This is a genomic window from Hellea balneolensis DSM 19091, from assembly GCF_000428525.1.
In the GTDB taxonomy this organism is placed as follows: Bacteria; Pseudomonadota; Alphaproteobacteria; order Caulobacterales; family Maricaulaceae; genus Hellea; species Hellea balneolensis.
Genome location: NZ_AUAC01000003.1, coordinates 345,081 through 458,928 on the forward strand (window position 1 = coordinate 345,081; position 113,848 = coordinate 458,928).

The 113,848-nt window shown below is 48.8% G+C and carries 122 protein-coding genes and 4 tRNA genes (2 of these 126 only partly in view); 60 read left to right on the forward strand and 66 right to left on the reverse strand.

What is annotated here, in order from left to right:
- The 7 genes from F569_RS0107645 to F569_RS0107675 all read right to left on the reverse strand — a co-directional run.
- Positions 1-791, reverse strand: the 5' portion of a protein-coding gene (locus tag F569_RS0107645) for a TonB-dependent receptor (protein ID WP_026941717.1). The gene continues 1,354 nt to the left of window position 1, outside the view; 791 of the gene's 2,145 nt are visible here — the first part of the coding sequence; it begins with the start codon at positions 789-791; its stop codon lies off the left edge, out of view.
- A gap of 86 nt (positions 792-877) precedes the next feature.
- Entirely contained in the window at positions 878-1,180 is a 303-nt protein-coding gene (locus F569_RS0107650) for a hypothetical protein (RefSeq protein ID WP_026941718.1), read from the reverse strand.
- 66 nt (positions 1,181-1,246) lie between these two features.
- A complete protein-coding gene (locus tag F569_RS0107655) occupies positions 1,247-2,587 on the reverse strand; it encodes a cation:proton antiporter (RefSeq protein ID WP_026941719.1) in 1,341 nt (446 codons plus the stop codon).
- A gap of 84 nt (positions 2,588-2,671) precedes the next feature.
- On the reverse strand, positions 2,672-3,073 hold the full coding sequence (locus F569_RS0107660; RefSeq protein ID WP_026941720.1) for a thiol-disulfide oxidoreductase DCC family protein: 402 nt from the start codon (positions 3,071-3,073) through the stop codon (positions 2,672-2,674).
- On the reverse strand, positions 3,073-4,212 hold the full coding sequence (locus F569_RS0107665; protein ID WP_026941721.1) for an aromatic ring-hydroxylating oxygenase subunit alpha: 1,140 nt from the start codon (positions 4,210-4,212) through the stop codon (positions 3,073-3,075). Before F569_RS0107665 ends, F569_RS0107660 begins: the two co-directional genes overlap by 1 nt.
- 176 nt (positions 4,213-4,388) lie before the next feature.
- Positions 4,389-5,918 carry an AMP-binding protein gene (locus tag F569_RS0107670; protein ID WP_026941722.1) on the reverse strand — a complete coding sequence of 510 codons (1,530 nt, stop codon included), beginning with the start codon at positions 5,916-5,918 and terminating at the stop codon, positions 4,389-4,391.
- 61 nt (positions 5,919-5,979) lie between these two features.
- Positions 5,980-6,687 (reverse strand): hypothetical protein, encoded by a 708-nt coding sequence (locus F569_RS0107675; protein WP_026941723.1) that lies wholly within the window; start codon positions 6,685-6,687, stop codon positions 5,980-5,982.
- A 143-nt stretch (positions 6,688-6,830) separates the two neighbouring features.
- Between F569_RS0107675 and aspS the strand changes: the two genes are divergently transcribed.
- A complete protein-coding gene (gene aspS, locus F569_RS0107680; protein ID WP_026941724.1) occupies positions 6,831-8,663 on the forward strand; it encodes an aspartate--tRNA ligase in 1,833 nt (610 codons plus the stop codon).
- Positions 8,664-8,849: 186 nt separating this feature from the next.
- Here aspS and F569_RS0107685 read toward each other — a convergent pair whose 3' ends face one another.
- The 7 genes from F569_RS0107685 to F569_RS0107715 form a co-directional block, all read right to left on the reverse strand.
- Positions 8,850-9,761: a pentapeptide repeat-containing protein gene (locus F569_RS0107685; RefSeq protein WP_026941725.1), complete on the reverse strand. Its 912-nt coding sequence runs from the start codon at positions 9,759-9,761 to the stop codon at positions 8,850-8,852.
- A 214-nt stretch (positions 9,762-9,975) separates the two neighbouring features.
- The gene (locus tag F569_RS0107690) at positions 9,976-10,398 is read right to left on the reverse strand and encodes a tetratricopeptide repeat protein (RefSeq protein ID WP_026941726.1); all 423 of its coding nucleotides are present in this window, start codon (positions 10,396-10,398) and stop codon (positions 9,976-9,978) included.
- A gap of 83 nt (positions 10,399-10,481) precedes the next feature.
- Positions 10,482-14,165, reverse strand: coding sequence for a vitamin B12-dependent ribonucleotide reductase (locus F569_RS0107695; RefSeq protein WP_026941727.1), 3,684 nt, complete (start codon positions 14,163-14,165; stop codon positions 10,482-10,484).
- Positions 14,166-14,482: 317 nt separating this feature from the next.
- Positions 14,483-15,268 carry a hypothetical protein gene (locus F569_RS0107700; protein WP_026941728.1) on the reverse strand — a complete coding sequence of 262 codons (786 nt, stop codon included), beginning with the start codon at positions 15,266-15,268 and terminating at the stop codon, positions 14,483-14,485.
- A 100-nt stretch (positions 15,269-15,368) separates the two neighbouring features.
- Positions 15,369-16,202, reverse strand: coding sequence for a DMT family transporter (locus tag F569_RS17105; protein ID WP_233353623.1), 834 nt, complete (start codon positions 16,200-16,202; stop codon positions 15,369-15,371).
- A 212-nt stretch (positions 16,203-16,414) separates the two neighbouring features.
- On the reverse strand, positions 16,415-17,818 hold the full coding sequence (gene glnA, locus F569_RS0107710) for a type I glutamate--ammonia ligase (protein ID WP_026941729.1): 1,404 nt from the start codon (positions 17,816-17,818) through the stop codon (positions 16,415-16,417).
- A 54-nt stretch (positions 17,819-17,872) separates the two neighbouring features.
- Positions 17,873-18,211: a P-II family nitrogen regulator gene (locus F569_RS0107715; protein ID WP_026941730.1), complete on the reverse strand. Its 339-nt coding sequence runs from the start codon at positions 18,209-18,211 to the stop codon at positions 17,873-17,875.
- A gap of 267 nt (positions 18,212-18,478) precedes the next feature.
- Between F569_RS0107715 and F569_RS0107725 the strand changes: the two genes are divergently transcribed.
- The 4 genes from F569_RS0107725 to F569_RS0107740 all read left to right on the forward strand — a co-directional run bounded on the left by F569_RS0107725 (position 18,479) and on the right by F569_RS0107740 (position 23,466).
- Positions 18,479-20,773 (forward strand): NADP-dependent malic enzyme, encoded by a 2,295-nt coding sequence (locus F569_RS0107725; protein ID WP_026941731.1) that lies wholly within the window; start codon positions 18,479-18,481, stop codon positions 20,771-20,773.
- 63 nt (positions 20,774-20,836) lie between these two features.
- Positions 20,837-22,156, forward strand: coding sequence for an MATE family efflux transporter (locus tag F569_RS0107730; RefSeq protein ID WP_026941732.1), 1,320 nt, complete (start codon positions 20,837-20,839; stop codon positions 22,154-22,156).
- 69 nt (positions 22,157-22,225) lie between these two features.
- Positions 22,226-22,310, forward strand: a tRNA-Leu gene (locus tag F569_RS0107735).
- 520 nt (positions 22,311-22,830) lie between these two features.
- A complete protein-coding gene (locus F569_RS0107740; RefSeq protein ID WP_026941733.1) occupies positions 22,831-23,466 on the forward strand; it encodes a gamma-glutamylcyclotransferase in 636 nt (211 codons plus the stop codon).
- A 178-nt stretch (positions 23,467-23,644) separates the two neighbouring features.
- Here F569_RS0107740 and rpsL read toward each other — a convergent pair whose 3' ends face one another.
- From rpsL to F569_RS0107765, 5 genes are all read right to left on the reverse strand, one after another.
- Positions 23,645-24,016, reverse strand: coding sequence for a 30S ribosomal protein S12 (gene rpsL / locus F569_RS0107745; RefSeq protein ID WP_026941734.1), 372 nt, complete (start codon positions 24,014-24,016; stop codon positions 23,645-23,647).
- A gap of 325 nt (positions 24,017-24,341) precedes the next feature.
- Positions 24,342-25,019, reverse strand: coding sequence for a hypothetical protein (locus F569_RS0107750; RefSeq protein WP_026941735.1), 678 nt, complete (start codon positions 25,017-25,019; stop codon positions 24,342-24,344).
- Between the two features lie 140 nt (positions 25,020-25,159).
- Positions 25,160-26,521, reverse strand: a complete 1,362-nt coding sequence (gene rimO, locus F569_RS0107755) for a 30S ribosomal protein S12 methylthiotransferase RimO (protein WP_051279569.1) — start codon at positions 26,519-26,521, stop codon at positions 25,160-25,162.
- A 58-nt stretch (positions 26,522-26,579) separates the two neighbouring features.
- Entirely contained in the window at positions 26,580-27,428 is an 849-nt protein-coding gene (locus F569_RS0107760; RefSeq protein WP_026941737.1) for a hypothetical protein, read from the reverse strand.
- Positions 27,429-27,475: 47 nt separating this feature from the next.
- Positions 27,476-27,664, reverse strand: a complete 189-nt coding sequence (locus tag F569_RS0107765) for a hypothetical protein (protein ID WP_154813681.1) — start codon at positions 27,662-27,664, stop codon at positions 27,476-27,478.
- Positions 27,665-27,870: 206 nt separating this feature from the next.
- Here F569_RS0107765 and F569_RS0107770 point away from each other — a divergent pair, with 206 nt between their 5' ends.
- The 4 genes from F569_RS0107770 to F569_RS17110 all read left to right on the forward strand — a co-directional run bounded on the left by F569_RS0107770 (position 27,871) and on the right by F569_RS17110 (position 32,359).
- The gene (locus F569_RS0107770; protein ID WP_026941739.1) at positions 27,871-28,338 is read left to right on the forward strand and encodes a hypothetical protein; all 468 of its coding nucleotides are present in this window, start codon (positions 27,871-27,873) and stop codon (positions 28,336-28,338) included.
- 141 nt (positions 28,339-28,479) lie between these two features.
- The gene (locus tag F569_RS0107775) at positions 28,480-28,866 is read left to right on the forward strand and encodes a BlaI/MecI/CopY family transcriptional regulator (RefSeq protein ID WP_026941740.1); all 387 of its coding nucleotides are present in this window, start codon (positions 28,480-28,482) and stop codon (positions 28,864-28,866) included.
- 4 nt (positions 28,867-28,870) lie between these two features.
- Positions 28,871-30,778 (forward strand): M56 family metallopeptidase, encoded by a 1,908-nt coding sequence (locus F569_RS0107780; RefSeq protein ID WP_026941741.1) that lies wholly within the window; start codon positions 28,871-28,873, stop codon positions 30,776-30,778.
- 42 nt (positions 30,779-30,820) lie between these two features.
- Positions 30,821-32,359 carry a Do family serine endopeptidase gene (locus tag F569_RS17110; RefSeq protein WP_154813682.1) on the forward strand — a complete coding sequence of 513 codons (1,539 nt, stop codon included), beginning with the start codon at positions 30,821-30,823 and terminating at the stop codon, positions 32,357-32,359.
- 167 nt (positions 32,360-32,526) lie between these two features.
- Here F569_RS17110 and pyrC read toward each other — a convergent pair whose 3' ends face one another.
- Positions 32,527-33,567 (reverse strand): dihydroorotase, encoded by a 1,041-nt coding sequence (gene pyrC / locus F569_RS0107790; RefSeq protein ID WP_026941742.1) that lies wholly within the window; start codon positions 33,565-33,567, stop codon positions 32,527-32,529.
- Between the two features lie 80 nt (positions 33,568-33,647).
- On the opposite strand from pyrC, the gene F569_RS18905 reads away from it, so the two are divergent.
- On the forward strand, positions 33,648-34,214 hold the full coding sequence (locus tag F569_RS18905) for a DUF1353 domain-containing protein (RefSeq protein ID WP_051279571.1): 567 nt from the start codon (positions 33,648-33,650) through the stop codon (positions 34,212-34,214).
- Between the two features lie 85 nt (positions 34,215-34,299).
- Here the strand turns inward: F569_RS18905 and F569_RS0107800 are convergent, their stop codons facing one another.
- From F569_RS0107800 to F569_RS0107815, 4 genes are all read right to left on the reverse strand, one after another.
- Positions 34,300-34,680 carry a hypothetical protein gene (locus tag F569_RS0107800; protein WP_026941743.1) on the reverse strand — a complete coding sequence of 127 codons (381 nt, stop codon included), beginning with the start codon at positions 34,678-34,680 and terminating at the stop codon, positions 34,300-34,302.
- 196 nt (positions 34,681-34,876) lie between these two features.
- Complete coding sequence (locus F569_RS17120; protein WP_034388030.1) at positions 34,877-35,290, reverse strand: META domain-containing protein; 414 nt, start codon at positions 35,288-35,290, stop codon at positions 34,877-34,879.
- Between the two features lie 2 nt (positions 35,291-35,292).
- Positions 35,293-35,754 carry a TIGR02301 family protein gene (locus F569_RS0107810; protein ID WP_026941744.1) on the reverse strand — a complete coding sequence of 154 codons (462 nt, stop codon included), beginning with the start codon at positions 35,752-35,754 and terminating at the stop codon, positions 35,293-35,295.
- A 41-nt stretch (positions 35,755-35,795) separates the two neighbouring features.
- Positions 35,796-36,227, reverse strand: a complete 432-nt coding sequence (locus F569_RS0107815; RefSeq protein WP_026941745.1) for an NUDIX hydrolase — start codon at positions 36,225-36,227, stop codon at positions 35,796-35,798.
- Positions 36,228-36,280: 53 nt separating this feature from the next.
- Between F569_RS0107815 and F569_RS0107820 the strand changes: the two genes are divergently transcribed.
- Positions 36,281-36,967 carry an SOS response-associated peptidase gene (locus F569_RS0107820; protein ID WP_026941746.1) on the forward strand — a complete coding sequence of 229 codons (687 nt, stop codon included), beginning with the start codon at positions 36,281-36,283 and terminating at the stop codon, positions 36,965-36,967.
- Here the strand turns inward: F569_RS0107820 and F569_RS0107825 are convergent.
- The 12 genes from F569_RS0107825 to F569_RS0107885 all read right to left on the reverse strand — a co-directional run bounded on the left by F569_RS0107825 (position 36,964) and on the right by F569_RS0107885 (position 46,316).
- Positions 36,964-37,341, reverse strand: a complete 378-nt coding sequence (locus F569_RS0107825; RefSeq protein ID WP_154813683.1) for a hypothetical protein — start codon at positions 37,339-37,341, stop codon at positions 36,964-36,966. The two genes, F569_RS0107820 and F569_RS0107825, sit on opposite strands and share 4 nt — an antisense overlap.
- Positions 37,316-38,323, reverse strand: a complete 1,008-nt coding sequence (locus tag F569_RS0107830; protein WP_026941748.1) for a TIGR00341 family protein — start codon at positions 38,321-38,323, stop codon at positions 37,316-37,318. Before F569_RS0107830 ends, F569_RS0107825 begins: the two co-directional genes overlap by 26 nt.
- 8 nt (positions 38,324-38,331) lie before the next feature.
- Entirely contained in the window at positions 38,332-39,309 is a 978-nt protein-coding gene (locus F569_RS17125; protein ID WP_051279572.1) for a YihY/virulence factor BrkB family protein, read from the reverse strand.
- Positions 39,309-40,094 carry a peroxide stress protein YaaA gene (gene yaaA / locus F569_RS0107840; RefSeq protein ID WP_026941749.1) on the reverse strand — a complete coding sequence of 262 codons (786 nt, stop codon included), beginning with the start codon at positions 40,092-40,094 and terminating at the stop codon, positions 39,309-39,311. Before yaaA ends, F569_RS17125 begins: the two co-directional genes overlap by 1 nt.
- A gap of 309 nt (positions 40,095-40,403) precedes the next feature.
- Entirely contained in the window at positions 40,404-41,195 is a 792-nt protein-coding gene (gene trpA, locus F569_RS0107845; protein ID WP_026941750.1) for a tryptophan synthase subunit alpha, read from the reverse strand.
- Between the two features lie 73 nt (positions 41,196-41,268).
- Positions 41,269-42,528, reverse strand: a complete 1,260-nt coding sequence (locus tag F569_RS18910) for a hypothetical protein (protein WP_051279574.1) — start codon at positions 42,526-42,528, stop codon at positions 41,269-41,271.
- Positions 42,489-42,920 (reverse strand): hypothetical protein, encoded by a 432-nt coding sequence (locus F569_RS18915; RefSeq protein WP_051279575.1) that lies wholly within the window; start codon positions 42,918-42,920, stop codon positions 42,489-42,491. The genes F569_RS18910 and F569_RS18915 overlap by 40 nt, the downstream gene beginning before the upstream one ends.
- Entirely contained in the window at positions 42,905-43,387 is a 483-nt protein-coding gene (locus F569_RS17140; RefSeq protein ID WP_051279577.1) for a hypothetical protein, read from the reverse strand. The genes F569_RS18915 and F569_RS17140 overlap by 16 nt, the downstream gene beginning before the upstream one ends.
- Positions 43,388-43,615: 228 nt before the next feature.
- Positions 43,616-43,759 carry an entericidin A/B family lipoprotein gene (locus F569_RS19535; RefSeq protein WP_154813684.1) on the reverse strand — a complete coding sequence of 48 codons (144 nt, stop codon included), beginning with the start codon at positions 43,757-43,759 and terminating at the stop codon, positions 43,616-43,618.
- 178 nt (positions 43,760-43,937) lie between these two features.
- Positions 43,938-44,426 carry a hypothetical protein gene (locus tag F569_RS0107875; protein ID WP_026941751.1) on the reverse strand — a complete coding sequence of 163 codons (489 nt, stop codon included), beginning with the start codon at positions 44,424-44,426 and terminating at the stop codon, positions 43,938-43,940.
- Positions 44,423-45,655 carry a tryptophan synthase subunit beta gene (gene trpB / locus F569_RS0107880; protein WP_026941752.1) on the reverse strand — a complete coding sequence of 411 codons (1,233 nt, stop codon included), beginning with the start codon at positions 45,653-45,655 and terminating at the stop codon, positions 44,423-44,425. Before trpB ends, F569_RS0107875 begins: the two co-directional genes overlap by 4 nt.
- 4 nt (positions 45,656-45,659) lie before the next feature.
- A complete protein-coding gene (locus F569_RS0107885) occupies positions 45,660-46,316 on the reverse strand; it encodes a phosphoribosylanthranilate isomerase (RefSeq protein ID WP_026941753.1) in 657 nt (218 codons plus the stop codon).
- Between the two features lie 549 nt (positions 46,317-46,865).
- Between F569_RS0107885 and rpoN the strand changes: the two genes are divergently transcribed.
- Entirely contained in the window at positions 46,866-48,353 is a 1,488-nt protein-coding gene (rpoN, locus tag F569_RS0107890) for an RNA polymerase factor sigma-54 (RefSeq protein WP_026941754.1), read from the forward strand.
- Positions 48,354-48,383: 30 nt separating this feature from the next.
- Here rpoN and F569_RS0107895 read toward each other — a convergent pair whose 3' ends face one another.
- From F569_RS0107895 to F569_RS0107905, 3 genes are all read right to left on the reverse strand, one after another.
- Positions 48,384-49,262, reverse strand: coding sequence for a DUF1295 domain-containing protein (locus F569_RS0107895; RefSeq protein WP_026941755.1), 879 nt, complete (start codon positions 49,260-49,262; stop codon positions 48,384-48,386).
- An 84-nt stretch (positions 49,263-49,346) separates the two neighbouring features.
- A complete protein-coding gene (locus F569_RS17145) occupies positions 49,347-50,066 on the reverse strand; it encodes an alternative oxidase (RefSeq protein WP_051279579.1) in 720 nt (239 codons plus the stop codon).
- Positions 50,067-50,173: 107 nt separating this feature from the next.
- On the reverse strand, positions 50,174-51,094 hold the full coding sequence (locus tag F569_RS0107905; protein ID WP_051279581.1) for a TrmH family RNA methyltransferase: 921 nt from the start codon (positions 51,092-51,094) through the stop codon (positions 50,174-50,176).
- Between the two features lie 139 nt (positions 51,095-51,233).
- On the opposite strand from F569_RS0107905, the gene F569_RS0107910 reads away from it, so the two are divergent.
- From F569_RS0107910 to F569_RS0108065, 32 genes are all read left to right on the forward strand, one after another.
- A tRNA-Tyr gene (locus F569_RS0107910) sits at positions 51,234-51,318 on the forward strand.
- 28 nt (positions 51,319-51,346) lie between these two features.
- Positions 51,347-51,420: transfer RNA gene (locus F569_RS0107915), tRNA-Gly, on the forward strand.
- A 71-nt stretch (positions 51,421-51,491) separates the two neighbouring features.
- Positions 51,492-52,667 carry an elongation factor Tu gene (gene tuf, locus F569_RS0107920; RefSeq protein ID WP_026941757.1) on the forward strand — a complete coding sequence of 392 codons (1,176 nt, stop codon included), beginning with the start codon at positions 51,492-51,494 and terminating at the stop codon, positions 52,665-52,667.
- 81 nt (positions 52,668-52,748) lie between these two features.
- On the forward strand, positions 52,749-53,063 hold the full coding sequence (rpsJ, locus tag F569_RS0107925) for a 30S ribosomal protein S10 (RefSeq protein WP_026941758.1): 315 nt from the start codon (positions 52,749-52,751) through the stop codon (positions 53,061-53,063).
- A 2-nt stretch (positions 53,064-53,065) separates the two neighbouring features.
- The gene (gene rplC / locus F569_RS17150; RefSeq protein WP_034388039.1) at positions 53,066-53,881 is read left to right on the forward strand and encodes a 50S ribosomal protein L3; all 816 of its coding nucleotides are present in this window, start codon (positions 53,066-53,068) and stop codon (positions 53,879-53,881) included.
- Entirely contained in the window at positions 53,882-54,502 is a 621-nt protein-coding gene (gene rplD / locus F569_RS0107935) for a 50S ribosomal protein L4 (protein ID WP_026941759.1), read from the forward strand.
- Positions 54,499-54,795, forward strand: coding sequence for a 50S ribosomal protein L23 (locus F569_RS0107940; protein ID WP_026941760.1), 297 nt, complete (start codon positions 54,499-54,501; stop codon positions 54,793-54,795). The genes rplD and F569_RS0107940 overlap by 4 nt, the downstream gene beginning before the upstream one ends.
- Positions 54,796-54,804: 9 nt before the next feature.
- Entirely contained in the window at positions 54,805-55,641 is an 837-nt protein-coding gene (gene rplB, locus F569_RS0107945; protein WP_026941761.1) for a 50S ribosomal protein L2, read from the forward strand.
- Positions 55,642-55,653: 12 nt separating this feature from the next.
- Entirely contained in the window at positions 55,654-55,932 is a 279-nt protein-coding gene (gene rpsS, locus F569_RS0107950) for a 30S ribosomal protein S19 (protein ID WP_026941762.1), read from the forward strand.
- Positions 55,933-55,934: 2 nt separating this feature from the next.
- Positions 55,935-56,360, forward strand: coding sequence for a 50S ribosomal protein L22 (gene rplV / locus F569_RS0107955; RefSeq protein WP_026941763.1), 426 nt, complete (start codon positions 55,935-55,937; stop codon positions 56,358-56,360).
- On the forward strand, positions 56,360-57,106 hold the full coding sequence (rpsC, locus tag F569_RS0107960) for a 30S ribosomal protein S3 (protein ID WP_026941764.1): 747 nt from the start codon (positions 56,360-56,362) through the stop codon (positions 57,104-57,106). Before rplV ends, rpsC begins: the two co-directional genes overlap by 1 nt.
- A gap of 16 nt (positions 57,107-57,122) precedes the next feature.
- Positions 57,123-57,536: a 50S ribosomal protein L16 gene (gene rplP, locus F569_RS0107965; protein ID WP_026941765.1), complete on the forward strand. Its 414-nt coding sequence runs from the start codon at positions 57,123-57,125 to the stop codon at positions 57,534-57,536.
- A gap of 13 nt (positions 57,537-57,549) precedes the next feature.
- Complete coding sequence (gene rpmC, locus F569_RS0107970) at positions 57,550-57,750, forward strand: 50S ribosomal protein L29 (protein ID WP_026941766.1); 201 nt, start codon at positions 57,550-57,552, stop codon at positions 57,748-57,750.
- Positions 57,751-57,760: 10 nt separating this feature from the next.
- The gene (rpsQ, locus tag F569_RS0107975) at positions 57,761-57,991 is read left to right on the forward strand and encodes a 30S ribosomal protein S17 (RefSeq protein WP_026941767.1); all 231 of its coding nucleotides are present in this window, start codon (positions 57,761-57,763) and stop codon (positions 57,989-57,991) included.
- 46 nt (positions 57,992-58,037) lie between these two features.
- The gene (gene rplN / locus F569_RS0107980) at positions 58,038-58,406 is read left to right on the forward strand and encodes a 50S ribosomal protein L14 (RefSeq protein ID WP_026941768.1); all 369 of its coding nucleotides are present in this window, start codon (positions 58,038-58,040) and stop codon (positions 58,404-58,406) included.
- A gap of 2 nt (positions 58,407-58,408) precedes the next feature.
- Positions 58,409-58,729: a 50S ribosomal protein L24 gene (gene rplX / locus F569_RS0107985; protein ID WP_026941769.1), complete on the forward strand. Its 321-nt coding sequence runs from the start codon at positions 58,409-58,411 to the stop codon at positions 58,727-58,729.
- Complete coding sequence (gene rplE, locus F569_RS0107990; protein WP_026941770.1) at positions 58,722-59,276, forward strand: 50S ribosomal protein L5; 555 nt, start codon at positions 58,722-58,724, stop codon at positions 59,274-59,276. The genes rplX and rplE overlap by 8 nt, the downstream gene beginning before the upstream one ends.
- Before the next feature lie 67 nt (positions 59,277-59,343).
- Positions 59,344-59,649, forward strand: a complete 306-nt coding sequence (rpsN, locus tag F569_RS0107995; RefSeq protein ID WP_026941771.1) for a 30S ribosomal protein S14 — start codon at positions 59,344-59,346, stop codon at positions 59,647-59,649.
- Between the two features lie 9 nt (positions 59,650-59,658).
- Positions 59,659-60,054: a 30S ribosomal protein S8 gene (gene rpsH / locus F569_RS0108000; protein ID WP_026941772.1), complete on the forward strand. Its 396-nt coding sequence runs from the start codon at positions 59,659-59,661 to the stop codon at positions 60,052-60,054.
- A gap of 1 nt (position 60,055) precedes the next feature.
- Positions 60,056-60,589: a 50S ribosomal protein L6 gene (gene rplF / locus F569_RS0108005; RefSeq protein WP_026941773.1), complete on the forward strand. Its 534-nt coding sequence runs from the start codon at positions 60,056-60,058 to the stop codon at positions 60,587-60,589.
- 2 nt (positions 60,590-60,591) lie between these two features.
- The gene (gene rplR, locus F569_RS0108010) at positions 60,592-60,942 is read left to right on the forward strand and encodes a 50S ribosomal protein L18 (protein ID WP_034388044.1); all 351 of its coding nucleotides are present in this window, start codon (positions 60,592-60,594) and stop codon (positions 60,940-60,942) included.
- A gap of 13 nt (positions 60,943-60,955) precedes the next feature.
- The gene (gene rpsE / locus F569_RS0108015) at positions 60,956-61,528 is read left to right on the forward strand and encodes a 30S ribosomal protein S5 (protein ID WP_026941775.1); all 573 of its coding nucleotides are present in this window, start codon (positions 60,956-60,958) and stop codon (positions 61,526-61,528) included.
- A gap of 11 nt (positions 61,529-61,539) precedes the next feature.
- Positions 61,540-61,728, forward strand: a complete 189-nt coding sequence (gene rpmD / locus F569_RS0108020; protein WP_026941776.1) for a 50S ribosomal protein L30 — start codon at positions 61,540-61,542, stop codon at positions 61,726-61,728.
- A 50-nt stretch (positions 61,729-61,778) separates the two neighbouring features.
- Positions 61,779-62,615 carry a 50S ribosomal protein L15 gene (gene rplO / locus F569_RS17155; RefSeq protein WP_034388046.1) on the forward strand — a complete coding sequence of 279 codons (837 nt, stop codon included), beginning with the start codon at positions 61,779-61,781 and terminating at the stop codon, positions 62,613-62,615.
- Positions 62,616-62,757: 142 nt separating this feature from the next.
- Positions 62,758-64,119 carry a preprotein translocase subunit SecY gene (gene secY, locus F569_RS0108030; protein WP_026941777.1) on the forward strand — a complete coding sequence of 454 codons (1,362 nt, stop codon included), beginning with the start codon at positions 62,758-62,760 and terminating at the stop codon, positions 64,117-64,119.
- Positions 64,120-64,135: 16 nt separating this feature from the next.
- Entirely contained in the window at positions 64,136-64,768 is a 633-nt protein-coding gene (locus tag F569_RS17160) for an adenylate kinase (RefSeq protein ID WP_084168911.1), read from the forward strand.
- Positions 64,769-64,953: 185 nt separating this feature from the next.
- Positions 64,954-65,322 carry a 30S ribosomal protein S13 gene (gene rpsM / locus F569_RS0108040; protein ID WP_026941778.1) on the forward strand — a complete coding sequence of 123 codons (369 nt, stop codon included), beginning with the start codon at positions 64,954-64,956 and terminating at the stop codon, positions 65,320-65,322.
- Positions 65,323-65,332: 10 nt separating this feature from the next.
- Positions 65,333-65,722 carry a 30S ribosomal protein S11 gene (rpsK, locus tag F569_RS0108045; RefSeq protein WP_026941779.1) on the forward strand — a complete coding sequence of 130 codons (390 nt, stop codon included), beginning with the start codon at positions 65,333-65,335 and terminating at the stop codon, positions 65,720-65,722.
- Positions 65,723-65,806: 84 nt separating this feature from the next.
- Positions 65,807-66,823, forward strand: coding sequence for a DNA-directed RNA polymerase subunit alpha (locus F569_RS0108050; protein ID WP_026941780.1), 1,017 nt, complete (start codon positions 65,807-65,809; stop codon positions 66,821-66,823).
- Between the two features lie 68 nt (positions 66,824-66,891).
- Positions 66,892-67,302 carry a 50S ribosomal protein L17 gene (gene rplQ, locus F569_RS0108055; RefSeq protein WP_026941781.1) on the forward strand — a complete coding sequence of 137 codons (411 nt, stop codon included), beginning with the start codon at positions 66,892-66,894 and terminating at the stop codon, positions 67,300-67,302.
- 152 nt (positions 67,303-67,454) lie between these two features.
- The gene (locus F569_RS18920; protein WP_051279583.1) at positions 67,455-68,369 is read left to right on the forward strand and encodes a diacylglycerol/lipid kinase family protein; all 915 of its coding nucleotides are present in this window, start codon (positions 67,455-67,457) and stop codon (positions 68,367-68,369) included.
- Positions 68,370-69,173, forward strand: a complete 804-nt coding sequence (locus F569_RS0108065) for a metallophosphoesterase family protein (RefSeq protein ID WP_026941782.1) — start codon at positions 68,370-68,372, stop codon at positions 69,171-69,173.
- A gap of 16 nt (positions 69,174-69,189) precedes the next feature.
- Here F569_RS0108065 and cls read toward each other — a convergent pair whose 3' ends face one another.
- On the reverse strand, positions 69,190-70,647 hold the full coding sequence (gene cls / locus F569_RS0108070) for a cardiolipin synthase (RefSeq protein WP_026941783.1): 1,458 nt from the start codon (positions 70,645-70,647) through the stop codon (positions 69,190-69,192).
- Between the two features lie 65 nt (positions 70,648-70,712).
- Here cls and F569_RS0108075 point away from each other — a divergent pair, with 65 nt between their 5' ends.
- Complete coding sequence (locus F569_RS0108075; protein ID WP_026941784.1) at positions 70,713-71,444, forward strand: endonuclease/exonuclease/phosphatase family protein; 732 nt, start codon at positions 70,713-70,715, stop codon at positions 71,442-71,444.
- Here the strand turns inward: F569_RS0108075 and F569_RS0108080 are convergent.
- The 7 genes from F569_RS0108080 to F569_RS0108110 form a co-directional block, all read right to left on the reverse strand.
- The gene (locus tag F569_RS0108080) at positions 71,441-71,839 is read right to left on the reverse strand and encodes a hypothetical protein (protein WP_026941785.1); all 399 of its coding nucleotides are present in this window, start codon (positions 71,837-71,839) and stop codon (positions 71,441-71,443) included. The two genes, F569_RS0108075 and F569_RS0108080, sit on opposite strands and share 4 nt — an antisense overlap.
- Positions 71,840-71,905: 66 nt before the next feature.
- The gene (locus F569_RS19540; protein WP_154813685.1) at positions 71,906-72,058 is read right to left on the reverse strand and encodes a hypothetical protein; all 153 of its coding nucleotides are present in this window, start codon (positions 72,056-72,058) and stop codon (positions 71,906-71,908) included.
- 1 nt (position 72,059) lies between these two features.
- A complete protein-coding gene (locus F569_RS0108090) occupies positions 72,060-72,491 on the reverse strand; it encodes a hypothetical protein (protein ID WP_026941786.1) in 432 nt (143 codons plus the stop codon).
- Between the two features lie 8 nt (positions 72,492-72,499).
- A complete protein-coding gene (locus F569_RS0108095; RefSeq protein WP_026941787.1) occupies positions 72,500-72,796 on the reverse strand; it encodes a DUF883 family protein in 297 nt (98 codons plus the stop codon).
- Between the two features lie 95 nt (positions 72,797-72,891).
- Positions 72,892-74,541: a sensor histidine kinase gene (locus F569_RS0108100; protein WP_026941788.1), complete on the reverse strand. Its 1,650-nt coding sequence runs from the start codon at positions 74,539-74,541 to the stop codon at positions 72,892-72,894.
- 31 nt (positions 74,542-74,572) lie between these two features.
- Positions 74,573-75,187 (reverse strand): sigma-70 family RNA polymerase sigma factor, encoded by a 615-nt coding sequence (locus F569_RS0108105; protein WP_034388353.1) that lies wholly within the window; start codon positions 75,185-75,187, stop codon positions 74,573-74,575.
- Between the two features lie 30 nt (positions 75,188-75,217).
- Positions 75,218-75,400 carry a NepR family anti-sigma factor gene (locus F569_RS0108110; RefSeq protein ID WP_026941790.1) on the reverse strand — a complete coding sequence of 61 codons (183 nt, stop codon included), beginning with the start codon at positions 75,398-75,400 and terminating at the stop codon, positions 75,218-75,220.
- Positions 75,401-75,551: 151 nt separating this feature from the next.
- Here F569_RS0108110 and F569_RS0108115 point away from each other — a divergent pair, with 151 nt between their 5' ends.
- Entirely contained in the window at positions 75,552-76,322 is a 771-nt protein-coding gene (locus F569_RS0108115) for a response regulator (protein ID WP_026941791.1), read from the forward strand.
- A gap of 331 nt (positions 76,323-76,653) precedes the next feature.
- The gene (locus tag F569_RS0108120) at positions 76,654-77,016 is read left to right on the forward strand and encodes a hypothetical protein (protein ID WP_026941792.1); all 363 of its coding nucleotides are present in this window, start codon (positions 76,654-76,656) and stop codon (positions 77,014-77,016) included.
- 1 nt (position 77,017) lies between these two features.
- On the opposite strand, the gene F569_RS0108125 is transcribed toward F569_RS0108120, so the two are convergent.
- Both F569_RS0108125 and F569_RS0108130 read right to left on the reverse strand, forming a co-directional pair.
- Positions 77,018-77,740 carry a Crp/Fnr family transcriptional regulator gene (locus F569_RS0108125; protein ID WP_026941793.1) on the reverse strand — a complete coding sequence of 241 codons (723 nt, stop codon included), beginning with the start codon at positions 77,738-77,740 and terminating at the stop codon, positions 77,018-77,020.
- Between the two features lie 11 nt (positions 77,741-77,751).
- Positions 77,752-78,228, reverse strand: a complete 477-nt coding sequence (locus F569_RS0108130; protein ID WP_026941794.1) for a hypothetical protein — start codon at positions 78,226-78,228, stop codon at positions 77,752-77,754.
- 236 nt (positions 78,229-78,464) lie between these two features.
- Here F569_RS0108130 and F569_RS18925 point away from each other — a divergent pair, with 236 nt between their 5' ends.
- Positions 78,465-79,550 (forward strand): GAF domain-containing protein, encoded by a 1,086-nt coding sequence (locus F569_RS18925; protein WP_051279585.1) that lies wholly within the window; start codon positions 78,465-78,467, stop codon positions 79,548-79,550.
- Between the two features lie 150 nt (positions 79,551-79,700).
- On the opposite strand, the gene F569_RS0108140 is transcribed toward F569_RS18925, so the two are convergent.
- Positions 79,701-80,063, reverse strand: a complete 363-nt coding sequence (locus F569_RS0108140) for a response regulator (protein WP_026941795.1) — start codon at positions 80,061-80,063, stop codon at positions 79,701-79,703.
- Positions 80,064-80,256: 193 nt separating this feature from the next.
- Here F569_RS0108140 and F569_RS19365 point away from each other — a divergent pair, with 193 nt between their 5' ends.
- On the forward strand, positions 80,257-80,433 hold the full coding sequence (locus F569_RS19365; protein ID WP_084168913.1) for a PLDc N-terminal domain-containing protein: 177 nt from the start codon (positions 80,257-80,259) through the stop codon (positions 80,431-80,433).
- 26 nt (positions 80,434-80,459) lie between these two features.
- On the opposite strand, the gene F569_RS0108150 is transcribed toward F569_RS19365, so the two are convergent.
- Positions 80,460-80,933, reverse strand: coding sequence for an Lrp/AsnC ligand binding domain-containing protein (locus F569_RS0108150; protein ID WP_026941796.1), 474 nt, complete (start codon positions 80,931-80,933; stop codon positions 80,460-80,462).
- Positions 80,934-81,058: 125 nt separating this feature from the next.
- On the opposite strand from F569_RS0108150, the gene putA reads away from it, so the two are divergent.
- Positions 81,059-84,733 carry a bifunctional proline dehydrogenase/L-glutamate gamma-semialdehyde dehydrogenase PutA gene (gene putA, locus F569_RS0108155; RefSeq protein ID WP_026941797.1) on the forward strand — a complete coding sequence of 1,225 codons (3,675 nt, stop codon included), beginning with the start codon at positions 81,059-81,061 and terminating at the stop codon, positions 84,731-84,733.
- Between the two features lie 729 nt (positions 84,734-85,462).
- Here putA and F569_RS0108160 read toward each other — a convergent pair.
- From F569_RS0108160 to F569_RS0108190, 7 genes are all read right to left on the reverse strand, one after another.
- Positions 85,463-86,653: a GIY-YIG nuclease family protein gene (locus F569_RS0108160; RefSeq protein WP_026941798.1), complete on the reverse strand. Its 1,191-nt coding sequence runs from the start codon at positions 86,651-86,653 to the stop codon at positions 85,463-85,465.
- Positions 86,650-88,740 (reverse strand): DEAD/DEAH box helicase, encoded by a 2,091-nt coding sequence (locus tag F569_RS0108165; protein ID WP_026941799.1) that lies wholly within the window; start codon positions 88,738-88,740, stop codon positions 86,650-86,652. The genes F569_RS0108160 and F569_RS0108165 overlap by 4 nt, the downstream gene beginning before the upstream one ends.
- Complete coding sequence (locus F569_RS0108170; RefSeq protein ID WP_026941800.1) at positions 88,737-89,894, reverse strand: Fic family protein; 1,158 nt, start codon at positions 89,892-89,894, stop codon at positions 88,737-88,739. Before F569_RS0108170 ends, F569_RS0108165 begins: the two co-directional genes overlap by 4 nt.
- Before the next feature lie 136 nt (positions 89,895-90,030).
- The gene (locus F569_RS0108175; RefSeq protein ID WP_026941801.1) at positions 90,031-91,074 is read right to left on the reverse strand and encodes an endonuclease NucS domain-containing protein; all 1,044 of its coding nucleotides are present in this window, start codon (positions 91,072-91,074) and stop codon (positions 90,031-90,033) included.
- Positions 91,071-91,478, reverse strand: a complete 408-nt coding sequence (locus F569_RS0108180) for a hypothetical protein (RefSeq protein WP_026941802.1) — start codon at positions 91,476-91,478, stop codon at positions 91,071-91,073. Before F569_RS0108180 ends, F569_RS0108175 begins: the two co-directional genes overlap by 4 nt.
- Before the next feature lie 5 nt (positions 91,479-91,483).
- Positions 91,484-92,317: a hypothetical protein gene (locus tag F569_RS0108185; RefSeq protein WP_154813686.1), complete on the reverse strand. Its 834-nt coding sequence runs from the start codon at positions 92,315-92,317 to the stop codon at positions 91,484-91,486.
- A gap of 26 nt (positions 92,318-92,343) precedes the next feature.
- Positions 92,344-95,202: a DNA methyltransferase gene (locus tag F569_RS0108190; protein ID WP_026941804.1), complete on the reverse strand. Its 2,859-nt coding sequence runs from the start codon at positions 95,200-95,202 to the stop codon at positions 92,344-92,346.
- Positions 95,203-95,577: 375 nt separating this feature from the next.
- Between F569_RS0108190 and F569_RS0108195 the strand changes: the two genes are divergently transcribed.
- Positions 95,578-95,811, forward strand: coding sequence for a hypothetical protein (locus tag F569_RS0108195; protein ID WP_026941805.1), 234 nt, complete (start codon positions 95,578-95,580; stop codon positions 95,809-95,811).
- Here the strand turns inward: F569_RS0108195 and F569_RS0108200 are convergent.
- The 5 genes from F569_RS0108200 to F569_RS19695 form a co-directional block, all read right to left on the reverse strand.
- Positions 95,795-97,168 (reverse strand): site-specific integrase, encoded by a 1,374-nt coding sequence (locus F569_RS0108200; protein WP_026941806.1) that lies wholly within the window; start codon positions 97,166-97,168, stop codon positions 95,795-95,797. The genes F569_RS0108195 and F569_RS0108200 overlap by 17 nt on opposite strands.
- A gap of 126 nt (positions 97,169-97,294) precedes the next feature.
- Positions 97,295-97,371, reverse strand: a tRNA-Arg gene (locus F569_RS0108205).
- An 86-nt stretch (positions 97,372-97,457) separates the two neighbouring features.
- On the reverse strand, positions 97,458-97,931 hold the full coding sequence (locus F569_RS17175) for a GNAT family N-acetyltransferase (RefSeq protein ID WP_051279590.1): 474 nt from the start codon (positions 97,929-97,931) through the stop codon (positions 97,458-97,460).
- Positions 97,928-98,908 (reverse strand): P1 family peptidase, encoded by a 981-nt coding sequence (locus F569_RS0108215; protein ID WP_034388049.1) that lies wholly within the window; start codon positions 98,906-98,908, stop codon positions 97,928-97,930. Before F569_RS0108215 ends, F569_RS17175 begins: the two co-directional genes overlap by 4 nt.
- Positions 98,905-99,537, reverse strand: coding sequence for a hypothetical protein (locus F569_RS19695; protein WP_034388051.1), 633 nt, complete (start codon positions 99,535-99,537; stop codon positions 98,905-98,907). Before F569_RS19695 ends, F569_RS0108215 begins: the two co-directional genes overlap by 4 nt.
- Before the next feature lie 71 nt (positions 99,538-99,608).
- Here F569_RS19695 and ggt point away from each other — a divergent pair, with 71 nt between their 5' ends.
- Positions 99,609-101,399, forward strand: a complete 1,791-nt coding sequence (gene ggt, locus F569_RS0108225) for a gamma-glutamyltransferase (protein ID WP_026941809.1) — start codon at positions 99,609-99,611, stop codon at positions 101,397-101,399.
- A gap of 6 nt (positions 101,400-101,405) precedes the next feature.
- On the opposite strand, the gene F569_RS0108230 is transcribed toward ggt, so the two are convergent.
- A complete protein-coding gene (locus F569_RS0108230; RefSeq protein ID WP_026941810.1) occupies positions 101,406-102,404 on the reverse strand; it encodes an SDR family oxidoreductase in 999 nt (332 codons plus the stop codon).
- 32 nt (positions 102,405-102,436) lie between these two features.
- Positions 102,437-102,706, reverse strand: a complete 270-nt coding sequence (locus F569_RS0108235; RefSeq protein WP_034388054.1) for a SemiSWEET transporter — start codon at positions 102,704-102,706, stop codon at positions 102,437-102,439.
- Positions 102,707-102,842: 136 nt separating this feature from the next.
- Between F569_RS0108235 and F569_RS0108240 the strand changes: the two genes are divergently transcribed.
- Genes F569_RS0108240 through F569_RS18930 form a run of 3 tightly spaced genes read left to right on the forward strand, consistent with a single transcriptional unit; the run spans position 102,843 to position 106,671 of the window.
- Positions 102,843-103,301: a (2Fe-2S)-binding protein gene (locus tag F569_RS0108240; RefSeq protein ID WP_026941812.1), complete on the forward strand. Its 459-nt coding sequence runs from the start codon at positions 102,843-102,845 to the stop codon at positions 103,299-103,301.
- Between the two features lie 2 nt (positions 103,302-103,303).
- Positions 103,304-105,568 (forward strand): xanthine dehydrogenase family protein molybdopterin-binding subunit, encoded by a 2,265-nt coding sequence (locus F569_RS0108245; protein ID WP_084168915.1) that lies wholly within the window; start codon positions 103,304-103,306, stop codon positions 105,566-105,568.
- A gap of 11 nt (positions 105,569-105,579) precedes the next feature.
- Entirely contained in the window at positions 105,580-106,671 is a 1,092-nt protein-coding gene (locus tag F569_RS18930) for a peptidoglycan DD-metalloendopeptidase family protein (protein WP_051279592.1), read from the forward strand.
- 23 nt (positions 106,672-106,694) lie between these two features.
- Here the strand turns inward: F569_RS18930 and F569_RS17185 are convergent, their stop codons facing one another.
- Positions 106,695-107,603, reverse strand: coding sequence for a DUF4437 domain-containing protein (locus tag F569_RS17185; RefSeq protein ID WP_034388056.1), 909 nt, complete (start codon positions 107,601-107,603; stop codon positions 106,695-106,697).
- Positions 107,604-107,850: 247 nt separating this feature from the next.
- Between F569_RS17185 and F569_RS0108260 the strand changes: the two genes are divergently transcribed.
- The 5 genes in view from F569_RS0108260 to F569_RS0108280 are tightly spaced (at most 3 nt apart) and all read left to right on the forward strand, a layout consistent with a single transcriptional unit that may run on beyond the window.
- Complete coding sequence (locus F569_RS0108260) at positions 107,851-108,111, forward strand: DUF4212 domain-containing protein (protein WP_026941814.1); 261 nt, start codon at positions 107,851-107,853, stop codon at positions 108,109-108,111.
- 3 nt (positions 108,112-108,114) lie between these two features.
- Positions 108,115-109,869 carry a sodium:solute symporter family protein gene (locus tag F569_RS0108265; RefSeq protein ID WP_026941815.1) on the forward strand — a complete coding sequence of 585 codons (1,755 nt, stop codon included), beginning with the start codon at positions 108,115-108,117 and terminating at the stop codon, positions 109,867-109,869.
- Positions 109,862-111,808, forward strand: coding sequence for an acetate--CoA ligase (gene acs / locus F569_RS0108270; protein ID WP_026941816.1), 1,947 nt, complete (start codon positions 109,862-109,864; stop codon positions 111,806-111,808). Before F569_RS0108265 ends, acs begins: the two co-directional genes overlap by 8 nt.
- Positions 111,808-113,025 (forward strand): NAD(P)/FAD-dependent oxidoreductase, encoded by a 1,218-nt coding sequence (locus F569_RS0108275; protein WP_026941817.1) that lies wholly within the window; start codon positions 111,808-111,810, stop codon positions 113,023-113,025. Before acs ends, F569_RS0108275 begins: the two co-directional genes overlap by 1 nt.
- On the forward strand, positions 113,022-113,848 hold the 5' portion of the coding sequence (locus F569_RS0108280) for an acyltransferase family protein (protein ID WP_026941818.1). The gene runs 298 nt beyond the window's last position; 827 of the gene's 1,125 nt are visible here — the first part of the coding sequence; its start codon is at positions 113,022-113,024; the stop codon falls past the right edge of the window. The genes F569_RS0108275 and F569_RS0108280 overlap by 4 nt, the downstream gene beginning before the upstream one ends.

Genomic DNA, 113,848 nt, shown 5'->3' on the forward strand with positions numbered 1-113,848 from the left:
GACTTTGTTTGCGAGTTTTCAAGGCGGCCAAAGGCTTCGGCCTCTTCGTCCTCGTGACCATGCTCGTCTTCGTCGTGATCTTCATCATCGTGATCTTCATCCTCATCGTGATGCTCTTCTTCCTCTAAGGCGCGCAAACGCGCACTCTCGGCAAAGCCCGGAATGCGGTAATCGTCTGTTTCGCGGATCGTGCCGTCAAAATGGAAGACCAAATTGCCTGCGCCAAAGTCCAGTGACCCCGCAGCTTCGCGGCCATTATCCACGGAGCTGGCGCCAATACGAATAGCACCGTCAACGCCGTCTTCTGGCATCTCTGTTGGTATGCGTCCGTCAATAACGTTAATAATACCGCCAGAGCCCGATGAGCCGTAACGCAGAAGTGACGCGCCGCGCAGAACTTCGATGCGCTCTGCTTGTGCTGGCTCAGCAGCAACCGCGTGGTCAGGTGAGGCAGATGAGGCATCAATCGAGCCAATGCCATTGGTCAAGACACGGACGCGATCCCCGCCTTGGCCGCGAATGATGGGGCGGGATGCTCCTGCGCCAAAGAAAGTCGAGGACACGCCAGGTTCAGATTTAAGAGTTTCACCAATCGTTCCGGCAAGACGTTCAGAAAGCTCTTCGCCTGAGAGAACGGACACGCCCGTAATGGCTTCGTCAACAGAGCTCACCAGGGGCGAACCCGTGACGATAATTTCGTCCATAAGATCAACGTCCTGCGCATAAGTGGCGGTTGAAACAGAGATTAGTAATGCGGCAGCAGAGGCTCCGCGTAGAAAATGAGTAGTCATGTGGATATTCCAATTTAACAAACAAAAGAGTCATTTTGCACGCATGCAAAAGTGAGCGCCGCAAAGGTTACGGCAAAGCGAGTCAGTTAAATGGAAGCTGGGGGGCCTCGGGGCGGGGGTGCACGGCCTTGAGGGGTTACATAAGGGGCGGATGTAAAGTCAGGATAATCCGAAGAGCGAGTCTCTGTTATGAGGGGCGCCGCTAAGGATTTTTCGGGCTGTATGACTGTTTGATCATCTGATAAAACTGTGACTGCACAGGCCACGCCATCATGCTCATGCGGTGCGTCACCATGTGTGCTGGCATGAGAGATGCTATAGCTTTGTAGGGCAAAGAAGAGAGCAATGATTGCGCCCACGACCCAACGATATGAGAATAACTTATTCACAAACGCCTCAATGCAAAATCTACCCCAAACGGTCAAGATAGATTCGCGTAACTCTATAACATTTATTTAGAGTAATTTAGGATCGACGACCTTCTGCACAACATTTTTCACTGTCAGGCCTTGGACAATGATTGAGAAGACGACCACGCAATAGGTTGCGGTTAGGATAAGCGGTTTATATTCATTCTCTGGTAATGAGAGGGCCAATGCGACTGAAATACCGCCGCGCACCCCACCCCATGTCAGAACAGGAACAGCGCCTTTTGTAAAGGTCTTGAACGTTCCTATGACTTTCATCGGGACATAAACCGCGCAAAGACGGGCCAATAATACCAACGGGATCGCAATCAGACCTGCACCTGCATATTCAGGCACAAGACCCAGAACCAAAATTTCCAAACCAATCAGCAGGAAAAGAACCGAATTTAAAATCTCATCGATCATTTCCCAAAACCCAAAAAGGGACCCTTTGGTATGTTCTGACATTGCAAAGCTCGCGCCTTTATTGCCAATCATGAGGCCCGCTACGACAACCGCGATGGGGCCGGAAAGATGGTGGCCAAGAATTTCGATGCGTTGGGCGAGGGCATAGGTGCCCGCGACTATGGCCAGACTGATCAGGATTTCAATCGCATGTTCATCAATTTTGGCCATCATACGATATGCTATCCAGCCCGCAATAGCGCCAAGTATTGCGCCGCCAATGGCATCAACAATGAATAGCTCAGCAATACTAAAAAATGTCACTCCGCCGCCATGCCCGCCTCCGGCGGCTTCGGCGGGACCAGCGAGCATAATGGTTTGCGTCGAAGCATGGTCGCCTGTGCTGCCGGCGGCAATGGCAACGATAATGGTAAAGACAACAACGCCGACCCCGTCATTAAACAGGCTTTCTCCTGCAATTTTGGCCTCCAAGCTTTTCGGCATTTTTACCGATTTCAGGATGGACAGAACGGCTACGGGATCGGTTGGGCTGATCAGGGAGCCAAAGACAAGTGCCCATGTGTAGGGCAGGTTCACACCGAGTAATTTAGCGATGTAATAAAATCCTGTGCCAACAATAAAGGTAGAGAGGATAACGCCAAAGGTCGCCATGGATCCAATTGCCCATTTTGCGTCTCGCAATTTCGCGAAATCCACATGCAGCGCACCGGCAAAGAGCAGAAAACCCAACATGCCTTTCATGAGGGTCTCGTTAAAATCAATCTGCCCAATCGCGCCTGATAGAGTCTCATAGACTTGGAGGCTGGGGACTAAGGCTTCTAGCGCGATTATGCCGAAAGAGGCGACAAGCGCCATCACCAATAGGCCAATTGTATGCGGAAGCTTGATATATGCGCGGTTCAGCCATGACAGCACAGCGGATAAAACAAGCAAAAGCGCGGCGATTTCAAATAAGCTTAGCATGGGTCCCTCATTTTTATTGACGGGTTGCCGCCCGCCAACCCAACCCGTAATGGATTTGTGCCAATGCTTATGCGAGTCGCATCCTTAAGTCAGCACAAATCTATCACGATTTTCAGGTGTGGGGACGTAGCAGCTCTCTGTGCGACCAAAGACTTTGTACCGGTTTTTGGCGACGGTGTAATAAAGCCAATCGCGTATAGGTCTTGGAATAATTCTGCCAAGGCGAAAGAATTTGGCGGGCCCGCCGACATGCCTCAACAGTGCTAAAACACCTTCAGACGCGGCCAAGGCTTGGCCATTCTCTATCCATAAAAAGCTCTTAGGGTTTTCTGGGTTAATATTGTGTAGAGCGGCAAGCTTGCGTCCTTCGCCCGACAGGATTGCCACAAAGCGCGTATCAGGACTTGCTTCATAACGTAAAACATAATGCACCCCGCGCGAGCATAAGACGCAATGGCCGTCGAAAAGGAAAATAGGGGTGGTCATTAACTTCTTCTCAACCGTTTTGCCATCTCCTTATGAAAATGAACTATCGCGGGTTCGAAATGGCCGAAGGTGAATGTCTCATTTGCTTTCGAATGGAGGCTGCGCTGTATGCCTGTGACCATGGCGATGTCCTCGGTCTGGCCTGTTTCATTAACGAAAGCGATGTCGCGTTTTGCATCTGCTAGGGCTTTGTCTTTACCAGCCGCATCAGTAGATTTAGTGAGGTTATAAGTCGTGATTTTTGTCTTGCTCACATTGAGCGGCTCTAATATACCCAATGTATAATGATAGGTCAGTTCTGCTAATATCACATTGGGGAACATATGGGTGACATAGGTGAGTTTATCCGAAACTTCTAAGTCTTTATCGGCCGTCCCCTTAAGCGTTTCAATCCGCCGGAATGGAAAGGTCACGCGCGCATGTGGCCCACAAAATTCGATGATATTTAGATTGTCATATCCAAAGGGGTAAAAGGTTTTCTTATGGGCGGGTTTGATATGGTAACCCTCAAGAAAGCTTTCCAGATGCAGCTTCCAATTCGCCTCAACAATCATCTCTGACTCGCTAAAGATAATTTGATCATCTTTTAAAATTTCGGGTAATCCGCTGAGCATGGCTTGCGCCTCGCTTTGGGTCTCGTTCGGGTCTTGCTGAACGATAAATATTATGCCGTTTGTCTCAATGGCTGTAACCTTGGAGAGGCCATTGGCGAGTTTGTCAAAATCGGGAAAGCCGTCCTCATGTGGGATGCCGAGTAAAGCGCCGTCCAAACCATAAGACCAGCCATGATAGGGGCAAACAAAAGCCCCCGCGCAGCCCTTACCTTCGACCAGCTGTGTCCCGCGGTGGCGACAGGCATTCTTAAAAGCGCGAACAGTGCCGTCTTTCCCGCGGACAACAATCAGGGGTGTATGGGCGGCATTACGGGCGATGTAATCTCCAGCCTTGGGCAAAGCGGTGGAGGGGCAAAAGGGCATTGGCACAGAGCGGATAAGCGCTAGTTCTTGCTTAAAACGCGCCTCAGAGCGGTAATTCTCAACGGGTTCCTGCCAGACATCATCGCCGCGATCCGTCGTACCATCAGCAATATGCCCCAGCACACGGGCAACAACATCTTTATCCGTCATGAATGTTTGCATGTATGATCTCCTAAGATGAACGCCAGATAAACGTTAATTCGCATTAGTATATGCTTAGCCGAGCGTTAAACATTATCCTTTACGAAATGTTTCAACGTCACCTGACTCCAATCACGTAACGTCACCTAATACCTCTAACTTTTTACCTCCCCTTGTGGGAGGTTTTTTTTATGTCTTTAGATGTTGCGATCAGCCTTGTCCCAATAGGGAGCTCTCAGGCGTTGTTTGAATATTTTTCCGCTATCTTCTCGTGGCAGCCCCTCGTGAATATCGAGCTTTTTCGGAATTTTGAACTTCGCGATTTTATCAGATAGAAAATGCTGTATTTCTTGCAGACTTAATGACTTTCCTTCTGCGCATTGCACAGCAGCAATAATCATTTCGCCAAACTCGGCATGGGGCGCGCCAAATACGGCGCAATCAAAAACTTCTGGCATCTCTATCAAGGCGGCTTCAATTTCAGCGGGGAAGATATTAGCCCCGCCTGAGATGATCATGTCCTTTTTCCGATCACTTATATAAAGATAATCGTCTTCATCTAAATATCCGATATCACCGACAGTGACGTGTTTTCCATAACGTTGACCTTTGATATCTCCGTCAGTGTTGGAGTAGGAAAAGTCGCCAAATTGCGGGAGGTCAACATAGATAGACCCCGGAACGCCCATTGGTAATTCATTGCCCTCATCATCGATAATTTTTATGGATCCGCCTTCCAAAATCTTACCAACAGAGCCGGGTTTACGAAGCGCCTCTTCCGACGAAATAAGCGTAATAAACCCAATTTCGCTCGCGCCATATGTTTCATAAAAGACAGGCCCAAACCAATCTATCATGGCGCGTTTTACATCTGCCGGCCAGGCGGACCCTGTTGAGACACCATATCTAAAGCTGGAAATATCATACTTGTTGCGTATCTCTTCGGGCAGCTTAAGCAGGCGTACCATCATTGTAGGGACAAGATAGGCATGCGTAATTTTATACCGTTCAATATCAGCTAAAAACCCTTCAGGGTCGAATTTCGGCGCGATGTAAAGCTCAGCAAACCCCGAGGCGATGCAAATTGTTGATAACGCATTGGGCGCGCTGTGATAAAGTGGGGCTGCCGTGTAAAAACGGGCGCCCGGCGCAAGATGTAATAAACCGACGGCGAGCGCTTTGTAGATTTCATATCGATCGGGGCCATTTGGATCCACGACACGGCGAATGCCTTTGGGTCGTCCCGTGCTGCCTGAGGTATAGGCCGTCATACCGCGTGCTTTTAGAGGCTCGGTCTTTATTGGGTCAGCTCTGCTTAGAAGGTCAGCTAAGTTTGTTTGCCCCTCCAAAATCTTTGAATTGCCTCCATAAGCTTCTACCAATTGCGCAGGAGTTTTGACCGCTAGAATAGGAATGGAAAGTGCGGCATCACCCGTGAATTTCGCCGTGAGGTCACTATGCCCAATCAGCAATTTTGATTTAGAATCCTCTAGGATATTGATAATTTCCGCCGCAGCCCCATGCCAATTTAGGGTGACATAATAGGCGCCGACATAGCGGCAAGCTTCGACAATTTCCATATAGGCGGTATCATTTCGCAGTAAGACGGCGATCGTGTCATCTTCGCCAACACCATGCTGGGTTAAAACAGTTGCGAGGCATTTGACGCGGCGCAAGAACTCTGCGCGCTCTGTTTTTTCTCCTCCGAAATATAAATCATTTTTCATAAGGTTAGTGTCTGCGAGAGAATTGGCCCGATGTAAATGGTGCAATATTTAGAAATTAAACTCATATATTAATAGCTGCGATTAAGAAATGAATGAAAACGAAATAAGAAACGAACTTGGCAACCATTTCATTCTCTAAGCCAAGGAGATTGAGAGTGCTTAAAATAGCTTGTTTTAAGACGTTACTGAATAACCAACCGAAGCATAATACAAGCAATGAAATCACTGCTTTGTACCCAACGGTTTTTGGCGAGTTTAACGCTGCTACGCAAATCAGAAGAATAGGAATCCAACTATAATGTATGATGAAACGAAAGACAGGGTTGTTTTTTGGAACGGGTACGGAGCTACAAAATCTTTTTAAGGTTTTAAAAAGCTCAGCGATATGTTTTTCGCTCATTAGCAATAAACAAGCTCCAATAACTTGGGGTAATGAGCGCATAAGCTCTCTGGGATTGAATGAAGATTGTAATACTTCAGAAAAAATGGAGTGGACTTGATTAGTTCCAATGATGATGAAAAATAACCAACTTACCCAAAAGCAAATTCGCCCCAAATGAGTACGAATAGGAATAAGACCTTCCAATGTCGTTTCTTCTGAATTCGTTCTGATCGGAACCATAGATACAACAATTGCCATAAATATTTTAGAAATGAAGTAACCGATAATTATAATGAGTAAAGTAGCGACATAGGGCTGCACTGTTTCAGGTAGATAACTTAAAAAATCATAGAGCGCGTCCATAGAGATATAATCAATACCTAGCATCTAAATGTCCAGTTATTTGATTTGAGGCATGCCTCATCCCACTTGACTTACTTCCATCATCCGCTAATCCCCGCCTCTTACATAACCCGTGTTAAACCCGCGCTGGACCGTTTATCCACTCTGCGGAAATGATGGAGAGTCTCATGCACGCTTACCGCAGCCACACTTGTGGAGAATTACGCAAATCTAACGTTGGCGAAACCGTCAAATTATCAGGTTGGGTTCACCGTAAACGTGAACATGCCAATGCACTCTTTATCGATTTGCGCGATCATTACGGTATCAGCCAAGTTGTCGTTTATCCAACGGCGAGCTTCTATGAAGACCTAAAACGCTGCACGAGTGAATCCGTTATTACTGTAACAGGCGAATTACTGGAGCGCGACGCTGAAGCCGTAAACCCTGAAATCCCAACAGGTGAGGTCGAGCTTCGCGCAGATGACGCCATCATTGAGAGCGCCGCAGCGCCATTGCCGTTGCCTGTTTTTGGTGAGCAAGACTATCCCGAAGAGATCCGCCTAAAGCACCGTTATCTCGATCTGCGCCGCGAAACGCTGCATAAGAATATCATCATGCGCGGCCAAGTGATTAACTCACTTCGCAGCCGCATGATTGCTCAAGGCTTTACAGAGTTCCAAACGCCTATCTTAACGGCGAGCTCCCCTGAAGGGGCCCGTGACTTCCTAGTGCCGTCACGTCTGAATCCCGGTAAGTTCTACGCGCTCCCCCAAGCGCCGCAGCAATTTAAGCAGCTCTTAATGGTGGCGGGCTTTGACCGTTATTTCCAAATCGCGCCCTGTTTCCGCGACGAAGATGCGCGCGCCGACCGTTCGCCGGGTGAGTTTTATCAGCTCGATATAGAGATGAGCTTCGTAACTCAAGAAGACGTCTTCCAAGCGATTGAACCTGTCATGGCGGGTGTCTTCGAAGAGTTTGCTGATGGCCGCGAAGTGCAAACACCTTTCCCGCGCATTCCTTATAAAGAGTCGATGGAAAAATACGGCTCGGATAAGCCGGACTTGCGGATACCATTCGAGCTGACCGATGTTTCTGAATTCTTCACGGATGAGAGTAAGACAGGCTTTGGTATTTTTGCCAAGATTACGAATGGCGGCGGCAAGGTTATCGCTATTCCTGCGCCGGGCGCAACGGATAGCCAAAGCCGTAAGTTCTTTGATAGTCTCGACAAATGGGCCAAGAAAGAAATGCAAGCGCCAGGCCTTGGCTATGCGCGTCTGCGCGAAGAAGATGGTGCGGTTGTCTCCCAAGATCCTGCGCTAAAGAACTTCGACCCTGAACTGCTGAAAGCCCTCCTTGATAAGATGGGCCTTAAAGCTGGCGATGGCGTCTTCTTCTCTGCGGGTAAAAAAGGCGATGCTTATAAGCTCGCAGGTGCGGCGCGAAACAAAGTCGCGGCGGACCTCGACCTTATCCCCGAAGGTACGTTTAAATTCTGCTGGGTTGTGGATTACCCAATGTATGAGTGGGATGAGGACAATAAGAAAATCGACTTCTCGCATAACCCATTCTCTATGCCGCAAGCCCCAGAGGGCAAAACCGCCATGCAGGTTCTTGAAGAGGCCGATACGGATGAGAAGAAACTCGACATTCTCGCCTATCAATATGACATCGTCTGTAACGGCGTAGAGCTGTCTTCGGGCGCTATTCGTAACCACAAAGCCGACGTCATGTATAAAGCATTTGAAATAGCAGGTTACGGCCCAGAAGTCGTTGAAGATAAATTTGTGGGCATGATTAATGCCTTTAAATTTGGCGCGCCGCCTCATGGCGGTATTGCGCCGGGTGTTGACCGTATTGTCATGCTCCTTGCGGGAACCAATACCATCCGTGACGTCATTCTCTTCCCAATGAACGGGCAAGCGCAAGATCTAATGATGAACGCGCCTGCGGAAGTGGATGTGAAACAGCTTAAAGAGTTACACCTGAAACTCGTGCCGCCAACTCCCAAAGATTAAGGGCCGAAGGATTAGTCTAGGCGTAGATCACGCTTTCATGTCATTCCGACTCACTTTTTGGCTTGCCAAAAGTGGCGGAACCCATGCCTTAATGTTTCGCCTAAATACGATTTTCCGATAGACGCAGTATTAAGGCACGGGTCCCGTCATCGCTTTGCGCTGTGTCGGGATGACAAAGAGTTAGCTTTAACGCTCAATCACGCGTTTTGAATTCACCAAATCCGAATGGATACTCTGCAATTTGCGCCGTAGCGGCCGATTGCTGGTGGGGGTGGCTTTTAGGATGATTTCAACATCCTCAATCGCGCGTTCCAAGCGCTTGGCGGCTTTGGCCATTTCGGGGTCAAGGCCGCTATGGTCATGCTTGGCCTCTGCTGTGAGGGTTCCCTCGCAGTATGGGATAGAAAGCCCGTAAGGCAGTTTGGTATTCATATTCCCGCAAGCGGCATTAAGCTGTTCTTGCTTTAGCCCTTGGGTCATTGATAAATCAGCATCAGACAAATCGGACGCCATCATGGTCGCGTCCAACATGATGGCATTACCAAAGGTCACGCCCTTAAAATTACCGCCATCCAGAATTGCTTTATTCAGATTGATGTGATCCAATTTAGCACCAACAAAATTCCCGTTTTGGAAATTTGCATCCGTGGCTGTGGCACGTTGAAAAGACGTCTGGCGGAAATCCCCGCCTTGTAGCTTGGCCCGGGTCAGATCCGCGCGGCGAAAATTCGATCCGATGAAAACAGACTCGCCCAAATTGGCTTCCGTAAGTGTCGCATCTTGCAAATCAGCGCCATTCAAATTTACATTTTGACCCTCAACACTATAGAGGAGGGCTTTGCGAAAATGACTTCCCGTAAGGTTAGACCCGTCAAAATTACCGCCTGAGAGGTTGGAATTATTGAAAATAGAGCCCGAAAAATTCGCGTTTTTAAGCTTCACGCCATTCATGCGCTTATTGGACAGATCACATTGCGAACAAGACCCAGCCGAGGAGTGAATGCGCGCATCCACGCGAATTTGAGCACTCGCAGGTAATGTAAATAAAGCAATCGCGGCAAAGCCGAGTGCAAATTTAGTGGTAAAATCCCTAATCATCCCACTTCATATACAGAAACGACTCTAAATGAGCGATTAAAATCCCTGTAATGTTAAAGGGAATAGCAGTGGGTGTAGTAGTCTGATGGCAGTGTTGGGGGGGTATCACGAATATCGTCTATTGATCTACTCAAGATTTACTGTTTTATTTTTGAGGCTTATGAATTCAACTCATGTCTTGCGATGTGAAATTTCAGAGCGACTTGAAATTGGCTTATTTGCGCTGAGTTAATTTATGATATCTCAGAGCGTAGGAAACCGCTTTTTCCATTTCGCCATTGGCTTCAGCTATTTTGGCAAGATAGATGAGGCTCTCGGCATTCAGACCATTTGCGACTAGGGCGCCGTTAAAGGCTCGCTCAGCTTCCTTGAGATCGTTTTTTTCATACGCCTTAACGCCAATGCGATAGTAACGCGACGCTGTTGAGGAGCCATCGCCTATTAATTTTGGGTTGTTGATGCCTGTAAATATATGATCAATTGTTGAATTGACCGTGGTAAAGCTAGACCCATTATTATGTGGTAGTGTGTGGTTATAAGTTGTTCCAGAGGGATTAGATACCATATTATTTGCTGAGGCTGAGCTAGCAAAAACTAAGGCTACACTTGCGGGCACTAGGGCTAGAGTTTTTTTCATTTTATGGCTCCAATTGCTCTCTTGAATTTATAACATAACACAAATAGAGGACATATGCAAAATTAGACTTCTGCGGGAACGCCCTAACTACACCCCGTAGTAGTCCCACAGCTATCGCACTTCTGGCAGGTCCCGTTTCTTATCAGCGTGAAGTGGCCGCATTCGGGGCAGGGATCTCCTGTATAGCCTTGAAAACGAGCGTTTTGGGATGCGCTTGGCGGGCTCGTGATTGACCCGGCTGAAGCGGTTTTTTGGGCTGACTTTTGAGCATCCGTTAATTCAACATCAACATCCAAGACTTCCTCATCCAGTTCAAGAGCAAGCGGATCGTCATTATCGGCTTTGGGCCGCGCCGAGAACGGCACAATATTATCATCATTTCCGCCGTCGCGGTTAAAGCCTTTGGAATAGCCTGGAAGCGTTAATTGCTCGTCCGAGCCTTCCGCACTTGTATGCCGCTCCGCCGCGCCGAGGCCGAGCTGATCGCCTGCGCCGTCATTGGCATCGAAATGGGCAAGGTCGTCCCAGCCGAGATAGGAAATGCCCAGTTCGCGGAAGATATAATCGAGGATGGAATTGGCGAACTTAATCCGGTCATTGCCTTGGACGGGGCCATTGGGCTCAAAGCGGGTAAAGGTATAGGCCTCAACAAATTCTTCGAGCGGCACCCCATATTGTAGGCCGATAGAAATGGCGATAGCGAAATTATTCATCAGGCTACGAAAGGCTGCGCCTTCTTTATGCATATCGATAAATATCTCGCCGAGGCTGCCATCTTCAAACTCGCCCGTATGGAGATAGACTTTATGTCCGCCGACAGAGGCTTTTTGGATATAGCCCGTGCGGCGATCGGGCAGGCGTTCGCGGTGGATGGGTTTTTCAATCACGCGCTCTATGATTTTTTCAACGATGCGTTCGGCCCCCGCTGCGGCGCGTTTGGCGGAGGGTTTCTCGATGGCATCTTCAAGTTCGTCCAAATCAGCATCGCTAAAGACAGCTGAGTTAAGCGGCTGTGAGAGTTTGGAGCCATCGCGATAAAGCGCAATCGCTTTCAGGCCGAGGCGGTGGGCTTGCTCGTAAATATCGGCGCATTCATCAATGGTCGCGCTGGCGGGCATATTTACCGTCTTGGAAATCGCGCCGGAGATAAAGGGCTGAGCCGCCGCCATCATGAGGATGTGGCTCTCAGAGCTGAGCGCGCGGGTGCCTATACGTCCGCATGGCGTGGCGCAATCAAAGACGGGTAGGTGCTCGGCCGCCAAATGCGGCGCGCCTTCGAGGGTCATCGCGCCAGAGCAATATACATTGGCGGCGTCGATATCCTCTGCCGTGAAGCCCAGCAGCGGGAGCAGGTCAGAGCCATTTGTATTTAATTGCTCTTCGGTCAATCCCAACCCATCACGGCAAAATTCATCGCCCAGCGTCCAGCGGCTAAAGACATAGCGAATATCAAAAGCCTCGGGCAGGGCGGCCTCGACTAAGCCAAGCTCATGGGCGCTAAAGCCGCGCTCTTTCAGCCGCGCGTGATTGACGCCGTCAGCCCCTTTTAATGTGCCATGGCCAAGTGCATAGGTGATTATACCCTGTGTCTGTTTTTCGGAGTAACCCAAAGCATCGAGCGCGCGCGGGACAGAGCGGTTGATGATTTTGAAATGACCGCCCCCTGCGAGCTTTTTAAATTTCACCAAGGCAAAGTCCGGCTCAATCCCTGTGGTATCGCAATCCATTAACAGGCCAATCGTGCCTGTTGGGGCGATGACAGAGACTTGTGCATTACGAAAACCCGTCTCCTCGCCAAGCTTTTGTGCTTGCTTCCACAGTCCGGCTGCGCGTTGTGAAACCCCGTCAAAGGGACAATCACTGCGGTTGAGCGGTATGGGTTGATAAGACAAACCTTCATATGCCACGCGGCCTTCGGCGGCGCGGCGATGGTTGTTTATGACGCGCATCATCGGCACGGCATTGTCTTTATAAAGCGGGAAAGCCCCCATGGATTTGGCCATCTCGGCAGAGGTGAGATAGGCGGTGCCTGTCAGTAGCGCTGTAATCGCGCCTGCCGCGGCGCGGCCCTCAGTGCTGTCATAAGAGTAACCACATGACATAAGCAGCCCGCCGAGATTGGCGTAACCAAGGCCCAAGGTACGGAATTCGTAAGACCGCTTGGCAATGGCTTCACTTGGGAATTGCGCCATCATCACAGAAATTTCGAGCACAATTGTCCAGAGGCGCGAGGCATGTTCAAACGCTTTTAAATCGAATTTATTATCATCGGTGCGGAATTTAATCAGGTTCAACGAAGCAAGGTTACAGGCCGTGTCGTCAAGGAACATATATTCGCTGCAAGGATTAGACGCCGTGATAGGCCCACTCTCGGAACAGGTATTCCACGCATTAATCGTGTCGTGATATTGCACGCCTGGATCAGCGGATGACCAAGCCGATTTCGCAATTTTGTGCCAGAGGTCACGGGCGCGAATATTTTTGGCGACTGCACCATCTGTGCGGCGTATAAGGTCCCACGTTTCGTCGTTCTTCACGGCCGCCAGAAAATCATCCGTGATACGCACCGTGTTATTGGCATTCTGGCCAGAGACAGTTTGATAGGCTTCACTGTCCCAATCCGCGTCTAATTCGGGGACCTCAATCGTGTCAATGCCTTGGCGGGCAAGGTGAAGCGTGCGCTGTATCGCGCCATCTGGCACTCCGTCGCGGCGGGCCGCTTTAATCTCGCGTTTCAGCGCCGCGTTCTCTTGGACATCAAAGCACTCTTCCTCTGTGCCTGAGCAATTGATGCAGGCTTTGAGGATAGCATTAAGACGGCGCTTAAGGACTTTCGAGCCCGCAACCAATGCGGCGACTTTCATCTCTTCCGATGTTTTCCAATCTATAAACGTTTCTACATCTGGATGGTCAATATCGACAATCACCATCTTGGCCGCACGGCGGGTCGTGCCGCCGGATTTAATTGCGCCCGCAGAGACATCTCCAACTTTCAGGAAACTCATCAGGCCCGAAGAGACACCGCCGCCTGAAAGTGGTTCGCCGCTGCCGCGAATATTGGAAAAATTAGACCCCGTGCCTGAACCATATTTAAACAGCCGCGCTTCCCGTGTCCAAAGGTCCATAATGCCGCCCTCCGCGAGCAGGTCATCATTGGCGGATTGAATGAAACAGGCATGAGGCTGCGGATGTTCATAAGCGCTGGATGATTTATGGAGCTCGCCTGTCTGGTAATCGACAAAACTATGGCCTTGTGCGGGGCCGTCAATCCCATAGGCCCAGTGCAACCCCGTATTAAACCATTGCGGGGAATTGGGTGCCGCTATCTGAGAGGCGAGCATAAAACGCAGCTCATCATAAAAGCTCCGCGCATCATCCTCAGTATTAAAATAGCCGCCCTTCCAACCCCAATAGGTCCAGCATCCCGCCATACGGTCAAAGACCTGACGCGCATCTGTTTCACCGCCCATTTTAAAGAGCTTCTTGCCCTTCTTAGGCTTACTGTCATCAGGGGTATGGCGGCGCAACCAATCAGGAACGCCGTCTTCTTTCACGGCTTTCAGATTAGAGGCGACTCCCGCGCGGCGGAAATATTTCTGCGCCAGAATATCACAAGCGACCTGTGACCAACTCTCAGGCGCCTCAAATTCAATCGCCTCAGAGATAGCCTCGCCGCTTATATCGCGCACCTCACTGGTGACCTTTGCAAAGGCGAGGGAGGTATAAGGGCTATCGCCGGAAGTGGTGTAATGACGTTTAATCTGCATAAGGCGCTCTTGAATCGGTTACCTAAGATAAGGGTTACGAGGGCCTAGGGCAATGGGGGAGGTGTGGGCCGTTTTAAGTATTTACTTTAGTGGCTCAAGAGTACCCGGTGTTTCATGCGAATAGTTCAGCCTAAGTATTTCTGAATAGCGTTTTCTAAGCGCTTGTATTCGATTTCTATTCTCGGATGTAGGTTTTCCCGTTTGACATCTTTACAATTTTTTACGCAAAGGCCGTTTTCGTCACGTTCGCATATTCTGATATGCCCCGGTTTGCTAGAAAATGTAACGCACTTTTCACTCATGACAATCTCTCCTTTTTATTGGTTGATGGCTTGTCCAATCAATCTGGCGGTATGAATTGCTTCAGCAGTTTCAGCGAGTCCTCTCCGTGTATCGTCAACAGGTCCAAAGGTGATGAGAACAGAGTGACTACTAGCTCTTCCAGCTCCTGATATAAAACTTCCATCTTTTAAAGTTCGTTTCACGAAGGCCCATTTTGGAGTGACATTTCCGCGTTTTCCAATTTCAAATTTTACTTGATATGTGAAAGATTCTTTGTCGCTAATAGATGCTATAAGTCTGCTCTGTACTAGGCCAAGTCTAGTAGTGAGCCAAGGTTGCACGCCAATTGAATTGCCGAAAATAGGTTTATTAGTGGTCGTGCTTCCGACACATGTGTTTTGGTTGTTTAAAAAACTCACGGTATGGAAAACTTGATCTGTTTCCGTGCGAGTAGCTTTAGCGGAAAAAGTTAGGCCAGACTCCAAAGTGAATACGCTATCTCCTGGATCGAGCATTTCGGCAGGCGTGGTTGGGCTAAGTAGGTTTAGAGTAGGATTGAATGAACTATCTTCTACTACGTTAAGTGTAAGTGTATATTTGACGCCCCATTTCTCGAAAAAATCTACCTTACTTTGTTCAATTTTTCCGATAGTGTATGCTTGCTCATAGGCCTCAGCAATAGCTCCTACAATCTCACACCTTATTGCGCGGTGCACATCTTCAACATAGAGTTGGTCTTGATTGTTATTAGTTAATGGTGGAAGAGTTGTTCCACAAGCTGAAAGACATCCAATTATTGCTAAGTAGAATATTACTCTCACGTTAAGCCCCAAAATTTTGCGCCTTTAACATGTGCATTATTTTGTTGCAGCTTGCAATAAGTTTCTGAAATTCATTTCAGTTTCCACTACTCCAAATCTTCTAACCTGTACCTGCTTCAGGCATTTTCTTGTTTGACCTTACCGCGATGACTAATACGCCGCCAAGCGAGGTAATTGCGCCGACAATAAATTGTATTGTTAGGGGTTCATTGAGGAAGGTAATACTCAAGGCTACGCCCCAAATCGGGGTCATGAGGGTGACGGGCGCGAGCAGGGAGATATCGTGTTTTTTAATCAGGTGGTAAAACGCGCCGTGGCCGAAGACCGCGACGCCGATGACGGCGAAGACGGTTGCCGCGATGATAGGCCAGCCGCCTGCGATGAAGGTGCTCCATTGATTTTGCTCTAAAAAGGCTGAGACGACGAAAAGCGGGGCGAAGGAAAATAGGCCAATCCAGGCTTGCATTTGCAGGGCGAAGATTGGGGCCATGCGCTTCATCACCACGCTGCCGATAGACGCAATAAAGGCGGCGGCGGCGATATAGAGCAGGCCTAGGGTGATGGTGAAACTGGTGGGATCAATGGCGATGACGAGCACGCCGACAAAGGCCAGCACAATCCCAATTCCGCGCAGCCATCCGACTTTCTCACTGAGAAACATCACGCTCATAATCGTTGAAAACGGTACGCTGAGCTGTATCACGATAGAGGCGGCAGAGGCTTCGGCATTGGCGAGCCCGACAAAGAGCAGCGCAAAATGCCCCACGCCAATAAAGATAGATATGAGCAGCAACATAATAAGATTTTTGGGTAAGGGGCGCAAAAAGGGGAGCAGGACTAAGGCCACCCCCCAAAACATAATCGCGGCAAAAAAGAGCGGCGGCACAGCCGCGTCAAACACCGCCCAACGCGTAATGCCATGTTGAGGCCCCACACAAAGCAGACAATAGTCAGGAGGAGAAAGTTGTGGATGGCCATGGGGGTGTTTTAAGTTACCTCGTGATTTAATGCACCCATCGATTTGTGATATAAGACACAAAAAAGCCGCTCATAAGGAGCGGCTTTTCTAATTTCGGCACTACCCAAAATCGCTAGTCTTTTTTGGTGCTAAACTGAAATCGGTATCACAGTACCGATTTCGGGTGCCTAGCATTTATAATACAGGTCAAACTCAACGGGGTTCGGATGCATCGCGACGCGGTGTACTTCTTCCATTTTCAAGTCAATATAAGCGTCGATTTGGTCGTCATCGAAGACGCCGCCGGCTTTTAGGAAGTCACGGTTTCCGTCGAGAGATTCGAGCGCTTCACGGAGGGAGCCGCAAACCTGCGGAATGTCTTTAGCTTCTTCAGCTGACAATTCGTAAAGGTCCATATCCATCGCGTCGCCGGGATCGATTTTGTTTTTGATACCGTCAAGGCCTGCCATAAGAAGGGCTGTGTAAGTCAGGTACGGGTTACCCGCTGGATCTGGGTAACGCACTTCTAGACGCTTACCATTTCGTGACGCTGTCCACGGAATACGGATAGAGGCAGAGCGGTTACGGCTTGAATAGGCGAGCATAACAGGCGCTTCGAAGCCTGGGACCAAACGCTTATAGGAGTTGGTCGAGGCGTTAGAGAAGGCGTTAATCGCTTTTGAGTGCTTAATGATGCCGCCAATATAGTGCAGGCATGACTTAGACAGACCCGCATATTCGTCGCCCGCGAAAGTCGGCTTGCCGTCTTTCCAGATAGACATGTGAACATGCATGCCTGTGCCGTTATCATTCCACATCGGCTTTGGCATAAATGTCGCCGTCTTACCATAAGCATGGGCTACATTATGCACGATATATTTGTAGAGCTGCATGTTGTCGCCCATCTGTAGGAGCGTATCAAACTTCATGCCGAGCTCATGCTGTGCAGGCGCGACTTCGTGGTGATGCTTTTCAGGGCGAAGACCCAACTCTTCCATAACTGTAAGCATTTCAGAGCGCATATCTTGCAAGCTATCGACCGGCGGGACAGGGAAGTAACCGCCTTTTGGTCCCGGACGGTGGCCCATATTGCCGCCTTGATACATCGTGCCTGTATTTTGCGGCAGCTCAGCCGAGTCGATCTCGTATCCCGTTTTATTCGTGTCTGTATCCCAGCGTACGTCGTCAAAGACGAAGAATTCAGCCTCAGGGCCGAAAAAGACATCATCACCCACTTTGGCTGAGCGCATATAGGCTTCGGCCGCTTTGGCGGTGCCGCGTGGGTCGCGATTATAAGCTTCACCTGTATCAGGTTCTAGAATGTCACAGAAAACGGCTAATGTGTCTTGCTGAAAGAACGGATCCATTTTCGCTGTATCCGGATCCGGGAGCAAAACCATGTCTGACTCGTTAATGTCTTTCCAACCGCTAATTGACGAGCCATCAAACATTGTGCCGTCTTTGAAAAGGTCTTCATCAACCAGATCGCTGTGGAATGTGACGTGCTGCATTTTCCCTTTAGGGTCTGTGAAGCGCAAATCGACGAATTTAATATTCTCGTCTTTTATTTTTTTGAGGAGTTTATCTGACATTACTCTGTCCTTTCCCGAGATGAGTAGAGTTTCTAAAATTAATGTGGAATTTTCTTAGAGAGCAGCGTCGCCGGTCTCACCTGTCCGAATTCGAATGGCTTGAGAGACGTCTGAGACGAAAATTTTACCATCGCCAATTTTGCCGGTTTTAGCGGCGGTTTGGATGGCTTCGAGTGCGGCTTCAACTTGATCATCTGCGACGACGAGTTCGAGCTTTAGTTTTGGGAGGAAGTCAACAACATATTCGGCGCCGCGATACAGCTCCGTATGTCCTTTCTGGCGTCCGAAGCCTTTTGCTTCGACAACGGTCATGCCTTGCAAGCCAACGCCTTGCAGGGCTTCTTTAACTTCGTCCAATTTGAACGGCTTTATTATCGCTTCAATCTTTTTCATGGCTGCCTCCAGTGTTTGGTTATATCACGCATAAATAGCTTGGCGTTTCATGTTAGAGCCATCGGGCGGAGTCGAGTCCTGTGGGGTCAATTTTAAGGATTGAAGTGAGGCGGCGGTTTTTTGCACTAATTTTGGACTCTGGCGGGTAGCGCTGATTAAAAATTAGGCGTTTTTAGCCGCTTGATTTCTTGAGGTGAGTCTTGATTATAGCTATGAAGCGCTGTTTTAATCCCTATAAGACACATGATTCAATCCGAGGAGTGCCGCGTGGCTAAGCTTGAAGTTCGTCAACCCAAAAAGCCTTATATAACAGACCAGCAGGCCTTGGATTTTCACGCCTATCCGGTGCCTGGAAAATTAGCGCTTCTACCGACAAAGCCCATGGCAACACAGCGGGATTTATCCCTAGCCTATTCGCCCGGTGTGGCCATTCCCGTGGAAGCCATCGCCGCCGATCCGGACACAGTTTATGACTATACATCCAAGGGGAATATGGTCGCTGTTATTTCTAACGGGACCGCGATTTTAGGCCTCGGAAATTTGGGCGCAATGGCCTCAAAACCCGTCATGGAGGGGAAATCTGTCCTCTTTAAACGCTTCGCTGATATCGATAGTTTTGACATCGAAGTCGAAGAAGAAGATGCCGAAAAATTTATCGAATGTGTCAAACGTTTCGGCAACACATTTGGCGGTATAAATTTAGAGGATATTGGCTCGCCTGAATGCTTTATCATCGAGCAGGAATTGCGCGAAAAGCTCGATATTCCTGTCTTCCATGATGACCAACACGGCACAGCGATTATTGCAACGGCGGGGCTTATCAACGCGGCGCATCTGACGGGCCGAAAATTTGAGGATATGAAAGTCGTTCTCTCTGGTGCAGGGGCGGCGGGACTCTCTGTTTTGGGTCTTGTCAAAAGCCTCGGTGTGAAGAATGAAAACGCGATTGTATTGGATAGCCGCGGCGTCGTTTATCAAGGCCGCCAAGAATATATGGATCAGTGGAAGGCCCCTCATGCCGTGGACACAAAGCTGCGCACACTCGAAGAAGCCATGGTTGGCGCGGATGTGTTTTTAGGGCTGTCCGTCGCGGGAATTGTGACCCAGGACATGGTCAAGTCCATGGCGAAAAACCCGATTATTTTTGCTATGGCAAACCCAGATCCTGAGATTACGCCCGAAGAAATTAAAGAGGCGCGTAGTGATGCAATTATCGCCACGGGCCGCTCGGATTACGCCAACCAAGTCAATAATGTCCTCGGCTTTCCCTATATTTTTCGAGGGGCGCTTGATGTGCGTGCGCGCAATGTGAATGAGGAAATGAAACTAGCCTGTGCGCGGGCCTTGGCTGATTTGGCGCGTCAGGATGTGCCGGAAGAAGTCGCGGCTGCTTATCATGGACAACGCCCGAAATATGGCCCTGAATATATTATTCCTGCGCCGTTTGACCCGCGCTTGATCTCTGAAATTCCGCCATATGTGGCTCAAGCCGCCATGGATACAGGCGTCGCGCGAAAGCCCATTGAGGATATGGAGGCTTACAAAAAATCTCTTGCGCAAAGGCAGGATCCAACAGCCGCCATATTGCAGGGCATTACAAGCTCTGTTGTGCAAAACCCCAAAACTATTGTCTTTGCTGAAGGCGAAGAACCTGCCGTCATTCGCGCGGCGCAAGCCTATCAGCAGCGTGGTCTCGGCAGAGCCATACTTGTGGGCCGTGAAAAGCCGATTTATGATAATATGAAGCTTTTGGGCGTTGAAAAACCGGAGAGTTTTACCATTCTCAATGCACGCCTGTTTGATCGTAATGCAGAATTCACTGAATATCTTTATGGCCGCATGCAACGTAAGGGCTTTCTGCGCCGTGATGCACAACGCCTTGTCAATAATGACCGGAATGTTTTCTCCGCATTGTTAGTTAATCACGGCCTTGCGGACGGGATGGTCACGGGCGTTACGCGGAGCTATGACATTGCCCTTCGCGATGTGAAACTCGTCCTGCAACATGTTGAAGGTGAGCGCACAATGGGCGTGTCCGTCGTGGTCAATAAAGGGCGAACGCTCTTTATCGCGGATACCAATATCACAGAGCTACCTGATGCCGAGGACCTTGCCGATATCGCTGGAACAACGGCGAATTTTGCGCGTCAATTCGGGTTCGACCCCAAGGTCGCATTCCTGTCCTATTCGACCTTTGGTAACCCTGTTGGCGAACGCATGCAAAAGGTTCGCCGCGCCGTGGAGATACTGGATGAGCGCGAGACAGATTTTGAATATGAAGGTGATATTGCGGCAGATGTTGCGCTCGACCCGCTTCATACGCTGACCTATCCGTTCTCACGCTTAACAGGGGCGGCTAATGTTTTGGTCATGCCAGCCATTCATTCAGCGTCAATTTCAACTAAGCTGCTCGACTCAGTCGGCGGAGCAACCGTGTTGGGGCCTTTTCTCACAGGTCTGGAAAAACCCGTGCAGATTTGTCCGCTCGGCGCAACGGCATCAGAGATTGTGCAGATGGCGACATTGGCGGCTTTCGCGCCGTCACATCGCGATGACGAATAGAACTTGTCTCGAAACCAAAAAACCAATGTTTTAGAAGGCTCCATCCTCAGACATGTCTTGCGCATGATGGGGCCTTTCTCTCTGGCGGTTTTAGCCCTGATTTCGACAGGTATTGTTGATACAATTTATCTGGGTCGCTTAACCGATCCAACGCGGCCTAATCTGGCGATTTTAGCGCTCGCAGCCCTCACATTTGCTTTTCCGCTAACTTTTATCGGCAATAGCGCAAATATTGGCCTTGGAGCAGGGACAATGTCCGCCGTCTCGCGCGCCTTGGGGCAGGGTGATACCGAACGGGCCAGACGGCACGGCGCCGCGGCTATCCTCATGGCGCTGACGGTAATGTCAGTCTTAGTGACGCTTATGCTTTTGATTGCGCCCTCGATCTTGCGCTTTGCCGGAGCTAGTGAGCAGGTAAGGGAAATGGCGATAAGCTATCTGTCAATTTCTTTGCCCGGCCTAGTGATCGTCTCTGTGGCGTCAATGAGTAATAATATTCTGCGAGCCTCGGGAGAGGCGGCTCTGCCGAGTTCCATCATGATACTGGCGGCAATTATCAACATTATCTTGGATCCCTTTTTCATTTTTGGTTGGGGGCCATTCCCGCGTTTGGAATTACAAGGCGCGGCGGTTGCAACGCTGATCGGCAACATTGTTGGAGCCTCATTTGGATTTTACCTCGTCATGTTCCACCGTAAGGCAATTTCCTTTGCGGAAATGACGATAGGGTCAATGAGGCGGGCCTGGAGCATTATCGGCCAAGTTGGTATTCCGGCGGCAGGGACGAATATTATTGTACCCGTCGCGACATTTGCGGCCGTGGCTATTTTGGGGTTGCGCCTATCCGAAGTTGAGATTGCAGCCTTTGGTGTTGCGAGCCGCGCTGAGCTGATATCCATTGGCGTTATTTACGGCCTTTCTGCTTGTATTGGCGCAATTACGGGGCGTAATGGCGGGGCAGGAAAGACGGAGCGTGTACGTGAAACCTTCCGCATTTGCTTCTGGATTTGCTTTATCTGGTGTTCCTTTATGGCCATCATCATGGCGGTGTTTTCACAGCAAATTGCACAGATTTTTACAAATGACCCGCTCTTGATTGAAAAGATTGTGCCCTATTTTTATATCGTGCCTGTCACGCTGTTCGGATATGGCTTTGTCTTCATCGCGGCGGCCGGGCTGAATGCAATTGGGCGGCCCATGTTTGGCCTGACCTATACCATCATACGCTCTTTAGTGCTTTATGTCGGCTTCATCTTTATCGGTGTTCAAATCGCCGGTTTAACAGGCGCCTATTACGGCGTCGCGGCGGCCAATATAATTTCAGGCGTGATTGCGCTGTTCTGGACGCTAAAACGCGCACCCATGACAGCCAAAAAGAGTTAGCAATTTTTACATTTGGACGCTTGATTTTTTCTTAAAAGCAAAGCATATGCCGCTGTCTAAACACACCGTGCGGGTGTGGCGAAATTGGTAGACGCGCTAGATTTAGGTTCTAGTATCGCAAGATGTGGAGGTTCAAGTCCTCTCACCCGCACCATGGTCATCAATAATGACCGCTCGCCAAAGGCGGGCTGTAGTGTCATTAGTGATGTATCTCTCGACAAAAAACCAAATATCGTCATGATAGTTCTATGAGACTTTGGCTTGCACTTTTTGTTTTTATATTATTTTCGGCCTGCCAGACGACACAACAATCACATTTGCCCAAAGGATCCTTACTCCCTATGACGCGTCTAGAAGCTAAGAACGCTGCTAAGGATTTGGGCAATGAAAGCAATCCGAAACTTAGCTCCTGTGTCGCGTCAGAATTATATGACTTCGGACAGGGAGAAAGTTTTAAGACAATTTTGTCGAATGGCGTTGAGTGTAAAACCCCTGAAGATGCACGACGGCATGCTGTCCACTTTTTCGTCGATAGGGCCGACCGGATTTGTAAAAAACTTCCTCCACTTATATACAGTATGACGTGTTGGGATGGTTCACTTATTGAGCCATATGATCCATGTTTTAAATGTCCTCCGCCTCCTTTTTAAACCTGTCTGTATCTGACCATCCCCATGAAAACCGTCATAGGCTACGCCTCTCTCCTTTCCCCCATCAGTATCAAGCGTCTCTTCCCAAATGCGCGCAACATTACCCCCGTCAAAATTCCCGGTCATGCGCGTTGTTTTAACTCTTACGGCACACTCTCCATCGCCAAAGGCTTAGCACAGAGCGGAGATAAAGAGCTTGCCCACGCTGCGGCCATTCTCCGCCCTGACACCACGCTTTACGCTTTGGCTTTTGAGCTCGATGAGGCGGATTTCAAGACCTATGAGCGCCATGAGTTTCGTTATGACCTGCAAGAGGTTGAAGCGACCTCTCGCGTGACAGGCGGGAGCCTGAGTGCCATCATCTGCTATGAGGGCGCCGACCATCTCATCGACACCTCTCTGGTAGGAGTAAGCGACATCTATGCGCTCTACGCTCAATATGGGGTGAGCGCCTTCTGGCACACGCAGCACTTACCAGCGGACATCTATCTCAAGCACTGCCTCGCTGCGGCCAGAGAGCTTGGTGAAGACTGGGTTAGCAACTTTCTTGATTCGTCCTTCATTCATGATAGGGAGACGAGCATGAGGGAGTATCTGGCGGACAGGGGTGTTGATATCGAGGTTTATGTTGCAGCGGCTAAATTGTCGGATGTGTTTTGATGCCCACCCTTATTTTGTCATTACCGCGCTTGTCGCGGTAACCCATGTGATATGTCTCTAAAAATGAAGGCCCTCATATAGATCACCCGAACAAGTCGGGTGATGACAGAATTAGAAAGGGCATAAAAAAAGCCCCCGCAAATGCAGAGGCTATCTAATCTTAATCTGTAAGACCTGATTACTTAGGGCGCTTAACACCGTATTTGGAACGCTTCGTCTTACGATCTTTGACAGGCTGGGCGTCAAGGCTACCGCGAACAACTGTGTAACGCACACCCGGAAGGTCACGAGGGCCGCCGCCGCGCACGAGAACAACACTATGCTCTTGGAGGTTATGGCCTTCACCTGGGATGTAACTTGCCACTGTGTGGCCATTTGTGAGGCGAACACGTGCCACTTTACGCAGCGCTGAGTTCGGCTTACGAGGCGTTGTCGTATAAACGCGCGTGCAAACGCCGCGTTTTTGCGGGTTAGCTTGAAGAGCTGGGTTCTTCGCGCCGCGCTTTTTAGGTTGGCGAGGCTTACGAATGAGCTGTTGAATTGTTGGCATATCAAATGTCTTCTAAGTCTTAAATTTTGCGCTCAACTATGGATTTGAACGTCCAAAGTCAATCGAATTATTCACGAAAGGGGGCGCATAACGCGCATCCACGGGAATATCAACGAAATAAGAGTCTTTTTCGCAGTTTTTTCAAGGAATAGGGGGGGGGAGCGGCTCGGAATGAGACGGAGCCTGCGCGACTCGGTGTTCTTGTTATTTTAGGCTCAAACGCGCTGTTGGTTTGATCTATAGATTGTGGGAGAGGGTAAAGTTGTTCAAAGTAGGCCGCTCATTGATTGCTGCAATTCCGAAAAGAAGCAGACCTTGATGGTTATTAAGTGGAATGTTCTTTGTCAAACTTCTCAAGTCGTTCATCGCCAATTGCAGGAATAATTATAACAGTACATAGACCGATAAAAGCTACGAGAAGACACATACTAAAAGCATTAAAGATTGCCCAAACCTCAAAGCTTGAATTTTGTCGAAAAAACTCATTACCTACCACTAATATAAAAGCACTGAACGTGAACATAATTTGCATCATTAATTTTACAGACCGCTGAATTGGTGTTGGCCAGTTGGGCATGAGCCAGAGAGGTTTGTCTAAAACAATACAAATGAGAATAAAAATCAATCCGACAGACCATAGAATAGTAGGCCATATTTGTATCCAATACGGTTCATTATTCGCCCAAGTTAAAAATAGAAATACATAGCTAAAGTAGGTGAATAAATGAATTTTTCTTGAACTTTCCTTTGAGCCAAGAATGAGTTTCAAACCAAGACTGACGAGACTGAAGCAAAATAAAGCGACGCAAAAAGTCCGTAAATTGGTAGCAAGTAAAATATATATACTTATAGCTGGGAAAATTAATCGTCTTAACCCCCATGTGAAATTACGAATATACGCCCGACTGAAGTAGCGACCTTCGAAATTTTTACGCAAGAGGTAGTGAGTGCCTATAGGCCCTACTATACCAATTAAAATTGCGAGATTAAGTAAACTCTCCATCTAGTAAACATGGAGCAATAACTTTAATTATGTTATAACCGCTCATCTCTCTAAAAGACGATAATTAGAGGGTTTCTATGTCAGTTTCCCTCCAAGTCATGTTAAAACGAGCGACTTAAAATCGCCTCAAGTAAGATACCCTAAGGCCTTATCCCCCACATATCATATTCGTCGGTCTCTTCGATTCTTACCGTGACAATATCGCCGACCCGCACCTCTGTATCACCGTTCAGGAAGACGCAGCCATCGATATCAGGCGCATCAGCGACGGAACGGCCAAAGGCGCCTTCTGCGTCCACCTCATCAATGATGACGTCTTGCATCGTGCCGATTTTGGATTTCATCAGTTCAGCACTGACCTCTTGCTGGCATTCCATAAAGGCGTTGTAGCGGGCATCGATGACGTCTTGCGGGACTTGGTCTTCGAAATCATGGGCGCGGGCGCCGTCAACATTTTCATATTTAAACGCGCCGACGCGGGCGAGCTTAGCATCGCGTAGGAATTGCAGCAGAATCTCAAAATCTTCATCTGTCTCGCCGGGGAAGCCGACGATAAAGGTCGAGCGAATCGTCAGTTCAGGACAAATCTCGCGCCAGCGATTAAGCCGCTCCATCAATTTATGCTGATTGGCGGGTCGGCGCATACGTTTCAGAACCGCAGTGCTGGCATGTTGGAAAGGTACGTCAATATAGGGCAGCACGCCGCTCTCTTTATCCGCCATAATTTCGATGATTTTATCAACATGGGGGTAGGGATAGACATATTGCATCCGCACCCAGACGCCGAGCTTACCCAGCGCGCGGGTCAGGTCGTAAAGATTAGATTTATATTCCTCACCGCGCCATGTGCCTGTCTCGTAACCAATATCAAGGCCGTAAGCCGATGTGTCTTGGCTGATAACGATAAGTTCTTTGACGCCCGACTCGACCAGCTTTTCCGCATCGCGCATGACCTTGGCGATATTCATACTGTCCAGCTTCCCGCGCAAATCAGGGATGATGCAGAAGGTACATTTATTGTTACAGCCCTCGGATATTTTCAAATAGGCATAATGTTTCGGCGTGATGCGGGAGCGCTCATAGGGGATGAGGTCGGTGAATTTATTCTCGACCATCGGCGCGGCTTTGCGCACGGCGGCGACGACATCATCATATTGCTGCGGCCCGGTGACCGAGAGCACTTTGGGATGCTTTTCCTTAATGATAGGATCATTGCCCATACAGCCCGTCACAATCACGCGGCCATTCTCTAGCAAGGCTTCATCAATAGCAGAGAGGCTATCCGATTTGGCCGAGTTCAGGAACCCGCAGGTATTGACAATAATCACATCGGAGTCGTCATAGGTCTTTCCAATGCGATATCCATCGGCCCGTAGCAGGGTGATAATCCGCTCGCTATCCACCATAGCCTTAGGACAGCCCAATGAGACAAATCCGACGCTCGGATTATCAATGAGTTGGTCAGCAGGATGCGCGGCGCTTTGGGTAATGTCTGTAGTCATGACGGCCTCATAAAGGAAGTTGCGTTCCCATAAAAGGAAAAGCGAGTATGTCTAGTGTTTATTGTTGTTGGGGGGATGGAATGCATGTCAGGCCGCGGCTCCGATAAGCGCCCATCCTATCTCTTAGAGTAGCCCAAAATGTGGGTTTATCAAACACGGTGCTATCTAGGGTGCGTTGGAAATTTCTTGTTTTAACCTGCGGCAAACAGGTGGCCAGCATCGGAGCGTCGACAATCATAAAGTTATCAATCACAAGGTCCATATCGCTCCCGGCCTTAAACTCTCTACGCCACCCATCCGAACTATCCCCGGCCTCGCGGTAGAGGCGCCAACCTTTGGGGACATTAAAATGAGCGGCAAATTTGGCTTCCTCTGCGAGCTGTTTAGTGCGTCTGTCCGATTTGCGCTTCAAGATACGGGCAACACCTTCAGAGGCTGTGTCACCATTTTCAACCATACTGGCCATATGGCTTTCCATATCCGCATTGGACAGCATATGTGGATCCGGCGTGCCGTGCAGGCCAATGACAGACCCAGGACGCAAGCTTAGTTGGTCTGCTGCGGGCACAAAATAATTGCCGCAGGACGACAAGCACATTTTATCGACAATGAGATGACGGGGATGTTCACCGATTTTATACCCAATGGCCCGCCCTGCAAAGACTTCTCCGCCTTTACTGGTAACCGTCACCATTTTTATATCTTCTGTAAGCTCTGATAAGGCGCAGTCCCGCATAGCCTCGTCAATGGGGCCGGAGAGTTTGAGCGTGCTCGGATTTATGAGCGCACATTGCCCTGTCTCAGGATAATGTGCGAAGAACAGCTCAGCTTCTGACATTGCAGGCTTACAGCCTGAGAACACAGTCAAGGCGGCTAGGCTTATTGTAAACATATAATGTTTCATCATGTGTTATACTGTATCAATTGCACTGAAATAGCAAACAGCTTGACCCGTTAAATCTGCGGGAGGAAGTCTCCGACAGTGATAGGGGGTTCTTGGCTCGGCGCATCTTTAAAAATGAGGTCGAGCCGGTTGGGGCGCGGGGTAGGCTGAGATGTTGTTTCTTTTGCCAGAAGGTTTCTAAACACACTATTTTCATCATATATATCCGGCTGCACTTCAGACTGGGGTGGTAATTCCATGGTCAAACCTTTCATTTTGTGAAAAGTGAAAGCTGCAAAAGCCGGGCCAAAATATCGTAAGACGCGAATAAAAGGCCGGCCTTCAAGCCTGACGCTTATTCATGCCTCCACATTAAATTCTATATGTCATTTGCGGATGCAGCGGCCCGAATCTTGCTGTAACTATGGGGTAGTTTAAAAATCTTAAGTGAAAATTGGAGGGTGTTATGTTGACACGTCACTTTAAAACTTTTGGCGCAATATTGGGGGTTAGCCTCGGACTTTTGATGGCCGCGCCAAGTGCCGATGCACAATTTGGCGATCTCTCACCCGTTCTGCTTGTTGAGAGCGGCCCATCTGATAATAATGAATATCGCCGTATGGTCTTTGTGAAATTCCTGTCTGGCAACCGTGTCGGCGTGAATTACAAGGCCTATAACCGTACAGAATTTATCCAAGTGCCTAACACAACACCGCAAGATGTGATATCGGCTTGTGCCAATGGCGCCGCAACGTCTTTGTCTGAAATTCGTGCTTTTCAACGCAGTGAAGCCCGCGCCAAGCGCAGCGGTAAGCCCACTGAAGTTAAGCGTTTTTGTATCAAAAATATCCAAAACTGGGAAGGTGGCAATCGCGTGAAATATCTCGACCCCATCTTCGAAGGCATGCCCCATGCGGCGAGCCTGAATAATTAAATTGAGAAAAAAGTTCTAAAGACCCGCTCGGAAGAGTGGGTTTTTTTATGCCTAAAGTTTAAGATAATAACTACACATTCCTATTGACCACAACTGTAGTCTTGATTATGCCTACAAATGTAGTCATTAAGGGAGACGACATTGGGACAATCTGGTAAGATCCGCATCTCGCAATCCGAACTTGATGTGATGGATGTCCTTTGGACGCAGAGTCCGCTTGGCGCATCCGAAGTGGCGCAGGAGCTTGCTACGCGGAAAGACTGGAACATCCGCACGATTAAAACCCTGCTGGCGCGGTTAGTGGAGAAGGGCGCATTGTCCACACAGAGCGAGGGTCGGCGCTATCTCTATTCTCCGCTCATTTCCAAGGACAGCTATGCGGCCGGTGCCACGCGCCGCCTATCTGATCGCCTTTTCGGGGGCCGCGCTGCGCCGCTCGTTATGCATTTGGCCAAAGATGATGGGTTATCTCACGACGATATTGCAGAGCTTGAGGCTTTGCTCGCTGAGCTGAAAAATAAGGGGTAATACGATGATGGGGTGGATCATAGAGACGGGCGTGGCCGTTACGATTTTGACGGCTTGGGTGCTTTTGATACGCAGACCCTTTTCGCGTATGTTCGGGGCAAAAGCGGCCTACGCCTTATGGCTTATACCTTTTTTGCGCCTTATCATGCCAGAGATTACAGTCCCGCGCTTTCTTCCAAATTTGTCTGAAGTACAGCCCGCTGTAACAGCGCCAAGAGGTGACATGACCATCACGCCGGAAATGATGGCGTTAATTGAGCAAGCAGAGCCTAGCCTTATGAGTCAAGCCGCGACCTACTTATGGCCTTCTGTATTTGTGGTGTGGTTCGTTGGCGCACTTACATTCTTTTTCTATCATTGGGCGGCTCAAGCGTCCCTAATAGACCGCTTGGTCCATAAATCAGAGCCTGCAAGACGCCTCAGATCAGAAATTATCTCAGCTGCGCAAACAGTGGGGCTTAAACGCATTCCAAATGTAAGAATTTCGGATGAAAAAGCCGGGCCGCTTGTGACAGGATTTTTGCGTCCTACGGTGATATTGCCTGATAACTTTATGACGGCCTTTTCGCCAGCTCAGCGCCATTATGCCTTGATGCATGAATTTATGCATATTCGGCGCGGCGATGTTTGGAGCGCTATGGCGTGGCTTGGCTTTCGTGCTGTTAATTGGCCAAACCCGCTTGTGCATTACGCCGCCAAGCATTTTCGCAGTGACCAAGAAGCGGCGTGTGATGCCAGCGTTCTGAGCGCCATGGGAGATAGCAAAGAGGCGACGGAAGCCTATGCTGAAACACTCATCCACGCAGCCAAAGCTGCCATTATTGACGGGCGTGCCAGCCCACAACCGAGCGCGCTCGCGCTCACTATCCACCACCCCCTAAAGGAGAGACTTATGATCTTGGGAACACATAAAAAAGCAAATTGGCGTTCACGCACAGCTGCGGCCGTTATGATTATCGGCGCGGCGTGCGTTTCAGCGCCCCTGATACAAGCGGATGCCCATCCCGAAACGGAGGTTTTGGAAGAGGAACTTGCGGGGAAGTATGAAAAACATCAAGGTAAATCTGTTATCAAGCGCAGGATGAAACTAGACGGTAAAACCGTCTCAGAGCATTTTGAAATCAATGTCGATGGCGATGATGTAGAGGCTTTCAAGGTCGATGAAGATGGCAATAAGACCCGCATTGACATCGAAGATATTGAGGATTTTAATGTTGATGACATTCTCGTTGAAAATATTGAAGGTGATATAAGCCGCACTATTTCCATCAGCGATAATGAAGGCGTGAAAGTCATGTCCAAAAAGGAATTTAAAAAATGGGCCGAGACTGAATACCCAGAGTGGAAAGAAAATGATTTCGCCAATTGGGTCGAGGGTGATCTTAAGGCTTGGACATCCAAACAAAGCAAGGGTGAATTAGTCTTGCGCGATGAAGACGGTGAAACACGTTTTGAATTTAGAAGCAGTCCCGACTTTCCAAAACCTCCACATCCGCCAGGATTCACGCAGCATTCTGAAAATGTCTTTGTCTTTGATAGTGACGACATTGAAGGGCTTGAAGGATTGGAGGGATTAGAAGGTCTCGCAAAATTAAAGGTGCTAAGAGAATTAAAAGGTTTGGAAGGTCTAAATGGTCTGGAAGGCCTCCAAGGGCTTGAGGGGCTTGCTGCGCTCAAAAACCTAGAAAATCTTGAAGGCGCGAAGACCTTTAGGTTCTTTTCCGATGAAGGTGATGGAACGCGTCTAAAGCTTCGCATCACCGAGTCCAGATTGGCCGCCGCGCGCGCCATGCTTGAAAGCACTGAGCTTGGCGCGGGCGACTCTCGCGAAATGGCCAAGGCTAAGCGCGAGCTTGAAAAAGCCCGGAAAGCTCTACAGGCAGCTGAAAAAGCTCTGCAGGATGCGGAATAAATAAGCTTCGCTTTGCTGCGGAACCCCTTCGACAGATTCGGTATGACAAAGCGTTATGAGCAGGGCGGTTTTAGCCGCCCTGCTTTACATTATGAAAATTCACTCATTTTCTGTGCCTGCATCTTGGTAAAATCCCAAATGCCTCCTACATATAAGCGCATGAAAAAACAGATATTATCACTTTTAGGCTCGGCACTGGTTTTAGGGAGCGGTGGTGTTGCAAACGCGCAATTGCTCGATGTCGTGCCGGAGCGGGTTGTGCCAAGCTCGAATATGCAGGTGCAACTTTCTTATTCGCCTGTAGTGAAACAAACGGCCCCTGCTGTGGTCAATGTCTTTACCTCGCGCACAGTGCAGAGGCGCGGCCGCTCATCGTTCTTTGACGAAATGTTTGGTATGCGCCGTGCGCCGCAAGAACGTACCGAAAGCTCATTGGGTTCGGGCGTTATTGTCCGCGACACAGGAATTATCGTTACCAACGCCCACGTCGTGAAAGGTGCGGATGAGCTGAAAATTGTGCTCAATGATCGCCGCGAGTTTGAAGCCGAAGTGATTGCGCAAGATGAAGATATAGATATTGCGGTTTTGAAAATTGATACCGAAGGCGAACGTCTTCCAAGTCTTGCTATTCAAAGCGATGGCGACCTCGAGATCGGCGATATTGTGCTGGCCATTGGCAATCCCTTTGGCGTCGGGCAGACCGTGACAAGCGGGATCGTGTCCGCCTTAGGCCGCACCAACGTGACCGATACATCTTCTTTTATTCAAACAGATGCCGCCGTAAATCCGGGTAATTCAGGCGGAGCCTTGGTCAACCTGTCGGGTGAACTTATCGGCGTGAATACAGCTATCTTCTCACGCTCAGGCGGGTCAAACGGTATTGGTTTTGCGATACCCTCCGAACTTGTGTCCCGCGCCGTGGATAGCGCGATTTCCGAGGGGCGCATTGTGCGCCCATGGATTGGCGCGCGGACAAATGCTGTGGATGCAACCATGGCGGCTGCATTGGGGCTCGACCGGTCAAAAGGCGCTGTCATTAATGATATATATCCCAAAGGCCCGGCGGATACAGCCGGTCTAGAGAAGGGCGACGTGATCCTGTCTATTGAGGGCACAGAGGTCAATGATGATAGCGGCTTACGGTTCAAACTCGCCACATTGCGGCGCGGCCAAAATGCCCAAGTAAAAATATGGCGCGATGGGCGTGAGCGCAACTTTACTGTGCGCACTGACACGCCGCAGGAAAACCCCGCTAGAGATGAGCGAAAGCTCGAAGGTTATCATCCTCTAGACGGCGCGGTGGTCGTAAATATGTCACCGGCCCTTGGCGAAGAACTTGGCTTTGACCCCTATGTTCAAGGCGTAATGGTTCTCAAGGTCGAACGCGGTTCAGCGGCAAATTATAACCGCCTTCGCCCTGGCGATTTTATCGTTGGGATTGGCGATGATGATGTCAACTCCACACGCCAGTTAAATGCGCTGCTGCTGTCTTCTGGCAATCCTGAGGAGTGGGATATCTCTGTGGACAGGAATGGCCGGATTGGCGTGCTACCAGTGCGATATATGCCGAGAACAAATTAATATGAAACGCATGACTTAAATAAATTACTTTGTTATTCCGTCTCACGACGAAGTCGTGGCGAAACCCATGCCTAAAAGTTGCGGCTATCGGAACTGTGTATTTAGGCGAGGTGACAAGGCATGGGTCCCGTCCACGCTACGCGTTGTGTCGGGATAACAACCGTATTTTAGCTTCGTGAAAACGTCCAAGGCAAAGTCCCGCCGCTATGGAAGGGAACAATTTTAGTATCCATCACATCTAGCGTTTCTGGCACAGAGACGTCTTTACGGGTGAGTGTAACCGTGCCGTCATTTAGCGGGATCCCATAAAAACGGGGTCCAAATTCTGACGCAAAACCTTCGAGCTTATCCAGCGCATCTTCTTCATCAAATACCTTCGCATAGGCCTCGAGCGCATATGGCGCGTTGAATAATCCTGCACAGCCACAAGCGCTTTGCTTGGCCTCGACCGTGTGCGGGGCGGTATCTGTACCAAGGAAAAATTTCGGCGATCCTGATATGGCCGCATTACGAAGGGCCAAGCGGTGCTTTTCTCGTTTGGCGATGGGCAGGCAATAATAATGCGGACGGATGCCGCCTTGGAAAATCGCATTGCGATTAAACTCAAGGTGATGCGGGGTGATGGTTGCGGCGATATTGGGCCCTGCGGCCATAACGAAGTCCGCCGCCTCAGCTGTGGTGATATGCTCGAAGATGATTTTCAGCGCTGGGAAGTCTTTGACGACATCTTTCAAGACATCGCTGATAAATACAGCTTCGCGGTCAAAGATATCGACGTCTTGATGGGTGACTTCACCGTGGACAAGCAGCGGCATACCAATACGCTGCATAGCTTCTAGGACGGGATAAATGTTCTTGATATCCGTAACACCATGAGAGGAGTTGGTTGTCGCATTGGCAGGGTATAATTTACACGCCGTGAACACGCCCTCGGCATGGCCACGCGCAACTTCATCTGCGTCAATAGTGTCGGTGAGATAGCAAACCATAAGCGGCTCGAAACTCAAACTCGGATCAACGGCGTCCAAGATGCGCTGACGATAGGCTGTGCCCGCTGTGACCGTCGTCACAGGCGGAGTAAGGTTCGGCATGATAATGGCGCGGCTAAATTGGCGCGCCGTGTAATTGACCACATCGGACAGCATAGCCCCATCGCGAAGGTGAACATGCCAATCATCAGGGCGGCGAATGGTGAGGTTTTGAGTCATAAGCTTGGCCTAGCTTGACCTAATCTTCGGTGCAATAAACTTTTAGGGTTTAAAAAGAAAAACAAGCTCAGGAGCGCAAAATGAGAAGTACTTTCACGCGGCCTTTACATACGGGCGATGTGACTCGTCTTGAGCAAGGGCGGCCTATAAGGGTCATCACAAAACCTTTTGAATATCATGTTGGCGCATTTGGGTCTGATAATAAAATAAGCGTGCCAATGGGGTATTGCTCCGACGGGGCCAGTGTACCGCGTCCGTTCCGCTGGTTTTTAGAACCTTGGGGGCCTTATGCCCAAGCGGCCATTGTCCATGACTTTCTCTACAGCACGTGGCAACGTCCGCGAAAAGAAGCCGATCAAATTTTCCGTGAAGCCATCGAGATTATTACCGAGGATTCCTATAATGATGGCGAGAGTTCTTATGAGACACCAGATTATACAAAACGCGGCAAGATGATCGCACTTTTTGCTTATTGGGGTGTGCGGATAGGCGGCAAATTTGGTTATGCGAATGGCCGAAAAAACTACCTGAAACGCGCAGAACGTGCCCTTGACAAGGTTGAAGATCGTGATCCATTTTTATTCCATATTATCATCAATACACCTGAGGCATTATTGCTAGAGTCGGGGCGTGTAGAATTGTTCTGACAAAGCACATGCTCATCTAAATCGAGGGTGAGCATGTACTTTGGAAATTAGATATTTATCGTCGCAAATGACTCGCTTAGAAATTCTAAATTCTTAAGTTTTTCTTCTTTGGTTTAGCAACAACTTGCCATCCGTCTTGATAAATAATCAGTCCAGGATTTCGAGTTTTTACCAAGTCTACCCAATAGCCGTATTGTTCTAGGATTTGCTTTATAACCCAGCACTGAGAGATAGGTTTAAAAGCTTCATCTTTAAACCAGCAAATAGCACGATAATGTTCGTGTTTTTCCAATATATCAGGCGCATTTAAATGCCACTCTAGCCATTCGAGCGCTTCACGCAGACGTGTGTCGTCTTCGCGGGTCGTGCGAGGGTCGTATTTTAATTTATAGGCAAGCTGAAAAATGCCTAATTGACTAGCCGTGCCCAGATTCGGACAACGACTTTGAAATCGTATAAGTTTCATGATGTGTCTCTTTTGAGAACATTCCACGTGAATTTTAGCAGCGAAAACCGCGATAATATTCAGGGGATGTTGTAAATACCAACGTGCTCAAGCCGCTTATTTGCGGCGAACAGAGAGCTTCTAGGTATTATAAAAGAAATACATAAACATAATGCTTGGCATTTAGGCCAAAGGCGATTTCAAGTCAATAAAGGCCCTAATCCCAATCGCGCCTACGCATCGACAGCCCGACTTCATTATTTTCATCGAGGATATTCATTTCTTTTGCGCTGGCTTCGAAACTACGGGCGGATTCGAGCGCTGCTATAAAGGCTTGTTCCATGCCGAGATTTTCGCACGCCTTCTTAGTCATAACCATGGAGCCGATTTTCAGGCTGTTCCCGTTTTGCTCATAAGTGCCGAAAAAACTGTTACAGCCTGCATATCCGGCCATATCGCCGCCGCTTAGGAATTGTACGAATTGGCCCATGCCGTTTTCAGGGCCCCATTCTGTGCCTTCCAGATTAGTCAGCGGCTCTTGGCCTTTCAGATCTGCAATTTGCGCTTTGGCGATCTTAGTAAAGGCAAGGGCGCCGAGGGTCATAAGACCGATGGAGATAAGTCGTATCATAATTATCTTTCTCTATAAGGGTCGCCGAGCATGGCAGAGATATGACGGCCATTTTCGGCCAAAGCGGCGGCATCAGCGCTGACAGCTTGTGAGCATTGCGCGTGGCGGCCTTCTTCTTGGTAATAGCCCGCGTTGAAAGCGCGAATAAGTTTGCGCCGTTCGCTGCTATCACCCGCTGTTTCAATATTCATCATGCGGCTGGCGTAATCGCGCCACTTCTGATCAGAACGGCTAAAACAAATGGTCCGTAGATAATGGAGTTGCCCCAAATTTTTAGACAGCGCTTCGACAAGGCTATTCATTGTCACCATATCGGCTTCGACCCGCAATTCAGCGTCTTCGCGAGCCTTTAGCGCAGCTTCTTTCGCGGCAGCTTCTCTTTCGCGTTCCGTCAACGCGTCCTGCGCAGAGACGCTCTGCGCGAAACTCATAAAGAGGAACAGGAATGCCGCCAGCCATTTCATAGGCTTTGATTAGCAGTTTTGGCGCAAATGAACATCAAATTTTACAGCCCCTTGGCTTTTGATAATGAACGGCGCGCCGTTTCAATCACCTCACGCGTTTTGGACCACATGCCAAGCCCGTCAAGCTCATGCGGGGGCACGAAACGCGCATCGGCGGCATCATCCCCAAATTGCGGCTCACCCGAAATCCAGCGCGCCGCATAGTCATGCAAGCGGTAGTTAAAGTCTTCAAACTGCGCATCAATGGTGGCGACCTTATCCTCAAGCGCCGCCATAATACTCGTTTCCTCAAACAGCTCTCTAAGAGCGGCATCGCGCTCACTCTCGCCGTCTTCGATACGGCCGCCGGGAATAGACCATTCGCCCTTACGCGGGGCGGTGCCGCGCTTGATCAGCAGGACATCATCGCCCCGAAAGCAAATGACGCCAACACAATCCACGGGGGCGCAGTCTATGGGTTTTTCGGTTGTCATAATATCTTCCATAAATCTCTCGTATCCTTATAGATAGTCCCAGAAGGAAAACTATGTGCGGACGTTACACATTAGCCAAAGGTTTAGCCGAAATTGCGGCCTATTTCGCGGCAAAAACAGGGCAGGCCGGCGAAGATGGATCTCCTCTTTGGGATTGGGAACCAAATTATAATATCGCGCCTGGCACCGTTGTTCCCGTTATTGCTTATGACGGGCGTAAGGCGCGCAAAGTCGTCCCGATGCGTTGGGGCCTTCACCCGCATTGGAAAAAACAGCCGCCGGAAGGTCGCCCCATGTTTAATGCGCGGGTGGAAACAGCCGCAGAGAAAGCCAGTTTCAGAACGCCCTTCAAACGCCGCCGCGCGCTCTTCCCCGCGACGGGTTGGTATGAATGGGAGGGCGTGGAAAAACCTAAAACGCCCTATTATATCCATGAGGACGACCAAGAGCTTTTCGCCTTTGCCGGGCTCTGGGATCAATGGCGCGTGGATGAAGGCATAACGCTGCTCTCCGCCACTATCCTGACGACCTCAGCCACGGGCCAAATGAAACACCTCCATCACCGCATGCCCGTGCGCCTGCCAAAAAACCAATGGAATAATTGGCTCGATTGGGATGTCAGCGCCGATGCGGTACTGGGCACGATGAAGGGGAGTGAGGATTTGGATTTTTATGATGTGGGGCGTGAGGTGAGTTCGGGGCGGGCAAGCGGGGCGGATTTGATTAGGCCAGCGGGTTAATCTTTATAATGTTCCTCGTAAGCTTTAATGTGATGAAGGAAAAGAGCCTCGTATGCTTCAGAGACTTTTGCAAAAGCCGAAACTTCAAGGAAAAAAGGGTCTTCCAGAGACTCATATGCTAGAATCCCGACGTCAAAATCACGGTCAGCGGATATCCTATTGTTAGTTTTCAAAGTTAAATTTTCTAACCGCCAAATGTCTTTTTCAATGTGATCAAAGTGTTTTTTCACCTCATCAAAAGCCTTATTGGGTAAAAATTCACCATGCGCTACCCCCATGGGTGGGTCGCCTTTTTCTAGCTGTGAATGCCCAATTAATTTATCTTCGTAATAAATTTGAAACAACAAACTAACCCACCTGAACATTAAACTCATAAGCCAACACCGCCAGCGCCACCAATAACCCCACCCAAACGGCGGCATTTATCTTGACCGATTTCGATGCTTTCTTCTGTGTGACCCATGTTCTTGGTCTCACGCCTTTATAGACGAAAATCAGCTGCGCGGAGAGGATCGCGCAAACCACATTCAGCCCGAGTAAAATCGCGGCTCCTGCGGCGGCTTCATATTTTCCGGCCCCTAAATATAGCGCCGAGGCAACGGAGGGCGGGAGTAGGGCAACAGCCACCATCACGCCCACCAAAGCGGAGGAAATGCCTGTGGACAGGGAGAGCGCTGCTGCCGCGCCAGAGGCAAGCGCGAGGGCGACAATCTCTGGGCCAATCACAGTACGGCTAACCATCTCTGTACTGGCGAGGTTGACGGGCATGAAAAATGTGAGGGCATAGGCAAAGCCAAAGCCAATACCCAGGCCCACCAAGGCTGTTTTAGTGGCCTTTTTCATCAAAGATAAATCGCCAAGCGCCGCGGCAAGGGCGAAGGCCAGTATTGGCCCAAGCAAAGGCGCAATCACCATGGCGGCAATCACAATAGCGACGCTGTCACCATTCAAGCCAATCGCCGCCACAATGGAAGAGAGCACGGTTAAGATAATAAAATCCCAATTCAGATTACAATCATTTGAGACTTTTTGGTAAAGTTCTTCGCGCAAGGAGACTGTTTTGGCTTTAGCTTTTTTTGCGGCTTCATCTTGGGTTTCTTCTTCGTCCTCAGCGGGGCGGGGCAGGGTGGCCTCGATCGGCATCACAACGACGCGCCAATCCGCAGATGCGCTGAGCAAGGCTTGTAAATCGTCAATCAGCTCTTGGCCGTGCCCTTTGGCAACGACGATCTCAACGGCTTTTTCATAACGGCCATAACCGCTATCCAAGGACCAATCTATCGGCTTGCAATTATTGATAATCTCAATGACAGCGTCGGATTTATCGGCAGGGAAGTTGGCTTTTATGAATCGCATGCATTCTCTTAGCCTGAATGGGCCATATCTTCCAAGTCAAAGCCTTCTGGACGGTAATCCGCCATAGCCGCGCCGCGTGCGCCCATAGGTCTGTCAGGGCCGCGCGTTGTATCGACAATGGTATGACGCTCCATTTCGGCATTCAGCTCAGCGCCTATGATGACGGTATAAGCGGTTAGCCAGAACCAGATGAGCAGGACAATGACCGCCGATAGCGATCCATATATTGCGTTGTAATTTCCGAAAGCGGCGACAAATTTGGAAAAGCCAAATGATATGATCAGCCATGTCAGTGTTGTAAATAATATACCCGGAAACACCCAACGTTTCTTAGCGGGACGGCGGCTTGGCCCAAACCGATATAAAATCCCTGCCGCAAAGCCAAACATTGAGATAAGCAAGGCCCATGGCAATATGCGCGAAAAAGCAGCAATCGCGCCGTCTAGCTTAAGCACATGTAAAATGGCAGGAACCCCAATTATAATCGCCAAAGCTATCCAGACAAAAAGTATCATGGAAAGCGTCATTGAGCCAGCCAGTGCATAAAACATAGCAAAGCTACGGGTCTCTCGTTCTCCATAGGCAATGTTCATGGCACGCATAATGGCGCGTATGCCTGCCCCAGCGGACCAGAGCGCGATCAGCAGGCCTATCGCAATGCCAAGCCCCAAGCGGCCATGCGGCGCCATGATAACAGCGGTAATTTGGCGGTTGAGAACCTCCCAAGCATCTTGGGGTAAAACGCCGTTCACATCCTGCAACATGCCTTGGACTTGGAGAGGGTCAGCAAAATAACCGTAAATTGACAGGCATGCTGTTATCAAAGGAAAAATTGCCAGCAGGCTGAAGAAAGCCACGCCCGCCGCGATGATCGCGACATTATCTTTGTGGATTTCAGCCCAAGTGTTTTTGGAAATGATCCACCAATCGCGCGCAGAGAACTCTAATGGGCTTCTGGCTGTGCAGGGCGGCGGAGGGACCGCCACTATTTTTTCGGCGCGGGTTGCGGACGTGTGAAGACGAGCTCTGTTTCAGACGAGTCTGTCTTATTAAATTTATACCCGTCCAGATTAAAGTCCTTAAGACCCTCGGCGCGGTCCACACGGTTTTGCATAATCCAACGCGCCATCAAGCCGCGTCCGAATTTGGCGTAATACATCAAGGCACGGGCTTTACCATCTTTGACATTGAGGAATTTCGCCGTAATGACAGGGCTTGAAATCGTGGTTTTATCGACCGCTTTGAAATATTCATTGGACGCCAAATTGACGATGGTTTGATCCTCATGCTCTTTCAAATCCGCATTAAGCGTGTCGGCAATGGTGCTGCCCCAGAAATCATAAAGCGATTTTCCACGTTTCGTAGCGAGCTTGGTGCCCATCTCAAGGCGGTAAGCTTGCATGGAATCCAGCGGGCGCAACACACCGTAAAGTCCTGAGAGGATGCGCAAATGGTCTTGGGCGTAAGACAGATCTTTATCGCTGAGGGATTTGGCCTCGAGGCCCCAATAGACATCCCCGTCAAAGGTCAGTCCGGCGGGCTTTGCGCTATTGCTTTTGCCGTCAAGATTAAACGCTTTGAACCGCTCGGCATTAAGCTCGGCCAAATTATCACTGATATGCATCAGTTTTTTCAAATCCGCGGCAGATTGCTTTTTCGCGACCTTAGCCAGTTCCAACGTGTCCGCCGTCAGCAAGGGTTCAGTTGCCTCTAGCTGAGTTGTCACCGGGTCGAAGTTTAGTTTTTTAGCAGGGGAGAGTAACGTAATCATGGTCTAATCCTTTCCTCATAACATCGGGGCAGATTATTCCGCCCCCGTATGCGTGGGTTCACGATGTATTTACGATAACGCAGAGCGTGTGGTTTTCAAGGTTTATTCTAAGTCTTTGTTTGAAATATCAGCAGGATTAGCTTGAAGGGGAGGGAGAGCTAATCCTGCTGTTTTCAGGCAAAATGATCAGGGGTAAATCATCATTGCTTTGGTCTCTTAAGGGGAAGAGAGGATTGTTATAAATGCCATTGCAGATACACATTCAATAAAACTGACTGTGATAGGTTTGTGATGTGGTGAGTAGGTGTTTTAGGCCCCGTGGGTTGCGTTCGCGAGTGTCTTCACGAGAGCCAAGGCTGCCTCCGCTCCATTTTCATGTAGCTCTTTCACAATGGCAGAGCCGACCACAACACCGTCCGCATCTTTTGCGACTTCGGCTGCGCGCTCTGGCGTCTTGACCCCAAATCCTACGACAACAGGGAGGCCCGAGGCCTTGCGCACTTTCGCGACTTGTTCGGTCACCGAGCCGGCTTGGCTGAACGCGGCGCCCGTTATGCCTGTCATAGATACGTAATAAACAAAACCTTTGGTACCTTCGACGACGCGGGGCAGGCGGGCTTCATCTGTGGTGGGGGTCGCAAGGCGGATGAGGGCGAGGTCATGCACCTCAAAGGCGTCGCGTAAGCCTGCATCTTCCTCGGGCGGTAAATCTACAATAATTGCGCCGTCTATGCCCGCCTCTTTGGCAGCCTTGGCAAAATTGGCATAGCCCATGTGATGCACAGGATTACAATAGCCCATAATGATGAGGGGTGTTGTGTCATTATTTTTGCGAAACTCTGTCGCCATCTCAAGGATAGTGGTCAGGGTTGTCCCCGCCGCGAGGCTTCGCAAACCCGCTTCTTCAATGGTTGGGCCATCGGCTGCAGGATCGGTAAAGGGCATGCCCAGCTCGATAATATCCACGCCATGTGAGGGCAGGGCGTTGAGGACCTGTTGAGACGTCTTACGATCTGGGTCTCCGCCCATAATATAGGCGACAAAGGCGGCTTGGCCTTTGGCTTTTCGGTTAGTAAATACGGTATCAATGCGGTGCGTCATGCGCTTGCCATTAAGCGCTTTTTAGCAGAGTTGCCAGAGCAAATTCTGCGTTACCCTACAATATTAAACGCTATTACAGTGCACGCGATTTAGGCGTAAATATCTTTCCGCACGTGTTCTTTGCCAAAGCCACTCCAGCTCCATCGAATTTAGGCGTCATTGTATTACAGGCATAGATGACTTCAAATTGCGCCATATCGAATTGGGGCGATTTAGCTTTAGCCTTTACAAATTTAGTCTTTTCAAGTTTAGCCATTTGATATGTCTTAGCTGGACTAACGCTTGCCATTTCCGTTTTGATAAATGTTCTATCAGCTAAGCTCGGTATAACAGTTTCAATATGGGGAATTACTCTAGCAGCGTCCACGCTGACTGTTTTCACTTCGATGAGCGTTCTGTCGGCCAAACGAGGTATAACGGTTTCGATATGTGGAATTTTTCTTCTTATAACATCTGTTGTTACCGATGTAACTGACTGACTGAGGTTCTTCTCTGCTGCCATGACATAATTCTGTCTTTGGACATATTTCACCTCAGATGCCTTTGCGTTCACGACTTTTATAGTCTCGCTTTTAAGGTCTGTTGCCTCCAAGACTTGCACCTTGGCTTCTACAACTCTTACAACATCAGTCTTTGCGGGTGTTTCTTCTCTGATCTCAATATTAGCTGCCGTAACATGGTTTTCAAGGGGCGCGAGTTCAGCATGTTGCGTTACAACAGCTTCTGGCGCAGCGGGTTTTGTTACGGCAGGTTTTGAGATGACTTGCGCTGTGTCCTGAGCTTTGCCGCCGATAACCAGAGGGTTACTCGGGCGTGCCTGTTCAACAGAGTTCTCTTGTGCTGCAGGTAACTGAGTAATGACTTGTCTAGCAGCTCTTTGGTCTAACATGCCTGGCATGGCCCCAGCTCTCATGAGCTGTAGTTCCATTTTCAAGCGTGATATTTCTAGATCATAGAGTTTGGTACAATCAACGCGTTTTGTCTTTTTCCCTAGGGGAACAGATATACGCCCGTAAAAAGAGACTGTTTCACGGTCGAAAATGTCATTTGATCCAATCATACCCATATCAAGTTTAGGTCCATTTGACCCAATAGCTGATTGGCACGTAATGCCACTTGGGCCACGTATCATGTCTTGGCCTGATATATGAGGCTGTGTCGGTAGATTAAATCCATTCTGATTGTAAGAACTAGATGAATTAGGCAAGATAATAGGCGAACTTAAATCATTGATAGGCGAACCTAAATTATTTACTTGGCTCTGTGCACTGCCGACAGCGAGTGCTGAGAGGATTACTGTTCCTGCAATTTGGTAGCAAATACTTTTCCGCATACTTCCCCCTTAAAAGCCGATCCTACGCCGTCGACTTTTGGAATAATTGAATTACAAACATAAACCATGCGTGAGTTTACAGAGCCGTCATTTTGCTCTGAGAAAGGTACGATGGCTGTTATAACGAGCGTATCGTTGGAGGCTAATTTAACGGCCTTTTTTGATACATAACTTGCTTTTACGGGTTTCCAATCAGGCGTGTAGATCGAAATCATATTAACTTGCGGCGTCGCATAAGTGTTTCTGATTTCAAACTGCACCATGAATTTATCACTGAAAGAGACAACCTTCTGCTTCATAGGTGCCACGCTTTGAGCTTGCGCCGCGAATGTCGCGGCGAGCCCTGTAGCGGTGAAAACACCTATGATGAAATGTCTTATGGCGCCGTGCATCTTACGACTGTCACAAGTTCATAAATGCCAGCATCAAATGTGCCTGTAGATTTCGTGGCATTCGCATCTACGGTTGCGACTGTGACGCCTAAGCCTAGAGGCGTAACGGAATCTCCGCTAACTTCTGATAAGACTGTGTCACCCGCCAGAGTATAGCTTGCGGCAAATGTTGTATTTGTGTCAGCGCTTGCGGGGCCTACATCGAAAGATGTGGGCGCGATAACTTGAATATTTGAATTTATACTATTGGTCGTAACCGTAACGGTTCCGGGAAGGCCCGCTGTCTCCTTGGAGGATAAGACCGTCTGATCAATCGACTGGCCAAGGATACCATTTGTACCAATGACGAGGGCGCAGCTGTCTAAAACAACACCTGAAAATCTAACATCTTGGTCAACAGCAAACGCGGATGGCGCGATCAATGCTGAGCCTAAAGTTACCACCATTATTTTTTTTATATTTTTCATTTTTACTTCCTTTAATGTGTCTCCCACGTCAAAGTTGTTACATGATAAATCTTAAAATTGAGTTGTTTAGGGTGGTTAATACAAGTTAATGATTTACGTTCATCTTGACATTTCATATAGCTCGAAGTTTTTTTGGAACTGTAAATCAGTAATTGAGCATGAAAAAACCCGCCAAGAGGCGGGTTCAGTCATTATCAATCAGAGGTAAAGCCTAGCAGATGTAAGAAGCTAATTTTTCGTGACTTCTTCCGCTTTGTCTCCAGCGCTTTCAAGGTCTTGGCCAACGCCTTCAATCGTATTGCAAGCTGATGCTAGAAGTGTGAGGCCTGTTACGGCAAAGATAGCAAGCGTCTTAGCAGGTGAATTTTTCATGGGTGCTCTCCGTGTTATTATGAAAGAGAAACGACTTAGATTGAATTTGGTTCCCGAGAAATTAGACAGCTTGCGAGGCCGCACGGTCAGGGTCTCCGCCCATGATATAGGCGACAAAGGCAGCTTGGCCCTTAGCTTTACGAGCGGCGAAGGTTTGTGTGATGCGTTGGGTCATGAGTTATTCATTACAGTCTAAGTTTTGCTTAGAAATACTAAGTTCAGTTTTTTCAGTTCCAGAAAGAGTTCTAGGGGTAAGAATTAGCTCTTTGTCACATCCTGTTTCTACAGTTTTACGAAAATGCATGCTTACATAATCAGGTGTTTTTAATGCATCTGCGCTAACAAATTCTTCTATAGGAGGTTCGAAATTGAACCAGCCTGCCTCGTCAAGAAGTAATCCATAAGCGAGGACTTTCCCTGTTTTTTCTGCATCAACTTTTCCTATCAAGTGTATGCAGAAAGTGTTTTCATCTAAATCGACTCTTTGACATTTTGCTATAACGTCATTTGTCAGTAGCGGAATCGAGTCCCCGTAAACTTCAAAGTAATCTAGGTGTTTATCATGACTTGGCAGGCTTGAACACGCCCCTAGAAAAAATGCCAAACCAAAACCGCCAGCGGTTTTGGCACGTCGTTGTATTCGATTCACAGGATCGAATACGGTCACTTTGTGCCCTCCGTCCCCTCACTAATATGCTCGCCCAGCGCGTCGGCAATCGTGAAGACATCTTTATCGCCGCGGCCGCACATATTCATGATAATCAGCCCGTCTTTGCCAAGCTCTTTGGCGAGGTCGACGGTGCGGGGCAGGGCATGGCTAGGCTCTAGCGCGGGGAGGATGCCTTCTAGGCGGGCGCATTCTTGGAACCAATGCAGAGCTTCGTCATCAGTGGCGCTGACATATTCCGCGCGGCCAATATCGTGCAAATGCGCATGTTCTGGACCGATACCGGGATAGTCGAGGCCTGCCGAGATGCTATGCGCGTCTTTGATTTGTCCGTCTTCATCTTGCAGGAGGTAAGTGCGGTTCCCGTGGAGCACGCCGGGCGTACCGCCTGTCAGGCTCGCAGCGTGTAATCCGCTATCCACGCCGCGCCCTGCGGCTTCAACGCCGATAAGCCGCACACTCGTTTCGGGCACAAAGTCATGGAATAGGCCCATCGCATTAGACCCGCCGCCAATACAGGCAACGACAGCATCGGGCAGGCGGCCTTCGCGATCTAAAATTTGCGCCTTGGCTTCGCGGCCAATAATGGCTTGGAAATCACGGACCATAGCGGGGTAAGGATGCGGTCCTGCGACGGTGCCGATACAGTAAAAGGTATCGCCGACATTGGTGACCCAATCGCGCAGGGCTTCATTCATCGCATCTTTCAAGGTCGCTGTGCCGCTATGTACGGCACGGACTTCGGCCCCGAGCAGGCGCATCCGAAAGACATTCGGCTTTTGGCGGACAATATCCGTCGCGCCCATATAGACGATACATTTCAGGCCAAAGCGCGCGGCAACTGTGGCCGTTGCGACGCCGTGCTGTCCCGCGCCTGTCTCAGCGATAATGCGGCTCTTGCCCATGCGCTTGGCGAGCAGAATTTGGCCCATGCAATTATTGATTTTATGCGCGCCAGTATGGTTGAGCTCATCACGCTTGAAATAAATCTTAGCCCCATCTGCGAACTCGGTGAGGCGCTCAGCGAAATAAAGTGGAGACGGACGGCCGACATAATGGTTGAAAAAATCATCAAGTTCGGCTTGGAAAGTGGGGTCAGCCTTAGCCTCCTCATAAGCTTTCTCAAGCTCAAGGATTGGCGGCATCAAAGTCTCGGCGACATAACGCCCGCCAAAATCACCAAAGCGTCCATTCTCATCAGGAGTCGTAATGTTTTCAGGTTTACCCATTTCGTTATCCTTGGTCGTGAACCGCTTTCATAAAGGCTTGAATTTTCGCCGCATCCTTTACGCCCGCGCTCGCTTCAAGGCCAGAGCTAACATCGAGGATAGGCGCATTTGTCCTCTGTAAAGCTTCCGCCGCATTGTCGGGGGTGAGGCCGCCCGCAAGCGCCCATATTTTCGGGAGGGGCGCGGCGGCCAGAATATTCCAATCAAAGGACAGGCCGTGTCCGCCTCGTGCGGTTTCGACCCCATCGGGACGTGTGGGTGGTTTAGCGTCATAGAGCAGAAAATCCGCAACCCCCGCATAATGCTCGGCCTGCTTCATATCCTCAGCCGTGGCAATGGCCACGGCTTTAATGATGCGCGTTTTGGAGAGCCGCGCTATCTCGGCCACGCGGTCGACACTCTCATCGCCATGCAGCTGTATGTAATCAGGCTGCATGTGCGCGGCGATAGCCATGATCAGGGCATCATCAGGATTAACCGTCACGGCCACAGTCTTTGCGCTACCATTGGCGGGGCGAGAGAGGACGGCTGCATCAGCCACGGACACCCGCCGCGAAGATTTCGCTTCAACGATAAACCCAAGGTAAGACGCACCATAGAGGATAGCTGCTTCAACATCTTCGGGCCGTTTCAAGCCGCATATTTTAACTTTGCTATGCATGGGGTGGGGATAACAGGTTTCGATTTTGAAAAACACCTTAATCCTCGTTGAAATCCGCAAAAATCACCGAGTTTATGAGGGCCAAAAACTATTAAATCCTTGCTTGTGATAGGATGGCCTATAGTGGCTGTGTTCCCGCTACAGGGACAGGCAAAACGCGTAGCTTTGTTTGTAACGGGACGGTGAGGTCAAGCGCCGTGATTTACGCGTGCGGAATGCGGGCCTCTGTGTGTCTCACTTGAGAGGCAGCAGATAAAATCACCGCCGCAGGGTTAGTGCCTTGTGTTTATTATCTTAAGAAGGTGCCTCAAGGTATCGACCCTGCGGACGTCCATTTATTTGGGCACGAGGTAAATGTTGGCTTTCATTTAAAAAAGGCCGAGTCAAAGCGCAGGAGAGCTGTATCTGTTGACCCATGAGTAAGGCCGCCAAGCAAAATTCATGCCGCAAACCTTATTTTAAACCTTTTCCTCTAAGCCAATCCTTAATGAGCTGAAAAATCAGCCTTTATATTGAGCCCTTAGGGCCGTGAATGAATGGTGAAATATTATGGCTTTATCGCCTAAGTTACAGGTCAAACAGGGCCAGTCCCTTGTTATGACGCCGCAATTGCAGCAGGCGATTAAGCTGTTGCAACTCTCAAATATAGAGCTTTCGGCTTTTGTCGAAGAACAGCTTGAAAGCAATCCTTTATTGGAGCGCGGAACGGGGGATGAAAACCGCCGCGGCGAGGATGTCGCCAATGTTGAGGCGGCAGACCCAAGCGTCAGTGTTGACGCGCCAGCCTCTAATGCATCGGATATGGACGCGCCGGATCATGCCATGAACAGCGAGGCCACAGCATCAGATATAGCGGCTGATGTCGGCGGTTCAGTCGATTGGTCCAAGGCAGGGACGGGCGGTAGTTTTAACGGCAGCGGAGAGTATGATGCCGTAGCGAACACAGCCGCTGAAAAGAGCTTATCTGAGCATTTGCATGAGCAGCTCGCCATGTTGCATCTGTCTGATCGCGACCGCTTGATTGCCCGGCACCTTATAGATCATGTTGATGAAAACGGATATTTACGCGCGGACATTACCGATATTGCGAACAATTTGGGCGTCGCTGAAAACAGTGTTTTGTCTTTGGTGACTCAGCTGCAAACGTTCGAACCCACAGGGGTTTTTGCGCGTAATCTGTCTGAATGCTTATCGCTTCAGCTTCGCGATGCAGGGGCGCTTGATATGTCTATGCAAGCGCTTTTGGACAATCTTGAAGTACTGGCTAAGCATGATCTCACAAAACTCATGAAGCTCTGTGCGGTGGATAAGGAAGAGCTGATGGCGCGTGTTAAGCGCTTGAAATCGCTCGCGCCTAAACCGGGTTTGGCCTATGGCGGCGAGATGGCGGCAGCCGTAGAGCCTGACGTCTTTATTCGGGAAACGCCGCAAGGTGGTTGGGCGGTTGAGCTGAATTCCGATACATTGCCGCGCGTGCTTGTCGATAATCGTTATTACAATGAGATTGCGGCCTTGGGCGGAGACGAAAAGACTAAAGAATTTATGAGCGAATGCCATGCCAATGCCAATTGGCTCGTTAAATCACTTGACCAACGCGCGCGCACAATTTTGAAAGTCGCGAGTGAAATTGTAAAACAGCAAGACGGTTTTTTCGCTTATGGTATCGATCATATGCGCCCACTCAATTTGAAAACTGTCGCCGATGCAATTGAGATGCATGAATCCACGGTTTCGCGCGTAACATCAAATAAGTTCATGTCCACGCCGCGCGGTATGTTCGAGTTAAAATATTTCTTCGGTGCGAGCATTCCGTCACTCGGCGGGGGGGAAGCGCATAGCGCTGAAGCCGTGCGTCACAAGATAAAAATTTTGATCGACGAAGAAATCGCAGGTGATGTGAAATCAGATGACAAATTGGTGGCGTTATTGCGAGATCAAGGCATCGACATAGCACGACGGACAGTGGCCAAATATCGGGAGGCGCTAGGGATACCAAGCAGTGTTGAACGCAGGCGGATATTTAAGCATTCTGCGTAATGTCGCTCCCCCGTGAACGGGGCGAGGGGATTACTTCGGCAACATCGGAAAGAACCCACTCGTTCTCTCAACATAATCCCGATAATTTTTCCGCTTTTTCATCTCGCGTTCTAGTAAGTCGCGACCTGAGACACGGGTCAAGAGAAAGGTCATAATTAGTGGTGCAAAAATCGTGGTCCAGCCCCAAGGCGCTTGGCAAGCCACAAGCCAGATACCCCACCACATGCAGGCATTGCCGAAATAATTCGGATGGCGCGTATATTTCCACAGGCCGGTATCAAGAACAGGTTTATCCTCTTTCGGCCCATCATAGTTTTTGTTTTTCTTCATGAATTTTGTGAGTTGCCAGTCGCCAACAGCTTCAAAGAGAAACCCGATAAGCCAGAGGAGGGCGCCGAGTATGGCGAGGATGCCGATTTTTGATTTTATTGATTCTGAAAATATCACTTGATCGTCTCCTATTCGTTCTGACCAAATGTGTTGTTCATAACCTGTCGCCATCGCCACCCAAATCGGGGCGCTGACAATCATAATCAACAGGCCTTGACCGAAATAGACCGTGAAAAGCGTACGGATACGCCAGGCCAGTTCGCTCATGCCTTTCTTCTCCGCACGTTTGCGCATAGCGACATAACGCTTGTCTTCACCGTGACCCAGATTGCGCTTTGCAAGATAGAGAGAGAGCCGAATGCCCCAAGCAATGGGCATAGTGGCGAGGAGCCAGAGATAAGGAGTCTTTACATCAGCAAGGTATAAACACACGACGGCCACCACTAAAAAGCCAAAACCCCAGAAAATATCAATCAAACTGGCATCTTTTACAGCAACACTAATAGCCCAGAGGAGGGTGAGCAGACCAAATACGACAACAGCCGAATGGGTAAAATTCACAAGTATATCTGAGAGCATGGGGCAGCCTTTTTATGTCGTCTTGGCATAAATACGCGGCGGAGGCAAAAAGGGACGTCTCTTACGTTCGGCAGAGGGCTAAGACTAGGCGTCTTTTAGACTTCCTTCTGGTTCGGTTGTCTCTCTATCAACGGCTTTGGGGTCATGGGCTTTGCGGCGATCAAGTTCATTGACAAAGCTGTGATTAACATCGCGGTGTTCGGCCTCATCAGCACGGACAGCGATAATGACATCGCTTAGCCGGGCATCTTTATCTAGCTGCCAATAGTCTATCGCAATGTCGGGGGCAGGGACGTTTTCATGGCGGCCCTCTTCGACTTCTTTGAGATATTGCGTATAGCTAATCACCGCTTCTTCTTCGAAGTAACCGACAACGCGGTGGGCGGTACGCGGCGCGAACAAATAAAGGAAGAAATAGGCATTATAAAATATGAGCTGAACTGCCATAATCAGGAAGCGCTCAAACCAGTTTGGTTGAGCTATCTCGATGAACGTCATTAGGTGCATACGTTCATTCTCGGCTTCATCAAGGAGGGTGCGGATCCAACCCTCATCGTCTCGCATTTTGCGCAGAGCAGTTAGGTGTTGCCACAAGCCGCCAACCATCCCGGGGACTGCAGCTACAGTTTCGAGGACAACGGCGCGGTGGCCATAGCGTTTGGCAAAAAATTTATCAGCAAAGAAACGGAGGAAGCGCACAAAGGCATAAGCAATCTTATCACTCATGGTTTTAGGGGTGACATGGGTATCAAGCGTAATATCGAAATCAACAACGCGCGGCGCGGGTTTGACAGAGGTCTGCATATGGGGCTCTCGGTGATACTGCTGACTATAACATAATAACACTTAGGTAGGGAGAAGGTATCCTGCGAGGGGACGGAGTGTCGCCAAAGGCCGTTTTATTGTCGCAGTTATCCCCGACGGGCCTCATACAGTGCAATTGCGGCGGCTGTTGCCACGTTCAAGCTTTCGGCCTGTCCGGGAACAGGATGGCTCATCATTGGGATTTTGGCGAGTTGGTCACAGGTTTTGCGCACACGTTCGCGCAGGCCAGGGCCCTCCGCGCCCATGACGATGACGTGCTGGCCGCCACCTGAAACGGCGTCTTTCAGTTCAAGATCGTTTTCTCCGGCGAGGCCCGTGACCATCCAGCCAATCCGCTGGAGGTTTTGCAGCGTGTTCGCGATATTGGTTTCCAAGCAGACGGGCACTGTTTCAAGGCACCCAACAGCGACTTTGGCGAGAGCGCCAGATAAAGGCGGCGCTTTGCGGGTTTGCATGACAAGGGCACGGACGCCAAAGGCTGAACAGAGGCGCAACATAGCCCCGACATTGTGCGGGTCAGTAATTTGGTCGAGTACAAGAATCAATCCGTCGCCGTCCTGATCGGCTATGGCTTCGAGGTGTGGCCATTCGAGCGGAGCGGCTTTGATCGCAATGCCTTGATGCACAGCTTCGCGCGGGATGGCTTTGTCGAGAACATTGGGAAGAAGGATTTTAGGCGGCGGGGCGGTTTGCGGAAGTTTGTACCGCACCGCTGAGTGCTCAGTTAAGAGGATTTCATGAATAGTCCGGCGGGGGTTGGCGAGTGCAGCATTACAAGCATGTGCGCCCCAAATCCAACCTGACCCGCCCTCATGGCCTGAACCGGGGCGGCGGGATCGCTTTGCATCCATAGCTTTGGGCGAGCGCGGGCGAGTCATAGCCCCATGAGAGCGCATTCCATAGGCTCTTTTCTGGCCGCTATCCTGTCCAGGGCGGGATTCATTTGATTTTAAGGCTTTTTTGCCTGTTTTTCTTTGAAATCCGCTATTGCGTGAATTCTTTGACATCTCTATATACCCGCTTGAATTAAAGACATTGTCTCTGTGCGTTGTGCCGCTAACACGTTAGTGGACTGACTTACAGGGCCTTTTTTGTTGGAGGCAACACATTAGTTTCCGGCCGCATTAACCAAGCGGTTTGTAGGTTGGACAGGTGGCCGAGTGGTTAAAGGCGTCAGACTGTAAATCTGATCACTATGTGTACGTTGGTTCGAATCCAACCCTGTCCACCACCTCCAACGAAACTTTAAAATATACACGGCGGGCGTTGTGTAGTGGTAAGACCTCAGCCTTCCAAGCTGATGACGCGAGTTCGATTCTCGCCGCCCGCTCCAAAATTTCTCGGTCAAACGAGAAGAGACGTTAAACCCCGGCCAATGATGGCCACAACATGTGAGAAGTAGACATGGCAAAAGAAAAGTTTGAGCGTAATAAGCCGCATGCGAATATCGGCACGATTGGTCACGTTGACCATGGTAAGACAACGCTAACGGCGGCGATCACGAAGTATTTCGGTGATTTCCAGGCCTATGACCAAATTGATGGCGCGCCAGAAGAAAAAGCGCGCGGTATTACAATTTCAACAGCTCACGTTGAGTATGAGACGGATAATCGTCACTATGCTCACGTTGATTGCCCAGGTCACGCGGACTATGTTAAGAACATGATCACAGGTGCAGCCCAAATGGACGGCGCTATCTTGGTTGTGAATGCCGCTGACGGCCCAATGCCTCAGACACGTGAGCACATCTTGCTTGCGCGTCAGGTTGGTGTTCCGGCGCTTGTCGTTTACATGAACAAAGTTGACCAGGTTGACGATGAAGAGCTGCTCGAGCTCGTCGAAATGGAAATCCGTGAGCTGCTCAGCTCTTATGACTTCCCGGGCGACGACATTCCTGTGATTGCAGGGTCAGCTTTGGCTGCGATGGAAGGCAAGAACCCAGACATCGGCGAAGAGTCTATTAAGAAGCTTATGGCAGCTGTCGACGAGTATATCCCGCAGCCTCCACGCGCGATTGACGAGCCTTTCCTTCTTCCAATCGAAGATGTGTTCTCAATCTCAGGTCGGGGTACTGTTGTGACTGGACGTGTCGAGCGCGGCGCTGTTAATGTTGGAGACGAAATTGAAATCGTCGGCATCAAAGATACACAAAAGACAACATGTACGGGTGTTGAAATGTTCCGTAAGCTGCTTGATCGCGGTGAAGCGGGTGACAATATTGGCGCACTTATCCGCGGTATTGACCGTGATAAGGTCGAGCGTGGTCAGGTTCTGTGTAAGCCAGGTTCAGTTACGCCGCACAAAAAGTTTGTTGGCGAAGCTTACATCCTGACAAAAGATGAAGGTGGTCGTCACACGCCATTCTTTAACAATTACCGTCCGCAGTTCTACTTCCGTACAACTGACGTGACAGGCGTTGTGACATTGGACTCTGGCACAGAAATGGTCATGCCGGGCGACAATGTGAACATCAATGTTGAGCTTATCGTGCCCATCGCTATGGAAGAGAAGCTCCGCTTCGCGATCCGCGAAGGTGGCCGCACAGTCGGCGCCGGCGTCGTCGGTAAAATCATTGAGTAGATAGAGTTTTCGGGCTCGCTTCCCCTTTTTAGTGGGGTGAGCCCGTTTTGTTGTTTGAAAGCGTAGAAACGGATTTCCATCATGGATCGTCAAAATATTCGCATTCGGTTGAAGGCATTCGACCATCGTATCCTCGACACCTCGACGAAAGAGATTGTCAGTACAGCTAAGCGCACTGGCGCAACTGTGAGAGGTCCGATTCCTTTGCCGACCCGCATTGAAAAATTCACTGTGAACCGTTCACCTCACGTGAACAAAAAATCGCGTGAGCAGTTCGAAATCCGTACGCATAAGCGTATGCTCGATATCGTTGACCCAACACCACAGACCGTTGACGCGCTTATGAAGCTCGATCTTGCGGCTGGCGTTGATGTCGAAATTAAGTTGGGAGCATAGACATGTTGCGGACAGGTCTATTAGCAAAAAAACTGGGCATGACGCACGTCTATGACGATTTGGGCAATCATGTTCCTGTGACAGTTCTTTCTTTAGAGGGTTGTCAGGTTGTGGCTCAAAAAACCAAAGAGCGTGATGGCTATTCTGCTGTTCAATTGGGTGCGGGCGAAGCCAAGCCCAAGCGTGTTTCCAAAGCTGAGCGTGAGCGTTTTGCAAAAGCGGGCGTCACGCCAAAGCGAAAGCTTGTTGAATTTCGCGTCGCGGATGAAAACCTTGTCGAAGTCGGCGAAGAACTTGTCGCAGGTCACTTCCTTCCAGGCCAAAAAGTTGACGTCTCAGGCGTCACGGTTGGTAAAGGTTTCGCCGGTGCGATGAAGCGTCATAACTTTGGCGGCCTGCGCGCGACACATGGTGTTTCAATCTCTCACAGATCACATGGCTCAACAGGTCAATGTCAGGATCCTGGTAAAGTTTTCAAAGGCAAGAAAATGGCTGGTCACATGGGGGCTGTTCGTAGAACAAACCAAAATCTCGAAGTCGCCCGTGTCGAAATCGAAGATGGTCTTATCCTGATCAAGGGGGCAACGCCTGGTGCTAAAGGCGCTTGGGTTGAAGTCCGCGATGCTGTGAAAAAAGCACAGCCTGAGGATATCATTTTCCCTGCAGCCACTATGGGTGACCGTAAGGCGGCTTTAAAGGCGGCTGAAGAGGCTGAAGCTTCGGCATTGGCAGAAGCTGAGGCTGAAGCGAAACGCGTGGCCGAAGAGCAAGCAGCGGCTATGGCTGCCACAACAGATGATGAAGGCGGAGAAGGCTAGATGAAACTCGACGTCCAAACATTAGCGGGCAAAAAATCCGGCTCTGTCGATCTCGACAAAGGCGTTTTTGGTCAAGAGCCTCGCAAAGACATTTTACATCGTATGGTGCGCTATCAACTTGCGAAACGTCAGGCCGGTACGCATCAAGTGCAAGAGCGCGGTGATGTATCCAAGCGTAATAAGCGTATTGGTAATCAAAAAGGCGGCGGTACAGCGCGTCACGGTAACGGCTCTGTCTCTCAGTTCCGCGGCGGTGCCAAAGCTCACGGACCACGTTCTCGCTCACATGCGATTGATCTTCCAAAGAAAGTTCGTGCTATGGCTCTTCGTCATGCGTTGTCCTCAAAGGCGAGCTCGAAAGAGCTTATCATAATTGATGATGCCGCTATGAAAGCGCCAAAGACGGCGGATCTTCGCAAGCAACTTGAAAAGCTCGGCGTGACTAACGGTCTTATCGTTTCTGGCAATTCTGTAGATGAGAATTTCGCCAAAGCTGCAAGTAATATTCCTAACCTCGATGTCCTGCCAAGTCAGGGTGCGAACGTTTATGACATTTTAAAGCGTCATACGCTCGTTCTGACCAAGCAAGCCGTCCAAGATTTGGAGGCACGCCTCAAATGAGTATAGCTGCCCGCCATTATGACAGTGTTCTCTCTCCGATTATCACGGAAAAGACAACAATCGTCGCTGAAAATAATCAGGTCGTATTCGAAGTGCCGGTTTCCGCCACTAAGCCTGAGATCAAAGAAGCTGTTGAGCAGCTTTTTAAGGTCTCTGTCACGGCTGTGAATACGCTTCGCCTGAAAGGTAAAACCAAGCGCTTCCGCGGAATTCCCGGTCGCCGCAAAGATATCAAAAAAGCTATCGTTACGCTGAAAGACGGCGATAGCATTGATATCGCAACAGGTCTGTAGGAAGAGAAGATGGCTTTAAAGACATTTAATCCCACTAGCCCGTCACGCCGTAATTTGGTTCAAGTTGACCGCACAGGCCTCCATAAAGGACGTCCTGAAAAGTCACTGACTGAAGGTCTGACGAAGAAAGGTGGTCGCAACAATACAGGCCGTATCACAATGCGCCGCCAAGGTGGGGGGCATAAGCGCCTTTACCGTATGGTTGACTTCAAGCGTGCAAAAAAAGATATGGCGGCGACTGTTCTTCGTCTCGAATATGATCCGAACCGGACCGCTTTCATTGCGCTAATTCAGTATAAAGACGGTGAGAAGTCTTACATTTTAGCTCCACAACGTTTGGCGGCTGGCGACACAGTTATTTCATCCGCCAAGGCTGATGTTAAGCCCGGTAACACTATGCCGCTTCGCGCTATGCCTGTCGGAACAATCATTCACAACATTGAGCTCAAGCCCGGTAAGGGTGGCCAGATTGCCCGCTCAGCCGGTGCCTATGCTCAGCTTGTTGGCCGTTCAGAAGGTTACGCTCAGGTTCGCCTTAAGTCCGGCGAAATGCGCATGGTTCACCAAACATGTTTGGCGACTGTTGGCGCGGTTTCAAACCCTGATCATATGAACATCAATCTTGGTAAGGCCGGACGTAAGCGTTGGCTTGGTAAGCGCCCGCAAGTTCGCGGCGTGGCCATGAACCCTGTAGATCACCCTCACGGTGGTGGTGAAGGCCGTACATCAGGTGGTCGTCACCCGGTTACGCCTTGGGGTAAGCCGACTAAAGGTGCTCGCACTCGCTCTAATAAAGCGACTGACAAATTCATCATTCGTTCGCGTCACGCGAAGAAAAAACGTTAGGGAGCGCGGAAGATGCCACGTTCAGTATGGAAAGGTCCGTTTGTTGACGGATACCTCCTTAAAAAAGCCGAAGCGACTAAATCCGAGGGGCGTCACAAGCCTATCAAGACTTGGTCGCGCCGTTCGACAATTATGCCGGGTTTTGTTGGCCTGACATTTCAAGTCCATAACGGCCAGAAATTCGTTCCTGTTCTCGTCAATGAGGATATGGTGGGTCACAAATTTGGTGAGTTTTCACCATCGCGGACTTACTATGGCCACGGCGTTGATAAAAAAGCGAAGCGGAAATAGTCATGGCTAAAGCAAAAAATCCACGCCGTGTTGGCGATAATGAGGCGCGTGCGAAACTTCGTATGATCCGCATAAGTCCGCAAAAGCTTAACCTTGTAGCGCAACTTATTCGCGGTAAGAAAGTCGAAACAGCGCTCGCTGATCTTGAGTTCTCTCACAAGCGTATTTCAGGCGACGTGAAAAAGGTTCTTCAGTCAGCTATTGCTAATGCCGAGAACAATCACGGTCTTGATATTGATAGCCTTATCGTTTCAGAGGCCTATGTCGGTAAGAACCTCGTCATGAAGCGCTTCCGCGCACGTGCGCGTGGCCGCGGCGCCCGTATCTTAAAGCCATTCTCAGAGCTAACAATCGTTGTTCGCGAAATTGAAGAAACCGTTGAAGAGGCTCCTGCTAAAAAGCCGAGTAAGAAGAAAGAGGCTGCGTAATGGGACAGAAGATTAATCCAATTGGCCTTCGCCTCGGTATTAACCGCACGTGGGAATCTCGTTGGTATGCTAACACAGCTGAATATGGCGATTTGCTGCATCAAGATCTTGCGATCCGCTCCTTTCTTATGTCTGAGCTTAAAGCTGCCTCTGTTGCGCGTATCATTATTGAGCGTCCGCACAAAACCTGCCGCATCACAATCTACACGGCGCGTCCGGGTGTTGTGATTGGTAAAAAAGGCGCAGACATCGAAGTGCTACGCAAGCGCGTCGCATCCATGGTTGATGGTGAAGTCTTCATCAATCTTGTTGAAGTCCGTAAACCAGAAGTTGATGCTAATCTTGTAGCTGACGGGATTGCCCAACAGCTTGAGCGCCGCGTCTCTTTCCGCCGTGCCATGAAGCGTTCGCTGCAAAGCGCCATGCGTATGGGCGCTAAGGGCTGTAAAATTAAACTTGGCGGTCGTCTTGGCGGTGCGGAAATCGCGCGTGTTGAGCAGTATCAAGAAGGATCCGTGCCGTTACACACAATGCGGGCTGACATCGATTACGGCGTCGCTCGCGCGATGACGGCAATGGGTATCATCGGTATTAAAGTCTGGATCAATAAGGGCGAAATCCTTGAGCATGATCCAATGGCACATGACAAACGCATGAATGACCAAGGCGATACACGTTCGCGCGGCGGCAATGACCGCTCAGGCGGACGCGGCAATCGTGACCGTCGTCCTGCGCGTGCAAATTAAAAGAGGGTTTTGAGCCATGTTACAGCCAAAACGTACAAAATTCCGCAAAGCCCATAAGGGCCGGATCAAGGGCGTCGCCAAAGGCGGAACTGCTCTTAACTTCGGGTCATATGGCCTTAAGGCTCTTGAGCCTGAGCGCGTTACAGCTCGCCAGATCGAAGCCACACGTCGTGCTATTACACGTCATATGAAACGTGCAGGCCGCGTCTGGATTCGCATTTTCCCAGATGTGCCTGTGACGAAGAAGCCGACTGAAGTTCGGATGGGTAAAGGTAAGGGTTCTGTTGAATTCTGGGCCTGTAAAGTCAAGCCCGGTCGGATCATGTTTGAGATTGACGGTGTGTCTGATGCAGTTGCGCGTGAAGCGCTTCGTCTTGGCGCCGCAAAATTACCTGTGAAGTGTAAAATCGTTACACGTCCGGGCGAATAGTAGGAGCTGACCGATGAAAGCTACCGACGTCAGAGCAATGACAGAAGATCAACTTAGTGATGAGTTGCTCAAGCTGAAAAAAGAGCAGTTTAATCTGCGGTTTCAAGAGGCGACCGGCCAATTGGAAAAAACAGCACGTGTGCGCCAAGTCCGTCGTGACATCGCCCGCGTGAAAACGATTCAGGCTGAGAAAAAATCAGCCGCGAAAGCATAGGTAGGTCGAGATGCCAAAACGCATACTCCAAGGCACGGTTGTGTCAGATAAAGGCGAAAAAACAGTTGTCGTAAAGATCGAACGGTCTTTCCTGCATCCGCTTTTGAAGAAGACCATTCGCCGGACGAAAAAATATCACGCGCATGATGAAAAAAATGCGCATAAAGTGGGCGATACAGTTCGTATCATCGAATGTGCGCCTAAAAGTAAACTCAAGCGGTGGGAAGTTTACGCAGGTTAGAGTTCACTCTTCCTCGTATCCAACCCCTTAATAAGGAGACGGTCGCATGATTCAAATGCAATCAAATTTAGATGTCGCCGATAATTCCGGTGCCCGCCGCGTCCAGTGCATTAAAGTCCTGGGTGGATCAAAGCGTCGTTATGCCCATGTTGGCGACACGATTGTTGTTTCTGTCAAAGAAGCTATCCCTCGCGGCAAAGTGAAAAAAGGCGATGTGCGTAAAGCCATCGTTGTTCGCGTACGCAAGGACATTCAACGCCGCGACGGCTCTGTCATTCGTTTTGACGGAAACGCCGCAGTTATCATTAACAATAATGGTGAGCCGATTGGTACACGTATTTTTGGCCCTGTTCCTCGTGAACTTCGCGCTAAAAATCACATGAAAATCGTCTCGCTGGCACCAGAGGTTCTCTAGTCATGGCCGCGAAGATCAAAAAAGGCGACCACGTGGTCGTTATCGCCGGTAAGGATAAAGGCACTAAGGGTGAAGTCCTAAAAGTGTTCCCTAAGGATTCCCGCGTCATCGTTAAAGGTGTTGCTATGGTCAAGCGTCACGTGCGCCCAAGCCAAGCTGACCCTGAAGGCGGAATTAAAACCTTTGAGGCCCCTATCCATATTTCAAACGTCGCACATCTTGATCCAAAGGGTGGCAAGCCCACTCGCGTTGGCTTCAAGTCACTAAAAGACGGTAAAAAGGTCCGCGTGGCCACAAAATCAGGGGAGGTCATCGATGGCTAAACCATATGAGCCGCGTCTTGCCGCAATCTACCGCGATGAAATTCGCGCAAAGATGAAAGAGCAATTCGGATATAAAAACGACATGCAAATTCCTAAGATTGAGAAAGTAGTTCTCAATATGGGGCTGGGCGAAGGTGTTGCTGACAAGAAGAAAGTTGAAGCTGCGATTGCAGAGCTTGAGCTGATCGCCGGTCAGAAGCCTCTTCCAACAAAGTCAAAGAAATCAATTGCGGGCTTTAAGCTTCGTGATGGAATGGTTATCGGCGCGAAAGTCACACTTCGCCGCGACCATATGTTTGAATTCTTGGACCGCCTTATCAATATCGCGCTGCCACGGACTCGTGACTTTCGCGGTTTGAACGGGAAAAGCTTTGACGGACACGGCAATTACGCTATGGGCCTGAAAGAACATATCGTATTCCCTGAAATCAATTATGATCAAGTGGATACGGTTCGCGGTATGGACATCGTTGTTCAAACCAGTGCAAAAACAGATGAAGAAGCCAAGGCATTACTGGCAGCATTCTCGTTCCCTTTCCGGAACTAGATTGAACGCAGTAAGCAAAGCATTCCGTAAATGTAAGAAACTTACGGTAAGCAAATAGGAGAATAAAATGGCTAAAGTTAGCTCAGTTGAGCGCAATCTTAAGCGTCAGCGTATGGTGGCAAAATATGCTGCTAAGCGTGCACTTTTAAAAGATATAGCGCGCAATAAAGAACTGCCCGTAGAAGAGCGTTTTGCCGCTCAGCTTAAACTCGCAGCTTTGCCGCGTAATTCAGCTGAATCGCGCATTCGTAACCGTTGTCAGGTTACGGGTCGCCCGCGCGGTTACTACCGTAAAATGAAAATGTCCCGTATTGCATTGCGTGAGCTTGGCTCACAAGGTTTGCTTCCGGGTCTCGTGAAATCAAGCTGGTAGGGGGCCGATATGTCTTTTTCTGATCCTCTGGGCGATATGCTCACACGTATCCGTAACGCTATCATGCGTGACCGGTCTTCGGTAACTACTCCGGCGTCAAACTTACGTGGCCGTGTTCTTGATGTTTTGGCTGATGAAGGTTTTATCCGCGGATATTCTGAAACTCAGGTCGATGGCTTCCGAGCTTTCGAAGTTGAGCTGAAATATTTCGAAGGCGAAGCAGTTATCCGTGAGATTAAACGCGTGTCTAAGCCAGGGCGCCGTGTTTACTCGTCCGTTAAAACTCTCCCGCAAGTCCGTAATGGCTTGGGTATTGCGATCCTCTCAACGCCTAAAGGCGTGATGAGTGATGCTGCTGCCCGCGAAGCCAATGTCGGCGGCGAAGTCCTTTGTCAGGTGTCCTAAGATGTCTCGTATTGGTAAAAAACCGGTCACTATCCCGTCAGGCGTTACGCTGACGCAAGAAGGCCAAACGATTAAAGCTAAAGGTCCTAAGGGCGAACTCAGCTTTACGCTTCCTGATTCCGTTACTGGAAAAATTGAGGGTGAAGAGTTTTCAGTTCAGCCGCTCGTGCAAAACAAAAACGGTATGTCAATGTGGGGCATGTGCCGCACCATGATTGCTAACCTTATTGAAGGTGTGACGAACGGCTACAAAAAAGAGCTTGAGCTTAAAGGTGTTGGTTATCGTGCCCAAATGAAGGGTTCTATGCTCTCTATGCAGCTTGGTTTCTCACACGACGTTGAGTTTACGCCGCCGGAAGGCATTACAATTACAGCTCCAAAGCCAACATCTGTTATTGTCGAAGGCATTGACAAGCAACAAGTTGGTCAAGTCGCTGCTGTTATTCGTTCATACCGTAAACCTGAGCCTTACAAGGGCAAAGGCGTTCGTTATGTCGGCGAATATGTCCGCAGCAAAGAAGGTAAGAAGAAGTAGCCATGAAAACTGCTCGCGAAAATATGCAGCGTCGTGCGCAACGCGTCCGCCGCCGCCTCAAAAAACATTCAGCTGGTCGTCCTCGCTTGTCTGTGTATCGTTCTTCAAAGAACATCTCAGTACAAATCATCGACGATGCAACAGGAACAACTTTAGCCTCTGCGTCAACTATTGAAGACAAGAAAGCTAAAGGTTCCGATACGGCAGCCGCTCAGCGTATTGGCAAGCTCATTGCTGAACGTGCTAAAAAAGCCAAAGTAGAAGACGTTGTCTTTGACCGCGGCCCATATCTCTATCATGGCCGCGTTAAAGCGCTGGCTGATGCGGCTCGCGAAGCCGGTTTGAAATTCTAGGAAAGCTAAGATTATGGCAGGCAGAGAAGATAACCGCCGCGGTAAGCGCGAAGAAGAAGATAACGAGTTCATTGACCGTTTGGTTCACATTAACCGCGTCGCTAAGACTGTTAAGGGTGGCCGTAACATGAGCTTTGCAGCACTTGTTATCGTCGGTGACGAAAAGGGACGTGTTGGGTTCGGTAAGGGCAAGGCCCGCGAAGTGCCTGAAGCTATCCGTAAGGCCTCTGAAGAAGCTAAGAAAACAATGATCCGCGTGCCATTGCGTGAGGGTCGTACGCTCCATCATGATGTTCGCGGACGTCACGGTGCAGGTAAAATTGTTATGCGCGCAGCCCCTCCCGGAACTGGCGTTATTGCTGGTGGTCCTATGCGGGCTGTTTTGGAATGCCTTGGCGTTCAAGACGTTGTCGGTAAGTCACTGGGCACATCTAACCCTTACAACATGGTTCGTGCCACGTTTGAAGGTTTGAAGAACATGGAAAGCCCACGTACGATTGCTAATAAGCGCGGTAAAAAAGTGGGCGACATTGTTGGCCGCCGTAATGATGGTGCCTCAGCACCTGAAGCTATCGCTGAAGCCTAGAGGATTTAATCATGGCTAAAAAAGCAACATTAAAAGTCCGCCAAACAGGTAGCCCGATCCGCCGTAAGCCGGATCAAAAGGCGACTTTGGTTGGGCTCGGGCTCGGCAAAATTGGCCGCGTTCGTGAATTAGAAGATACACCCTCTGTCCGTGGAATGATCAACAAGATCTCTCACATGGTAGAAATAGTCGAAGAGTAGTCTCTGAGCTCATATTTGAGCCTATAGAAACCTCCTTTGGAGAAAAGAACATGCGTTTAAATGAACTCAGTGATAATCCCGGTGCAACTAAGGCCCGCCTACGTGTGGGCCGTGGCGTAGGCTCCGGCAAAGGTAAAACAGCCGGCCGCGGTGTCAAAGGTCAGAAGTCACGCTCCGGTGTGTCCATTAATGGCTTTGAAGGCGGTCAAATGCCGATCTATATGCGTCTACCCAAACGCGGCTTTAACAAGCCAAACCGCAAGCGTTGGGCAGAATTATCAATCGCTAACCTTAACCGTGCTGTCGAAGCCGGTAAGCTTGATGCGAAAACAGATTACGATGCGGCCGCGCTCGTCGAAGCCGGCGTAATTCGCCGCGCTAAAGATGGTGTGCGTCTTATTGGTTCCGGTAAAATGTCAAAAGCTGTAAAGCTGTCAGTGTCAGGCGCAACGCCCGGCGCTATCAAAGCTGTCGAGGCGGCCAAAGGGTCTGTGACTGTTCTTGATGAGTCGGTTACTTATCGTGCTAAAGGCGAGAAAGCTGACAAATCCGGCAAAACGTCCAAAGCTGACAAGAAAGCTGCAGAGCCTAAAGCTGAAAAGCCAGCTGCGAAGGCTGCGCCTAAGGCGAAAGCCGCGCCAAAAGCAAAAGCGCCTGCCAAAAAAGCAGATAAGGCAGTTGAGGCAGACGATCTTACAAAGATTAGCGGTATAGGTCCGGTTTTTGCGAAACGTCTCGCAGAAGAAGGTATAACGACTTACGAACAAGTAGCCAAGTTGACGAAAACTCGTATTGCTGAACTCGACGAGAAGCTCGACCTTAAGAACAACATCGATAATGATGATTGGCCGGGACAAGCAAAAGCCTTGATGGCTGATAAAAAATAATAATCAGCCTGCTTAGCAGGCCGATAATGGTGGCTGAGATAATGTAGGCTAAGCAAGCAACAGGAGAAGACTCCGGCTTGCACTTTAAATTAGATTATAGGCTCCTATATAAGAGCCTATAACTTCTAAAGGGACGATAGTTATGGCGTCAGCCTCAGAACAGCTTGCTCAGAATATGAACCTTGGTGTTTTCGCCAAGGCCAAAGAATTACAGCAACGTCTCCTCTTCACGCTTTTTATCCTCATTATTTACCGCATCGGGACATTTGTTCCGGTACCTGGTATGGATATGGCCGCGTTTCAGCAGGCTTTCTCCTCAGGCGGCGGCGGATTACTGACACGTTTGAACATGTTTGCCGGCGGTGCCGTCGAGCGTATGGCGATTTTCGCGCTCAACGTGATGCCTTATATTTCGGCCTCGATTATTATGACTTTGATGAAGGGTTCTATTGGCTCTTTGAAGGAGCTTGATAAAGACGGCGAGCAGGGCCGTAAGCAGATCAACCAATATACACGCTATCTAACGGTCTTTTTGGCCGCCTTTCAGGCTTACGGTATCGCCCGTGCGCTACAATCAACGCCAGGTGCTGTGATAAATCCAGGCCTTTTCTTTGAAGCTTCTACAGTTATCACGCTTGTTGGCGGCACAATGTTCCTCATGTGGATGGGTGAGCAAGTTACTGCGCGCGGCGTCGGTAATGGTGTCTCTCTGATTATCTTTGCTGGTATTGTTGCCGAGCTTCCTAAAGCGATTTTCCAAGCCTTCAGCTTGAACCAACAAGGCTCTGTCTCCGAGCTTTTACTGATCTTCCTGATTGTTCTCTTTGTAGGACTATCCATGCTCATTGTTTATGTTGAACGAGCGCAGCGGCGATTATTGGTTCAATACCCCAAGCGACAAATGGCAGGTGGTAAGACATTTGGCGGCGAGTCTTCCTTCATGCCGCTTAAGCTGAACACAGCTGGTGTTATCCCGCCAATTTTCGCAAGTTCACTGTTACTGCTTCCAGCGACCTTTGGGCAACTTGCACTTAATGGTGAGGGCGCGGGTGCTAGCGCGATGACAACAATTCTGGCCTATATCGGCTATGGCTCTCCGATTTACCTCTCGCTTTATGGTATCTTGATTATCTTCTTCTGTTATTTCTACGTGCCTTATGTCTTCAAACCTGATGATGTTGCCGATAACTTGCGTAAGAATGGCGGCTTCCTGCCGGGTATTCGTCCCGGTGAGCGCACCGCGCAATATCTCTCTTACGTACTTTCACGCCTGACATTTATCGGGGCGCTCTATGTAGCCTTTGTCTGTGTGCTGCCTGAATATATTATCGCGCAAGCGGGCGGCGCCATCCCGCCATCAGTTGCGATGCTTATCGGCGGTATGTCACTTTTGATTATTGTCTCTGTAACACTAGATACTGTCGCGCAAATTCAGTCGCACCTCATTGCGCATCAATATGAAGGTCTCATCAAGAAGTCTCGTATGCGGCGCAGAAAAAAATAGGCGAGGGGAGAGCGCTATGAATATCATTATGTTTGGCCCGCCTGCAGCGGGTAAAGGCACGCAAGCTAAAAAGCTTGTCGCCGAACGCGGCCTGATTCAACTCTCCACAGGCGACATGCTCCGCGCTGCGAAAAAATCCGGAAGTGAACTTGGAAAGAAAGTCGCTGGCATTATGGATCGCGGCGAGCTTGTCTCTGATGAAATCGTTATCGCCTTGATCGAAGAACAGCTTGATATGAACCCAAATGCGAAGGGGTTTATCTTTGACGGCTTTCCGCGCACTGTGGCGCAAGCTGAAGCGCTTGATGCGTTGATGACGAAGCACAACAGTAAAGTCGATTCGGTTGTCCGTCTTTGCGTCGATGACGAGGCTTTGGTCAAAAGAATCACGAAGCGTTTTGAGGAAGAGGGTCGTAAGGACGACAATCCTGAAAGTTTTAAAGTTCGCCTGAATGCCTATAATACACAAACAGCTCCGCTGCTTCCCTATTACTCGGCGCAGGGTAAGCTGACAGAGGTTGACGGAATGGCTGATATTGCGGCTGTATCGGCCTCAATTGCGCAGGTTTTGGATAAAAATGGCAATGGAGCGGAAATTTCTGCTTCAACGCCGAAAAAAGGATTTTTCGCCAGGCTTTTTGGGGGCTAATTGCGCCCGTTAAGGAAAGATGAATTTTGTTTAAAAATGCAGGGCTAGGGCGCTTGACGGGGCCTTAGCTTAGGACTAAGTAACCCGCTTTCGCGGATAGTTCGGAACTTTCCGCCTTTTTTGCTATGGGCAAAGCAGGCGAGGGGTTCTTATACGGCGAAGGTAAGGATTTTAAGGAGGCCAATGTGGCTCGTATTGCAGGGGTGAACATCCCGACAAATAAGCGCGTAACGATCGCGCTGCGTTATATTCACGGTATTGGCCCGGCTAAAGCGGCTGAAATCTGTGAAAAAGTGGGCATCGCGGCTGAGCGCCGCGTGACGGATTTGACAGACCAAGAGATTTTGAAAATCCGTGAAACGATCGACGCGGATCACATGGTCGAAGGTGATCTTCGCCGTGAGATCAGCCAGAACATCAAGCGCTTAATGGATATGGGTAACTATCGCGGTCTTCGTCATCGCCGAGGTCTCCCCGTACGCGGTCAGCGCACACATACAAATGCACGCACACGCAAAGGCCCTGCAAAGGCCATCGCTGGTAAGAAAAAGTAGGTAGAGCACAATGGCAAAAGAACCAGGCCGCGTCCGCCGCGCCGACCGGAAGAATATCACTTCCGGCGTCGCGCACGTAAACTCAACATTCAATAACACGATGATCACGATCACGGATGCTCAAGGCAATACCGTAGCTTGGTGTAGTGCTGGCGCAATGGGCTTTAAAGGCTCTCGTAAATCTACGCCATATGCAGCGCAGGTTGCGGCTGAAGAAGCGGCTAAGAAAGCCGCTGAGCACGGCATGAATACGCTTGAAGTGAACGTCAACGGACCGGGCTCTGGCCGCGAATCTGCTGTTCGTGCTTTGCAGGCCGCAGGGTACACCATCACAACAATTCGTGACGTAACGCCTATCCCGCATAATGGCTGCCGCCCACCTAAGCGTCGCCGCGTCTAAATTTTCCCTGATTTTGGGGTCTATCCGGCGCTAGCCAGATGAAACATCTGGGTCTGCGCCACACTAGCATTAAGAGGTCACACTGTGATTGAAAAAAACTGGCAAGAACTTATTCGTCCAATCAATCCTGAGATTGAGCCTGGCCGCGATCCTGAAAGAAAAGCAGTTGTAACAGCTGAGCCGCTGGAGCGTGGTTTTGGCATGACGCTTGGTAATGCGCTTCGCCGCGTATTGCTTTCATCTCTACAGGGCGCCGCTGTCTCTGCTGTGCAGATTGATGGTATCGTACACGAATTCACATCTATCCCAGGCGTTCGCGAGGATGTCACAAACATCGTTCTGAACCTTAAAGGATTGGCTGTTCGCATGCATGCTGAAGGTCCGAAGAAACTCCTCCTTCGTAAGACTGGCGCTGGTCCCGTAACAGGTGCTGATATTGAAGAAACAGCTGATGTTGAAATCCTCAATAAAGACCACGTCATCTGCACAGCTGACGAAGGCGCTGACATCCGTATGGAACTGACTGTCACGACAGGTAAGGGCTATGTCCCTGCTGCCGCGTCACGTCCCGAAGATGCGCCTATCGGCCTTATCTCTATTGATGCACTTTACTCACCTGTAAAGCGCGTGGCTTACCGCGTTGAAGACACACGTGAAGGTCAAGTTCTCGATTATGATAAACTCATCATCGACATCGAAACAAATGCAGCGGTAACGCCGGAAGACGCTGTCGCTGTCGCGGCGCGTATCCTTCAGGACCAGTTCCAAGTCTTCGTCAACTTTGACGATCCGGAAGATGTTGGCCGCGGCGAAGAGAAGCCAGAGCTTGACTTTAACCCAGCGCTTCTGCGTAAGGTTGATGAGCTTGAGCTATCTGTGCGTTCTGCAAATTGCCTCAAGAACGACAATATCGTTTACATTGGTGATCTTATCCAAAAGTCCGAAGCCGAAATGCTCCGCACACCGAACTTTGGCCGTAAGTCACTCAATGAGATTAAAGAAGTTCTCGCTGCCATGGGTCTGCACCTCGGTATGGACGCGCCAAACTGGCCGCCAGAGAACATAGAAGAGCTCGCTAAGAAATATGACGACCACATTTAAGGTCTGATACAGACCTTTGAGGTCATAATTCGGGCTTTAGGCCCACATGAAATTTAAAGGATAAAGCCATGCGTCATAAGTTGGCCCATCGTAAACTCAACCGCACTGCCTCGCACCGTAAAGCGATGTTTGCGAATATGGCATCAAGCCTGATTGAACACGAACAAATCGTTACAACACTCCCAAAAGCAAAAGAGCTTCGTCCGATTGTTGAAAAGCTCGTCACGCTTGCAAAGCGCGGTGATCTTAACTCACGTCGTTTGGCGATTGCTCGCACACGCAATAAAGAGATGTCCAAGAAGCTTTTTGATGTTCTCGGACCTCGTTATAAAGACCGTCAAGGTGGTTACATCCGCATCATGAAAGCAGGTTTTCGCTATGGCGATAATGCTCCAATGGCTGTTATCGAGTTTGTTGATCGCGACGAGACAGCTAAGGGCGCTGTTGATCACGCCCGCAAGGAAGCAGAAGACGCTTAAGTCTTGTCATTATAATTTAAAAAAAACCCGCCCAACGTGGCGGGTTTTTTAATGCCTATTTTTTAAGCCGCTACAACGTCACTGCATGAGTCAGCCCTCTATGGGCAACCATATGGGTTCCTGAGCGTAGTATCTAAGACTAGGAACAGTTTATGCCCGCCCAACACACAGAAAAACGATACGACTATGCGGGCGGCCCCCCTTTCATAAAGCCCTCAATTATCATTAACACGGCGGCGGGCAGCACATCTGACATTACGCCTGATATTATCGCCATGTTTAAGGACAATAACTATCCCAAACCCTATGTGCATCTATGTGATCCTTCAGAGCTCACAGCTGCATTAACAACGGTCGAGACAGACGGAACAGATTTGTTGGTTATTTACGGTGGTGACGGCACTTGCAAAGCGGGGGCTGTGACGGCTCGTAAATTAGGCATCCCTCTTATTCCTCTGCCTGGCGGGACCATGAATATGCTCCCAAGGGCTGTATTCGGCCTAACGGATTGGCATAAGGCTTTAGAATTGGCCCTATCCTGTGACAAGCCGCGCTGGCAGGCGGCAGGCCTGATCAATGAAAACATATTCTTTTGCGGCGCAATATTAGGAGACCCCATAACAATGGCAGAGGCGCGAGAATCGCTCAGAGAAGGACATGTTGTAGAGGCCGTTAAGCATATTCCTGAAATTATCTCAGCCATATCTGATGGCGAGGAATTTGAATTTAAAGCGGACGGTAAGATAGCCGCAAAACATGCTAATGGGCTGCAGATTTACTGTCCTTATATGACAGAAGGCGCAAATGTAGCTGATGCCTTTGAAATTGCGTCAGTTCCGCAGCTCTCAATATCCAATCTTGTGGAAATAGGCGGAAGAGCTATTGCGCAGAATTGGAGAGAAAGCCCCCACATTAAAACAGCCTTGGTCAGTAATGTCGAGATCACAGGCCAAGGGGCTTTTGATATTTTATTGGACGGTGAGCGCGAGACGATTTCCTGTCCTCTTTCAATTTCCTTAAAGCCAGAAGGCGTTTTAGTTCTGGCGCCGGAATTGAGGGCTCATTAAGTGACGTCAATTATACAATTTGCCGATATTCATTTCGGCGTCGAGGATAAGGACGCCATGGCGGCCTTGGCGGCTATGGTGAAATTACTAAAGCCTGACGTGACAGTTATCTGCGGGGACATCACGCAGAACGGCAAAAAGGACGAGTTTTACGCCGCGCGTGACTGGATTAGAACCTTGCCAGGGCCAAAGGTGATTACGCCTGGTAACCATGATACGCCCATGTTTGGTTTACTCCAAAGGGTCTTCGATCCCTTTGGACGGTACAACCGCATCATCGCTCCGCTTACCGAGCCGCATTACACGGATCAATATGTGTCTATCATGCCCCTAAATACTTCAAGGGGATGGCAAGCCAAAACAGATTGGTCTTTGGGTGTGGTTGATATGGCCGAGCTAAGCGGGGTGACGCGAGACTTGAAGGCCGTGTCGTCCTCGACTGTAAAAATGATTGCGGTTCATCACCCCCTCATTTACCCATCATCCTCTCCGCTTCAAAAAGAGACCGAAAATGGCGCAGATGCCCTTAAGCATTTAAGTGAAGAGAACATAGATGCGGTGCTGAGCGGGCATGTCCATGCGCCTTTCATGTTGGAGCGCCAGCCGGATGAAACAGAGATTATGTCTATCGGGTCAGGTACATTATCAGTTCGCCGCAGAGACAAACCTGCAAGCTTTAATCATCTGTCGATTGACGGGGAGACTCTTAGCATCACAGAAATATTTTGGAATGATGGTCGCTATCAGAACTCTGAGCCTTGGATCAAGAAAATCAGCGAGCTTAAATCGCAACGATCAGATTAAAGTGCATATTATTGCCCTATAAAAGGGGGGCAGCGAGGCGCAAAACGTTCTCTTTGAAACGCTTGAGCTTAGAGCGCCGTGTCCAAGCTTCCCGATCAAGAATTATTGCGCGCTCAATATAATGGTCGATCGTCTCTTTTAATCGCGAGGCAAAGGCTCTGTCATAGATGGCCAAAGTAACTTCTAGATTTAAATAGAAGCTGCGCATATCCATATTCAGTGTCCCGATGAATGATATATGCGCGTCAATTTGTATGGCTTTGGTATGCAGCATACCGCTTTGATAATGTTTGATCGTGACCCCGGCCTCTAGCAAAGCATCATAAGAGGCCTCGCTCGCATATCTGGCCATGATAGAGTCGATCCGATTAGGGATGATTATCTTGACTTCAATGCCTCGGCGCGCGGCATTTGTGAGCGCCATTATAAGAGCTTCATCAGGCACAAAATATGGCGTCACGATCACGATAGAGCTTTGCGCGCCATAAAGGGCTGCCACAACTACTTCATAGATCAGGCTTGTTCGCATCTCAGGTCCGGACGGGATAAGCTGCAACACAGTATCTCTGGCAAAGTCAGTGGATGGCGTTTGCTGTGGGAATTGGCTTAAGCTTTCCCATGTGTAATCTCCGCCATTTTTGTCAAAAATAAAATCTGTATTAAAAACAACAGCAAGTGAGGAGACAGCATGTCCCTCCAAGCGGGCCATAATGTCTATCCATTGCCCGACCTCTGCCTCTTTTTTAAACTCAACGGGATCAACGAGGTTGCTACTGCCAATATATCCTATGGCCAGATCAATGATCACTAGTTTTCGGTGATTCCTAAGGTCAGTTCGTTTCGAGAGTGATTTAATTATCCCGACCTGAAGAGAGCTTACAACCTCAACCCCAGCGGCTTCCAGACGTCTACGCCAATCGCTTTTAAGGAAATTCCGCGATCCTATGTCATCTGCAAGGAAACGGCACTCTACGCCGCGCTGCGCGGCTCTTTCTAAGGCTTCGAGAACGTGTAGAACACGTCCTTTGGCCTCGACGATATAGAACTCTAGCAAACAGCTTTGTTTGGCATTATCGATGTCCTCTGCCATCGCGCTTAGGATATGGCCGGCTTCGTCAAAGAGTTTGATCTTATTCCCAGTGGAGGGATGAAACCCCGTTTCGCAGGACACAATGTGAGAGAGATCTGCAAAGAACGGAGACACGTCTAAATCAGACTTACCTAAGTCTTCGGATGTAACTTCGTATGCCTCTTGATAAAAGCTGCGAATACGCTCTCCGAGTTTGAGCCGCTTGCGTCCTAATCTGTGATCCCCAAAAAGAAAGTAGAGCGCGGCCCCGCCTATTGGCAAAGACGCTATAATAATGAGCCACGCCAATGTGGTATTTACAGCTATGCGCCTATAGAGAATTCTAAGCCCCAAGCCAAAGACGACGAGGAGATGAATTACCACTGTGAACGGAATGCTTGTCATTTATCTCCCTGACCCATAGCAACGTCTTGAAGAGGCGAATGTTCCTCATATAAGTTGAAAGCTCGATGCCGTTAAAAGTCGTAACATATAATATTCAAGCTGCGATAGGGACGAGGGCCTATCGTCAATATATTACGCGTATCAACAGACAGGTTTTTAATAGCAAAGCTAAATTAAAAACGCTTAAATCCATTGCGGCATTTGCATCAGATTTCGATGTTGCCGCTTTGCAGGAGGTTGACTTGGGAGGCCGGCGCTCGGGGTTTAAATGCCAAGTCGATCATTTGCTCTCGCTGTCTGATTTTAAATATATGTCGATGCAGGAAAACCGAATTGTTGGAAATATCTCGCGGCATGGGAATGCTATTTTATCAAAATATCCGCAAGCCGATGTGTGTGATCTGAAATTACCGGGTAAACACACGGGACGAGGCGCGATAATGGCTCGTATTGAAGCGCCAAAACCATTTCATGTGATCAATGTACATCTTAGTTTGGGTGAGGCGGATCAAATCATGCAGATAGAGTATCTCGTTGAGCAAGCCCCGCGTCATGTCCCGCTCATGATAATGGGTGATTTTAACTGCGCGGCTTCGTCTCGCCCGCTAAGGCTTCTATCTAATAGCTTGAATATGATTCCGGTAACAACAGCTGAAGATAAAACCTATCCGAGCTGGAAGCCCCGCAAAGGCTTTGATCACATGCTAGTCTCAGATCACTTCAGGGTCATGGAAAAGGTGGTCAATGATGTTGTCTATTCAGACCACCGCCCCGTTAGTGCGGAGTTGCGGATTTAGAATTTTTTTGAAATCGCGGCGCCTAATTTAGAATTTAAAGGCCTAAAATATCGCCCGCGCGGAAGTGCTGCTGAACGCGTATGCATGTGCTGCTGAGTGGTATGTTCCTTGATGATTCCTACATTCGCATCGAAGTCAGCTATAAAGCCTCTCTGAAGTCTTAGCATATTGGGTTCAGATGCATTCTGAGCGGTCCGATCGAAACGTTTTTCTGTATGTTCCTGATTTTGCTCAACCGTGAGGTCTAGCGGTAAATTTACAAACTCATCTTGTGTCACTTTTTCAAGGATGTGGTTTTGCTCTGACCTATTTTCTGGTGAGGAGGCCTTAGCGGAAGGGGTCAATATTAAAAAGAAGCTGAGTATGACTGCAAAATATAGAGTGTAGTGTTTCATAGCTAAATAACGAAAAAACCGAGAAGTTGTTCCCGGCTTTACTTAATTTTTGATACGCTTATTTGGTTAAATGAATATCGCAAGAACGACGGCAAATAGGATAACAATAGCTATCAAAGATATTGTTAGCACGCTTGTCATGCCCTTAACAAGTTCTGCGCTTCTCGCCTCTTCGGCTTGAAGTTCAGCAGGGTTTTCGGATGTGTGAGTTTCAGTCATATTAGTCCTTCATAATTTCGCGTGTAATGATTGTCCCTATTGCGGCGGCTGCAAGTGTGGTGGCGATGGGGTTCGCTGAGACTTGATTCAATATCCGGCTTGTTGCAGGATCATCTATAATAGAGTCGGGCAATAGGGCGGCTATGGGATCGTTACTGGCAATTGTTGACCTTGGCTCTGGGGCTGTGCGTTCGGGTTTTCCAGCTTTCAGATAAATCACGCTAGCAAGTAAAAAGAGAATGAAGCTGACGCTCAGAAAACCTTCGGTCATTCCATATTGCGTCGTCACAAAAACGAATGTTGCCAAGATGAGTGAAATTCCGCTCAAGACAAATAGCACGAGAGCTGTGAAGCTTCGTGCCATTTGTTTATCACTTTTATGTCCAGGCGCCTTTAGAAAGTAAGGCGCTGCAGCAACAATGAGCTTTAACATCTTCTGTCCTAACGGCGCGTGATCATGCCCAAAAGCATACCTGCACCAACCGCAATTGCGACGGCAGAGAGGGGGTTCTCACGGATCGATTTTTCCGCTGTAGAGCTTAGCTCACTATATTTAGCCTTTGTGTCGGCGACTTTTTCACTTGCCGTGTCTACGACTTGCGTTTTTTTGGCTTTGGCCGTTTCCTTAGCCTGGGTTTTTAATGTGGCCGTCAGCGTCGCAAGATCGCCTCGGAGTGTCTCGATCTGAGCGTTTACGTCTGGCTTGATTTCTACAACATTTTTCTTTGTGGTCGCCATAATTGATCTCCTATAGTTTTGTGCATCTGAATTAATGCTCTCAAGAATAGAAACGTGCTGCCCAGTGTATTGTTCCAAATTTCTTCAAAAGATGTCTAGCCGATTTGAGGGGTTTCGCGCGGGGTGAAGCTCAAGACTGTTTTATATCCACTTTCATTGTTTTGGACATTTAGGGTTCCACCGAGTTGACGCGCAAACCCTTTCATGAGTTTTGAGCCAATGCCGGATTTTTCATCTTTTGAAGTAAAGTCTGATTGTCCGTTATCAAAAACCGAGACGTGAATGAGTTTCTCAATCTGCTTTAACTCAATATCGACATGGCCGCCGCGGGGAATTCCGTGTTTTACAGAATTTGTAAGAGCTTCAACAATAAACAAAGCCACGGGTGTGGCTGTGTCAGCTTCTAAGGACTGGCACTCGACCTTCGTTGAAACCGAAATGTTTTTTTCATCAAGGCCAAAGGCAATCGCGAGTTCAGGCAATAGACGATTTAAAAATATGTCCATATCGACAACGCGTAAATCAGTGCTTTCATAAAGCCCCCTGTGTACGAGCGCGATAGCGTTGATACGGCTGCGGGCTGCGATAATGGCTGCCAGGCCTTCAGTATTGGACAGTTTCCGCTCCTGCATGTTCAGGAGGGATATGATGATTTGCAAGTTATTTTTGACGCGGTGGTGAATTTCCCGAAGCAAAGTTTCTTTCTCATCAAGCGCATCGCTTATAATGGCTTCTCTCTCAACCAAACGGTTGGCCATGATGTCAAAGCTTTTGGCAAGGGCAGAAATTTCGGCAGGCGGGTTGTTTAGGTCTCCAACGCGCGCCCCTCTATTGCCTCTGGCCAGTGTCGCGGCCGCAGTTCTCATCCTGCGCAGGTGCGATAAGACAAGTTGATCTGTTGATAGCCATATGGCGATAAACCCAAAAAGCCAGGCGATCATAGGAATGAGAGCCGATGTCAGTGGATTTAATCTGTTCCACGAGAAAACGTCTTGTTTCTTTGATGCAACAGCTAAGTAAATTTGATCAGCCGGAGTGGGCAGCACCAGAACATCATTCCCGTTAGCATCAACTGTGCTGTAGCGACCCTCAAGCTTTTTTAAGGGCAGACTTTGTGCGACGGTTTGAAGATCATTATTCTCCCAACGCCCGCCCAAGATTTGACCTGATTGGTTGAAAACCGCCAAGTCACCATCTTCTAGAACTTTGGACTCTTCGAGAAGGTCAAGAAGAAGAGTTAAGTTTTCGACCGCAGCTGCAACTTCTGTGAGGGTTCCATTTTCATAGTGCCCATAAACGGTCACAAGTATTTTTCCGGGAGCTTCATCGGAGGCGGGGGCTGTTAAAATTTGGGTTACGAAAGGTTTTCCTTCAGACAAACTTGCGATCAAATCTGCGACCGGTTGCCCAATTTTTCTCACTGGCTTAGCTGAGCATACAACATTTCCCGCTGCATATCCTCTGACGATATTATGAAAGCGCGGATATTCTTCTATCAGCTGAGCGAGGTCAGTTTCACAGCTGCCTCCCGAAAGACGAGTAGTCAAGAATCGTAATATTGTTTGCGTTGTCTCAAAGCGATGGACAGTTTCAGACAAAGCCGCGCGAGCTGTTAGGTCAGCATTCCGGTCAATAAGAATTTGGTCTTGTGTATAATCTTGATACGAACGCCAAATTGAAAAGACTAATAATGGCCACAGGGCGAGGGCCAAGATAACACCAAGTCTTACTCTTAGGTCTTTCATCTATTTACCCGATAGAGCCCTGTTCCAAGGCCTAGCCTTCTGCGATGGCGTCAGCTTCTTTTAAGATGGCATCCATAGCGTCAATGGCTCTGACCTCATCCGCATCTCCGTCAAAATTGCCTGACTCCATGATCACTTCCAAAGCTTTACGCGCGCGGCTGACACGGCTTTTGATAGTTCCGACAGCACAGTCGCAAATTTCTGCGGCTTCTTCATAAGACAGGCCTGAAGCGCCTATGAGAATAATGGCTTCGCGCTGATCATCTTGTAGCATATCCAGACCCCGCCTCAGATCGTTCAGATGCATTGATTGCTCAGCATCTGAATTAGCAATAATCGTCTGTTCGGCGACTTCCGGCTCTAGAGACGTTGCACGCCAAGAGCGGCGTTTAATAGAGTAAAATTGGTTGCGCAGAATTGTAAATGTCCAAGCCTTCAAATTCGAACCCGGGATAAAACGTTCGCGAGCATTCCAGGCCTTTAACAAAGCGTCTTGCGCCACATCATCGGCGAGAGTGGCATTTCCGCATAGAGACCTTGAAAAAGCCCGTAAATGTGGGATTAATGCTGTCAGCTCCTGTTTGAACTCCTCTTCATTAAATTCAACAATTTCGGCTTCAACTGCATTCTCGTTTGGCGTGCTCATATCTGGGCTTTCTTGTAACATTATATTGACCTAACCGGATTTGTTATCTGCTTTTGAAAGCAAGCTAAGAAAGTCATCAGGGACGGGTTCATTTAAAACGTCATCATATATTTGGCGTAGGTTTTTACCGATTTTTTCGGGTAGATCTTCATCGGTGAAGACGTCTCCGAGATCATCTCTTTTAGACGATTTTGGTGTGTTTTTCTGTGTCATTTTAAAAGCCTTTTGTGTCCCCGCAAAAATCTATAACACGCAGGGAACTAAAAGGTTCCCAAGACGTAATCTTTTTTAGTATGGCACGATGTCATTGAAAGTAACCCCGAACTCATCTAAAAGTTCCACACATAGTTATAAAGGATATATTGTGAGTCTTGTTGAAACTTATGCCCCTCATTTGCCTTATTTGCGGCGGTTTTCGCGTGCGCTGACAGGGTCACAATCCGAGGGCGATACATATGTTCGAACTGCGCTTGAAGCACTCGTTGCCGGAGACATTGTTTTAGAAGGTGATTTATCTCCTAAAATTGCACTCTATCAAATGTTCCTGACGATATGGAGCACAACAGGAGCCAAGCTTGAAGCGGACAGAGAAGATGAAGCCGTGCCGGCCAAGCGCGTCAGAAAATTACCGCCAACCTCACGGCAAGCTTTTTTGCTTAATGCCCTTGAAGGCATGACTCCGGCTGATATCGCTAAAGTCATGAACATAGCGCCTGAATATGCGGACACTTTGTTGGCTGAAGCTGAGTCTGATATTGAAAAAGAACTACGCACTAATGTCCTTATCATAGAAGATGAGCCGATTATCGCTGCGGATATTGAAGGCCTTGTCGAAGATTTAGGGCATAGCGTTGATAATATAGCAGCAACGCATAAGGACGCCGTCAGCGCTGTTTCAGAGAAAAAACCTGGACTTATTCTTGCAGACGTGCAGCTCGCTGATGGTAGTTCGGGAATAGAAGCAGTTGAAGAGATCACGAAAACGCTCAATGTTCCGGTTATCTTTATAACGGCCTTCCCGGAACGCCTCTTAACGGGCGACAAGCCTGAGCCTGCCTATTTAATCTCAAAGCCGTTTAAACCAGGCAATGTCAAAGCGGCGATCAGCCAAGCCTTATTCTTTCATGATGCCTAGGGTCTGTGGACAATTAAGGTTAAGATTAAGATATGAGGCAAAATCACATAATTTTAGAAGAAAATTCGAAGGCGTGCGTCCGCACGGCGAGGCTTTTCGACGACGAAATAGGTGATTTGGTCCATACCGCGAAGCGGCGGGGCGCTTTTGAGCGACTTTTACGTTGCACACCCTCGGTGGTGCAAACACCACCTTGCGGTCTGCGCCTCAAATTCGTTCAAAATCGTACCCGTCTTAACTCAACCTTAATTGTCCACAGGCCCTAACTTTGACCTCGCCTAAGCTAAGCGGTAAGGCCCTGAATATGCTCTAGCTTAGCCGTAGCATTGCTATGGAAAATTTAGAATTTTACTCCTGCCTATATGACGGGTTGGACAACACCTCTGAAAAAGATCATGTGGGGCAAGCCATGGCGCAAAAACAATCCTTCATAGGGGCGGTGGAGGCCATCTTGCAAAACCATGGGATCAATCTGTCTGCCGGGAATAATTCGAGTGACGAAGAAGATTGTGAAGATGTTTTGCAAGACCCTGAGTTGGGTGAACACCTTATACAGGAAAATAGGTTTTCTGAAGCTGTCAAAAGCTGTATTGGTTTATTGGATGATGAGGTCACGATCGGGGTGTTAAACGATCATTTAGATGCCGCAGAATTGGCGGTCACATCGATTAAATCGACGTCTCTTAAAATCTAATTCAATCGACTAACTTTAAACGTTCCAAGTGCAAGTAACGGCTATCAAAGTCACACATCTCCGCCATTCTGTCTCGGTCCAATATTTCAATACCTTCTGGTGAGGTCGAAATCATACCCTCGGCTTTTAATTTTGTAAGTGTTCTGGACACATGAACCACGGACAGGCCTAAGGCATCCGCAAACAGGGCTTGCGGGAAGGGAAGATTGATAAAGTCTGTAAGCTTTTCCTCAATGGCGGCTATGCGCCGATTGAGTTCCAGTAAAAGATGGGAAACTCGCTCTTTAGCCGAGCGCCGTCCAATACGAACGATTTGTTCTCGGAGGATTGCTTCTTCTTGGATCGCGACCCACCAGAAGGCTGTCGCGAGTTTAGGCCGCATGGAGACGGCCTTTAGAAAATCAGCAGATTTAAGTCGGCGCAGACGAACTTCTGTGACAGCACTTACAGCGTGGTCGGCCTTGGCATAGGCCATAGACATCATATCGAAACAGGCCCCAGGGAGCATGAAATTTACGATTTGTCGGCGGCCGTCGTCGAGAATCCTGTAACGTATCGCCCACCCCGTTTCGATAACAAAAACATAATCTACGGTTTCGCCTATAGCGACAATTTCTTCACCGGGGCGGCGGGTTTCTATGCGGTGAGGGAGAGCTGATAGACTCTCAAAACTCTCTTGTCCGAGATCTACGTAATGCCCGACACGATTTCTCAAAGGCTTCATTAAGGTCTCAACTACGCATTATCGCTCTGGTCAAAAGCGATTTTTATTTTCGCTGTGCGGCCATTGTCCGATAAACTATCATAAGTCTCTTGGACAACGGTATCGCCAATACGTGATGAGACGCCATGAGCTTTGAGCATGAGTGTTAGTTCAGAAAGTCTTGTGTTTGTAATTGTATCCTCATCAATATGCGATGTCGTGGGGATGATAGGTGTGATTGTGTATGTCGGATTGTTACAGTCTTTGGCAAGCTCGACACCCTCTGCGATATACTCGGCAGAATGCAGGGTAATATAATTTTCATGGAAATACACATCCAATTCTGCGGCCATGCAGTTATCTAGCTCTTTCAGTTGAGGCTCTATATATGCGGCTTCGAAACTCGTGCTGTGGGCTTTCAGGGTGTGATCAACCCCGCTTGTAAAGCCCATAAGAGGCATGATGAGGCAAGGCGTTATGAGCGCTGAACTGAGAAAGAATTTTATCATTATATTTCCAACACGGTTGTTTATTAGTGCTGCAAATATAATGCGCAAAGCTGAGACTTGGTTCCTTGATTTTTAAAAAATCATGTAGTTTTCTTTTTAAAACTTAAGACAGCTGCTAAGTTAGGGTTATGCGGCTTAATTATATGTATTTTGCCCATTTTTGTAAGCGACAATAACTCAAAACTAGTCTAGATGGACATGGGAAGGCCTTACGCGACATAGTGCGAGGGTGTATTATGACTGAAATTCAAAGACTGGAAGCTCTTCGAAAGACCGCTCTCTTGGACACAGCTCCAGAGGAGCGTTTTGACAGGCTTACGCGTCTGGCATCAACTGCATTGGGCGCGGATATTGCTCTCGTTTCATTCATCGACCACGACCGACAATGGTTCAAGTCCAAGCAAGGTACAGAGAACCAAGAGACCCCGCGAGACATCGCTTTTTGTAATCATGCTATCCAATCCAAAGATGTCATGGTTGTTGCCGACGCCAAGAAAGATTCTCGCTTTGTGAACAATCCCCTCGTAGCAGGTGAGCCAAATATAAGATTTTATGCAGGTGCGCCCCTTGTCACGAAGGACGGGCATGCACTTGGAACACTTTGCGTTTTAGATGACAAACCCCGCGCGGATTTTGGCCCAAAACAGCAACAAATATTAGCCGATATAGCCGCGAGCGTCATGACGGAAATAGAGGCTGATGCTCAAGGGCAAATCATCGATGATTTGAACGTCGTGAATGAAGAATTGCAGCACCGTATGGGCAATATGTATGCACATGTATCGAGCCTAATCTCTATGATGTCTCGAACGGGTGTTGAGGGTGAAGATTTTGCAGAGAGGTTGCATGAGAGAATAGCTATATTGGCCGAGACGCAGGCCCTTATTGCCAATAACAAGTTCGAAAGTGCTCCTTTATCTGATATTTTTGAGTCCACTATTGCCCCATTTCTAACGGATGAAACTCGCCTGCGGGTTCAAATGTCATATAGTGATGATATCGAAGTCTCAGCGCGCGGCGCTTTCACAATGACTTTAATGTTGAATGAGCTTGTGACCAATGCGCTAAAGCACGGTGCCCTCAAAGGTGAAGAAGGGTCTATTCGCTTTTCTTGGTCAGCTGATGGCGATGATATTATAAAGTTTGATTGGAAAGAAACGGCTAAACTCGAATATGCAGGGCAGAGCGAGCATAAGGGTTTCGGAAGTCAAATCTTGGCGCGTATTGTCCCCATGGACTTACAGGGCGAAGCCGATCACGCAATTCGTGAAGATGGTTTAAATTACACAGTTACCGCACGCCGTGAGCGCATAGAAACGTAATCATACACAGTGACTTAACCCATGTTAATGCGTGGTGTAGACTTAACTCTAAGAGAGCGGTGCTTGGACGCTGTGAAGCGTTGTGAGTGCCTCGGTTGAGTATCAGCTTTATGGCCTTCCCCGCCGTTGATATTTCAGCCGAGGATTTTGTTAGATGATATTGGGTCTTGCGAGTTGTTTCGCATAAGAGATTATCTTGGCTGGACTAAAAGGTTTCGAAAACACGGTCTTTGGAGCAGACAAATCTGACGTCACAACGCGGTCTATCTGACCTGACAAGAAAGCATAGGGTACATCATTTTTCTCTAGTTTTTGGGCTATCGGAATACTTGTTTCTTGGCCAAGATTATAATCAAGCATAGCGATGTCTGGGTCTTCCTTTTCAATAAGGTGTAACCCTGCATCGACGGAAGCTGCAGGGCCTGCGACTTGGAAGCCGGCATCTTCAAACGTATCCTGCAGGTCCATTGCGATAAAGGGATCGTCTTCAACTATAAGTATCTTGATTGTCATGCATCATTAATGCCTCTGCACTTTGAAAGTTCCAAAAAAACTGAGTCAAATGAGGCGCTTAACATTGCCTCTTTGTAAACGATGGCAAATTTAGCCTCAAAAAAAATTTCTTAGTTTATTTAGGAACAAATTCTCATGCCTTGGCGTTGCTCAGGCAACAGAACATTTAAGTTCATACCGAAAAGGATCAAATATGTTAGAAGGACTTCTAGGAATTATTCATCTCGTTATCGTCGTTTGGGCGGTACTCTCAATTATCAAATCAGGCGCGTCAACTGGTGGAAAAATCCTTTGGAGTCTCCTAGTGCTGATACTCCCTCTTGTGGGTCTTATCATATGGTTCTTGGCGGGGCCAAAAGGGAACGCCTAAGTCACACCAGATTGCTTGTCAGGACCTCACTCAACAACCAGATGTGAGATCTCCTTGACCTGTTCCATGACAGGGAAAGATGACGTTTGATCAATTCCAGGCAATACAGATATCACGTCGCCCAAAAATTCGCGATATGTATGCATGTTGCGCGTACGAACCTTTAGCAAATAATCATACCCACCAGACATCATATCGCAGCACATAATTTCTTTGATGTCTTGCACGGCCGAATTGAAAGCTTGAAGAGCTTCCCGATTTGTCCGGCTAAGTTTGACCTGGACATAGACCAGATAGCCTCGCGATATTTTATCCGCGTCCAGTTCTGCGCGATAGCCCTTTATGAACCTTTCTTTTTCAAGAGCGCGTAAACGCTTAAGGCACGGCGATTTGCTCAGGCCGACCTTTCCAGCAAGATCGATAAACGAGATACGTCCATTCTGCTGAATCTCTCGTAGGATTTTTCTGTCAATACTGTCTAATGCCTCATATTTACGCATATTCAAGCCTATTCATTGTTAGCAAGTTACTTGGCCTAATTGTTTAGGCTTCATATATCCAAAATTAAAGTCTCATTTCCTTTTAATATATGTCAGTATTTTATGAGACCGTATTAGGAAATGTCATGGCGTCACTTCAGGACTCATTTGATTCATTAACCGCGCTTTATACTGCAGATGAAGAGAGTCTGCTGAAGTCTCTAATAAAGACAAGCAACCTCACTAAAAGCGACAGAGCAGAAATAGAATCACTGGCAGCGCGATATGTTGAAAATCTACGCGGCGACATGAGCAACATCCAATTAATGGATTCATTCCTGCTTGAATATGACCTGTCCTCCCAAGAAGGCTTGACTTTGATGCGGCTCGCCGAAGCACTGATCAGAACCCCTGACTTTGAAACGAGCCGCTTATTAATGCGCGATAAGTTAAGTGATGCTGAGTGGGCATCTCATGCGCGGCAGAGCCGCTCATTTTTAGTTAATCAAGCGACATCAGGCCTAAGGTTGACTAAAACATGGATAGAGGCCACGGGGGGTGTTGACGTTAAAAATCTAGCGGCCCGTATCGGGGACCGCGGGATGGAATTGGGCGTTGCCAGAGCCATGAGCATTATGGGGCAGCATTTTGTTTTGGGCCGCGATATAGTCGAGGCCGTCAAGCACTCTCAAAAAGCGGAAGCTCAAGGCTTTAGCTATTCTTATGACATGCTGGGCGAGGCGGCTTATACGCAATCTGATGCCGAGAAATATTTCCAAGCTTACCTTACGGCCATTGAGTATTTGTCCAAAAATGCATCTGCCAATCAAGACATAAGCACATCAGCCGGTATTTCGATTAAGCTTTCAGCTCTCCACCCGCGATATGAATATGCTAAAAGACAGAGCTGTGTTCCACCGCTTTTAGAGAAAATAATAAAATTGGCTGAAATTGCCAAAGCCGCGAATTTAAGCCTAACGATTGATGCTGAGGAATGTGACCGCCTTGAGGTTTCGCTTCTGATTTTTGATCAGCTTTTAAAGGCCCCGAGCCTTTCTGATTGGGGCGGCTTAGGTATCGTCGTCCAATCCTATCAAAGACGAGCAACCGCGACTATCTCTTGGCTGATTAAAGCAAGCCGAGCCGCAAAGCGAAGGATCACCGTCAGGCTCGTAAAGGGAGCTTATTGGGATATGGAAATTAAGCGAGCTCAGGAATTGGGCTTAGAGAGCTACCCGGTTTTCACGCGCAAAGAGAACACTGATATCAGCTATATTGCGTGCGCCCGGCTTTTACTCGACGCAGAGAATGTGATTTATCCCCAATTTGCGACGCATAACGCATTAACCGCGGCTAGCATTGTTAAGATGGCGCGCGCGTCTCAACCCTATGAGTTTCAGCGCTTACACGGCATGGGAGAGGGGCTGCACCAAGATCTGATGCAGGAAACAGGCGTGAGCTGCCGCATTTATGCCCCCGTTGGACAGCATAAAGACCTACTGCCTTATTTAGTAAGGCGGCTTCTGGAAAATGGAGCCAATAGCTCCTTTGTGAATCAGCAATTTGATGAAAAAATCCCCGTCTCAAGCATCATCCAAGACCCGTTTGAGCTCGCGGCTGAAAATCCGGTTGCAGCACATCCAAAACTGCCGGCTCCAACAAATATTTTTGGCGGTGTGCGTCATGCGGGGGCAGGGTGGGATGTCACGCAATCCGATGTTTCTCGCTGTGCTGACGCTTTGGCAGCTGCATATGAGCCCTATGAGGCCAAGGACCCTAAGTCCAAGCTTTTGAAACGCGCATCTACCGAGATCTACAACCCTGCAAAACTGCAACAAAGTGTCGGTCGCTATGTTCCGTCTGCTACGCAGGACATTGATTTGGCTCTAAAAAAGGCGAAAAAATCCAAATGGCCAAAAAAGTTTACAACAGAGCAACGCGCCGACTGTCTTGAAAAATTCGCAGATAGTCTGGAAGAGCAGATGGAAAGCTTTTTACAGCTCTGTACATTAGAGGCTGGAAAAACATATTTGGACGGAGTGGCCGAAGTCAGAGAGGCTGTGGATTTTTGCCGTTATTATGCACAGCAAGCCCGCCGAAAAACTATGTCACGGAGACAGCCCCTTGGCATCATCGCCTGTATCTCGCCTTGGAATTTTCCCTTGGCTATTTTCATCGGACAGATTGCGGCGTCCTTGGCTGTAGGCAATACGGTCATTGCAAAACCGGCTGAGCAAACGCCGCTTATCGCGCATAAGGCTATAACTCTACTCTATGCTGCAGGGGTGCCCAAAGATGCCGTGCACCTTATTATGGGTGATGGCGCTCTGTTGGGCAGTCATTTGACACATCACCAAGATATAAACGGGGTTTGTTTTACAGGGTCTACCAAGACAGCAAAGATAATCGCAAAGAGCCTAGCCGATACAAATCGATCAGCAATTCCCTTTATTGCGGAGACAGGCGGTCTGAATGCTATGATCGTCGATTCAACCGCTTTACTTGAACAGGCCGTGCAGGATGTTCTGGATTCTGCATTTCAAAGTGCAGGCCAAAGATGTTCCGCTTGCCGCTTAGTTTGTATTCAAGAGGATATAGCGGAAGATTTTATAAATATGCTCTCAGGCGCTATGGCAGACCTAACAATAGGTGATCCAGCCCTTCTGAGCACGGATATCGGTCCGGTAATTGACAAAGTTGCTCATGAAAACATCGCCGCCTATATCGATGAAATGTCAAAGACGTTTAAAGTGATTGGTTCAACAGGCGGTTTAATAAAGGGCACAAATTTCAAAGATTTACAGGGGCATTTTATATCCCCAATTGCATTCGAAATAGAGGCTATTTCACAGTTGACGCGGGAGATATTCGGCCCTGTTCTTCATGTGGTTCGTTTCAAAGCTGAAGCTATATCCAAAACTATTGATGATATAAATGCTTTGGGCTTTGGGTTGACCATGGGCCTGCATAGCCGCTTGGACAGCCGTGTAAAATCGATCAGCAAAAAAGCTAATGTCGGGAATCTCTACATTAACCGCAACCAGATCGGCGCAGTTGTAGGTGTGCAACCCTTTGGCGGAGAAGGCTTATCAGGGACGGGGCCAAAAGCCGGCGGGCCGCATTATCTCATGAGGTTATCTGCCAAAGAGATGGCGCCGCAACACTCAGAAAAGACACAAATCCGGCCAGCTCTCTCTCTAACACATACCAGCCCGTCGCCTGAGACGATGGATGTCATTCATGGCGCAAAGGCCGCATCGCAAAGATGGGTAAAGACTATGGCGCATGCTGAACGGCTAGCATGTTTAAACTCTATATTCTCTAATGATGGTGAAACTACTGTCAGGCTAGCTTTAAGCGGTATGAAAATGCAACTCGAGTTGCCGGGGCCCACAGGAGAAACAAATACGCTTACCCTTCATCCGCGCGGCGTTATCTTATGCATGGGTGAGGAAGATGACATTACTGACCAAATGAAAACAGCGCTCGCCATGGGGAATAGCGTCATAGTTCACCCGCTTTCTGGCCGTGACAGCATAGAGGCCTGTGCCAAAGCTATCGAGGCGAGAACCGGGATAAATAATCTCATCACACTTCTTCATGAAAATGAGCTAAACGATATTTTAAACGGCCCCATAGACGGAGCCGCTATTGATGGAGCGCTTCGTAATACAGTTGGAGAGTTTCTGTGTCGCCGCCCCGGGACTATTTTGCCTCTCCTAAGTGCGGCCTCTGACCCCTACAGATATTGCCATGAACGCACAATCACAAACAATACCACAGCCGCAGGAGGCAATGCGTCACTCCTGACAATGGTTTAGGGTTTTCCGAGCAGCTCTATGGTCGGGATGCAAAGCCATAGTTTTGGACTCCATGAGGATATGGCATTTTCGAAAAAAATATATCTGAAAGAAAAGTTTCCATATCCTTTAACTTCTAAATATCTTTTCCTGTTTTCTCGAAAAGTATAAACGGGTAAGAGGGACACATAATGAGATGAGTAGTTTGGAGGCATGCGTTCCGCGGAACGCTCATCACGTTTACTAAATATACGCAACATAAGCTCGGTGTCACGCTATACGTATTACTTTTGGTATGGCCATTTAATTAACGCAAGAATGCATTCTTGCCTATTCCTGATGATTTCTGACGTTATCGGTTCTATTGTACAAAATCAAAATCATTGAATGGCACCAAGGAGTAGCGATGGGGATCGCAATTTTTCCAATAACTTAAACGTACTTGGTAGAAGTATAATGGCGCACCGGGGACGACAAGACCCGGAAACAATTAGACTATATATTACAATAACTTAAATGGCATGAAAATGTCAATATACTGATTATTGTTACCACAATTCGCACCATATCGGCAGTTTTGGGAAATCCCCGAATCTAGCTTTATCCCGCTAAGCCAAAGGCTATTCGTAGCGTAAGCGTGAAGCGAATAGCCTGCCCGTCCGGCGAGGACGCGGAGCAATAGTTGTGGCTAGGTGAGGGGTCGATGGCCCTTCGATTCTGTTGAGGAACGGGTAGGTTTTTAGAAAAACCTTAGTTGTCGCCACCAGTCTTTTCGAATGATGCAGTGTCTCTATTGTAAGTGAAATCCTGAATTTTCTGCGACCTTATAAGCTCAACAGCCTTGGCCACAGCTTGCGGCGTTACAAAAAACCACTCCCTAGGTTTCACCAGGTTTCCGAACCTATCTGGAATTTCAACCTGCATCTGAGCATCTTGAAAAATGTGTTGAAGCATCTTTTCGAGTTTATTTCGGTTAACATTGTAAAGCGTATATTCGTCCACAATCTCGACTTCTCCTAGTAGATAGGTGGCTTCTTTGGAGGCGTTTGCTATCCGTGTTTTAACGCTATTTTTGGTAACTCCAACCTTTAGGATCGCATCCCTGATTGGTAAAATTTGCGGCAAGTTTGACTTTGAACGAAGAACATAAATTGTTCCTGTCTCGTTTTCTTTCTGATCGGCAAATAACGGCCCCGCATTGGGTTCCGTGATTGATCGGCCTCGTTCATCGCCGTTTAGCGCTCGTTGTAAGGAACGCATTAGTAAGCCACTTTCGGTACCGTTATCAAAAATAACTCGTAATCTTGCGTCGAAAAGATTCTTGCCCGTGGCCTTTTTTTCTTCACCTTTCCAAGCGATATAAGCCATCTGTCCGTTCAGTATAAACAAACGGCCAACATCAAAATCTTCCTGGGTCGCCGCCGTTCTCGTTTCCCGAATACCCGTCTTCAACTCGCCTTTAACGACCTTAAAGATTGGCTCAAACAACTCAAAGTCTCGACAGACTTCCCGCCCAGCAATCTCCTCCGCTGCACGGCGATGAGCAACGGGTGAGACATTTCTTAGCTTAGTGATATCTGTATCTACAGGAGCTTCACTTGCCCCTAACGATGCAAGCAATGCTTCGTCATCTAGGTCGGCAGAAGCGCTTCTGTCTATATCTCCCCCAGCTAACAAACCATCTTTGTCAATGTCCGTCAGAAGTTGAAGCGCTTGTGCATTTTCTCTCAGCCTATCAAGACGAACTGCATAAAGGCGTTCGAAAATGTCGTTGTCTTCTCCATGCTTGGGAGCACGATCATGCTCTTCATAAAAGCGTTGAATATCTTCAAACCCTGCAATCAAACGCGCTTCAAGAGCGGTGTAGGTGCGGGGGGCTTCCACCTTAACATCAACGCCAAGCTCCGCAAGCAGAGCTTCATCTGAAAGCGCTTCTGTCACGTCTCGCTCGCTTTCCGTTTGGCCACATACCTCGCTAATGCAGCAACGCCTTCGGCCATTTTACGCTCCCAAGGATCGGCGGCTTTTAATGAAGGCGGACGCCCATGAGACTTCATAAAGCCTCTCGCTTTCATCGCCAGGTCGCGGGCCTCATCCTCTCCGAGCGCAATCTTTTTACTGACAATGACAGCTTGAAGCTGGCGCAATGTGCTTTCGTTCATTTGCACAGATAAGATTGCGTAAGCTTGCTGAAATGGGTTGATAGAATCAATCAAATCAACGTCTAAATCTCTTACTTCCAACGCAAACTTTCTGATACCGTTTAGAAGCTGGGTGTTTGATTTTGGCTCATCGTCATCAGGCTCAAGGCCATTTCCTTCATTGGCCACCTGTATCATATTCATGGCTGCGACGACCCGCTGACGTGCAGCTTCCGCGTCTTCCTCAGAGAATTCTGGGTGACGTTTTCGAACAATGTTCATTGTACGCATTACGGTTGTTTCCTGAGGTATTGCCTCGGGATTAAACAACGCCTGCTCCCGTAAAACTCGGTCGCTGTACACGTCAGCTACAAGGTCTTTGATGCCCTCCTCGCAGACGCGGCGACCCTCCGGAGTGGTAGGCTCCTTCAATCCTTTGACTTCTATAACAAACTCGGCCTGGTCACCTTCCCGCACTTCGCTTGAGACACCAATGTTCGTTTTATTAGGGTCATATCCCCCTTCGCCATAGTCCAGACCTTCTTGAGGCTTACTCTGCTCTGGCGGTTTCTTAGGAGTAAACTTGAAATTGGGAATGAGCACTTGCTCCATCAACAGCGAAGCTGCGATAGCTTTCAGCGTATCATTAATTGCGTCGGCAACTACGCCATCATCTGCCGTTGGTTCGGCGATTAAATTGGTGAACTTTGCACGAGTTTTCCCTGGTGCATCGCGCGTAGCTCTTCCGATAATTTGAACGATTTCCGTTAAGCTAGAGCGATATCCAACCGTCAAAGCATGTTCACACCAAATCCAATCAAACCCTTCTTTCGCCATGCCCAGAGCAATAATTATATCAACCCAATCGCGATCACCGTTTGCGCGTGGGTCTTTTAGAGAACCCATAACGACATCGCGGTCTTTCTCATCCTCAACCAAATCAGCCACTCGCAAAATGCGGCCCTCTGGCGTTTTGATTAAATGGAATCCCGTTTCTTTATCCTTGCCTTGCCACTCACCTAGCGAACTCATGATAGCGTTAGCTTCTTCAATTTTGTCTTTTGTGGACTCTCGCGCATTCACGTTTGGAATGTGAATGATAGTTTTTTCAGCGGGGTCAAGAACGGCCTGGATAGGTGTTAGACCTGTCTCATCATCCTTTTGCAGGTAGCTGCCTGAATAAAAATAATAGCCTAGCCCAAGCGTCTTTAGGTGCTCATATCCGTTAAGCTGCTCATAGTAAGTATACACCACAGTTTGAAATTTTTCTTCGTCACCTGGAGACAAAACAGGCACCGCATCGCCCCGAAAATAGCTCCCTGTCATCGCAACAACATGAGCCTTATCTCGCTCAATCAAAGCTGTTAGTTGCTGCCCCAGAACATTATCATCACTCATAGAAACATGATGAAATTCATCGATAGCAAGTAAACAATCGTCCAACACTTCCGAGCCGTATTCAGCGAAAGCATTCCTAAATGTAGAATGCGTACAAATCAAAATCTGGTCGTCACTTTCAAGAAACTTACCGAATAAGACCTTCGTTGAGTCATCAGGCGCGTTGCATAAATTCCATCTAGGCTCGACTGTGAAGTCTGCCCAAAATCCATGCTCCATCAAATTAGTATCAGAAAAACTGCCGCCAATAGACCGCTCCGGCACGACTATCACGGCTTTCTTCAAACCCTGCTTATGCAGTTTATCCAGCGCTATAAACATAAGCGCTCGGCTTTTGCCCGATGCAGGTGGCGACTTGATTAAGAGATACTGATAACCGCGTTTTGAATAGGCGCGGCGCTGCATCTCCCGCATACCCATCTCATCGGACGTTGTAGATGCCTTGGATTGCGCAAACTTATATGTCGATGATGGTAGGTTGGTTTTCATAAGGGTTCAGTTCCTAATTCCAATATTGTGAGCGCTTCCTGGTAGGCAAAAAGACGGTTGCGTTTCACGTCATTGGCTTGTGTAATTACGCCCAATTCACCGAGGCGACTTAGCGCTGTTCTAACGGTTGGGGTCGTCAATCCGGTAATATCTGCGAGCGCGTTAGCTCCCGCAACCATATTCTCTTTCATCGCGTCAAATATTCGCAAGACGGAGTCCGCTGGTGATCCTGCGTCTCGAATTTTAGCGAGATCGCGCTCAAACAAGGCGAGTAAATTCTGCGCGGTTAACACCCCTTGGGCAGATGTTTCTTCGATTCCCTCTAAGAAGAAAATAACCCATTCCATCCAGGTCGCTTCGAATCGCGTCTCAGAAAGTAGCTTATAATACTGCTCTCTTTTGGATTTTAGATAGAGGCTGACATAGAGAATAGGCACGTCGAGCACACCGCTATCGAGCAACATAAGTACAATTAGCAAACGCCCTAAACGTCCATTTCCGTCTAAGAAGGGATGGATTGTTTCGAATTGCGCATGAACAAGCGCGGCCTTGATTAACGGACTTTGCGAGAGCGTGTCGGCATGAATAAATTGCTCCAAGTCCGACATTAGCTCGACGACTTTATCTGGTGGGGGCGGCACAAAAACAGCCGTCGATGGTCGTGTCCCACCTATCCAGTTTTGTGAAGTTCGAAACTCTCCAGGCCGCTTTGTCGCGCCCCTTGCGCCCTTCAATAAGATGGCATGTAGCTCTTTCAGGAGCCGCGTAGAAAGCGGCAAATCATTCAATCGCTCTAATCCAGCATTCAGCGCCGTGACGTAGTTTGAGACTTCTTCCACGTCATCGACAGGCACACGCGCATCGCCCCCCGTTTCAAAAACAAGCAAATCAGAAAGCGAGGATTGTGTGCCTTCGATCTGAGACGACAGCAGCGCCTCCTTACGCGTGTAGTAATACAAAAACACATCAGGGTTAGGTAGGATAAGGCGAATGCCATCCAAGCGCCCCAGGGCGCGATTTGCGCGTGTTAAAGCCTGTGTGAGCCGCGTATCAGCCATATCCAATACTGGCGGCAGCGCGTTCGGCACAAAGGCCTGTATAGCTTCACCGAAGGCAAAGGCGTCTACATATTTACCTGATAAGGTTTTACTCATTAGCTCGCTTAAGAAAGAAAACCCCAAGTTTTTTTCTTAAGGCTCAGTTAGAATCGAACTCTTTCCTAACAGATTACTTAAAAAAATAAAAGGCCGATTTCTTTCTTAAGGATATTTTTAAGAAAGACCTTTGAAACTAAGCCTCAACGTCAAATTCGCGCTTTAAGAACTCAACTGTAGCAGGATCATAAATCCCGCAAACCACGTTCTGGTTCGCAAATATACCTGAATAGGATTTAGCTTCACTGACCGAAAACGTTTTATTCCAGTCAACTCCAACAAGATAACAAGCATTGTCTTCATTATCGATATACTCAGTCAAATAGTCGGCCTTACAAACGTCCAAAATCGGCTCCCCACTATTAGTCTTAAAATCTCGAACATGCTGCTTTTCTTGCGAGATGGTTCCAAAGCCAAGATATCCATTTTGCTTTTGGTAGTAAAAAACAGGATCGCCAATCCGTAACTTGTTTAAGCGCTTCGTATAGAAGGTTCCTCCATGCGCCGAGAAAAATCCGTGTTTGCGCATATCTTCCCAAGGGCGGTCTTCCTCCGCTCCGCCTGTCAAATAATAGTAGCCAGACCAAGGTGGCCTGGTCTTTTTAACAGACCTTTCGACCACTTCCGTTTGGTCTAGGAGACTATCCGTTGTGAGCATTTCTTTACCGCCGGACTGAAAAACATTGAAGAATGCGGCATTGATACCGATGTCGTGTACCTCAGAGAGATATTCGATTATACGTTTGCTTTCTTCATCAACCTCGCTCGCTACAACAATCATCTGATGAGAGGCATTCAAAATTTCAGGCGGAGCACTTCTAAATTTATCTGTGTAGAGTTCACTCAATGAGCGCCCTTGTTCGCGCTGAACAAGTTCATAAACGTCCTTAGTAGAAAGCCGATGCACCCAAGACGCATAATCCAGAAGTTGGCCAACAACATCTCGCGGACTACGATCACGCTTTAGCTCAATAATCACGAGGTTGCCCTCTTGGTCTATCGCCAGCAAATCAATTATTTTGCCGTGTCCTGTTCGAAGTTGCTGCGCTACAATTATCCCATCAACACCAATCAATGACAGGTCAGCTTTCACCCAGGCTTCAATCTTATCTTCCTTATCCAAGGCTGCACGTCGCTGCTCAATGAGGCCGTCTTGTCCAATCTCAAATAATCTTGTCATATTTTATATTCACTCAGGAGGGCCGTTGCCCATTTCGAAAGATAGGGCCAAGAATAAGCGCCTGTTTGTTTCCAGGCCTTAGAGCCATTTATTTTGTTCAAGGCTAACACATTGTCCCGGACTGTGTCATGCGGATAGAGATAACAATCTTCCGCATCCAAAAACGCGATAAAAATATTTTTGTCTAAATACTTATCATCGATGGTGAAGCGCCCCTTTAGCTGCACTTTCAAAACATCGTCCCCATTTATGTGAACCGCAAGAAAATCGGCCCCCTGCCAATCATCATTTAGACGCAGGCAATTATAACCATAATCAGCCAACTCGCCCGCCACTTTTTGGAAGTTATAATTCTCTTTTTGACGAGAATTAAGGTTAGCGTATTTTACTTTTTCGAAATGCATGTTTATCACAAAGTTTCGTTTACTCTGCGGTCAAACCTTCGGATAAATAGTCGTGCGCTAATTAGTGTGATTTGAAGCCGAAAAGTACAATCATCTTCCTCCGACAGACCAGGGTGTGATCCATGAGGGTGCATACGCGCCCACAAGCCTTGAATATACTGTGGCTTTTGGACATTGGCATCCCATTCGTTGTAATGTGCATAAAGAAATGGAGGGTTTAGCGTACCCAAAAAACTTCTCTTATCAGCGGATTTTTTAGTTTCATCACAGCCAAGCTTAACGGCAATTGCATTTAATAATTCTTCGAAAAAGCTGCGCAAATCACCATTTGCGGAAGCCCATTGTCCATTCGAGAAGTTATTTATAGCCTGCCTTAGGTGTTCTAAAGCGGTCGGAAAATTATTCTTTTCAAGCAAAGAAATCATTTCGTTTTCAGCTTCGGAAACATTAACCGCGGGAACACCTTCAGGCATCATCGGGCGAAGAGAAAACTCGGAAGTATAACTTTTTTGCCCCCAAGACCCTTCAGTTTCTGTGCGTTGTTCCTCTATCTCATATCCACTAAACCTCAGACCAGTTTTAATCTTGAGCCAATCTTCACTATTATTTTCGAGAATAAAATCATTCGCAGTTATTGCCTTTTCGATCATTGCTTTAGCTAAGCTTTGCCGACCATTGGCTGTAAAGACCGTAGGATTTTCTGTGAGTGCTATATGGGCCATTTGAGTAACCCGCTTAATTACAGATCCTGCCGTACGATCTTGCAAGCCCCACTCCAGCTCTATTCCGTCACATTCCGCTTGGGTGTGCATTTTTTCTAGAATACGCGCGGCGGCCATAACCGTCATGTTATTGAATTCAGGCATTATGCCGCTTTCCCCTTGGTCATCGCCGCATACATTTCGAAGAGTTTTTCTAGGCGTTCTGTGTCGTTTTTGAAGGGGCGGCCGATGTAGATTTCTTCCAGGATGCGGTCATTCTCGGCGTGCGCGGCGCGTAGGTTTTCGGGCATGGTATCGGGTTTGTAGAGGTCAGCAATTGTAGAAGGGAAATGCGCTTCGCGCGCGAGAAGTATATTCTCTGCCGCATGAGTAAGGTCGGCTTTGTGTTCTTGGGTTAGTTTTGGGACTGGGAAGGTGTTCCAGCCAAGCGTGTTGGAGTAAGAAAACCTCATTTCCAACCGCCCACAGACTGTTCCAATCCAGACCCAATGAAGACGTGATGCAACAAGGGACAAATTCCATATTGGCGCATCATACAGAGCAAACGCTTTATTGTGAACTCGAGCATTCGCAGGTAGCAAATCAACAGGGAGGTAAGGACGATTCTCGGAACTGACGATAGGAACACAAATAGTAGCTTCATTCCCAAATACTTGTTCTCGAAATTGAAATGGCGTCTCTGCTAGCGCCAAGGATTGTTTATCCTTCTCTTTTCCTAATCTTTTCTGTCTGACTTTTTCGAAGCGCTCTGAAAGCTGCGGGATCATAGACGCTTTTTCATATTCTGATGGCAAAATCCAAATACACTGCCTTGGTGATCCGCTTACTAATTCTTGGGAACCATAGAGAGGTTTTAGATATTTCTTTACTCCTGGTGCTTGCTTAACAAGTCTCAATGCATCGTTCGTTTTAAGCATAAGCTCATTGGCGTAATATGGGTGATTACCAAACCGCATTTCAGTTTGTGACGAAATTGGTAAAGAAGACTTTGAGACAAAAGTAGTAGAACCAGCGGTCAAGTAAGGTGATATCGTGTCCACATCACGACTCTCTTCGCCAGAGATAATTCGGCCATGTTCACCTTCTTCTGAAAGACCTATAATATTTACAGTAACACCCGCATTGTTCGAGGCAGAATTGGACCATTTAATAGTTTTTTCTACGAAAAATATCCTCACACCTCTATCGTATATAGGTCTCCAAAAGGTTGCTGTTTGAAGACCTTGATTCAGTGAGTTTGTTGTAACGAAAACAGCCTTCGCACCAGCTTTTAAAATATAATCGGAGGCTAAGCCAAACCAACCCGCCACAAAATCGAGAGATAGAGTTTCAGAAGTATAGCCTTGGAGTGCAGCTTTTAAATCGCTCTTTTGGGTGTCAGATTGATACTTACGACCAAGATATGGTGGGTTTCCGCAAATGTACGTTTCACCCCCTTCATTCTCAAAAGCGATTTCTTTTTGCTTGGCCTCACCGCCTTCTAAATCCAACGTCCAATTATGCACTTTAACTTCACGTTCTCCAGCGGGAGGGCATATACCTAGCCAATCAAGGCGGAGCGCATTTCCGCGCACAATCCAATTTTGTTTATCCAGGGGAAGGAAGCGGATATCGGCTTGCTTCTGCCCAATATAAACTTCGTCGCATTGATACTCCGCGATGATAAGCGCGAGACGCGCGACTTCTGCGGCAAATGGCTTAATCTCTATACCGCGAAAATTTCGTAAGCTAATTTCGCTCGGTTGGCCGCTCCATCGCGGTTCGCCGTTTTCACCATCTTCCAGCCGTGTGGCTCGACCACTTTTGATATTGGAGCGGTGTTCAATATCGCGCATCCGCTTATAGGCAATCACCAAGAAATTTCCTGACCCACAGGCAGGATCAAAAACGCGGATATGCGTCATACGTTTTCGCAGCTTTCCAAGCTGTTGCGGGTTATCTCCGGCTCGTTCTAATTGCTCTTCCAAACTATCCAGGAACAGCGGGTTCAGAACTTTCAGTATATTCGGCACAGAGGTGTAGTGCATCCCCAAGCTGCCGCGCTCTTCATCATCGGCCACCGCCTGGATCATAGAGCCAAAAATATCAGGGTTGATATCCGTCCATTTCAGCTCCCCCGCCGCGATCAAATAAGACCGCGCCATTTGGGTAAAATGTGGAACGTCCAGTTTCTTATCATCCTCTGTTCCAAACAAGCCGCCATTCACATAGGGAAAGTTATCCGCCCAGCCAGGTAACCCCGCATCCAGACGCGCAGACCCTTTGCCGTCGCGAGTGTCTATATTCATGGCTTCAAATATCAGGCGGATAGCCTCCTGCGTGCCTGAACCGTCCGCATTAGATCGCTCGCGCACCGTTTCCGTGAACAAGCCTGCGTAGGTCTTCGCGCGATCTTCGACCATGCGAAGCCCTGGGATTTGAAAAATCGAAGTGTCTTCGGCGTAAAAGCAAAAGATAAGCTGCGCCATGAAGTGATTAAAATCTTCGCGCCGTTCGGGGGTTGTCCAATCGGGGTTGTTCGCCGCCAGTTCCTGATAAAGTTTATCCAGGCGCGAGGTCGCCTTGATATCAATCGGGTTGTCGAGAATTTCTTTATTCGTGGAAATCCCAGCCAGCGGCAGTAGGAAGCCAAAATGCTTATCTGGTAAATCTGCAAAATCGCAGGCGATAAATGCGCCGCTTTTAATATTCTCCGCCTGGAGTGTTTCGCCGTCCGTCACGAGGATAAACTTCGCTTTTTGTTTGGCCGTTTGGGGGCTGTCTTTCAGCGCCCGAAGTCCAGCTTCTACCTCTCCAGTCTGTGCCGCCAGGATATGGATATTATTGCGCTGTAATATTGCGCCAGGCACGTCGCTCTTATTACTGCTACCTTTGCGCAGTCTGGCCAGTGTCGTCTTGCTGGATTGCGGGAAGCATTCGATGAACTGAAAAGCGAACTCGGCAGGGTCGAAAGGCTGGGCAACCAGCTTCTCTAATTCTTCGAGTATTTCAGTTGCTTTCACGCGAATCCCCAGCTTGGTTAATCTGCGAAGCCTAACCCGCTTTGCTCTGAACGGAAAGTGCTGGAGCAATACCCAATTATACCCGTAAATACCCAATTCTCAGGCTAGAATTTTCCGAGACTTTGCGAGGTTAAAATACAAGGTGCCCCCATCGAAACCCCCCATGTCACGGGGGAATACTCCGAATCCATGCCCCCACGCCTTTTGGCGTTGGGGGCATGAAAAACGATGTGCAGACAATGCTTTAGCATGGTGGTACCACCACCCGCTTTATCTAGCCCTCCAAAATTTCATTTTGCTTCTTTTCCCAGAATGCTCTCCAGCCGCCCCAGAGTCCTGTAATTATTCATTCGAGAAATTTTGAGTGAATATGCTATGATTTACCCATGCCAGACACACCTCAACCTCTTACCGACAATAAAAAAACTTGCTGCCGATATTCGGGAGGCCATGGTGATTTTAGCCAAGGTCATACGCAAATTTGGCGATGCGCCTTGGCCGCTCATGGAGCGCTTACAGCGCGAGTTGAAGGCTGTCGAAGACCGTGAGGCGCTGCTCGACAACCTGCTCCAAAGCGGCCCTCCACCCGCGCCTAAAACGTCAAATTAGCCAAACTTTCCGTAAACTCTTCGCTTACTGGATGCGCGATTTTGAGCATCTCTTTTAGCCGATATTCTAGCGAACCACCGTCGCCATATTGGGGCCGTGTGTTCTTGTGCCCCATCAATGTGCACCGCAATCCATAGTCCAATCCAGCCTCCTGCATGCGCTTTTCAAAGGCATGTCTAAAGCTATAAATCCGGTGTTTCTTCGTGGGCATGAGGCCACGTGTATGGAAGGTTTTTAGCAGTGCTGCGGATAGTGAGTTGCCTTTATCACGGTAGCGCAGGAAGCCATTTGGAGCGCGTTTCATCGCTTCCAAAGCTACTCCTACAAGCGGAATATCGCGCCGTGACGCAACGGATTTAAGCTCTCTATCTGCTGTGGGGCGGATACGAATATGAGGAACGTCTGCGTCCAAACAGATGTTTTCAGGCAAGAGATTAGCTATCTCGCTCGGCCTGCATCCTGTCTCAATCAGTGTGTATGCAATGATCTGCGCCTCGGCATTTATGCCTTCAAAAGCGTATGGTTTGAGGATTTTAGAACGCACCCAATCGTCTGAAAATATAGCCGTTGGTTCCGTTGGCGTATTTTTAAAGCGCAATTTTCGGAACGGGTTTTCACGGGTTTCATCGCCGTGATACATCCAGTATTCTCGGAATAAGAGACGCAGATTCCCAAGCTCTCGATTAGCACTATTAGGTCTGTATGTGTGTCCCTGACCATTGTCGGGGCGCAAGCGTTCAGCCCACCAATCATAGAACTCTCGTCCTTGTTGGCGCGTGATGGCATCCATAGTGAGATTGCCGCAAAGGGTCACAAAGTTATCAATGGCGCGGATTTTTGCGCGCTTCCAACTCTCGATTTGCTCCGGTGATTTGCCGCTCTGGTCACTTATGCTGAGCTTGTCGCAATAGAGCTTAAAGGCATCTCTTATTGTGTCCTTGGGCGGTTCTATTATGCCTAGGACGGCCTCGGTTTCCAACTGTGTTACGCCGTCCCCACGCAATGTTTGAACGCGGCGCAAGATGGTTTCCCTTGGCTCACTATGCGCTATTTCGAGGACAGGCTTAAACTCAAATCCTACCGCTTGAGCCTTCCGCCGCGCGAGTCGATAGCGGCACATTTCAGGCGAGTCAGTAGTGGTTATGTTGAGCTGTTTGGTAAGTGCAAGCTCCCAATTCTGCTCGTCTGTGTCCATCATCATATCGCGCCGTTCACGCGCGATTGTGAGGCTGTCTGTGCATAGGGTTGTCCGCACGATGCGCCGCTTATCAATGCTTTTAAAGCGGGCGGGAACGCGCCGCACATAATACCAACGCTGCCCGCGTTGTTCGAGGTGGTGGTTTCTTCTGGAGGTCATTAGCCATTGTACCCATAATTGTACCCCAATTTGTGCCCATAATTGGGGGAAATTGGAGGGTTGCGAGAAAACGTGGGAAAAAACGTAGTCTTTCCAACGACTTAACGGTCTTAAGAATGAGAGAAATGGCGCACCGGGGAAGATTCGAACTCCCGACCCCTTGATTCGTAGTCAAGTACTCTATCCAGCTGAGCTACCGGTGCGTCTGCGAAAGCGATGCTTTGCGCGAGTGCCGCGTTAAAGCCTATTGTTTCCGGCGCCGCAAGTGTTTTTTACGGTTAATGGGCGTCTAAAGTGGTTTTTCGTAATAACGCAGTATCGCATTATAGTCGGGATATTCAACATCAGCCAGGGCTCTGAAGCCTAGACGCTCATGAAACGCATGGGAGCCTGGGTTATTGGGCTTTGAGTTTACTTCACATACGAGGCGGGGCAGGCCGCGCGCCCGGGCCTCCGCTTCGAAGTCAGCATAAAGCGTCCGGCCATAGCCTTTCCCTTGTGCTGCGGCATTTAGGATGATGCGGTCAATATAATAAAACTTATTAAATCTGGCGCGGAGCCATTTCAGATTTTTATGATCATACTCAACATCATGGGCATATCCGATAAGAACACCATCTGCATCATGGATTTGCTTTTTGTAATGGGCGAGGTCAAGCAGATTGGTCAGCTCTTCTTCGTCCAGCGGGGAGAGCCAGTGCACGAACTCTTGGTTCATACGTAGAATTTTTGCGCGGTGTGATTTAAGAATAGGCCCTATCATTTCGCAGCCTCATAGACGCCGCGCATGAGGGCGCGTGCAACGCAGCGCGCCGCCGCTGCGCCAAGCTCTGCGAGGGCGGCGGGGCTCTCACAAGCTTTTTCCCCTGCGGAAAGTGCAAAAATCGTATCCCCATCTAGCGGCGTATGGCTGGGCTGCACGGCCATTGCAATGCCGTCTTGGGCCATAATCGCCACGCGCTTGAGCTGTTTTTGTGTCAGAGCGGCGTCTACCGCCACGGCGCCGATAACAGTGCTCTGGGCTTTCTGATTTTTAGCCGCTTTCAGGACCGCAAGCTTTGTGTCTTGAGCTTTTTGATGGACGTAATCCTCCGGCGGTCGTCTCCCGCCAAATTCGTTCTCAATTTCATAGGGCCACGCCCAAGGGCAATCCGTGCCAGGCATGAAGGGCGAGCCAACAGGATTAGCTGCGATGACAGCGCCAACAATAATACCATTGATTGTTTCCGAAGCACTGCCTAAGCCGCCGGGATAAAGCCCTGCCGTTGCGCCGTAGCCTGCGCCCGCTGCACCGAGCCTTATATCATTTGAAGCGGCTTTACAGGCTTTAACTCCTAAGGCTCTGAACGGCGGCTCAAGACCCCAATCTTTATCTCCGCCATTGGCATTGTCAAAAAGAATAGCGCTGGGCACGATGGGGCTGACGGGTATTGGGGCCGGGCCGGGCGCATAGCCTATGCGCTGTTGCCCCAGCCAAGCACAGACTCCATCGGCCGCTGCGAGGCCGTAAACAGATCCACCTGAGAGGCAAATAGCATGTACTTTCTCGATTAAGCCGCCATCAGATAACGTATCGGTCTCCCGCGTTCCGGGCCCGCCGCCGCGCACATCAACGGCGCAGGTGGCGGGGCTATCCGGCAGGATGACGGTAACGCCCGTTTTTACCTTCGCATCATGGGCTTGGCCGATACGTAATCCGCCAACATCTAGGATAGTATTTTGAATTTTTTTTTGTTTCACAAAAATACAAATAGGTTGAATGCCATCGCAATCATATAGCAGAAAGCTAAATTATTTAGATTTAAAGGATCGGGAAATTTTTCTCCTATACGTCTAATGAAGAAACTTACAGCACCAAATTTAAGAATCAAGACTGCGGAACCTAAGCTTGCCAGCAGGCCTAAAGGAAGTCCTTTGATGTCAGCTTCGAAATCTGGATCTCCGTAAATAGAAATAAAGCCCATGATTAAAAATGAAATCGCCAATGCTGATTGGCCCCAAAGGTTAAGGGGATCAAATGTGGGATGCATTAAATCTTCCACAACATTGAATTTCGAACTATTTTTAAACAAAGACTTACATCTAAAAATGGGCGCTGTAGATGTTTGCCGCGTCAAATAAATTGACATTGGATCTTGCGCAATTCTTTCATCACCAAGTGCAAGGCCAAACTCACCTGCATCGGATGTAATGTAAAAGTCAAAATTACGCGTGAGGAGGTTATCACCATCAATAATGTTTAGATTGCCTAATGGTTTTAGAGCGCTCTTGATGTCCTCTATTAGAGTAAATTTATTTTGAAATGTAATAAGTAATTTATGCCCATCCCGATGATAATCGGGCTGAATTTGCACCATATATTTTGACATGATGTCTCCAAAAGGCTTGCCGAGCGCGATTATGCTCATATGGTGCGAGCATAATGAAGAAAGACCGTAATATGAAACTCTTTTCTACTTTGCTTTTGGGGAGCGCGCTTGCGCTGTCAGCTTGTACTAAAACGGAGCTTGTTTCAGCGCCAGACTTTACGATTGCCAAGACTGAGGTTTCCTCTCCAGGCATGGTGGCATCCGCTAATCCTTTGGCGACGCAAGCGGGGTTGGATATTTTGAAAGCCGGAGGCTCAGCTGTGGATGCTGCGATTGCGGTTCAGGCCATGTTGGGACTTGTAGAGCCGCAAAGCTCAGGCCTGGGCGGCGGGGCTTTCATGGTGGTTTATGACCCTAAGACGGCAAAGGTCTGGGCTTATAATGGACGAGAAACCGCGCCTGCTGCCGTGCGTCCTGACATGTTTTTAGACTCTGAAACAGGTGAGCCTCTCCGCTATTTTGACGGCATAGCTTCGGGTATTTCAACCGGCGTACCCGGCGCGGTAGTCATGCTTCACAAAGCCCATGAGGATTACGGAACACTTGCTTGGGGCCGGCAAATGGAACCCGCGATTAAAACCGCCGAAGAGGGGTTTGCAGTCTCGCCGCGTATGGCTGGAATAACAGCGCGAATGGGACGATTTGTGCTAAAGCGCGATGATCGCGCCCGTGAATATTTTTACTTGGAAGACGGCGAAACGACGATTCCCGAAGGCTTTATGCGAGATAATCCGGCTTATGCGGAGACGCTTCGCGCGTTACAGAAAAACCCGCGTGCTTTGCTAGAAGGCCCGATTGCTGAAGAGATTATTCGCGTCGTTCAAGAAGAGCCAAAACCCGGCACTTTGACCCTTTCAGATATGGCAGCTTATCAGCCGCAAAAGACAGAGGCACTATGCTCAACTTATCGTAAGCATATTATTTGCGGGGCGCAGCCGCCCAGTAGCGGCGCAGTAGCCGTGCAATCCATTTTGAGAACATTGGAAAACTTTGACATGTCAGGGCTAGGACAATCCGCCGAGGGCTGGCACGTTTTTGCAGAGGCCAGTTTTCTTGCCTATGCAGACCGGGATAAATATGTTGCCGACCCTGATTTTGTTGAGGTCGAAACAGGGTTGATGCTCAATAAAGACTATTTGAAATCGCGGGCCGTACTTATCAATATGGACAAAGCGATGACGGATGTAAAAGCGGGTAATCCATCGGCCTTTTTGCGCGGACAGGACGCGACGCCTGATAATCCCGGAACCTCTCATTTCACTGTCGTGGATAAGGACGGTCTTGTTGTATCCATGACAACGACGGTCGAAGCGCCTTTTGGCTCTCAGCGTATGGCGGCAGGCTTTATGCTCAATAATCAGTTGACGGATTTTTCATTCCGCGCCGTGGATGCAGAAGGACTACCCATCGCCAATGCCCCCGCGCCTGGGAAACGCCCCCGCTCTTCTATGGCACCGAGTATAGTCTTTAGTCCGCAAGGCGAATTTTTGTTCTCAACAGGATCTCCGGGCGGTAACTCAATCATTGCTTATACGGCCAAAACCATTGTCGGGATTCTGGATTGGGGCTTAACCCCGCAAGAGGCGATTGAGCTGCCTAATCTTATAGCGCGTAATGGGCGTGTTGCGATTGAGGCGAAAGATTTAAAAGATGAAGAGACTGGAGAAATAGATCGCGGCAGCCCGGCGGCGTCATTCGGAATGCCTGCTGAGATGATAACTGCGCTTGAGGAAAAGGGTCACAAAGTGCGCCGTTCAAAAGGTGAATTTAGTGGCCTTCACATTATCTATCGTCAAGAAGATGGCCGTTTGATAGGCGGAGCCGACCCCAGACGTGAGGGGACAGCTCTTGAAGTTGAATAATTTGGCCTAATCCAAAACACCTTTAACAATATCTCCCATCGGTGAGCCGCCTAAGACTGCGAGCTGCATTTGCGCAGATACTTTATTGATGGCTTCTTGCGGTTTTGCCACCGGGTGAAGTGCTATGCGTAAGGGGCGAGTGCCTTGAGGCCTAGCAATAGCTGCTGCAATAGCACGGGGAATATCCATCGGATCAGCCTCACCGCCGCCCGCTTCGCGTTTGCCCATGCCTTGCGTGAATTGCGGATAGGCGTTGAGAATATCATCTGTTAGGCGGGCCTTTAGTGCGGCTGAAGGTGCGTTCTGATTTGACCAGATCTTAGTTGGGTAACCTCCGGGTTGAATAATAGTGACATCAATGCCGTGGGGCGCGATTTCATAAGCCATTTGCTCACTCATGGCCTCAAGCGCAAATTTCGTCGGAGAATATTGTCCGAAGCCCGGAATTATGACGCGGCCAAGCTGTGAGGTCACATTGAAAATATAACCGCTTTTGGCGGCGCGCATAGACGGTAGAACAGCTTTGGCCATGCGTTGAGCGCCATAAAGATTTGTATCAAAAATTAACTGAGTGGCTTCCATATCCTGCGCTTCAATCGGTCCGGCAATCGACATGCCAGCATTATTGATCAGAACATCAAGCTTACCGCCAGCGGCTTTTAAAGCTTTAGCGACTCCCGCTTGGACCTGGTCATCTTTGGTGATGTCGATTTCCAAAACGGTGATGTCCAACTTCTCTTTTTTGGCCAGTTGCCTTAGCTCAACTGCTTCGGGGCGGGGTAGGTTTCGCATTGTGGCAAATACTTTTGCGCCAAGACGGGCATAATGCTCTGCGCCCAAACGTCCAAAGCCTGAGGAACACCCGGTTATGAGAATAGATGTGCCCGACAAATCAACACCGTCAGTGGCTTCTGAGGATTGCGCGCATCCTGTCATGTAAGCCGCTGCCGCAACTCCGGCCCCCATCATAAGACTGCGGCGATTGAGTTTGGAAATATCTGTCATGCGAAGGTCCTTTGTGAGGAGGCATATTTTCTTTAGCCGCGGGATTTAAGTTTGTTTTGTATTACAACACTTAGAATGCAAAGCGCCAGACAAAGCGTCACAATATTGGCGGCTATGACTGGGGTCGCTTTCAGGTAAACGCCATAAACGATCCAGAGTGCAACGCCGAGAGTGAAGACGCTATACATACCGAGCGATATGCCGCGCGTTTCTCGGGTCCTTAAAACCAAAATGGCTTGGGGTAGAAATGAAAGTGTTGTGAGAGTCGCGGCAATTGTGCCGATGAAGTCAGGAGATAACATAATAGCGGTCTAAGTGATTTTGATTGGGGACGCCACATTTATAATGACCGTTCAAATATGAATATGGCTTCGTCATAAGCGAGACTGGTCAATCATTACAAATTTGTGTAGATTAAAAGAAAAACCGGAGGACACCATGGTTCAGCTAACAGTCAATGGCAAAGCCCAAAAGATAGATATCGACCCGGAGACCCCTGTGCTTTGGGTTGTTAGAGAACAGCTCGGCCTTGTAGGCACAAAATTTGGATGCGGCGCGTCTCTCTGCGGGGCTTGCACTGTTCATATTGACGGCGAGCCTGTCAGGTCCTGCGTTACGCCGCTCTCTGAGGCCGAAGGGAAAGACGTCACCACGATTGAAGGTATCGCCGCGCCTGATGGCACCCTTCACGCGGTGCAAGAGGCCTGGATAAAACACCAAGTTCCGCAATGTGGATATTGTCAATCTGGCCAGATCATGTCGGCTGTGGCGTTGCTTAAGGAAAATGCCAATCCCTCTGACGAGGACATTGACTCGGCTATGTCGGGAAATGTGTGCCGTTGCGGCATGTATACGCGTATTAAAGCGGCCATTAAAACCGCAGCGAAGGGAGCATAGTCATGGTATCCAGAGCAGAGAAAAAAGCGGTTAAGAAAGCAAAACGCGCAAATGAAAGCCGCGCCCGTAAATGGACGCGCAGAAGTTTCATCGGAGCTGGAGCCGTCGCAGGTATTGGCGTCGGCGGCGCGCTTATGGTCGGTATTGCTATTCGCCCAGGTGACCGCACGGATGAGCTCGCAAAATTTGTCACAGAAGGGCAAGAGCAGCTCATCACCACATGGGTTAAAATTGCGCCTGACAATACGGTGACGGCTATTATCCCTCACGGTGAAATGGGGCAGGGCGTTCACACCGCTCTCTCCGCGATGCTTGCCGAAGAGATGGAAGCCGATTGGGATGCCATGGACATTATGGAAGCGCCCGCTGAAAAAGACTTTGCCAATTTCGAACTTGGCCGTGAGTTTTTGACCGGCGGCGCAAATATACCGTCCCCGCTTTTCGATACAGTCAACGGACTTATGCTGACGGCGGCAAAGTCGATGGATTTGCAAATCACAGGCGGATCAACATCGGTACGCTTTACAGGCGTTGCCGCTATGCTAACGGCGGGGGCCGCAGCCAGAGAGTTGCTTTTAGAAGCGGCGGCTCAGCAATGGGATGTGCCTTTAGGTGAATTACGCGCCGAAAAAAGCTACATCTATCACGGTGATAAGAAAGCACCTTTCGCGGAATTTGCAGAGGTCGCGGCGACTTTAAAGCCAAATTTACAGCCTAAGCTGAAAAAGCGGAGCGACTATAAATTACTGGGCCAATCTCTGCCGCGTGTTGATATCCCGGCCAAGGTCGATGGTACAGCCATGTTCGGAATTGATGCTCAGGTTGAGGGCATCAAATACGGGACAGTTATGGCGGCGCCTGTTCATGGTCAGAAGATTGCAAAACTCGACTCCAAGGATGCCAAAGCTATGCCGGGCGTCATCGGCGTTTATAATATGAGTGATTATGTTGCTGTTGTCGCTGAGGGTTATTGGCAAGCGAAGCAAGCGCTTGATATGGTCGAGGTCGAATGGACTGTTTCTGGTACGGAAAACGTCAATGAAGAGAGTATTTTTGCGCAATATGCACAGTCGCTTGATGGCGGCAAAAAGAAAGTTCTTCACAAGGCTGGTAATGTCACAAAAGGTCTGAAATCCGCGGCGTCTGTCTATGAAGCTGAATACCGCGTACCTTATTTGGCACATGCCTGCATGGAGCCCATGAATGCGACGGCTTGGGTCAGAGATGGGAAATGCGATCTCTGGACAGGGACACAAAACCCGCTTGGCACACGCATGGTAACGGCAGAGACACTTGGAATGGATCCTGAAAATGTAACGGTTCACACGGCCTTTATGGGCGGCGGTTTTGGCCGACGCGCGACGCCGGATTACACGAATCAAGCAGTTATGGTTGCTAAGAAAGCAGGCGTGCCTGTCAAATTAATTTGGTCACGCGAAGAAAGTACACAGCAAGATCATTACCGGCCATCAGTCTTAGGGCGTTTCAAAGCAGGTCTAGATGAAGACGGCATGCCGATTTCTTGGGAAAGTGATTTCGTGCATAAAATGGATCCGCCCGAAGCTAGTGCTGTTTTCTACGATATTCCCAACGTCAGGGCGCAATATGCCGACAGTCCGACACATATACGCCTTGGTCCTTGGCGCTCCGTTGACCACACGCAACATGGTTATTTTACTGAGAGCTTTATTGATGAACTTGCGGTCAATGCGGGCATAGACGGTTACGAATATCGCCGTAAGCTGCTTAAGAATAAACCACGCCACTTAAAAGTCCTGGATACCGCCGCAAAAATGGCAGAATGGGGGAAGGCACTTCCAGCAGGACAGGCGCAGGGCATCTCTATTTGTGAGAGCTTTATGACCATCGTCGCAGAAGTCGTGACCATTGATATGAGCCAAGGTGAACCCCGCGTGCTGCATGTCGCTTGCGCGGCTGATGCAGGCTTGGCCGTGAATCCGGACGGATTTGAAGCTCAAATGGAAAGCGGTATTATTTACGGGCTGACCGCTGCACTTTACGGCGAAATCTCCATTGAGGACGGAGCGGTTGAGCAGAGTAATTTCCATGATTATCAGCCTATGCGAATGAATGACGCGCCGGAGATTGATGTCAAAATTATTTCTTCTGACGCACCTATTGGCGGGGCAGGCGAGCCGGGAACTCCGCCCATCGCGCCTGCCGTTGCAAATGCGGTCTTTAAGGCAACCGGCAAAAGAATACGTCAATTGCCCCTCAGCAAGCATGAATTTGGCGCTGCGACATAGGGAGAGCTTAAATGGATAAGCCGCCTACATGGCAACTTATCATGCGGGTGGTGATAGCTGTGCTGTGTGGTATGGCATTTCTTTTGGGAGCCCTTGCGTTTAAGGTTGGCGCATATTTTAATTTCATTATGCTCGTCATTATGGCGGCGTGCCTTTTGGTGCCGCTGGCGCGATTACCGTACCTTATCAATAAAGAAATCCATTGGGCATTTTGGAAAGCGCCTTTTTCAAAAGAAAACCGCCGGTATTGGCGACCCATTCTTCTGCGAATAATCTTTTGGGCGCTCTGTGGTTTTACTGTTTTTACAGGCGTCGTGGCCGCGCAGTTTCAGCCTGATGAACTCAAAGGTATATATTTCATGATAGGCGGCGGAGCCTTATTTCTTATGCTACTAAGCCTGATACCCAAGCGTATTGGCGGAAAACCCATGTCGATTTTTTCCGCTTTTGCCATGCCTTTTATGATTTTTATTTTGAGCGACAGCCTTTTTCCCCAACTCACAGGAAAAGGTGCGGTGACTGTAAATTCTCCCTTCGCAGACGAGAGCTACATGTTCCATGCTGGGCATAACACAATGGTGAATTATCATGTGGCCCATAGCTCTCAAAAGCATGCATTGGACATGGTGACCCTTCATGAAAACGGAACCGAAAATAAAGGAGATAAGTCAAAGCTTGAGGATTACGCCTGTTTCGGTGCGGTTTTAATTGCGCCTGTTGACGGGGTGATTGAGCGCGTCGTTAGTGATCAAATTGATCAGCCTATAGGCTCGCGAGACCCTAAGAACCCTGCGGGGAACCATGTGGTTATAAAAATGGATGACACCCATTATGCTCTGCTCGCCCATATGAAGCAAAGCAGCACGGTCGTATCTAAAGGGGATCGCGTTTCGACAGGGCAAAAGCTTGGTGAATGTGGAAATTCTGGCAATACGTCCGCGCCACACCTGCATTTTCAAATACAGCGTTATCCCGACCTCTTTGCAGAAGGCGGTTACACCTATCCCGTAAAATTTAACAACACGACTCGCATTCGGCGCGGAAAATCCGTCAGTAAAGACGGGTTATTTTATATTCGTAACGACCAGATGGCGCCGAATTGAGCTAGGAAATTTTTGAGCGTCAATTACGATTTCGAAGCCGTCAAATTATAAGTCCCTTTGCCGCGAATATATATCAGGCATTTAGCTACCTCACATGATAATTCGTGAGATACGATGCCCTTTGACTGGATGTGACTTCCGGCTTCTAGGGTGCGCGTTTCAGCAGCCTTAACGGATGGGTATTTGAGCGTTCCCTGTATTAAGACAGCGTCCATGTGCTCGCCGTCAGTCGTAAGAGTAGCGTCTACACCCTTACCCAGTTTCACAAGTGACCCGCTGGCTTCTCCTGCTATAGGTTGGCCCCATAAGAAAGTGAGCTCTGCGGCTGTGCCTTGTTTAGCTGTAATCCAATTTGTGTCTTCAGGTGACAGCCACACCATATTGGATGGCACAAGATTTATCGGAAGCTCCCCATCATCAAAGGCTTCTGAGGAAGGCTGTACAAGGTAAGGACCTGAAAATATTTCAAGAAAGGCAACGCCTGCGTTACCAGGCTTTGCCGCTGTGATGTGGGGCTCTCCGGCGGGTTGGGTCCAATAAGATCCGGGACCCATCCACATTTTAGCCGCTTCCGGATCATCATTATGGATGTGTCCCTCAATCACGACAGCTCTATAAGTGATATTGTGGATATGGGGGGGCGAGGAAAATCCGTCTGCGAATCTTAAAATCACGCCAGAGGGAACATCCTTCATTATATCTCCCCAGAGTACACCTGCTTGCGGAGCGGCGTCGCCACGTGCTGGGTTGAGCGGTTGAAATTTGAGCTCGCTAGGTGTTGTTATGGTTACGGATGTTTCTGAGATATTCTGACTATTTAGCGGGGTCTCTGCTTCGTTTTGCGCTTGGCACGCGGCGCTCAATACCAAGGTTGATGCTGCAATGACCGAAATTGAGTATTTAGCATTAAATGGTGTTTTCGAAAAAGGCATTATGAAACTTTCTAATTATTTTCTGGCGGTCAGGTTTTGCTATGAAATTTAGAAGCCAGAAGTTTGTATAAGTCTTGTAAGAGTATAGTCTGTAAAAGCTACGTACACATTGGTAATAGGTTCCAAATTCTAGTTAATTGACCGATTTTATTGCCCCGAAATCCTTCGACCGTAATCTGAAAGCGCTTTTGTTTAGGCTATATTTTTTCATCTGATCGCTTATACTTCATACTAAACGGGAGATGAAATGACGGTAACATCTGAGAGCAAAAAAGCTTATTGGCGGGCGACTATTCGTTTTACGCTTAGCCTTTTGGTTATTTGGTTTTTGGTGTCCTATGGGGCGGGTATTCTCTTTCGTGAGTTTTTAGACCAGTTTTCTATCGGAGGTGCGCCGCTTGGGTTTTGGTTCGCGCAGCAAGGCGCAATTTATGCCTTTCTTGCCCTCATCATTATTTATTGCATCGGGATGAGCCGACTCGAAAAGAAATATGGGATTGAGGGTTAAGCCGTGGATCAGCAGCAATGGAGCTATCTTTTCGTTGGCCTGACATTTGGGCTTTATATTGCCATCGCCTTGTGGGCGCGGGCAGGGTCTACCAAAGACTTCTATGTGGCCGGACATGATATTCATCCTGCGCTGAACGGCATGGCGACAGCGGCGGATTGGATGTCAGCCGCGAGTTTCCTGTCAATGGCAGGACTAGTTGCATTTCTCGGTTATGGCGGATCCGTTTACCTGATGGGCTGGACGGGCGGCTATGTCCTGCTTGCGCTTCTGCTCGCGCCTTTTCTGCGAGAGTTCGGAAAGTTCACAGTTCCTGATTTTGTCGGCGACCGATATTATTCCAAAGTTGCCCGCGTTATCGCAGTAATTTGTGCGCTCATGGTCTCTTTCACCTATATCGCTGGACAGATGAAAGGGGTGGGCGTAGCGTTTTCGTCTTTCCTGGGCGTACCGTTTAATTGGGGTATTTTCATCGGCAGTTTTATTGTCTTTGTCTATGCCGTGCTGGGCGGAATGAAGGGCATTACCTATACGCAAGTCGCACAATATGTTGTGTTGATTTTTGCCTATACCGTACCCGCAATATTTATCTCGCTGATCGTCACGAATAACCCCATTCCGCAGCTTGGCTTTATTGGCAATATGTCGGGGAGCGAGATATCCATGCTAGATAAACTCAATACGGTCGTAACGGATTTGGGCTTTACAGAATATACTTCGACCACAAAATCCAAAATAGATGTATTTTGCATCACAGCGGCGCTCATGTTTGGAACAGCGGGATTGCCGCATGTGATTATTCGCTTCTTCACCGTCAAATCGGCGAAGGCCGCGCGAAAGTCGGCGGGTTGGGCGCTGATGTTTATTGCGCTGCTCTACACCGTTGCGCCTGCCGTTGGCGCTTTCGCGCGAATGAACTTTATCGATACTGTGAATGAAGCGACTTATATTGCTGACAGCGAAAACTATGAAGAACGCGCAGCGGCTATTTTGGCTGAGGGCGGGAAGCCTGTTCCTGAGTGGTATAAAGATTGGGAAAAAACCGACCTGCTTAAGTTCAATGATTTAAACGGCGATGGGATGATGCAATATCGCGGCCCTGCTGCGCCCGATGGTCTTGAAAACGAAGTTGTGCCGAACCGGGATATTTTCGTGCTGGCTAATCCCCAAATTGCAAATTTGCCGGGATGGGTGATTGGCTTAGTGGTGGCAGGCGGTCTTGCGGCGGCGCTCTCTACAGCGGCAGGCCTGCTTATGGTGATTAGCTCTGCTATCAGCCATGATTTACTCAAGAGTACATTTTATCCCAATATGAGTGAGAAGGGGGAACTGCGCGCCGCGCGCCTCTCCGCTTTCGCAGCTGTCATAGCGGCGGCGCTTATCGGGGCCTTTGCTTCATCCTTGCCTTTCGTGGCTCAAGTTGTAGCTTATGCCTTCGGGATTGCGGCAGCCTCGCTTTTTCCGATTATTGTGCTCGGCATTTTCTGGAAACGGATGAACAAGGAAGGGGCCATTGCTGCAATGCTGTCGGGGCTTATCCCGACAATGGCTTACATTATCTATTTTAAATCTGAATATGGCAGCGAAGCGGGTTGGTGGTTTGGTGTCTCGCCCGAAGGTATCGGTTTTGTTTTTATGTGGGTTGCTTTGGCCGTCGGAATTGTCACAGCCCTCGTGACACCGGCTCCGCCATCTGCGATACAACAACTCGTCGAAGATATCCGGATTCCCGGTCAAAGAGGTGCCCTCCATGAGTGAAACCAATAAGACATATTCTGTTCATGCTGACTTTGTAGCTAAAGCTAATCTGAATCCTGTGTCCTATGCGTCAATGTATGCAGCCTCAATTGCTGACCCGGAAAGCTTTTGGGGCGTGCAAGGGAAGCGTTTGAACTGGATGAAGCCTTACACCAAGGTCAAAGATGTCAGTTGGGATAAATCCGATCTGCATGTGAAATGGTATGAGGACGGCGTTTTGAACGTGACGGAAAATTGCCTGGATCGCCATCTTGAGACCCGCGGCGATAAAGCCGCAATCATCTGGGAAGGCGACGACCCTTCAGAATCTAAAACGCTCACTTACCGCGAGCTTCACCGCGAAGTGTGCCGCTTTTCAAATGTGATGAAAAAACTCGGCGTGAAAAAAGGTGATCGCGTCACAATTTACATGCCAATGATAGTGGAAGCGGCTTACGCCATGCTCGCTTGTGCGAGAATTGGCGCGGTGCATAGTGTCGTCTTTGGCGGCTTCAGCCCTGACGCGCTGGCCGGACGAATTACCGATTGCGAGAGTACCTTTATTATCACTGCGGATGAAGGTTTGCGCGGGACAAAAAAAGTGCCGCTTAAGGCCAATTGCGATGCGGCCTGCGACATAGCAGGGATCGTCGAAACTGTCCTGACGGTAAAGCGCACAGGCGGTGATGTCACGATGAAAGAGGGCCGTGATGTCTGGCTGCATGAGGCATTGAAGAACGTTTCGGATTACTGTCTGCCTGAACCGATGAACGCTGAAGACCCGCTCTTTATTCTCTACACAAGCGGCTCTACTGGGAAACCCAAAGGCGTGCTCCATACGACGGGCGGCTATCTCGTTTGGGCCTCTATGACCCATGAATATGTTTTCGACCTCAAGGAAGATGATGTTTATTGGTGTAGCGCTGATGTCGGCTGGGTCACGGGCCATACTTATATTGTGTATGGGCCGCTCGCCAATGGCGCGACAACGGTCATGTTTGAGGGCATCCCGACTTATCCTGATGCGTCCCGTTTCTGGCAAGTTTGCGATAAGCACCAAGTTAGCTTGTTTTACACAGCTCCTACAGCCATTCGCGCCTTGATGCGGGAAGGGGATGGGCCTGTGAATGCGACCTCTCGCAAGAGCTTACGTATTCTCGGCACAGTGGGCGAACCGATAAACCCCGAAGCGTGGGAATGGTATTTTCATGTGGTTGGCGAAGGGCGATGCCCTATCGTGGATACATGGTGGCAGACGGAAACAGGCGGCGCGATGATTGTGCCGCTCCCAGGCACTACTGATATGAAGCCTGGCGCGGGGAGTCATCCTTTCTTTGGCATTGTTCCGGCTTTAGTTGATGCTGAGGGGAATGAGCTAGACGGCGCAACAGAGGGTAACTTGATTATCAAAGACAGTTGGCCTGGCCAAATGCGCACGGTCTATGGTGATCACCAGCGCTTTAAAGACACTTACTTCTCAGCCTATCCCGGCAATTATTTTACAGGTGATGGCTGCCGCCGTGATGAGGATGGTTTTTACTGGATTACAGGCCGCGTGGATGATGTGATTAATGTTTCGGGCCACCGCATGGGCACCGCCGAAGTGGAAAGCGCGCTGGTCAGTCATGACGCCGTCGCTGAAGCCGCCGTTGTCGGTTATCCGCACGATATAAAAGGGCAAGGCATTTACGCCTACGTCACGGTCACCGCTGGCACAGAGGTTAGTGACGAGCTAAAAGCTGCCTTGGTCAAACATGTACGAACTGAAATCGGGCCTATTGCCACCCCTGATTTGATCCAATTTGCGCCGGGTCTTCCCAAGACCCGCTCAGGCAAAATAATGCGGCGCATCTTACGCAAAATCGCCGAAGACAGTTTCGATAATTTGGGCGACACCTCAACATTATCAGAGCCTGAAGTTGTTGACGATTTGATTGCAAACCGCCAAAATCGCGCCTAATGAAACAGTGCATTATCATAGGGGCCTCTCATGCGGGCGCACAGCTTTGTGTCAGCCTACGTCAAGGCGGTTGGGAGGGTAGCATTACTCTTATCGGTGATGAGCCAGATCTACCTTATCATCGTCCGCCGCTCTCCAAAGACTTTTTGTCTGGCGATAAAGCTATCGATGAAATTCTACTTCGCCCTGCCAGCGTTTATGAAAACGCTAATGTTCAGATGAAACTTGGCACGCGCGTCGGAGCCATTGACCGCATAGCTAAAACCGTCTTGACGGATGACGGCGAGGCCCTTGCTTATGATAAGCTTGTTTTGGCGACGGGGGCCCGCGTGCGGCATTTGCCTGTGGCTGGTGTTGATTTGGACGGTGTATATTACTTGCGCGATACCACCGATGTTCGCGCCATCAAAGCGGGTGTCGCCAAAGGTAAGCAAGCTGTGATTATTGGCGGCGGCTATATTGGTCTCGAAACTGCCGCGAGCCTACGTAAACAAGGCATGGAGGTCACAGTTCTAGAAGCTATGCCGCGCATCTTGCAGCGCGTCACCGCGCCTGAGATTTCAGAGTTTTATAAGCGCATACATTCCGAGGAAGGTGTTCAAATTCTCGAAGGCGTTATGGCGTCTGAGATAAAATCATCCGGTGATGCGCTCTCTGTTCACACGGCGTGCGAGCAAAATTTTGACGCGGATATGGTGATTATTGGTATTGGCGTTATTCCCAATATTGAACTTGCGGAAATGGCGGGTTTGGACATCGGCAACGGAATTGAGGTCAATAGTTTTTGCCAAACCTCTGACACTGACATTTATGCGGCTGGAGATGTGACGTGGCATTATAATCCCATTTATGAGCGGCATATAAGGCTTGAATCCGTGCCCAATGCGACGGAGCAAGCCAAGACTGTTGCTTTGCACATCAATGGAAAGCCCAAACCCTATAGCAGTCTGCCTTGGTTCTGGTCTGATCAGTTTGACCTTAAACTTCAAATCGCAGGTCTATCCGAAGGCTATGATGAAATCGTCATTCGCGGCGATATTGAAGGTAGCCGGAGCTTCGCCGCCTTTTATTTCAAAGGCGATCAAATCCTGGCGGTGGATGCCGTTAATAGCCCCAGAGAATTTATGTTCACCAAAATGGCGCTCACCAAAGGGCAAGCGCTGGATAAGACTATATTAGCCGATAGTAACGCCGATTTGAAATCTTCGGTGTTATGACCAAGGCCCCGGCGATTGCGCTCCCACAACGATTGGACACAATTCAAGCTCTCAGAGGAATAGCGGCGCTCTTGGTGCTGTTTTTTCATCTTGCAGCTTTTCAACGCCAAATGGCGGAGGGGAATCCCGCCGACGTCACTTTAACGCGCGGACTTTGGGATAATGGCTGGGCCGGTGTCGATCTGTTCTTTGTCATTTCCGGCTTCATTATGGTTTATGTCACGCGGCAATCAGGCCGAAGTTTTGAGGATGTGCGCCGTTTTTTAACGTCTCGTATCACCCGGATTTACCCCCTTTGGTGGGTTTGCGCAGGTATTATGGCACTTTACTTTTTCATGACCTACGGAATGCCTGCAGCACCCGACCGAGTGTCCGGACCGGATGAAGCTTTCAGATTTGCTGTGAAATCTTTTTTATTAATTCCCCAAGATGTGCCGCCTATGCTGGGTCTGGGCTGGACACTCATCCATGAGATGTTCTTTTATATCATATTCGCGGGGCTTTTATTTTTACCAAGGCGTGTCTTACCTATAGGATTATTGATATGGGCGATTATCACTTTGACAGGCGCCGTATTCGTAACTCCTGCCGCCTATGCTCGCAACGCATTGGAGCTCTTAGCCTCTCCGCTATCGCTTGAATTTATTGCAGGCGGCTTTGCGGGCTATCTTGTCACCACTGGGCGGTTCTATGCGCCAAAGATATTGGCTACCATTGGCGGTCTTTTAGCTGTAATATCTCTAGCGGCGTTTTCTGGTTTCAATATCGGCAGTTACACAACAAACCGCGTCGCTGTTTTCTTGGTGCCCTTTGTGCTGCTGAC

Bases quoted from the DNA above. Each gene is read 5' to 3' on its own strand.
- F569_RS0107825 (WP_154813683.1), bottom strand. From the start codon at position 37,341: ATGAGTTTAATGTTCAGGTGGGTTAGTTTGTTGTTTCAAATTTATTAC.
- F569_RS18920 (WP_051279583.1), top strand. From the start codon at position 67,455: ATGCCCGCCCAACACACAGAAAAACGATACGACTATGCGGGCGGCCCC.
- rpsN (WP_026941771.1), top strand. From the start codon at position 59,344: ATGGCTAAAGTTAGCTCAGTTGAGCGCAATCTTAAGCGTCAGCGTATG.
- rplC (WP_034388039.1), top strand. From the start codon at position 53,066: ATGTTGCGGACAGGTCTATTAGCAAAAAAACTGGGCATGACGCACGTC.
- F569_RS0107675 (WP_026941723.1), bottom strand. From the start codon at position 6,687: ATGCTAGGTATTGATTATATCTCTATGGACGCGCTCTATGATTTTTTA.
- F569_RS0107740 (WP_026941733.1), top strand. From the start codon at position 22,831: ATGAAAACCGTCATAGGCTACGCCTCTCTCCTTTCCCCCATCAGTATC.
- F569_RS0108140 (WP_026941795.1), bottom strand. From the start codon at position 80,063: ATGACAATCAAGATACTTATAGTTGAAGACGATCCCTTTATCGCAATG.
- F569_RS0108175 (WP_026941801.1), bottom strand. From the start codon at position 91,074: ATGACAAGATTATTTGAGATTGGACAAGACGGCCTCATTGAGCAGCGA.
- rpsL (WP_026941734.1), bottom strand. From the start codon at position 24,016: ATGCCAACAATTCAACAGCTCATTCGTAAGCCTCGCCAACCTAAAAAG.
- F569_RS0108195 (WP_026941805.1), top strand. From the start codon at position 95,578: ATGATTTACCCATGCCAGACACACCTCAACCTCTTACCGACAATAAAA.
- F569_RS0108125 (WP_026941793.1), bottom strand. From the start codon at position 77,740: ATGAAGCCTTTGAGAAATCGTGTCGGGCATTACGTAGATCTCGGACAA.
- rplN (WP_026941768.1), top strand. From the start codon at position 58,038: ATGATTCAAATGCAATCAAATTTAGATGTCGCCGATAATTCCGGTGCC.
- rplQ (WP_026941781.1), top strand. From the start codon at position 66,892: ATGCGTCATAAGTTGGCCCATCGTAAACTCAACCGCACTGCCTCGCAC.
- F569_RS0107690 (WP_026941726.1), bottom strand. From the start codon at position 10,398: ATGAAAAAAACTCTAGCCCTAGTGCCCGCAAGTGTAGCCTTAGTTTTT.
- rplO (WP_034388046.1), top strand. From the start codon at position 61,779: ATGCGTTTAAATGAACTCAGTGATAATCCCGGTGCAACTAAGGCCCGC.
- yaaA (WP_026941749.1), bottom strand. From the start codon at position 40,094: ATGATTACGTTACTCTCCCCTGCTAAAAAACTAAACTTCGACCCGGTG.
- F569_RS0108260 (WP_026941814.1), top strand. From the start codon at position 107,851: ATGACGGTAACATCTGAGAGCAAAAAAGCTTATTGGCGGGCGACTATT.
- F569_RS18910 (WP_051279574.1), bottom strand. From the start codon at position 42,528: ATGCGGAAAAGTATTTGCTACCAAATTGCAGGAACAGTAATCCTCTCA.
- F569_RS19540 (WP_154813685.1), bottom strand. From the start codon at position 72,058: ATGACTGAAACTCACACATCCGAAAACCCTGCTGAACTTCAAGCCGAA.
- F569_RS17185 (WP_034388056.1), bottom strand. From the start codon at position 107,603: ATGCCTTTTTCGAAAACACCATTTAATGCTAAATACTCAATTTCGGTC.
- F569_RS18930 (WP_051279592.1), top strand. From the start codon at position 105,580: ATGGATAAGCCGCCTACATGGCAACTTATCATGCGGGTGGTGATAGCT.
- F569_RS17120 (WP_034388030.1), bottom strand. From the start codon at position 35,290: ATGATACGACTTATCTCCATCGGTCTTATGACCCTCGGCGCCCTTGCC.
- rpsJ (WP_026941758.1), top strand. From the start codon at position 52,749: ATGGATCGTCAAAATATTCGCATTCGGTTGAAGGCATTCGACCATCGT.
- secY (WP_026941777.1), top strand. From the start codon at position 62,758: ATGGCGTCAGCCTCAGAACAGCTTGCTCAGAATATGAACCTTGGTGTT.
- F569_RS17110 (WP_154813682.1), top strand. From the start codon at position 30,821: ATGACAAAGCGTTATGAGCAGGGCGGTTTTAGCCGCCCTGCTTTACAT.
- F569_RS0108240 (WP_026941812.1), top strand. From the start codon at position 102,843: ATGGTTCAGCTAACAGTCAATGGCAAAGCCCAAAAGATAGATATCGAC.
- F569_RS0108165 (WP_026941799.1), bottom strand. From the start codon at position 88,740: ATGAAAACCAACCTACCATCATCGACATATAAGTTTGCGCAATCCAAG.
- F569_RS0107895 (WP_026941755.1), bottom strand. From the start codon at position 49,262: ATGCTCTCAGATATACTTGTGAATTTTACCCATTCGGCTGTTGTCGTA.
- F569_RS0108080 (WP_026941785.1), bottom strand. From the start codon at position 71,839: ATGAAACACTACACTCTATATTTTGCAGTCATACTCAGCTTCTTTTTA.
- rplV (WP_026941763.1), top strand. From the start codon at position 55,935: ATGGCTAAAGCAAAAAATCCACGCCGTGTTGGCGATAATGAGGCGCGT.
- F569_RS18905 (WP_051279571.1), top strand. From the start codon at position 33,648: ATGAGAAGTACTTTCACGCGGCCTTTACATACGGGCGATGTGACTCGT.
- F569_RS19535 (WP_154813684.1), bottom strand. From the start codon at position 43,759: ATGAAAAATTCACCTGCTAAGACGCTTGCTATCTTTGCCGTAACAGGC.
- F569_RS0108275 (WP_026941817.1), top strand. From the start codon at position 111,808: ATGAAACAGTGCATTATCATAGGGGCCTCTCATGCGGGCGCACAGCTT.
- F569_RS0108130 (WP_026941794.1), bottom strand. From the start codon at position 78,228: ATGATAAAATTCTTTCTCAGTTCAGCGCTCATAACGCCTTGCCTCATC.
- F569_RS0108100 (WP_026941788.1), bottom strand. From the start codon at position 74,541: ATGAAAGACCTAAGAGTAAGACTTGGTGTTATCTTGGCCCTCGCCCTG.
- F569_RS0107765 (WP_154813681.1), bottom strand. From the start codon at position 27,664: ATGGAATTACCACCCCAGTCTGAAGTGCAGCCGGATATATATGATGAA.
- F569_RS0107830 (WP_026941748.1), bottom strand. From the start codon at position 38,323: ATGCGATTCATAAAAGCCAACTTCCCTGCCGATAAATCCGACGCTGTC.
- F569_RS0108150 (WP_026941796.1), bottom strand. From the start codon at position 80,933: ATGCGTAAATATGAGGCATTAGACAGTATTGACAGAAAAATCCTACGA.
- F569_RS0107660 (WP_026941720.1), bottom strand. From the start codon at position 3,073: ATGACCACCCCTATTTTCCTTTTCGACGGCCATTGCGTCTTATGCTCG.
- F569_RS18915 (WP_051279575.1), bottom strand. From the start codon at position 42,920: ATGCACGGCGCCATAAGACATTTCATCATAGGTGTTTTCACCGCTACA.
- F569_RS0108235 (WP_034388054.1), bottom strand. From the start codon at position 102,706: ATGTTATCTCCTGACTTCATCGGCACAATTGCCGCGACTCTCACAACA.
- F569_RS0107820 (WP_026941746.1), top strand. From the start codon at position 36,281: ATGTGCGGACGTTACACATTAGCCAAAGGTTTAGCCGAAATTGCGGCC.
- rplD (WP_026941759.1), top strand. From the start codon at position 53,882: ATGAAACTCGACGTCCAAACATTAGCGGGCAAAAAATCCGGCTCTGTC.
- rplF (WP_026941773.1), top strand. From the start codon at position 60,056: ATGTCTCGTATTGGTAAAAAACCGGTCACTATCCCGTCAGGCGTTACG.
- F569_RS17160 (WP_084168911.1), top strand. From the start codon at position 64,136: ATGAATATCATTATGTTTGGCCCGCCTGCAGCGGGTAAAGGCACGCAA.
- F569_RS0108245 (WP_084168915.1), top strand. From the start codon at position 103,304: ATGGTATCCAGAGCAGAGAAAAAAGCGGTTAAGAAAGCAAAACGCGCA.
- rpoN (WP_026941754.1), top strand. From the start codon at position 46,866: ATGGCTTTATCGCCTAAGTTACAGGTCAAACAGGGCCAGTCCCTTGTT.
- F569_RS0107780 (WP_026941741.1), top strand. From the start codon at position 28,871: ATGATGGGGTGGATCATAGAGACGGGCGTGGCCGTTACGATTTTGACG.
- acs (WP_026941816.1), top strand. From the start codon at position 109,862: ATGAGTGAAACCAATAAGACATATTCTGTTCATGCTGACTTTGTAGCT.
- rplP (WP_026941765.1), top strand. From the start codon at position 57,123: ATGTTACAGCCAAAACGTACAAAATTCCGCAAAGCCCATAAGGGCCGG.
- rpsE (WP_026941775.1), top strand. From the start codon at position 60,956: ATGGCAGGCAGAGAAGATAACCGCCGCGGTAAGCGCGAAGAAGAAGAT.
- ggt (WP_026941809.1), top strand. From the start codon at position 99,609: ATGAAACTCTTTTCTACTTTGCTTTTGGGGAGCGCGCTTGCGCTGTCA.
- F569_RS0107810 (WP_026941744.1), bottom strand. From the start codon at position 35,754: ATGAAATGGCTGGCGGCATTCCTGTTCCTCTTTATGAGTTTCGCGCAG.
- F569_RS0107665 (WP_026941721.1), bottom strand. From the start codon at position 4,212: ATGCAAACATTCATGACGGATAAAGATGTTGTTGCCCGTGTGCTGGGG.
- F569_RS0107940 (WP_026941760.1), top strand. From the start codon at position 54,499: ATGAGTATAGCTGCCCGCCATTATGACAGTGTTCTCTCTCCGATTATC.
- F569_RS0107695 (WP_026941727.1), bottom strand. From the start codon at position 14,165: ATGCAGATTAAACGTCATTACACCACTTCCGGCGATAGCCCTTATACC.
- glnA (WP_026941729.1), bottom strand. From the start codon at position 17,818: ATGTCAGATAAACTCCTCAAAAAAATAAAAGACGAGAATATTAAATTC.
- F569_RS0108180 (WP_026941802.1), bottom strand. From the start codon at position 91,478: ATGCATTTCGAAAAAGTAAAATACGCTAACCTTAATTCTCGTCAAAAA.
- F569_RS19365 (WP_084168913.1), top strand. From the start codon at position 80,257: ATGTTAGAAGGACTTCTAGGAATTATTCATCTCGTTATCGTCGTTTGG.
- F569_RS0107750 (WP_026941735.1), bottom strand. From the start codon at position 25,019: ATGGAGAGTTTACTTAATCTCGCAATTTTAATTGGTATAGTAGGGCCT.
- F569_RS0107800 (WP_026941743.1), bottom strand. From the start codon at position 34,680: ATGAAACTTATACGATTTCAAAGTCGTTGTCCGAATCTGGGCACGGCT.
- putA (WP_026941797.1), top strand. From the start codon at position 81,059: ATGGCGTCACTTCAGGACTCATTTGATTCATTAACCGCGCTTTATACT.
- rplB (WP_026941761.1), top strand. From the start codon at position 54,805: ATGGCTTTAAAGACATTTAATCCCACTAGCCCGTCACGCCGTAATTTG.
- tuf (WP_026941757.1), top strand. From the start codon at position 51,492: ATGGCAAAAGAAAAGTTTGAGCGTAATAAGCCGCATGCGAATATCGGC.
- F569_RS0108075 (WP_026941784.1), top strand. From the start codon at position 70,713: ATGCCGTTAAAAGTCGTAACATATAATATTCAAGCTGCGATAGGGACG.
- rplR (WP_034388044.1), top strand. From the start codon at position 60,592: ATGAAAACTGCTCGCGAAAATATGCAGCGTCGTGCGCAACGCGTCCGC.
- F569_RS19695 (WP_034388051.1), bottom strand. From the start codon at position 99,537: ATGTCAAAATATATGGTGCAAATTCAGCCCGATTATCATCGGGATGGG.
- F569_RS0107730 (WP_026941732.1), top strand. From the start codon at position 20,837: ATGATGGGGCCTTTCTCTCTGGCGGTTTTAGCCCTGATTTCGACAGGT.
- trpB (WP_026941752.1), bottom strand. From the start codon at position 45,655: ATGGGTAAACCTGAAAACATTACGACTCCTGATGAGAATGGACGCTTT.
- F569_RS0107715 (WP_026941730.1), bottom strand. From the start codon at position 18,211: ATGAAAAAGATTGAAGCGATAATAAAGCCGTTCAAATTGGACGAAGTT.
- F569_RS0107655 (WP_026941719.1), bottom strand. From the start codon at position 2,587: ATGCTAAGCTTATTTGAAATCGCCGCGCTTTTGCTTGTTTTATCCGCT.
- rpsK (WP_026941779.1), top strand. From the start codon at position 65,333: ATGGCAAAAGAACCAGGCCGCGTCCGCCGCGCCGACCGGAAGAATATC.
- F569_RS18925 (WP_051279585.1), top strand. From the start codon at position 78,465: ATGACTGAAATTCAAAGACTGGAAGCTCTTCGAAAGACCGCTCTCTTG.
- rpsS (WP_026941762.1), top strand. From the start codon at position 55,654: ATGCCACGTTCAGTATGGAAAGGTCCGTTTGTTGACGGATACCTCCTT.
- F569_RS0108105 (WP_034388353.1), bottom strand. From the start codon at position 75,187: ATGAGCACGCCAAACGAGAATGCAGTTGAAGCCGAAATTGTTGAATTT.
- F569_RS0108120 (WP_026941792.1), top strand. From the start codon at position 76,654: ATGGAAAATTTAGAATTTTACTCCTGCCTATATGACGGGTTGGACAAC.
- F569_RS0108185 (WP_154813686.1), bottom strand. From the start codon at position 92,317: ATGGCCGCCGCGCGTATTCTAGAAAAAATGCACACCCAAGCGGAATGT.
- aspS (WP_026941724.1), top strand. From the start codon at position 6,831: ATGCACGCTTACCGCAGCCACACTTGTGGAGAATTACGCAAATCTAAC.
- F569_RS0108200 (WP_026941806.1), bottom strand. From the start codon at position 97,168: ATGACCTCCAGAAGAAACCACCACCTCGAACAACGCGGGCAGCGTTGG.
- F569_RS0107685 (WP_026941725.1), bottom strand. From the start codon at position 9,761: ATGATTAGGGATTTTACCACTAAATTTGCACTCGGCTTTGCCGCGATT.
- trpA (WP_026941750.1), bottom strand. From the start codon at position 41,195: ATGACGCACCGCATTGATACCGTATTTACTAACCGAAAAGCCAAAGGC.
- rpmC (WP_026941766.1), top strand. From the start codon at position 57,550: ATGAAAGCTACCGACGTCAGAGCAATGACAGAAGATCAACTTAGTGAT.
- F569_RS0107770 (WP_026941739.1), top strand. From the start codon at position 27,871: ATGTTGACACGTCACTTTAAAACTTTTGGCGCAATATTGGGGGTTAGC.
- pyrC (WP_026941742.1), bottom strand. From the start codon at position 33,567: ATGACTCAAAACCTCACCATTCGCCGCCCTGATGATTGGCATGTTCAC.
- rpsH (WP_026941772.1), top strand. From the start codon at position 59,659: ATGTCTTTTTCTGATCCTCTGGGCGATATGCTCACACGTATCCGTAAC.
- F569_RS17140 (WP_051279577.1), bottom strand. From the start codon at position 43,387: ATGAAAAATATAAAAAAAATAATGGTGGTAACTTTAGGCTCAGCATTG.
- F569_RS0107670 (WP_026941722.1), bottom strand. From the start codon at position 5,918: ATGAAAAATGATTTATATTTCGGAGGAGAAAAAACAGAGCGCGCAGAG.
- F569_RS0108170 (WP_026941800.1), bottom strand. From the start codon at position 89,894: ATGAGTAAAACCTTATCAGGTAAATATGTAGACGCCTTTGCCTTCGGT.
- rpmD (WP_026941776.1), top strand. From the start codon at position 61,540: ATGGCTAAAAAAGCAACATTAAAAGTCCGCCAAACAGGTAGCCCGATC.
- F569_RS0107760 (WP_026941737.1), bottom strand. From the start codon at position 27,428: ATGATGAAACATTATATGTTTACAATAAGCCTAGCCGCCTTGACTGTG.
- rpsQ (WP_026941767.1), top strand. From the start codon at position 57,761: ATGCCAAAACGCATACTCCAAGGCACGGTTGTGTCAGATAAAGGCGAA.
- rpsC (WP_026941764.1), top strand. From the start codon at position 56,360: ATGGGACAGAAGATTAATCCAATTGGCCTTCGCCTCGGTATTAACCGC.
- F569_RS0108230 (WP_026941810.1), bottom strand. From the start codon at position 102,404: ATGACAGATATTTCCAAACTCAATCGCCGCAGTCTTATGATGGGGGCC.
- F569_RS17175 (WP_051279590.1), bottom strand. From the start codon at position 97,931: ATGATAGGGCCTATTCTTAAATCACACCGCGCAAAAATTCTACGTATG.
- rplE (WP_026941770.1), top strand. From the start codon at position 58,722: ATGGCTAAACCATATGAGCCGCGTCTTGCCGCAATCTACCGCGATGAA.
- F569_RS0107815 (WP_026941745.1), bottom strand. From the start codon at position 36,227: ATGACAACCGAAAAACCCATAGACTGCGCCCCCGTGGATTGTGTTGGC.
- F569_RS17145 (WP_051279579.1), bottom strand. From the start codon at position 50,066: ATGCAGACCTCTGTCAAACCCGCGCCGCGCGTTGTTGATTTCGATATT.
- F569_RS0107885 (WP_026941753.1), bottom strand. From the start codon at position 46,316: ATGCATAGCAAAGTTAAAATATGCGGCTTGAAACGGCCCGAAGATGTT.
- F569_RS0108090 (WP_026941786.1), bottom strand. From the start codon at position 72,491: ATGTTAAAGCTCATTGTTGCTGCAGCGCCTTACTTTCTAAAGGCGCCT.
- rplX (WP_026941769.1), top strand. From the start codon at position 58,409: ATGGCCGCGAAGATCAAAAAAGGCGACCACGTGGTCGTTATCGCCGGT.
- F569_RS0107905 (WP_051279581.1), bottom strand. From the start codon at position 51,094: ATGTCAAAGAATTCACGCAATAGCGGATTTCAAAGAAAAACAGGCAAA.
- F569_RS0108110 (WP_026941790.1), bottom strand. From the start codon at position 75,400: ATGACACAGAAAAACACACCAAAATCGTCTAAAAGAGATGATCTCGGA.
- cls (WP_026941783.1), bottom strand. From the start codon at position 70,647: ATGACAAGCATTCCGTTCACAGTGGTAATTCATCTCCTCGTCGTCTTT.
- F569_RS0108095 (WP_026941787.1), bottom strand. From the start codon at position 72,796: ATGGCGACCACAAAGAAAAATGTTGTAGAAATCAAGCCAGACGTAAAC.
- rimO (WP_051279569.1), bottom strand. From the start codon at position 26,521: ATGACTACAGACATTACCCAAAGCGCCGCGCATCCTGCTGACCAACTC.